Source organism: Oscillatoria sp. FACHB-1406 (assembly GCF_014698145.1).
GTDB lineage: Bacteria > Cyanobacteriota > Cyanobacteriia > Cyanobacteriales > Spirulinaceae > FACHB-1406.
Window position 1 is genome coordinate 57,672 of sequence record NZ_JACJSM010000002.1, and the last position, 115,343, is coordinate 173,014.

99 protein-coding genes, 13 tRNA genes, 1 pseudogene and 1 CRISPR repeat array (2 of these 114 cut by a window edge) are annotated in these 115,343 nt (G+C 49.0%); of the genes and pseudogenes, 60 read left to right on the top strand and 53 right to left on the bottom strand.

Going from position 1 to position 115,343, the window contains the following annotated elements:
- Positions 1-664, bottom strand: the 5' portion of a protein-coding gene (locus H6G50_RS02860) for a hypothetical protein (RefSeq protein ID WP_190713133.1). 17 nt of this gene lie to the left of the window's left edge; 664 of the gene's 681 nt are visible here — the first part of the coding sequence; its start codon is at positions 662-664; its stop codon lies beyond the left edge, outside the window.
- 130 nt (positions 665-794) lie between these two features.
- Between H6G50_RS02860 and H6G50_RS02865 the strand changes: the two genes are divergently transcribed.
- Positions 795-2,672 (top strand): caspase family protein, encoded by a 1,878-nt coding sequence (locus tag H6G50_RS02865; protein WP_190713134.1) that lies wholly within the window; start codon positions 795-797, stop codon positions 2,670-2,672.
- A gap of 78 nt (positions 2,673-2,750) precedes the next feature.
- Complete coding sequence (locus tag H6G50_RS02870) at positions 2,751-3,569, top strand: Uma2 family endonuclease (protein WP_190713136.1); 819 nt, start codon at positions 2,751-2,753, stop codon at positions 3,567-3,569.
- Between the two features lie 72 nt (positions 3,570-3,641).
- Here the strand turns inward: H6G50_RS02870 and H6G50_RS02875 are convergent, their stop codons facing one another.
- From H6G50_RS02875 to H6G50_RS02885, 3 genes are all read right to left on the bottom strand, one after another.
- Positions 3,642-4,022 carry a hypothetical protein gene (locus H6G50_RS02875; protein WP_242032693.1) on the bottom strand — a complete coding sequence of 127 codons (381 nt, stop codon included), beginning with the start codon at positions 4,020-4,022 and terminating at the stop codon, positions 3,642-3,644.
- Between the two features lie 123 nt (positions 4,023-4,145).
- A complete protein-coding gene (gene rnc, locus H6G50_RS02880; protein ID WP_190713137.1) occupies positions 4,146-4,859 on the bottom strand; it encodes a ribonuclease III in 714 nt (237 codons plus the stop codon).
- A gap of 64 nt (positions 4,860-4,923) precedes the next feature.
- On the bottom strand, positions 4,924-5,724 hold the full coding sequence (locus H6G50_RS02885; protein WP_190713139.1) for an NYN domain-containing protein: 801 nt from the start codon (positions 5,722-5,724) through the stop codon (positions 4,924-4,926).
- Positions 5,725-6,076: 352 nt separating this feature from the next.
- Between H6G50_RS02885 and H6G50_RS02890 the strand changes: the two genes are divergently transcribed.
- Both H6G50_RS02890 and H6G50_RS02895 read left to right on the top strand, forming a co-directional pair.
- Complete coding sequence (locus H6G50_RS02890; RefSeq protein WP_190713141.1) at positions 6,077-7,513, top strand: serine/threonine-protein kinase; 1,437 nt, start codon at positions 6,077-6,079, stop codon at positions 7,511-7,513.
- 137 nt (positions 7,514-7,650) lie between these two features.
- Positions 7,651-9,309 carry a DUF3352 domain-containing protein gene (locus H6G50_RS02895; protein ID WP_190713144.1) on the top strand — a complete coding sequence of 553 codons (1,659 nt, stop codon included), beginning with the start codon at positions 7,651-7,653 and terminating at the stop codon, positions 9,307-9,309.
- 261 nt (positions 9,310-9,570) lie between these two features.
- Here H6G50_RS02895 and infC read toward each other — a convergent pair whose 3' ends face one another.
- Positions 9,571-10,083, bottom strand: coding sequence for a translation initiation factor IF-3 (gene infC, locus H6G50_RS02900; RefSeq protein ID WP_190713146.1), 513 nt, complete (start codon positions 10,081-10,083; stop codon positions 9,571-9,573).
- A 289-nt stretch (positions 10,084-10,372) separates the two neighbouring features.
- Here infC and arr point away from each other — a divergent pair, with 289 nt between their 5' ends.
- From arr to H6G50_RS02940, 8 genes are all read left to right on the top strand, one after another.
- Complete coding sequence (gene arr / locus H6G50_RS02905; protein WP_190713148.1) at positions 10,373-10,771, top strand: NAD(+)--rifampin ADP-ribosyltransferase; 399 nt, start codon at positions 10,373-10,375, stop codon at positions 10,769-10,771.
- A gap of 828 nt (positions 10,772-11,599) precedes the next feature.
- A CRISPR array of direct repeats spans positions 11,600-12,053; the repeat unit is 22 nt; unit sequence TTCTCCACTCGCTGGAGAAACC.
- A 587-nt stretch (positions 12,054-12,640) separates the two neighbouring features.
- Positions 12,641-13,759, top strand: coding sequence for a cobalt-precorrin-5B (C(1))-methyltransferase CbiD (gene cbiD / locus H6G50_RS02910; protein WP_190713589.1), 1,119 nt, complete (start codon positions 12,641-12,643; stop codon positions 13,757-13,759).
- 272 nt (positions 13,760-14,031) lie between these two features.
- Positions 14,032-15,663 (top strand): glutamine-hydrolyzing GMP synthase, encoded by a 1,632-nt coding sequence (gene guaA, locus H6G50_RS02915; protein ID WP_190713149.1) that lies wholly within the window; start codon positions 14,032-14,034, stop codon positions 15,661-15,663.
- Positions 15,664-15,926: 263 nt separating this feature from the next.
- Entirely contained in the window at positions 15,927-17,099 is a 1,173-nt protein-coding gene (gene moeB / locus H6G50_RS02920; protein WP_190713150.1) for a molybdopterin-synthase adenylyltransferase MoeB, read from the top strand.
- A gap of 120 nt (positions 17,100-17,219) precedes the next feature.
- A complete protein-coding gene (locus H6G50_RS02925) occupies positions 17,220-17,774 on the top strand; it encodes a hypothetical protein (protein ID WP_190713151.1) in 555 nt (184 codons plus the stop codon).
- A 45-nt stretch (positions 17,775-17,819) separates the two neighbouring features.
- Positions 17,820-18,395, top strand: a complete 576-nt coding sequence (fraC, locus tag H6G50_RS02930; RefSeq protein WP_190713152.1) for a filament integrity protein FraC — start codon at positions 17,820-17,822, stop codon at positions 18,393-18,395.
- A 10-nt stretch (positions 18,396-18,405) separates the two neighbouring features.
- Entirely contained in the window at positions 18,406-19,431 is a 1,026-nt protein-coding gene (locus tag H6G50_RS02935; RefSeq protein ID WP_190713153.1) for a DUF5357 family protein, read from the top strand.
- 151 nt (positions 19,432-19,582) lie between these two features.
- Positions 19,583-20,200, top strand: coding sequence for a GDYXXLXY domain-containing protein (locus H6G50_RS02940; protein WP_190713154.1), 618 nt, complete (start codon positions 19,583-19,585; stop codon positions 20,198-20,200).
- 13 nt (positions 20,201-20,213) lie between these two features.
- On the opposite strand, the gene H6G50_RS02945 is transcribed toward H6G50_RS02940, so the two are convergent.
- The gene (locus H6G50_RS02945; RefSeq protein ID WP_190713156.1) at positions 20,214-20,822 is read right to left on the bottom strand and encodes a PD40 domain-containing protein; all 609 of its coding nucleotides are present in this window, start codon (positions 20,820-20,822) and stop codon (positions 20,214-20,216) included.
- 145 nt (positions 20,823-20,967) lie between these two features.
- A complete protein-coding gene (locus H6G50_RS02950; protein WP_347239868.1) occupies positions 20,968-21,297 on the bottom strand; it encodes a LuxR C-terminal-related transcriptional regulator in 330 nt (109 codons plus the stop codon).
- A 222-nt stretch (positions 21,298-21,519) separates the two neighbouring features.
- Here H6G50_RS02950 and larB point away from each other — a divergent pair, with 222 nt between their 5' ends.
- Entirely contained in the window at positions 21,520-22,311 is a 792-nt protein-coding gene (larB, locus tag H6G50_RS02955) for a nickel pincer cofactor biosynthesis protein LarB (RefSeq protein WP_190713161.1), read from the top strand.
- Here larB and H6G50_RS02960 read toward each other — a convergent pair.
- Positions 22,308-22,973 carry a DedA family protein gene (locus H6G50_RS02960; protein WP_190713163.1) on the bottom strand — a complete coding sequence of 222 codons (666 nt, stop codon included), beginning with the start codon at positions 22,971-22,973 and terminating at the stop codon, positions 22,308-22,310. The two genes, larB and H6G50_RS02960, sit on opposite strands and share 4 nt — an antisense overlap.
- A 238-nt stretch (positions 22,974-23,211) precedes the next feature.
- On the opposite strand from H6G50_RS02960, the gene H6G50_RS02965 reads away from it, so the two are divergent.
- Entirely contained in the window at positions 23,212-24,393 is a 1,182-nt protein-coding gene (locus tag H6G50_RS02965) for an RNA-guided endonuclease TnpB family protein (RefSeq protein ID WP_190713165.1), read from the top strand.
- 73 nt (positions 24,394-24,466) lie between these two features.
- Here the strand turns inward: H6G50_RS02965 and H6G50_RS02970 are convergent, their stop codons facing one another.
- Together H6G50_RS02970 and cbiE are read right to left on the bottom strand one after the other, a co-directional pair.
- Positions 24,467-24,715, bottom strand: a complete 249-nt coding sequence (locus tag H6G50_RS02970; protein ID WP_190713167.1) for a Ycf34 family protein — start codon at positions 24,713-24,715, stop codon at positions 24,467-24,469.
- 462 nt (positions 24,716-25,177) lie between these two features.
- Entirely contained in the window at positions 25,178-26,443 is a 1,266-nt protein-coding gene (cbiE, locus tag H6G50_RS02975) for a precorrin-6y C5,15-methyltransferase (decarboxylating) subunit CbiE (RefSeq protein WP_242032694.1), read from the bottom strand.
- A gap of 264 nt (positions 26,444-26,707) precedes the next feature.
- Between cbiE and cbiT the strand changes: the two genes are divergently transcribed.
- From cbiT to H6G50_RS03000, 5 genes are all read left to right on the top strand, one after another.
- Positions 26,708-27,298, top strand: a complete 591-nt coding sequence (gene cbiT, locus H6G50_RS02980; protein ID WP_190713169.1) for a precorrin-6Y C5,15-methyltransferase subunit CbiT — start codon at positions 26,708-26,710, stop codon at positions 27,296-27,298.
- Between the two features lie 241 nt (positions 27,299-27,539).
- Positions 27,540-28,451, top strand: coding sequence for a phosphatidate cytidylyltransferase (locus tag H6G50_RS02985; protein ID WP_190713171.1), 912 nt, complete (start codon positions 27,540-27,542; stop codon positions 28,449-28,451).
- A gap of 58 nt (positions 28,452-28,509) precedes the next feature.
- The gene (locus H6G50_RS02990) at positions 28,510-32,412 is read left to right on the top strand and encodes a PAS domain S-box protein (protein ID WP_190713173.1); all 3,903 of its coding nucleotides are present in this window, start codon (positions 28,510-28,512) and stop codon (positions 32,410-32,412) included.
- A 31-nt stretch (positions 32,413-32,443) separates the two neighbouring features.
- On the top strand, positions 32,444-34,345 hold the full coding sequence (locus H6G50_RS02995) for a response regulator (protein WP_190713175.1): 1,902 nt from the start codon (positions 32,444-32,446) through the stop codon (positions 34,343-34,345).
- A gap of 100 nt (positions 34,346-34,445) precedes the next feature.
- Complete coding sequence (locus H6G50_RS03000) at positions 34,446-41,258, top strand: PAS domain S-box protein (protein ID WP_190713177.1); 6,813 nt, start codon at positions 34,446-34,448, stop codon at positions 41,256-41,258.
- Positions 41,259-42,088: 830 nt separating this feature from the next.
- Here H6G50_RS03000 and H6G50_RS03005 read toward each other — a convergent pair.
- Entirely contained in the window at positions 42,089-42,625 is a 537-nt protein-coding gene (locus tag H6G50_RS03005) for a hypothetical protein (protein WP_190713179.1), read from the bottom strand.
- Between the two features lie 281 nt (positions 42,626-42,906).
- Between H6G50_RS03005 and H6G50_RS03010 the strand changes: the two genes are divergently transcribed.
- The 4 genes from H6G50_RS03010 to H6G50_RS03025 all read left to right on the top strand — a co-directional run bounded on the left by H6G50_RS03010 (position 42,907) and on the right by H6G50_RS03025 (position 47,425).
- Entirely contained in the window at positions 42,907-44,235 is a 1,329-nt protein-coding gene (locus H6G50_RS03010; protein WP_190713181.1) for an adenylosuccinate synthase, read from the top strand.
- 181 nt (positions 44,236-44,416) lie between these two features.
- Complete coding sequence (locus tag H6G50_RS03015; protein ID WP_190713183.1) at positions 44,417-45,025, top strand: 50S ribosomal protein L25/general stress protein Ctc; 609 nt, start codon at positions 44,417-44,419, stop codon at positions 45,023-45,025.
- 82 nt (positions 45,026-45,107) lie between these two features.
- The gene (locus tag H6G50_RS03020) at positions 45,108-46,091 is read left to right on the top strand and encodes an adenosine kinase (RefSeq protein ID WP_190713186.1); all 984 of its coding nucleotides are present in this window, start codon (positions 45,108-45,110) and stop codon (positions 46,089-46,091) included.
- 134 nt (positions 46,092-46,225) lie between these two features.
- Positions 46,226-47,425 (top strand): RNA-guided endonuclease TnpB family protein, encoded by a 1,200-nt coding sequence (locus H6G50_RS03025; protein WP_190713592.1) that lies wholly within the window; start codon positions 46,226-46,228, stop codon positions 47,423-47,425.
- Positions 47,426-47,560: 135 nt separating this feature from the next.
- Here H6G50_RS03025 and H6G50_RS03030 read toward each other — a convergent pair whose 3' ends face one another.
- Complete coding sequence (locus tag H6G50_RS03030) at positions 47,561-48,232, bottom strand: hypothetical protein (RefSeq protein ID WP_190713188.1); 672 nt, start codon at positions 48,230-48,232, stop codon at positions 47,561-47,563.
- Positions 48,233-48,394: 162 nt separating this feature from the next.
- On the opposite strand from H6G50_RS03030, the gene H6G50_RS03035 reads away from it, so the two are divergent.
- From H6G50_RS03035 to H6G50_RS03055, 5 genes are all read left to right on the top strand, one after another.
- Complete coding sequence (locus tag H6G50_RS03035; protein ID WP_190713190.1) at positions 48,395-49,795, top strand: nicotinate phosphoribosyltransferase; 1,401 nt, start codon at positions 48,395-48,397, stop codon at positions 49,793-49,795.
- Between the two features lie 144 nt (positions 49,796-49,939).
- Positions 49,940-50,530 (top strand): nicotinate-nucleotide adenylyltransferase, encoded by a 591-nt coding sequence (locus tag H6G50_RS03040; protein ID WP_190713192.1) that lies wholly within the window; start codon positions 49,940-49,942, stop codon positions 50,528-50,530.
- A complete protein-coding gene (locus tag H6G50_RS03045) occupies positions 50,503-51,237 on the top strand; it encodes an NUDIX domain-containing protein (protein WP_190713194.1) in 735 nt (244 codons plus the stop codon). The genes H6G50_RS03040 and H6G50_RS03045 overlap by 28 nt, the downstream gene beginning before the upstream one ends.
- Before the next feature lie 10 nt (positions 51,238-51,247).
- The gene (locus H6G50_RS03050; RefSeq protein WP_190713196.1) at positions 51,248-51,580 is read left to right on the top strand and encodes a hypothetical protein; all 333 of its coding nucleotides are present in this window, start codon (positions 51,248-51,250) and stop codon (positions 51,578-51,580) included.
- Positions 51,574-53,259 carry an NAD+ synthase gene (locus H6G50_RS03055; protein ID WP_190713198.1) on the top strand — a complete coding sequence of 562 codons (1,686 nt, stop codon included), beginning with the start codon at positions 51,574-51,576 and terminating at the stop codon, positions 53,257-53,259. The genes H6G50_RS03050 and H6G50_RS03055 overlap by 7 nt, the downstream gene beginning before the upstream one ends.
- Here the strand turns inward: H6G50_RS03055 and H6G50_RS03060 are convergent.
- The 3 genes from H6G50_RS03060 to H6G50_RS03070 all read right to left on the bottom strand — a co-directional run bounded on the left by H6G50_RS03060 (position 53,256) and on the right by H6G50_RS03070 (position 56,836).
- Positions 53,256-54,869, bottom strand: coding sequence for a SpoIID/LytB domain-containing protein (locus H6G50_RS03060; protein WP_190713200.1), 1,614 nt, complete (start codon positions 54,867-54,869; stop codon positions 53,256-53,258). The genes H6G50_RS03055 and H6G50_RS03060 overlap by 4 nt on opposite strands.
- Before the next feature lie 269 nt (positions 54,870-55,138).
- Positions 55,139-56,317, bottom strand: coding sequence for a nucleotidyltransferase family protein (locus H6G50_RS03065; protein ID WP_190713202.1), 1,179 nt, complete (start codon positions 56,315-56,317; stop codon positions 55,139-55,141).
- A 99-nt stretch (positions 56,318-56,416) separates the two neighbouring features.
- Positions 56,417-56,836: a secondary thiamine-phosphate synthase enzyme YjbQ gene (locus H6G50_RS03070; RefSeq protein ID WP_190713204.1), complete on the bottom strand. Its 420-nt coding sequence runs from the start codon at positions 56,834-56,836 to the stop codon at positions 56,417-56,419.
- Between the two features lie 250 nt (positions 56,837-57,086).
- On the opposite strand from H6G50_RS03070, the gene H6G50_RS03075 reads away from it, so the two are divergent.
- Positions 57,087-58,019: a Uma2 family endonuclease gene (locus H6G50_RS03075; RefSeq protein ID WP_190713206.1), complete on the top strand. Its 933-nt coding sequence runs from the start codon at positions 57,087-57,089 to the stop codon at positions 58,017-58,019.
- Between the two features lie 31 nt (positions 58,020-58,050).
- Here the strand turns inward: H6G50_RS03075 and H6G50_RS03080 are convergent, their stop codons facing one another.
- From H6G50_RS03080 to H6G50_RS03115, 9 genes and pseudogenes are all read right to left on the bottom strand, one after another.
- Positions 58,051-58,428, bottom strand: a complete 378-nt coding sequence (locus tag H6G50_RS03080) for a DUF4359 domain-containing protein (protein ID WP_190713208.1) — start codon at positions 58,426-58,428, stop codon at positions 58,051-58,053.
- Between the two features lie 20 nt (positions 58,429-58,448).
- Positions 58,449-60,038, bottom strand: coding sequence for a serine/threonine-protein kinase (locus H6G50_RS03085; RefSeq protein ID WP_190713209.1), 1,590 nt, complete (start codon positions 60,036-60,038; stop codon positions 58,449-58,451).
- Between the two features lie 48 nt (positions 60,039-60,086).
- Positions 60,087-60,557: a methyltransferase domain-containing protein gene (locus tag H6G50_RS03090; RefSeq protein WP_190713211.1), complete on the bottom strand. Its 471-nt coding sequence runs from the start codon at positions 60,555-60,557 to the stop codon at positions 60,087-60,089.
- A gap of 23 nt (positions 60,558-60,580) precedes the next feature.
- Complete coding sequence (locus H6G50_RS03095) at positions 60,581-60,922, bottom strand: hypothetical protein (protein ID WP_190713213.1); 342 nt, start codon at positions 60,920-60,922, stop codon at positions 60,581-60,583.
- A gap of 110 nt (positions 60,923-61,032) precedes the next feature.
- Positions 61,033-61,515 (bottom strand): hypothetical protein, encoded by a 483-nt coding sequence (locus H6G50_RS03100; RefSeq protein WP_190713594.1) that lies wholly within the window; start codon positions 61,513-61,515, stop codon positions 61,033-61,035.
- A gap of 211 nt (positions 61,516-61,726) precedes the next feature.
- On the bottom strand, positions 61,727-62,278 hold the full coding sequence (locus H6G50_RS23785) for an NUDIX hydrolase (RefSeq protein ID WP_199302694.1): 552 nt from the start codon (positions 62,276-62,278) through the stop codon (positions 61,727-61,729).
- A gap of 21 nt (positions 62,279-62,299) precedes the next feature.
- Positions 62,300-62,761: pseudogene (gene folK, locus H6G50_RS23790) on the bottom strand (2-amino-4-hydroxy-6-hydroxymethyldihydropteridine diphosphokinase); the annotation flags it as partial.
- 133 nt (positions 62,762-62,894) lie between these two features.
- On the bottom strand, positions 62,895-63,281 hold the full coding sequence (locus tag H6G50_RS03110; RefSeq protein ID WP_190713218.1) for a GFA family protein: 387 nt from the start codon (positions 63,279-63,281) through the stop codon (positions 62,895-62,897).
- 117 nt (positions 63,282-63,398) lie between these two features.
- Entirely contained in the window at positions 63,399-63,842 is a 444-nt protein-coding gene (locus H6G50_RS03115; RefSeq protein WP_190713220.1) for an RrF2 family transcriptional regulator, read from the bottom strand.
- A 244-nt stretch (positions 63,843-64,086) separates the two neighbouring features.
- Here H6G50_RS03115 and H6G50_RS03120 point away from each other — a divergent pair, with 244 nt between their 5' ends.
- Entirely contained in the window at positions 64,087-64,494 is a 408-nt protein-coding gene (locus tag H6G50_RS03120; RefSeq protein WP_190713222.1) for an AbrB family transcriptional regulator, read from the top strand.
- A 208-nt stretch (positions 64,495-64,702) separates the two neighbouring features.
- Here H6G50_RS03120 and H6G50_RS03125 read toward each other — a convergent pair whose 3' ends face one another.
- Entirely contained in the window at positions 64,703-66,001 is a 1,299-nt protein-coding gene (locus tag H6G50_RS03125) for a phospholipid carrier-dependent glycosyltransferase (RefSeq protein ID WP_190713224.1), read from the bottom strand.
- A 9-nt stretch (positions 66,002-66,010) separates the two neighbouring features.
- Positions 66,011-67,519 (bottom strand): UbiD family decarboxylase, encoded by a 1,509-nt coding sequence (locus H6G50_RS03130; RefSeq protein ID WP_190713226.1) that lies wholly within the window; start codon positions 67,517-67,519, stop codon positions 66,011-66,013.
- Between the two features lie 33 nt (positions 67,520-67,552).
- On the opposite strand from H6G50_RS03130, the gene H6G50_RS03135 reads away from it, so the two are divergent.
- The 3 genes from H6G50_RS03135 (at position 67,553) to H6G50_RS03145 (ending at position 70,606) form a co-directional block, all read left to right on the top strand.
- Entirely contained in the window at positions 67,553-68,785 is a 1,233-nt protein-coding gene (locus H6G50_RS03135) for an anion transporter (protein WP_242032695.1), read from the top strand.
- Positions 68,786-69,065: 280 nt separating this feature from the next.
- Positions 69,066-69,665, top strand: coding sequence for a hypothetical protein (locus H6G50_RS03140; RefSeq protein WP_190713228.1), 600 nt, complete (start codon positions 69,066-69,068; stop codon positions 69,663-69,665).
- A 20-nt stretch (positions 69,666-69,685) separates the two neighbouring features.
- Complete coding sequence (locus H6G50_RS03145; protein WP_190713230.1) at positions 69,686-70,606, top strand: nucleotidyl transferase AbiEii/AbiGii toxin family protein; 921 nt, start codon at positions 69,686-69,688, stop codon at positions 70,604-70,606.
- 47 nt (positions 70,607-70,653) lie between these two features.
- Here the strand turns inward: H6G50_RS03145 and H6G50_RS03150 are convergent, their stop codons facing one another.
- Positions 70,654-70,878, bottom strand: coding sequence for a type II toxin-antitoxin system HicB family antitoxin (locus tag H6G50_RS03150; protein ID WP_190713232.1), 225 nt, complete (start codon positions 70,876-70,878; stop codon positions 70,654-70,656).
- A gap of 488 nt (positions 70,879-71,366) precedes the next feature.
- On the opposite strand from H6G50_RS03150, the gene H6G50_RS03155 reads away from it, so the two are divergent.
- Positions 71,367-75,872, top strand: a complete 4,506-nt coding sequence (locus H6G50_RS03155) for an NACHT domain-containing protein (RefSeq protein WP_190713234.1) — start codon at positions 71,367-71,369, stop codon at positions 75,870-75,872.
- A gap of 106 nt (positions 75,873-75,978) precedes the next feature.
- Here the strand turns inward: H6G50_RS03155 and H6G50_RS03160 are convergent, their stop codons facing one another.
- The 4 genes from H6G50_RS03160 to hmpF form a co-directional block, all read right to left on the bottom strand.
- On the bottom strand, positions 75,979-76,203 hold the full coding sequence (locus H6G50_RS03160) for a hypothetical protein (RefSeq protein ID WP_199302686.1): 225 nt from the start codon (positions 76,201-76,203) through the stop codon (positions 75,979-75,981).
- Positions 76,204-76,584: 381 nt separating this feature from the next.
- Positions 76,585-77,526 carry a hormogonium polysaccharide biosynthesis glycosyltransferase HpsE gene (gene hpsE, locus H6G50_RS03165; RefSeq protein WP_190713236.1) on the bottom strand — a complete coding sequence of 314 codons (942 nt, stop codon included), beginning with the start codon at positions 77,524-77,526 and terminating at the stop codon, positions 76,585-76,587.
- The gene (gene hpsE / locus H6G50_RS03170) at positions 77,526-78,479 is read right to left on the bottom strand and encodes a hormogonium polysaccharide biosynthesis glycosyltransferase HpsE (protein ID WP_190713238.1); all 954 of its coding nucleotides are present in this window, start codon (positions 78,477-78,479) and stop codon (positions 77,526-77,528) included. The genes hpsE (H6G50_RS03165) and hpsE (H6G50_RS03170) overlap by 1 nt, the downstream gene beginning before the upstream one ends.
- A gap of 80 nt (positions 78,480-78,559) precedes the next feature.
- Complete coding sequence (gene hmpF, locus H6G50_RS03175; RefSeq protein ID WP_190713240.1) at positions 78,560-80,305, bottom strand: pilus motility taxis protein HmpF; 1,746 nt, start codon at positions 80,303-80,305, stop codon at positions 78,560-78,562.
- A 250-nt stretch (positions 80,306-80,555) separates the two neighbouring features.
- Between hmpF and H6G50_RS03180 the strand changes: the two genes are divergently transcribed.
- From H6G50_RS03180 to H6G50_RS03205, 6 genes are all read left to right on the top strand, one after another.
- On the top strand, positions 80,556-81,839 hold the full coding sequence (locus tag H6G50_RS03180) for a response regulator (RefSeq protein ID WP_190713242.1): 1,284 nt from the start codon (positions 80,556-80,558) through the stop codon (positions 81,837-81,839).
- 125 nt (positions 81,840-81,964) lie between these two features.
- Positions 81,965-82,330 (top strand): response regulator, encoded by a 366-nt coding sequence (locus tag H6G50_RS03185; protein ID WP_190713244.1) that lies wholly within the window; start codon positions 81,965-81,967, stop codon positions 82,328-82,330.
- Positions 82,331-82,435: 105 nt separating this feature from the next.
- On the top strand, positions 82,436-82,969 hold the full coding sequence (locus H6G50_RS03190; RefSeq protein WP_190713247.1) for a chemotaxis protein CheW: 534 nt from the start codon (positions 82,436-82,438) through the stop codon (positions 82,967-82,969).
- Positions 82,970-83,145: 176 nt separating this feature from the next.
- Positions 83,146-84,141, top strand: a complete 996-nt coding sequence (locus tag H6G50_RS03195) for a cytochrome c oxidase subunit II (RefSeq protein WP_190713249.1) — start codon at positions 83,146-83,148, stop codon at positions 84,139-84,141.
- A 38-nt stretch (positions 84,142-84,179) separates the two neighbouring features.
- Positions 84,180-85,874, top strand: a complete 1,695-nt coding sequence (ctaD, locus tag H6G50_RS03200; protein ID WP_190713251.1) for a cytochrome c oxidase subunit I — start codon at positions 84,180-84,182, stop codon at positions 85,872-85,874.
- 58 nt (positions 85,875-85,932) lie between these two features.
- The gene (locus tag H6G50_RS03205) at positions 85,933-86,637 is read left to right on the top strand and encodes a heme-copper oxidase subunit III (protein ID WP_277882657.1); all 705 of its coding nucleotides are present in this window, start codon (positions 85,933-85,935) and stop codon (positions 86,635-86,637) included.
- Positions 86,638-86,762: 125 nt separating this feature from the next.
- Here the strand turns inward: H6G50_RS03205 and H6G50_RS03210 are convergent.
- The 9 genes from H6G50_RS03210 to H6G50_RS03250 form a co-directional block, all read right to left on the bottom strand.
- Positions 86,763-86,839 (bottom strand) — tRNA-His (locus H6G50_RS03210).
- Between the two features lie 5 nt (positions 86,840-86,844).
- A tRNA-Ala gene (locus tag H6G50_RS03215) sits at positions 86,845-86,916 on the bottom strand.
- 4 nt (positions 86,917-86,920) lie between these two features.
- Positions 86,921-86,993, bottom strand: a tRNA-Arg gene (locus H6G50_RS03220).
- Between the two features lie 85 nt (positions 86,994-87,078).
- Positions 87,079-87,150: transfer RNA gene (locus H6G50_RS03225), tRNA-Gly, on the bottom strand.
- 32 nt (positions 87,151-87,182) lie between these two features.
- Positions 87,183-87,254, bottom strand: a tRNA-Gly gene (locus H6G50_RS03230).
- A gap of 9 nt (positions 87,255-87,263) precedes the next feature.
- Positions 87,264-87,339, bottom strand: a tRNA-Cys gene (locus H6G50_RS03235).
- A 91-nt stretch (positions 87,340-87,430) separates the two neighbouring features.
- Positions 87,431-87,504 (bottom strand) — tRNA-Arg (locus H6G50_RS03240).
- A gap of 2 nt (positions 87,505-87,506) precedes the next feature.
- Positions 87,507-87,583: transfer RNA gene (locus H6G50_RS03245), tRNA-Glu, on the bottom strand.
- Positions 87,584-87,589: 6 nt separating this feature from the next.
- Positions 87,590-87,649, bottom strand: a tRNA-OTHER gene (locus H6G50_RS03250).
- Between the two features lie 369 nt (positions 87,650-88,018).
- Here H6G50_RS03250 and H6G50_RS03255 point away from each other — a divergent pair.
- From H6G50_RS03255 to H6G50_RS03270, 4 genes are all read left to right on the top strand, one after another.
- Positions 88,019-88,091: transfer RNA gene (locus tag H6G50_RS03255), tRNA-Pro, on the top strand.
- A gap of 5 nt (positions 88,092-88,096) precedes the next feature.
- Positions 88,097-88,170: transfer RNA gene (locus H6G50_RS03260), tRNA-Leu, on the top strand.
- 4 nt (positions 88,171-88,174) lie between these two features.
- Positions 88,175-88,251: transfer RNA gene (locus H6G50_RS03265), tRNA-Leu, on the top strand.
- A gap of 1 nt (position 88,252) precedes the next feature.
- Positions 88,253-88,327 (top strand) — tRNA-Ile (locus H6G50_RS03270).
- A 114-nt stretch (positions 88,328-88,441) separates the two neighbouring features.
- Here the strand turns inward: H6G50_RS03270 and H6G50_RS03275 are convergent.
- A complete protein-coding gene (locus H6G50_RS03275) occupies positions 88,442-89,311 on the bottom strand; it encodes a sugar ABC transporter permease (protein ID WP_190713254.1) in 870 nt (289 codons plus the stop codon).
- Between the two features lie 7 nt (positions 89,312-89,318).
- A complete protein-coding gene (locus tag H6G50_RS03280) occupies positions 89,319-89,618 on the bottom strand; it encodes an antibiotic biosynthesis monooxygenase (protein ID WP_190713256.1) in 300 nt (99 codons plus the stop codon).
- A gap of 56 nt (positions 89,619-89,674) precedes the next feature.
- Here H6G50_RS03280 and H6G50_RS03285 point away from each other — a divergent pair, with 56 nt between their 5' ends.
- Positions 89,675-90,439 carry an HAD family hydrolase gene (locus H6G50_RS03285; protein ID WP_190713258.1) on the top strand — a complete coding sequence of 255 codons (765 nt, stop codon included), beginning with the start codon at positions 89,675-89,677 and terminating at the stop codon, positions 90,437-90,439.
- Between the two features lie 198 nt (positions 90,440-90,637).
- A complete protein-coding gene (locus H6G50_RS03290; RefSeq protein ID WP_190713260.1) occupies positions 90,638-92,491 on the top strand; it encodes a serine/threonine-protein kinase in 1,854 nt (617 codons plus the stop codon).
- A gap of 128 nt (positions 92,492-92,619) precedes the next feature.
- On the opposite strand, the gene thiL is transcribed toward H6G50_RS03290, so the two are convergent.
- Positions 92,620-93,612 carry a thiamine-phosphate kinase gene (gene thiL, locus H6G50_RS03295; RefSeq protein ID WP_190713262.1) on the bottom strand — a complete coding sequence of 331 codons (993 nt, stop codon included), beginning with the start codon at positions 93,610-93,612 and terminating at the stop codon, positions 92,620-92,622.
- 64 nt (positions 93,613-93,676) lie between these two features.
- Positions 93,677-94,054 (bottom strand): hypothetical protein, encoded by a 378-nt coding sequence (locus H6G50_RS03300; protein WP_190713264.1) that lies wholly within the window; start codon positions 94,052-94,054, stop codon positions 93,677-93,679.
- A gap of 240 nt (positions 94,055-94,294) precedes the next feature.
- Here H6G50_RS03300 and H6G50_RS03305 point away from each other — a divergent pair, with 240 nt between their 5' ends.
- A complete protein-coding gene (locus H6G50_RS03305) occupies positions 94,295-94,798 on the top strand; it encodes a DNA recombination-mediator protein A (protein ID WP_190713266.1) in 504 nt (167 codons plus the stop codon).
- Positions 94,799-94,967: 169 nt separating this feature from the next.
- Positions 94,968-95,459, top strand: a complete 492-nt coding sequence (locus tag H6G50_RS03310; protein ID WP_190713268.1) for a YajQ family cyclic di-GMP-binding protein — start codon at positions 94,968-94,970, stop codon at positions 95,457-95,459.
- A gap of 26 nt (positions 95,460-95,485) precedes the next feature.
- On the opposite strand, the gene H6G50_RS03315 is transcribed toward H6G50_RS03310, so the two are convergent.
- Positions 95,486-96,334, bottom strand: a complete 849-nt coding sequence (locus H6G50_RS03315; protein WP_190713270.1) for a sulfite exporter TauE/SafE family protein — start codon at positions 96,332-96,334, stop codon at positions 95,486-95,488.
- A 59-nt stretch (positions 96,335-96,393) separates the two neighbouring features.
- On the opposite strand from H6G50_RS03315, the gene H6G50_RS03320 reads away from it, so the two are divergent.
- A complete protein-coding gene (locus tag H6G50_RS03320; RefSeq protein WP_190713271.1) occupies positions 96,394-96,654 on the top strand; it encodes a hypothetical protein in 261 nt (86 codons plus the stop codon).
- A 193-nt stretch (positions 96,655-96,847) separates the two neighbouring features.
- Here H6G50_RS03320 and H6G50_RS03325 read toward each other — a convergent pair whose 3' ends face one another.
- The 3 genes from H6G50_RS03325 to dacB all read right to left on the bottom strand — a co-directional run bounded on the left by H6G50_RS03325 (position 96,848) and on the right by dacB (position 100,988).
- Entirely contained in the window at positions 96,848-98,056 is a 1,209-nt protein-coding gene (locus tag H6G50_RS03325) for an HhoA/HhoB/HtrA family serine endopeptidase (RefSeq protein ID WP_242032696.1), read from the bottom strand.
- Between the two features lie 91 nt (positions 98,057-98,147).
- Complete coding sequence (locus H6G50_RS03330) at positions 98,148-99,323, bottom strand: RNA-guided endonuclease TnpB family protein (RefSeq protein ID WP_190713274.1); 1,176 nt, start codon at positions 99,321-99,323, stop codon at positions 98,148-98,150.
- Positions 99,324-99,530: 207 nt separating this feature from the next.
- Complete coding sequence (gene dacB, locus H6G50_RS03335) at positions 99,531-100,988, bottom strand: D-alanyl-D-alanine carboxypeptidase/D-alanyl-D-alanine-endopeptidase (protein WP_190713276.1); 1,458 nt, start codon at positions 100,986-100,988, stop codon at positions 99,531-99,533.
- 31 nt (positions 100,989-101,019) lie between these two features.
- Here dacB and H6G50_RS24355 point away from each other — a divergent pair, with 31 nt between their 5' ends.
- The gene (locus H6G50_RS24355; RefSeq protein WP_277882658.1) at positions 101,020-101,151 is read left to right on the top strand and encodes a hypothetical protein; all 132 of its coding nucleotides are present in this window, start codon (positions 101,020-101,022) and stop codon (positions 101,149-101,151) included.
- A 76-nt stretch (positions 101,152-101,227) separates the two neighbouring features.
- Here the strand turns inward: H6G50_RS24355 and H6G50_RS03340 are convergent, their stop codons facing one another.
- The 4 genes from H6G50_RS03340 to H6G50_RS24360 form a co-directional block, all read right to left on the bottom strand.
- Entirely contained in the window at positions 101,228-101,707 is a 480-nt protein-coding gene (locus H6G50_RS03340; protein ID WP_190713278.1) for a GAF domain-containing protein, read from the bottom strand.
- A gap of 112 nt (positions 101,708-101,819) precedes the next feature.
- Positions 101,820-106,247, bottom strand: a complete 4,428-nt coding sequence (locus H6G50_RS03345; protein ID WP_190713280.1) for a nitric oxide synthase oxygenase — start codon at positions 106,245-106,247, stop codon at positions 101,820-101,822.
- A 221-nt stretch (positions 106,248-106,468) separates the two neighbouring features.
- The gene (locus tag H6G50_RS03350; RefSeq protein WP_190713282.1) at positions 106,469-106,759 is read right to left on the bottom strand and encodes a helix-turn-helix domain-containing protein; all 291 of its coding nucleotides are present in this window, start codon (positions 106,757-106,759) and stop codon (positions 106,469-106,471) included.
- A 288-nt stretch (positions 106,760-107,047) separates the two neighbouring features.
- Positions 107,048-107,173: a hypothetical protein gene (locus tag H6G50_RS24360; protein WP_277882659.1), complete on the bottom strand. Its 126-nt coding sequence runs from the start codon at positions 107,171-107,173 to the stop codon at positions 107,048-107,050.
- A 200-nt stretch (positions 107,174-107,373) separates the two neighbouring features.
- Here H6G50_RS24360 and H6G50_RS03355 point away from each other — a divergent pair, with 200 nt between their 5' ends.
- A complete protein-coding gene (locus H6G50_RS03355; RefSeq protein ID WP_190713284.1) occupies positions 107,374-108,276 on the top strand; it encodes a LysR family transcriptional regulator in 903 nt (300 codons plus the stop codon).
- 151 nt (positions 108,277-108,427) lie between these two features.
- Here the strand turns inward: H6G50_RS03355 and H6G50_RS03360 are convergent, their stop codons facing one another.
- Positions 108,428-109,123, bottom strand: coding sequence for a helix-turn-helix domain-containing protein (locus H6G50_RS03360; protein WP_190713285.1), 696 nt, complete (start codon positions 109,121-109,123; stop codon positions 108,428-108,430).
- 49 nt (positions 109,124-109,172) lie between these two features.
- On the opposite strand from H6G50_RS03360, the gene H6G50_RS03365 reads away from it, so the two are divergent.
- The 9 genes from H6G50_RS03365 to H6G50_RS03400 form a co-directional block, all read left to right on the top strand.
- Positions 109,173-109,394, top strand: a complete 222-nt coding sequence (locus H6G50_RS03365; protein WP_190713288.1) for a hypothetical protein — start codon at positions 109,173-109,175, stop codon at positions 109,392-109,394.
- A 101-nt stretch (positions 109,395-109,495) separates the two neighbouring features.
- The gene (locus tag H6G50_RS03370) at positions 109,496-110,146 is read left to right on the top strand and encodes an HAD-IB family phosphatase (RefSeq protein WP_190713290.1); all 651 of its coding nucleotides are present in this window, start codon (positions 109,496-109,498) and stop codon (positions 110,144-110,146) included.
- A 142-nt stretch (positions 110,147-110,288) separates the two neighbouring features.
- Positions 110,289-110,918, top strand: a complete 630-nt coding sequence (gene mtnB, locus H6G50_RS03375) for a methylthioribulose 1-phosphate dehydratase (protein ID WP_190713292.1) — start codon at positions 110,289-110,291, stop codon at positions 110,916-110,918.
- Complete coding sequence (locus H6G50_RS03380; protein ID WP_190713294.1) at positions 110,903-111,175, top strand: YciI family protein; 273 nt, start codon at positions 110,903-110,905, stop codon at positions 111,173-111,175. Before mtnB ends, H6G50_RS03380 begins: the two co-directional genes overlap by 16 nt.
- Before the next feature lie 5 nt (positions 111,176-111,180).
- Positions 111,181-111,720, top strand: a complete 540-nt coding sequence (locus tag H6G50_RS03385; RefSeq protein ID WP_190713297.1) for a DUF4334 domain-containing protein — start codon at positions 111,181-111,183, stop codon at positions 111,718-111,720.
- Between the two features lie 370 nt (positions 111,721-112,090).
- Complete coding sequence (locus H6G50_RS03390; RefSeq protein ID WP_190713298.1) at positions 112,091-113,734, top strand: SWIM zinc finger family protein; 1,644 nt, start codon at positions 112,091-112,093, stop codon at positions 113,732-113,734.
- A gap of 190 nt (positions 113,735-113,924) precedes the next feature.
- On the top strand, positions 113,925-114,146 hold the full coding sequence (locus tag H6G50_RS03395) for a hypothetical protein (RefSeq protein WP_190713300.1): 222 nt from the start codon (positions 113,925-113,927) through the stop codon (positions 114,144-114,146).
- Positions 114,124-114,381 carry a hypothetical protein gene (locus H6G50_RS23955; protein WP_206756559.1) on the top strand — a complete coding sequence of 86 codons (258 nt, stop codon included), beginning with the start codon at positions 114,124-114,126 and terminating at the stop codon, positions 114,379-114,381. Before H6G50_RS03395 ends, H6G50_RS23955 begins: the two co-directional genes overlap by 23 nt.
- A gap of 15 nt (positions 114,382-114,396) precedes the next feature.
- Positions 114,397-115,343, top strand: the 5' portion of a protein-coding gene (locus H6G50_RS03400) for a tetratricopeptide repeat protein (RefSeq protein ID WP_190713302.1). The gene runs 886 nt beyond the window's last position; 947 of the gene's 1,833 nt are visible here — the first part of the coding sequence; it begins with the start codon at positions 114,397-114,399; the stop codon falls past the right edge of the window.

The window sequence follows — 115,343 nt, forward strand, 5'->3', positions numbered from 1 at the left end:
TAGGAGTGGGAGTGGAAACGGGCGAGGGAAGCGAATTGGGCGCATTAACCGCAGGAGCAACAGGCGTTGGAGGCGGCGGATTGCCCGGTGTATTCGGGGGTAAGGGTACGCCGCCACGGGGCGAGGGAGCGGGTGTTGCTTGGACTGGGCTAGGAGATTCCACAGGAGTCGGTTCGGGAGGAGGCGGGGGAGGTGTCGTTCCGGGCGAAGTTGTAGAGCGCGGTTCAAAGCCGAGCAACACGGAAGCATTGCGGAAATATTTTGCCCAGCGCTGGGGATCGGGTTGTTTGCGCCAGTCATTCCGGGAGACATTGAGGATCAGAACGGGCATTGCTGCGCCGTTATTTTGTCCGACGATCGTTACCGAGACATCGGTGACTAAAATATCGCTGTCGAAGCGGCGTTGCGTTGCCGCCCGCGCGATCGCTTCGGCCCGCCGCAGGAACGTTTCGTAGGATTCTTGCCCCTGGCGGTTTAGGGCGATCGCAGTGCGCGAAGAATAAGCAATCGCAGCGGGGGGAATAAGGCTAGTAGCCGCGAACCAGCCCCCTCCGGCTAAAGCGATCGCAGCACAACCGGACAGGGCGCGATTGCGTCCCCGACGACCGAAAGGAATGGAAAGAAGGCCTAAGAAGTCGAGTAAAGAGCGATTTAAGCCAGACATAACCCTAAAAATTTAATTTTTCTCTTCTAAAAAAAATGATTGCACAAAACGCTTAAACTTAAAGTCTGAAGATATCGGCTCTCGATGTTATCATTTCCCCTAAAAGCGTAGCTCGTTCGGGCGTGGGTCTATGGAGAACTTTTCTGTCATTTCAATCGGAATCAATCGCTATCAACTCATTCAACCGCTGAACTTTGCGTGCGAAGACGCTCGGGCGATCGGACAATTTGTTGTGGAAGAAGGACAACTTCCCGCCGAGCGAGTCCTGCTGCTAGACGATACCTCTCCGGCCATCGAAGATCGCTCCACCCTGCCGACGAAAGAGCAAATTCTGCACTGGCTGCAAGTTGAAACCGCATCGCCGAACGATCGCTTTATGCCTTGGCTGTGGTTCTTTTTTAGCGGCTACGGCGTGAGTTGGGAAGGTCAAGATTACCTCCTCCCCATCGATGCGAATCTTGCCGATATCCCCAATACCGCCATTCCGATGCGTTGGGTGCTGGATATTTTGCAGCGCAAAGAAGCGCGCAACATTTTGCTCCTGCTCGATATTAACCGATCGCCGGGATTGATTGCAGCCAATAACGTGGGCGCGGAAACCTTGGAACTGGCGAAAGAGCGAGGCCTCAACGTTATTCTCAGTTCCCAACTCGAGCAGATGTCCCACGAGTCCTCGGACTTGGAACATGGATTTTTTACGGCTTCTCTGCTGGAAGTGTTGCGCTATTACGGTAAAGATTTAACGCTGGACAAACTTGAAGAATATCTGCGCGATCGCTTGCCGGAATTGTGCGAGCATCACTGGCGACCGCCGCAACGCCCCCTATTTCTCATTCCCTTCGCTGAAACGAGCAAGCAACCGTTATTGCCCAGCCAAGAATTGGTTCCCTCCCTCGAGGAGTACGCTCTCCTCACTCCCGCCCTGGTTGAAGCTAACGGTCAGTATCAGAGCAATGGCAAGGCGAACGACGCTCAGATCGCGACTTCGGCTCCTATTGTTCGCCCCAATGCTCCTTTGTTAGTGACGGAGGCAAGCAACAGCGCGCCGCCTTCGATTCCGCCAGTCCCCTCCGAAACGACTCCCACGAAAATCGATAAAACGCCGAACGATTCCTGGCAGAGTTATCAAAAGTGGTTTGCGTTGGGCGGTGGTTTATTTTTGTTATTGGCGCTGGCGGGCGTATTTTTGCGCCCGGACTCTCAGGTGGCAGATTCAACGCGCTCTGAGGTAAATCCGCCGGTGGATAATCCCGTCGCGCAGGAGAAGCCGATCGCGCCGTCCGCAGAAAAGCCCGCTGTCGAACAGCCGATTTTGCCGCCGCCGGGAAGCGCGCCGCAAGCGGCAGTTAAACCCGCTCCCGCTGCTTCGCCGGTTCCGGTTCCGCCGACGGCACCCGTCCCGCCGGTACAAGGTGCAACGCAGCCAGGAGATTTAGCGGCGAGTGTTTATTTGAAGGAGATTCAAGCTTCTAAGTTCGGCCGCGCGATCGCGGACGCTCGGGGGATAGCCGCCGACTCGCCCGATTACGCGGAAGCCCAAAAGTCAATTCAGCGCTGGAGTTTGGCGGTTTTGGATATCGCGCGCGGACGAGCCAAACAAGGCGATTTTTCGGGCGCGATCGCAGCAGCAGCGATTGTCGCCCCCGATTACCCCGAAGCCTATCAACTCGCCCAACAAAAAAGCGCCACTTGGAAGCTACAAGCTCAGCAGCAGGAACGCAACCAAGCAATTCTCGCCGCCGCCCAAAAGCGCATTCGCCCTAATGTTGCTTCTTCTTACAATCAGGCGATTGAGACGCTGCGGGTTATTCCCGTCGGTCAGCCCGGTTACGCCCGCGCCAAGCAGTTGAAAGAGAGTTGGAGCAAGACGATTTATAAGATGGCGAGCGATCGCGCGGTGAAGGGTGATTTTAAGGCAGCGATCGAAACCGCTCAATTAGTTCCCGCCGATAGCGCCCAACGCGCCGCCGCCAACCAAGCGATCGCGCGCTGGAAGAAAGGTAACTGAATAATTGATAATTGATAATGGACAATTGATAACGTCTTGGGTAATTGATATTTAGTTTCTAAGGAGGGTTCGATCGCAATGGTTGCCCAAATCCCTAAGCCTAAATCCGCCCCCATCATTTATCCCGAAAGCGACGGTTTGCCGATGGCAGACAACACCTTGCAGTTCCGCTGGATAATGACCTTTTACTACAACCTCGAATGGTTGTTTGCGGACAATCCCGATATTTTTGTCGCCGGAAACCTGCTGTGGTATCCGGTTGAAGGAGAGGTAAAAATTCGCCAAGCGCCGGATGTTATGGTCGCTTTTGGCGCGGGGAAAGGCGATCGCGGTTCTTATCAACAGTGGAACGAAAATAATATCGCCCCTCAAGTCGTTTTTGAGATTCTTTCTCCGGGAAATACGCAGACGGAGATGCACAAAAAACTGCTGTTTTACGCCCGCTACGGCGTAGAAGAATATTACATTTACGACCCTCAACGAAACGATCTCAGCGGTTTATTGCGTCCTCCTGCTTCGGAAGTCGAAGCGCTACCTCTCCAAGCGATCGAAGAGATGCAAGGTTGGGTCAGTCCGCGTTTGAAGATACGCTTTGAGTTAGCGGACGATGAATTGCAGCTTTATCGTCCCGATGGCGAACGATTTTCGACTTATCTGGAAGTTCAGCGGCGACTCGAAGCTGAAAAGGAACGCGCCGAGCAAGCTGAGGGACGCGCTCAACAAGCTGAGGAACGCGCTCAACAAGCTGAGGAACGCGCTCAACAAGCCGAAGGACGCGCCGAGCAAGCCGAGGAACGCGCCCAACAAGCCGCCGCCCAGCTAGCCGAGGAACGGCGCAAAGCTGAGATGCTCGCAGAAAGGTTGCGCCAGATGGGAATTGACCTCGATCGGGCTTGATTATAGAGCGCCAGTTGGCAGACAAGCTCTTGACAAAAATCCCAAATTGTGCAGTGCTAGCTGCCGAACTTGTTAATTCTCCATCGTGGCATCATCGCTCTCATCATCGCCCTCTTCCGTAGGGCCGAGCAGCATTTCAAGTCGCTCTCGCGACCAATGTTCGGTCGGATAAGCGACTGCTTCGATCGAGCAAAGGCGTATTAACCAAGTCGTGCGTCGGTAGGGTATTGAGGGCGATTCCGGTTCTTCGTCCTCTGGAACGGAAAGGGCTAGCAGTTCGACAAATTCGCGATCGAGATGAATCGGAACTCCCGAAAAACTATCGCTATTCGTTTCTAACCAAACATTACTGCCGTGTTGCAAGGCTTCTTCAAGACGGCGATAGAGAAGATTGGTCTGCCGAGCCGGTGCATTCTTCACCAGTCTTTCAAAAAGCTTAGGCCATTCCATCATTATGTTTTATAGAGGTTATTCGCACCTCTAGGCATTACTACTTTTTAAGAAGCGATCGCGCTTTATTTTTCCCAGAGCAAGCGCGAAAAGAGTGATTTTTCAGCCGGTAACTGCTGTTGTATTCTACACCGATCGCGCCTCGTTTTGCGATCGCTCCAGCCCCAATTGCCGTAAAGCGCACTCCGCCGCGCGTTTCTCCGCTTCCTGTTTGCGGCGATCGCACCCAACCCCATACAATTCCCCTTTCACCCGCACTTCTGCGGTGAATTCTTTAGCATGATCCGGCCCGGACTCATCGATAATCGAGTAAATTGGATTTTCTTTATACCGAGCCAGCGCCCATTGTTGAAAGCGATTTTTAGAATCGATTAAACTTCGCGCTTCCAACTCATTTTGGGGGAATACTAAAGTATCGGCTACCGATCGCAGTAAGGGTTCGACATAATCTTTAACTTGTTCGATTCCCACTTCTAAATAATACGCCCCAATTAATGCTTCAAAGGTATCGCTCAACAACGATGGATTATCCCGTCCGCCATCTTTTTCTGCCCCTCTTCCCAATCGCATCCGAGCGCCTAACTCAATTTTTCGAGCGACTGTTGCGAGGTGCTTTTCATCCACCAAAGACGAGCGCAGGCGCGTTAATTGCGCTTCGTTGACGTGCGGATATCGCTTGAACAAGAGTTCTCCCACAACGAATCCTAACACCGCATCGCCGAGAAATTCTAAGCGTTCGTTGTCTCTGCCTTGCAGGGGGTTTTCGTTCGCATAGGAGCGGTGCGTTAAGGCTTGTTTTAGGAGTTCTTCGTTTTGAATAATCGGCAAGGTTCTTTTCATTTCCTTTGAGTTTGACGGTTTGCTAAAATCCTGTAGCAGACCGTCGTGTATATCGCTCTCATCTTTAGCCGCGAGTTAAAGCAAGTTCGAGATGTTTTTCGGTTTTAACTAGGGTAATTTTACCCTCTGCGGCTACCGCTTCGACAAAGCATTTGAAACATTTAAACTTTTTACCATCTTTGCTGGCAATCGAAGCAACACCTCGATAAAGGTTGTTCGTTTTTCTCATCATAGAGTCAACTCGTCCCAAACAACCCGACTTTTTTGATTGTAACACTTTTTCGACCGCTTGTTGCAAGCAATTAACGGCATCTAAATAGGAAAGTTGTGAGGGTTGGGAGGTCGGTTCGAGAAAGCTTTGTTCCAGTTCTTTTTGAGAGAGGGAGCATTCCAGTCTATCTAAATCGTTTAACTCATAAAAAAAGGTTGCGGCTTCTCGGAGTTTTTGAGTCGCTTTAGAATTGCCAATCGCGATAACTTGATTACCTTCAGCGCGCAATTCTTTAAGAAGCCGTGAAAAGTCCTCATCGCCAGAAACTAAAATAACTATCGATTTACTTGTTTTTTTCAAAACTTGTTTTCGGCAATCTTCAATAATTTTGCGATCGACCTCATTTTTCTTTTCGTCGGGAACGCTCGGGCATTCAAACCCAAGCTCGTAAAAACTTTTATGATAATCTTTTGATTCCTTGCACCAATAGGCGTAAGCTTTGACAATTTCCAGTGTGCCTAACTGGCGAGCAATCGTGAGAATCTGCTGAATCAGTAGTGTTGGGTTGCTGTGTTTCGGGAAGCGTACATTCTGAGCATCCCAATAAAGAAAGACAGGATGTTCTTCCGAGCTAGATGGGGCGATCGCATTCATCTGCTATTGTCCTCCTAGAGGTAGATTGAGAGAACAACATCTCTTCAAAACCGCAGTTACTCTAAACCCGTCCGATACGACGATAAATCGTTCGGATTAAGGCGCAATTACCAAGACTCTAAACCTTACCCTTACTCTACTTTCGGTGTCGCTTCGGCACCTTTGAAACTTCAAACTTCAAAAGTTGCGGAGCAATACAAGCTGTTGCCAGGATTAGGCTGATGTTATTCTATTATTGGCTAGTTTATACACTGTTATTTAATTTGTCAAGAGTTAAATTAGAACTAGCAGTAGGGCGCGCGATGCCTCAATTCCCGGTCTGCTATCCAGAATTTTTTAACGGTTATTTGCCATGATGCGCTACTGTACAAATCCCAGTTGTCCGAATCCATTCAATCCAGAACATCATAACTTTTGTAGCGGATGCGGTTCGTCAAAATTCGATCGCGTGTTTCGATCGCGCTACCAAGTGCTGGGAGTCTTAACCTCAAATCAATTCGGTAGAAGCTACGAAGCGATCGATCGCGATCGCCTGCACGAACCTTGCATCATCAAACAGTTAACGCCAGACCAAGCGAGCGCAAAAGAGGCAGAACTATTTCAGCGCGAAGTCAGACTTTTACAAACCCTCGGCAAACAACCGCAAATCCCTCAACTCTTAGCTTATTTCCAGGAAGGACAACATTGCTACTTCGTCGAAGAATGGATAGAAGGAACATCTTTATTAAAAGAATTACAGCGAGATGGAGCCTTTCACGAAGCCAAAATTTGGCAGGTTTTAAGCGAACTTCTTCCCGTCCTGCAACTGATTCATACCCAAGGCATTATTCACCGCAATATTAAACCGGAAAGCATTATTCGTTCGACCCGAAACGGTCGTTTAGTTTTAGCAAACTTTAATTTAGCTAAAGATTTGGCAGGAGGAAATTATCAAAGCGGAACGAAAGTGGGAGGCGAAGGCTATGCCCCCAGAGAATTAGCCAGCGGTCAAATTTTGCCCTGCGGCGACTTATACAGTTTGGGCGTAACTTGCTTGCGCTTGCTAACGGGGTGCTTGCCGAGGGAAGATGGGAGGGACGATCTGCGAGATGGTGCGCGCGATCGCTGGTTATGGCGAGAGAACTTACCGCGTGGCATTCAAGTCAGCACTCATTTAGGACAGGTTTTAGAAAGATTAACCCAAGAATGCTACACGCAGCGTTACAGTTGTGCGAGGGAAGTCTTAGCAGCAATGGCTTCGCGCCCCACCGTGCCTCAAACCGCCCTCGAAACCCCCCAAAACGCATCCCCAAATCTTCCTCAACCCCCACAAAATGTAACGGTTCCTCCCCCCAATAAACCCGCAGAAGGCGATTACAGCCGCCTGCAACAGTTTCTCGCTGCCCAGCACTGGCAAGCGGCGAATTTAGAAACGATCGTACTGATCCTGCGCGTTGTCGGGCGCGAAGCCGAAAGCGAGTTAACCGAACAGGATATTCAAAACTTTCCCTGTACGGAATTGCGCGCGATCGACGGCTTATGGACAAAATATAGCAACGGACGTTTCGGTTTCAGCGTTCAAAAGCAAATTTGGCGCAATTTAGCCCTTGAAGGCAATGAAAACTTTGAAACGTGGGAACGTTTTGGGCATCGCGTCGGCTGGCGGGTTCGCAAGTGGGGACTGTTAGGAAAACCGATTTGGCAATCTTGCGAAGAAATGAGTTTTAAATCGAATGCACCGAAAGGTAATTTACCCCGCGTTGGCTTTTGGTTGTCGGTGCTGAAGCGGTTTGAAGAATGCGAACTTTAATAAGATCGTTTCGGGATACAGAAGTAGGGACGTTTCATGAAACGTCCCTACTCGCCGATTGAAGAGATAAAGGAAGACTTGTCCCCAGGTCTCTCTTACGCCCATAATGGTAGGCGTTAGCCGTCCAGATCTCCGCCATGAATCGCCGTTCCCCTATTTCGATCGCGCTTGCCCTCGTTCTCGCCTTACTCTTAACCGTAGGGGGAATCTGGTACTTCTTCTTCTCCAAAGCGCCCCTCCAAATCCTCTCGGGCGGCGTACAAAAAAATCCCGAAGCCGCGATTTTTGTCCCCAAACAAGCGCCCGTTGTCGTCTCCCTCCTCGTGAATCCCGATGAGTTAGAAGCCTTCGCTAAATCGGCTTCTCCCTTCCGCAAGCGCGGCAAAGCAGGGGAAGAGTTCGCGAAGTTAGAACAAGGATTGCTGGCGAACGCAGGGGCGGATTATGCCAAAGATATTCAGCCGTGGTTGGGCGATGAGGTGACGCTGGCGCTGACGGATTCCGATTTCGATCGCAACTCCACCAATGGCGAACAACCGGGCTATCTCATTGTAGCGGGATCGAAGGACGGCGCGAGAGCCAAGGAATTCCTGCAACTGTATTACTCTAAAGATGCGGCGGCGGGAAAATCGGAGCTTGTGTTTGAGGACTATAAGGGCGTTAATCTCATTTATCGCCGCAACTTAGCCGATAGTAGCACCGCTTCGGCGAGTGCGGTGGTGGGCGATCGCTTCGTTCTCTTTGCCAACCACCTGCGCGTGCTTCGCGATGCCGTCAACAACGCCCAAGCCGTCGAACGCAACCTCGATCGCGATCCAGTCTACCAAAAAGCGATCGCCACCATCGACGATCCCCGCATCGGCGTAGCCGTCGTTAACCTCCCCGGTTTAGCCGCTTGGATTGCCAAGCAACCCTTACCTCTCGAATTAAAACAAACCCTTACCGTCGTCCTTTCCCTCAATCCGCGCGGTTTGGTAGCGCAAACCGCACTAGCAGGCTTGACAGGAGATACGAACGTCGCCCCCGCTTTGTCGGAGCCGGTAAAAGCGCTGCGCTACATTCCCGCCCATCCGATTGTAACGGCGGCGGGGACAGACTTTCAGCACTTTTGGGAGCAAGTTTCAGCAACCGTCGCCTCCGAACCCGCCTTCGCTGAATTGCTCGATCGCAATATTGCCCGTTTGAATGAAGTATTCGGCGTAAACGTACCGGAAGAAATCGCAAGTTGGGCGCTGGGCGAGTATGCCTTTGCGTGGTTGCCTTCGGTGGAAAAGGAGGTTTTAAATTGGGTGTTTGTGGTGGAAAAAACCCAAGAATCCCAAGACGCGATCGCGCGTTTAGATGAACTGGCGAAAGCACGCGATTTGAGCGTGGGAAATTTCAACTTAGACGGGCGAAAAATTGCCGTTTGGACGAAACTGGAAGCCAAGCAAGGCGAGGCAGCCACGCGCTTAGAAGCAGCAGTTAAAGGCGTGCATACCGCAACGGAAAAGTACGAAATTTTTAGCAGTTCCCTCGATGGTTTGACGCAAGCGTTAAACGATACCGAAAGTTCGCTGCTTGCGAGTGCAGAATTTAAAGACGCGATCGCATCTCTGCCGAAAAAGAACGACGGCTACCTATACATTGATTGGAACCAAGGTCAAGATATTTTTGAGCAAAATATTCCCTTGTTTCGCGTCGTTGAATTTGCCGGACAGCCCTTATTCCGAAACTTGCGATCGCTCGTTCTCAGCAGTAACGGACGCGAAAATGGGATCGGGCGCGCCAGTCTTTTCCTCAATCTCGGTTCGTAGTCGGGGGGACTGGGTGACTGGGTGACGGGGAGAGGGAGAGAGAGTAAAAAGTAGGGTGCGTTAGCGAAGCGTAACGCACCATTATTTTGAGAAATAGCGCTTACATTATGCCCTCAAAACAGAAAGTAGGGTGTGTTAGCGAAGCGTAACGCACCATAATATCGAGCAATTACAGGAGTAGGATTTCAGCCCAATCTAAAAAAAGAAAAGGAGAAAGCGCTTTCCCTTAGCAACCTTCCCCTTCTCAATTTTCAGTCAATCCTAGACAGGAGCGAGTTGCACGATCGAAGACCGCGTGTCAAAAGACTGAACTTTTCCGACTTTTTCGAGGTCGCTGACAATACGATTTAAAAGTTCTGTTGCGCGATCGCGGTGTTGGTTTTCTCGTCCTCGCAGGCGAACCTGGAACTTAACCAAGTTTCCTTTACTCAGCCATTCTACAGCTTTCTTGATCTGAATTTCATAATCGAACTCACCGATATTAGGACGAAGTTTTACTTCTTTGACGACAGTTTTTGCCGCCTGTCCCTGACGTTTCTTTTGTTGGTATTGATGTTTTCCGTAGTCCATAATGCGAGCTACGGGAACTTCTTTGCCTTCCGAGACAACCACGAGGTCGAGTCCGACGCTCTCAGCAAGCTTAAGTGCCTCCCGCGTCTCAATTAAGCCTCGGTTTTGTTGTTCGTTATCAATTAACAAAACGCGATCGGCTTTGATTTCGCGGTTAGTGGGTTGTTTTTTAACGATAATGCGTTCCTCCTTCCTTTCAAACATAGGTTTTCGCACCCTACCAGCTTAACGCAGAATTCCTCGTTCGTTGAAGCATCGTTCTTCGCTTGGGAGATGGAGTGAGGGGGAGACGGCGCTTCGACTTCGCTCAGCGCACCGGGTGAGGGGGTGAGCCAAGGCTTCCAGCTTTTAGGAATGCTCATTCTTCGACCCGTAGGGTGGGCAGCGCCCACCAGCCAAGGCTTCCAGCTTTTAGGAATGCTCATTCTTCGACCCGTAGCGCTATATGAGTACAATAAATAATTTCACGCATGAAAAGTAATGGGGGTCAACCATGACCGAAGTTTTAGACAGCAGACCCTTCTACCACGGTACAAAAGCGGATTTGCAGGTTGGCGATTTGCTGACACCAGGGTTTAGGTCGAACTACAAGCCCGAAATTATCATGAATCATATTTATTTCACGGCTTTGGTTAATGGGGCTGGACTTGCCGCAGCATTAGCCCAAGGCGACGGAGACGAACGAGTTTACATCGTTGAGCCTACTGGGAAGTTTGAAAATGACCCGAACGTCACGGATAAAAAATTTCCGGGCAATCCGACACGCTCTTATCGCAGCAAAGCACCTTTAAAAATTGTTGGTGAAGTAACAGATTGGGTGCGACAAACCCCTGACGAGATCCGACAATGGCGTGAAAAGTTGGCAAAGATCGAAGGCGAAATTATTAATTAAATTCTGAGGTGCTAGGGCTAATGAGACCAGTTCTCATTGATTTTGCACGATTCCCGAAGAGGGCATAACAGTGTTATGCCCCTACAGATAATAATTGAGTGCATCAGGAAACTCATACCAAATTGATGTGAAGCTTCATAGAATCAAAAGTAGGGTGCGTTAGCGAAGCGTAACGCACCATTATCTTAGCCAAAAATTGAGAAGCGTCAATTCTGTGCAACGTCATATTCAATTGGTATCAGCAGATTCTCTATTCGCTGGATAGTCAAATCTAGCCATCGCCGAGATAATTAGGACAAATGTTGGTTAGGGGCGAATGGCATTCGCTCGGTTTTTGGCAGATCGCACCCTCTTTACTGATGTGTCTATTGCTACACATAAAAAGACAATATTACTTTATCTTGATTTTTGACTAAAAAAGCTTGTTATTGCGTCAATACAAAGGCTTTATCGGTTTCAAGTGATATTGTCTTTTTTGCGATCTGAGATGTGTTGACGGGAATCGGTCGTTTTTCGGCACGATACCCAAGACAGGGGGAGCGCATCGTTTTTTTGGGGGGGAGGCGAAATGGACGCAGCAGTAAGGTGTTGGGGGTTGGTTGGGCGGTGGCGCGATCGCTCTCAATTTCGATTTTGTATCATCGGTTTGCGAAGGATCCGGGAAATGGCTGAAACCCGCATTCTTTCGTTCTATCCCTCGATACCGCTCTGGGTCTGCGATTTAGCTATTTTTTAACACTTGCTGAGGGGTTGGAAGAGGTACAATAAGGTTATCCTTCGCAAACGCCCTCTAGAACCCTTTCTGAGGGAGGGTTTGAGAGGGTAGCCTTCTCCACTCGCTGGAGAAACCTATTGAATGGAAACGCAAATCCCATCCGCGTAAACGCCGCGAATCTCTTTCTTCTCCACTCGCTGGAGAAACCTATTGAATGGAAACGGCTTTCGCTCCATAAGAGCTTAACTTGTTCTTCGATCTTCTCCACTCGCTGGAGAAACCTATTGAATGGAAACCCATGACCATTCCTTTTAGAGGAGACTTAAGCAGTTTTCTCCACTCGCTGGAGAAACCAATTGAATGGAAACTGGACAGACAGCGCCTCAACGCTTTTTATGAGTTGTTTCTCCACTCGCTGGAGAAACCAATTGAATGGAAACTCGCCAGACCGTTTACTTTATCAACTCGGTCAACTTCTCCACTCGCTGGAGAAACCAATTGAATGGAAACACAAAATCCAGTAATTCAGAGCTTTCGTCGTCAGATTCTCCACTCGCTGGAGAAACCAATTCAATTGAATGGAATCAAATAAAAACGTAGGGGCATAGCACTGCTATACCCTCTTAATTTTTCGACTTAAAAATATTTGCTAACGAACGTCATTCTCGATCGAATGAGGTTCAGAATACCAATTCTCATTGATTTTGCACGATTCCTGAAGAGGGCATAACAATGTTATGCCCCTACAGCACAAAATTTAGTGCATTGCGATTGAGAATTGGTATAACCCGTTCTCATCGATGTTATGCCCCGGAGAGCAAAAAATTTATGTACATCGCGATTGGGAATTGGGATTACCTGAAACGTGAAAGTACGGCGATAAACGCACAAAAGTTTTGGCTGGTGGACGCTGCCCACCCTACGAAATTATCTGTAGAGACGTTGCAAGTCAACGTCTCTACAGGCGATTTTTCAACGCTTATTTCAGTAACATTCATCTATATTTAAATAAAACTGCATTGATTCGGCGATTATAATTCAATCAAACACCGCAGCCGTTTTTCTCGCTGAACATTTCCGCACGCTTTGCTAAAAATTAGCGCCGATAATTCACAATTATCAATTGTCCATTGTCCATTATCAATTATCAACCCATGCCTGCTCGTTCGGGATACACTTTACCCGTTTTTGCTTGCGCTGCGGCTGTCGCTGCACTGCAACACCTCAAACAGTCCCTCGCCCCAAAATCCGTCACTCTCGATTTGATTTCGCCGCCGCAATCTGCGGAAATTCCGATCGAACAGGTGGCAAAGTTGGGGGAAAATTGCGCTTTAGCGATCGCGCGTAGCGATCCCGGCGATAATCTAGATTTAACCAGAGATACGCCGATTTGGGCGATGGTGGAATTGCAGCAGTGTCAGCGCGATTCCCCCGAAGAACAAGTCGAAATTCGCGGCGGTGAGGGGTTGGGAAGGCAGGAAAATGCTGGGGGGAAGGCGGCGATTTATCGTTACGCGCGCCAGGTGTTAACAGAAAATTTGCAACGCGGCTTGACCCAAACCGAGCGCGTTGTCGTTACGATTATTTTACCGGAAGGACGACAGTTAGCAGATCGCACCTCGAATGCAGCTTTTGGGGTACTCGAAGGACTTTCGCTGCTGGGAACGACGGGCATTTCGCAGCCATTGAGCGCGCCGGAGCAATTGCAAGCGTATTTGGAAGAATTAAAGGAGAAAGCCGCCCGATTTGAAGAATTAACCTTCTGTATCGGCGAAAATAGCCTCGATTTGGCGCAACAATGGGGGATAAAACGCGATCGCATCCTCAAAACCGCGAATTGGCTCGGGCCGATGTTCGTCGCCGCCGGAACCCACCAAGTCCAGTCTATCCTCTTAATCGGCTACCACGGCAAAGCGATTAAACTCGCGGGCGGAATCTTCCACACGCACCACCACCTCGCCGATGCCCGACTGGAAATTTTAACCGCCCACTGTGCTAACCTGGGATTGCCAACAGCGGTTTTACAACAAGTGTTTTCCAGCGCGACAACGGAGGACGCATTGCAGTTGTTACGAAAATTGGACTCACCCGAATTATCAATTGTCTCTCGAGTTTATGGCGCGATTGTCGAGTCGATCGATGCCCGTGCCAGCGACTACATTTTGAAACACAGCGAACAGCGGGTGCGGGTGGGTTCCGCGATATTTGACCGCGATCGAAATATCATCGCAAAAAGTCAAATCGGGACAGCATTATTTTCAAAAATGTGCTAGCATGGTCTGAATAAGTTAAATTGCCTACCTATTTTAAAGTTCTCGATAAGAAGGCTCTTTATCCCGCTCTTTTTTAAGGGCATTAAGGCAAGCCAGTTCTTTTTACTCACCTCGCTTTTCCTGTTATTAATACCGCTCCATTATGGGATTCCTTAATTTCAATTTAAGGAAGCTCTTCAAGGTATCCGTGCAATGTTTGTTGCTCCATTTCCCAATCGAGGAAAGATGGGGGAAGTTCGACATATCCACTAACTCTTTCAGCCAAAGCGCGCATGACTACACAAATCACTCAGCCCCTCCAAGACAGCGAAGATACATTGCCTTCGGAGTCTTTAGAAAATCGCATCGATCGCCAAATGATCGCGATCTTGGACTTTGGCTCTCAATACTCAGAATTAATCGCGCGCCGCATCCGCGAAACGCAGGTTTATTCAGAAGTCCTCTCTTATCGAACCACCGCCGAACAACTGCGCTACCTCAACCCTAAAGGAATCATCCTTTCCGGCGGCCCCAGTTCGGTTTACGATGCTTACGCACCGCAGTGCGACCCGCAAATCTGGGAACTGGGAATTCCGATTTTGGGGGTATGTTACGGAATGCAACTGATGGTGCGGCAACTCGGCGGCACAGTCGAACGAGCCAAACGCGGCGAATACGGCAAAGCCGCTCTCAAAATTGACGATCCCACTGACATTTTCACCAATGTCGGCAACGGTTCGACCATGTGGATGAGTCACGGCGACTCCTGCACCGAACTGCCCGAGGGGTTCGAGGTTCTCGCCCATACCGATAATACAAGCTGTGCCGCGATCGCCAACCGCAGCGCCCACCTCTACGGCGTGCAATTTCACCCCGAAGTCGTCCACTCCACCGACGGACAAGCCCTGATCCAAAACTTCGTTTATCATATCTGTCGCTGCGAACCGACTTGGACGACAGAAACCTTTATCGAAGAAGCAATTCGGGAAGTGCGGGCGCGCGTTGGCGATAAGCGCGTGTTGCTAGCGCTATCTGGCGGCGTAGACTCCTCAACGCTCGCCTTCTTATTGCACGAAGCGATCGGCGATCGCTTAACCTGTATGTTTATCGATCAGGGTTTCATGCGTAAAGGCGAACCCGAGCGCTTAATGGATATTTTCCAAAAGCAATTCCATATCTCTGTCGAATATGTTAACGCGCGCGATCGCTTCCTCAAACAACTCGAAGGCATCACCGATCCCGAAGAAAAACGCCGTCGCATCGGCCACGAATTCATCCAAGTCTTTGAAGAAGAATCCAACCGCCTCGGCCCCTTCGACTACCTCGCCCAAGGAACCTTGTATCCCGACGTAATCGAATCCGCCGATACCAACGTCGATCCCCAAACCGGAGAACGCGTCGCCGTCAAAATCAAAAGCCATCATAACGTCGGCGGACTCCCCGAAAACCTGCGCTTTAAACTCGTCGAACCCCTGCGCAAACTCTTTAAAGATGAAGTCCGCAAAGTCGGTCGTTCCGTTGGTTTGCCCGACGAAATCATCCGCCGCCATCCCTTCCCCGGCCCCGGACTCGCCATTCGTATTGTCGGCGATGTCACCGCCGAGCGCTTGAACATCCTCCGCGACGCAGACTTCATCGTCCGCGACGAAATCGCCAAACAAGGCGTTTACAACGACTACTGGCAAGCCTTTGCCGTACTGCTGCCCGTTCGTAGCGTCGGTGTCATGGGCGACCAACGCACCTACGCCCACCCCGTCGTCCTGCGGTTCGTCTCCAGCGAAGACGGAATGACCGCCGATTGGTCGCGCGTCCCTTACGACTTGCTCGAAACCATTTCTAACCGCATCGTTAACGAAGTCAAAGGCGTAAACCGGGTAGTGTACGACATTACCTCGAAGCCGCCTGGAACCATCGAATGGGAGTAGGGATGCCGTTCGGCTGGTAAAATTTCAATTCCATTGTCCGGTTTGTAGGGGCGGGTTTACTTAAAATCGATTCAATACGTCAATACGCGCGATCGAATCGAGGAGAAAACCCGCCCTTCCTTTACGATTTCGTATCCTAGGGGCATAGCGCCTTGCTTTGACCTATCACCTAACGATAGTTATAGCCGCAGGGCAAGCGTCAGATCGCAAGCTCAATACGCGCTACAATAGGCTCCTGAATAAATCTTAAGACCCAAGTCCTTATGCTAAATCCCAATCTAGAGGACATCCAACTCACTAAAGAAGAATACGAACGCTACTCGCGTCATATTATTTTGCCCGAAGTCGGACTCGAAGGGCAGAAACGCCTCAAAGCCGCTAGCGTTCTTTGCATCGGTACGGGAGGACTCGGATCTCCGCTCCTACTCTATCTCGCAGCAGCCGGTATCGGGCGCATCGGGATCGTCGATTTTGATATTGTCGATGCCTCGAACTTGCAACGCCAAGTCATTCACGGGACTTCTTGGGTGGGCAAACCGAAAATTGAATCGGCAAAAAATCGCATCCTTGAAATCAACCCCGCTTGTCAGGTGGATTTATATGAAACCCGCCTTTCTTCGGAGAATGCCTTAGAAATTCTCGCGCCCTACGATGTCGTTATCGACGGGACGGATAACTTTCCGACGCGCTACCTCACCAACGATGCTTGCGTGTTGCTGGGGAAACCTAACGTCTACGGTTCCATTTTCCGCTTTGAAGGGCAAGCGACGGTCTTTAACTACCAAGATGGCCCGAACTATCGCGATTTGTATCCCGAACCGCCGCCGCCGGGAATGGTTCCTTCTTGCGCGGAAGGAGGCGTTTTAGGCGTTCTTCCCGGTATGATTGGCATTATCCAAGCTACCGAAGCGATTAAGATTATCTTAGGGAGCGGCGATACCCTCAGCGGTCGCCTGCTGCTGTACAATGCCCTCGATATGAAGTTCCGCGAGTTAAAACTGCGCCCGAATCCCGAACGTCCAGTGATTAAGGAGTTAGTCGATTACGAACAATTCTGCGGGATTCCTCAAGCTAAAGCACAAGAAGAACAAGAACGTAAATCGATGGAAGAGATGACAGTTCGGGAGTTGAAAGACTTGCTCGATAGCGATGCGGATGATTTTGTTTTAATTGACGTTCGCAACCCTAACGAGTACGAAATTGCTAAGATTCCGGGTTCGACGCTGGTTCCGTTACCGGATATCGAACAAGGTTCGGGCGTGGAAAAGGTGAAAGAATTGCTCGACGGTCGCCGTTTAGTCGCCCATTGTAAAATGGGAGGACGTTCGGCGAAAGCGTTAGGTATCCTGAAAGAGCATGGCATTGACGGGATAAACGTCAAGGGCGGTATTACGGCTTGGAGTCGGGAAGTTGATGCTTCAGTGCCAGAATATTAGAGAGTGAATAATGAAGAGTGAATAGTGAAATAATTTTGAGTCCAGAGAATTAGAAACTGAATTTTTTGCTATTCACTTTCTCGATTTCGTAGAGCTTTGTTTACTGCTTACTGTTCTTTTATGAGCAACAATCGTTTAAAACAACTGTGTCTTCGTACCGTGCGTCTCGGAACAGCAGCAATTCTTCCAGCAGCGATTGTGGGAGAAATTGGGTTGGGGACGGCGCGTGCGGCAGAGAATAATCCTTTTGCAATTTGCGCGGCGGAGTTGCGCGAAACGGAGGTGAGTGAAAGCGAAGCTTTGGAAGCTTGTGCTGAATCCTTGGAACCGGACGATTTATCCTGGTGCGTTCTGAGACTTTATAACTCAACGTCCGTGGATGGAACCTCGGCGCTGCGGTCTTGTTTTCGGGCGCGCCGACCGGTAGAATTAGCGACTTGCGCGATCGATATTACGCGCGCTTTTCAAGAACAACCCAGTTCGGGAACTGAAAATATTCAAGATATTGCTTTGTCCGCCCTGGATGGCTGTCGGCGCAGCCTGATTCCCAACCGATTTGCCGATTGTGCGGTAGGTTTAAATCGTCAAAGCGATTTTTCGCAAACGAGTATTTTAAATGCTTGTATCGCCGCCGAAGCCTTCCCGCCGACTTTATTCCCCAGAAGCGGAAGCTAACGCTGGGAAATAGGTTGTTTTAACCGCTATGGATGAGGAAAGATTATGTACGCCTACGTCCTGCCCATTGAAGTTATTCTATTTCAACTGGTGATTCTCGCGATCGCGATCGCGGTGGAAGCAGAAGTCTTCTACGACCGATTTTCGTTAACGCGCCGACAGAGTATAGAATACTCGACTCTCCTTAATGTCTTTTCCAGTATTGCGAGTTGGATTCTCTTTTTTATTTTACAGGGAGTGCTGCCGGAATTTTTGCGGCTAGAATTGATTAGCTATGTCTTTTTGAATCATTTTTACCGAGCAGTCAATGCTTTATCGATCCCTTCATTTTTAATGATTTGCGGGATTGTCAACTTCATTTTTGTTTGCATCGTTGAATTTTCAGGGACGTTAATCTTGCAGCGATTAGCCCCTTCCGCCGTACCCGTCACTACGCCACAAATTCCGAGCTATCAGGCAGCTAAAGCCTCAAAGAAAAAAAGAAGTGGCAAGAAAGAGATTAACTTAATGACGGCTTTAGTGATGAGCGATCCCCATAAAACAATCGCAATTTTAATCGCTAATACGTTCAGTAGTGGGTTAATATTTCTGTTTTTTTGTTTACTGGGTTTATTGAAATAGGGGCGCTCGTATGCTGAAACAATTAACAAATATTTTACAGCAAATTGTCGATCTCCTGAAGTTATTTCTGGATCGCTCGGTTAAAACGGGAAAAAATATCGGCGATCGGGGAGTAAAGTTTGGCTCTCGATTAAGACCGAAAAAACTAAGATCGTGGCAGAGTATGATGTGGGGTAGCGCCGGAGTGGGGTTTCTCTCCTTCTTCGCTGTCGGAATTCTCGCCGTATTTGCAACCCTAGGCTGGCAAATTTTTCTGCTGATCGGTTTGTATTGGCTGTGCAAAGAAGTTGCAATAACCCTAACCCCGTGGATTCTAGCGGCGCTGATTTCGGCTTTTGCTTACATTAACTTGCGATCGATAGATAGCCTTTCCCCTGGCGTTGCCAATTTCGCGATCGTTGCCTTCCCGATAATAGCCGCAGCTTTCATTGTAATTCCCAGCTTGCGCGATCCCGAAAGAAAGCACGCCCTAAAATGGAACAATATTCTCCTCATTGTCGGCCTCCATTTGCTCTTAGCCTGTTGGATTCAACTCCACTTCATTCTGCAAGGTTGGTTGAGAGATTATCCGACTTTTGTAGCAGAAGATTTAGGGCAGAGTGCCTATGCGGTGAAAGTTGGCTGGCAGCAAGAAGATGCTCCAACGAGAGGGACTGCAATTCTCGATGGTATTGGCAATGAGTTAAAAGCGCAACTCAATAATAAATCGTGGAATGCTCTTCCGCCCCTGACTGCGAAGAATTTGAACGAACGGATTGAAAATATTAAAGAAGCGGTGGGGGCAGGTTTAACTTCGCCAGCAGAGAATGAGTTATGGAAAATTCAAACCGATATTACACCCAAAAATAACGGCGCGATCCTCTATTTAGAGGCGCTTTGGGAAGGCCCTAAAAATCAACTCATGAGGATCGATAGTGCTAAATTGTGCGAGATCGATCGCGCTTACTCTGAAGTTAACAATTTAGACGAACCCGTTGCTTTGGTTGAATGTCAGCCCGCTCGCAAGGCCGATCGACCTCCGGCGAAGCAAGGATAGTTAATGGATAATGGATAATGGATAATGGATAATGGATAATGGATAATGGATAATGGATAATGAAATGCTTTTTGTGATTGCAGAGTCATTATAGAGACACTCCTTAACTTGAGGAGCTACAGTAATAGATAGAGTAAACGGCTCTTTCAGTATGAATACATCTCTTAAAGCGCTAGGGCAGTTTGCTATTCCTTTGCTGTTGCAAACTGCCTTAATTATTGCTATTCCCGCCCGAGCGATTTATACGCAATTATCCGGTAAAACCGCGATTTTGCAAACGATTGCTGTCGATCCTTACGACCCATTACGCGGCTATTGGCAACAGTTGAGATACGATATTTCTCGCCCGGAAAATCTCGAAAAGCTTCCCGGCTGGGCAACAGTTTTAAGTCCGACGGAGAGGGGCGAAAAACGCTTGCTCGAGAGAACGCGAGTTTATGTGATTTTGCAAGAACCCGCACCTTTAAAGGGGAAGAAGAACTTGCAGCCGCAACCTTGGAAAGCTGTTGCTGTCAGTCGCGATCGCCCTTCGGATTTGCCGGAGAATCGCGTTGCGCTGGAGGGGATTTACAACAATGGCTGGATCGATTACGGTTTAGAGCGCTACTATTTGCCGGAAGATCGGCGCGAGGAGGTGAATGGGGCGATCGAAACAACGCTTCGCAAAGCCCAGAAAACGCGCCCGATCGCGGTTAAGCTCAAGGTAGACGAACAAGGACACTCGATCGCGCAGAGTCTATGGGTGGGGGAAAGCGAGTTTCAGTTTTAGAGGGCGCATTGCCCTAATTAGCAGGCGTGCTTTCCGGTGGCGATGGGCTGGGCGACGCGCTAGACGGTAGCGAAAGATCGATGCCCGGGCCGCGATCGTAAATTTCGAGATCCCACTGACCGGAACGGTTAGCTTCATAAGCCACAAAGCGACCATTCCCGCTAATGGTGGGATGGCGAACCTGCCCCAAACGGTTTTGGGTGAGATTTTCGGCGCGGGAGGAAGCGCGATCGTAAAGCCAGACATCCGCTTTGCCCGATCGCTCGGAGATATAGACAATGTAGCGTCCGTCGGCACTGATGGCCGGTTCGTCTTGGAAACTTCCCGCTTGGTTGAGTTCGGGGAGGGGTAGCAATCGCCGCTGCTGGAGGTCGTAGACAAAAATTCCTCGGGCCGGCCCGCGATCGGACGCGAAGGCGAGATAGCGTCCGGCGTAGTCAAAACTGGGCGATTGCTCTGCGGTTGTGGTATTCAGGGCATTAAAAGGCAACCCCACAGTCTGAGTCGGGGGTGTAATGAAGCCGCGTTCTTGACAGCTAGTGCCGAGGAGAAAACCCGCGAGAACGGCTAGAATGACTGCTCTCCGGAATGGCTTCGGGACGATCGCGATTCCATTCCACATAAGGACTACGCAAAAATTGAGCCGACAGCTTCGCCCTTTAAGGACGACCTAATACTCTATCATAGGGGAGTTCCGTTGAGGAGCGAGCAATTAGCACTAGGCCGTCGAAATCAACCGACAATCTCTCCCAAAGCGGCAGCAAGTATCAAACTTCTTCGGCAACAGAATCGGCTAAGGGAATCGAGCAGCAGTTAACATCTTGGAGACAGACTTTTCCCCATTGCAACGCCCAACGGACGAGGGAAACGCGATTTTCCGTTTTGGTTTTCGTGAGGATGTTACTAATATGATTATCGACAGTCCGCTTGCTGATTTCCAGCTTTTCAGCAATTTCATGATTTGTTAAACCACTGGCGACTAAATCGATAATTTGAACTTCTCGCTCTGACAGCGTAACGGGAGCGCTGGTCGGTTCGTAATTCATTAAGGCTCGCTCCTTTTTCTGATTTTCACTTGAGTTTCCGTTGTCTCTAATTGTAAACCGATTGACCGGTTAATGCCTTTTTATTTGTTTTAATAATTGAAAGGGAAACTATAGTTTTGCTTAGGAAATAGTCTTCCATAAGGCAGAGAATATAATCTCATTTATTTTAAGTTTACGCCTCGCTCTTTGGATGGATATCGAGGGTTTAGTTTTGAGTCCATTAAATCTTAAGGTATAATAAAAGCTCGTTCTTTAAGAGTAAAAAAGTAGCGAATGCTTCAAAAAGAAGCCCTGCAAAAATTATTAGAAGCGGTTGCCGAAGGAAAAATCGAGCCAAGGGCCGCTGTAGAAAAACTCAAGCATTTCGACTTTGAACCCGTGGGTGAGTTTGCGAAGATCGATCGCCATCGCGCTTTACGAAACGGCTTTCCTGAAACGATTTGGGGGCCGGGAAAAACGCCAGAACAAATCGTGCAAATTATACAAGCAATGCGCGATCGCGGCTTGGAAAGTCCGATAATGGCAACGCGGATTGAAGCGGAAACCTTCGCCCAGTTGCAGGCGAAAATTCCCGATTTGCAATACGACCCGATCGCGCGCTTCTGTTTCCTTCCCGCCCCCTTAACCGCGCCAAAGCCTCCCGGTATCATTGGCGCGATCGCAGCAGGAACAGCAGATTTTCCCGTCATCCGTGAAGCCATCTTAACCGCCGAACTGCTCGGTTACACCGTCCAACCCCTAATCGATGTTGGCGTAGCGGGGATTCACCGCTTATTAAGCAACCTGCACGTCTTAGCGGGAGTGGATGTGGTCATTGTCGCGGCGGGAATGGAAGGCGCATTGCCCAGCGTTATCGGCGGATTAGTCGATTGCCCCGTGATTGCCGTTCCGACTAGCATCGGTTACGGCACGAGTTTCGGGGGCTTAGCGCCACTCCTCACCATGCTCAATTCCTGCGCGTCGGGAATAGCAGTCATGAACATCGATAATGGCTTTGGCGCGGCAATTTTAGCTTGTCAAATCCTGCGAACGGCGGCTAAATTGCAGGATAAGAACCAAGACTAAAGAGGAAGACTTTCGCTAGCATCCGCAGCGGGTTCTTCAGGAACGGCGAGTTTCTTACTTCTCGATTCCAACCACATCGGTAGCGCGATCGAAAAGGCAGCGATCGCAAGGGCGACAACACTAAATCGCGCGACGGAGTGAATCAGTTCGTGCAGCGGCACAATCCTTCCTAAAAAGAAGGATAACGTTACCATCGTTGCTGCCCAAACCGTCGCACCGCCAAAATTACACGCTAGAAACTGCGGATAAGGCATTTGAGCAATTCCCGCCATCGGGCCGGCAAAAATGCGCAACAGGGCGATGAAGCGACCAAAAAAGACCGCTCTCGGTGCATTTTTAAGAAACTGAGCTTTGACTTCTAGCAGTTGAATTTCCGGAATCCGGAACAGCCTGCCGACGCGCACCAATAAAGGCCAGCCCCCAACCTTCCCAATCCAATAGCCGAAATTATCGCCCAACACAGCACCACAAATGGCACTTGTCAAGACCCACCAATAATTTAGCTCGCCGCTTCCTGCCAAAAAGCCGCCAACGAGGGTAATTGTTTCACCCGGGAGCGGCACGCCGGTATTTTCGAGCGCGATGCCCACAAATACCGTCCAGTAGCCATACTCGCGCGCTAGTTCCTGGATTGTCTCCAGGGAAAAAAACTCCAAAGACATCCAAACCGTGCCTTTACAAAGATTTACGTTCTGTTCTCATCTTGACGCAATTGAGGGCAAAGTGTCAATTTCAGCGAACAGGGCTGTTTCCAATGCAGAATGCGGAATTCTTAATGACCGAAAATAATGGGATACAGAGCTACGTCCTTCTAGGACGGCTTTTCAATGCCTACAACTACCATTGAGAATTCTGAACAAGTATACCCTCATTTATTCAGAAGTCTGTCATGATAGTGGAATGTTGAATCTAACCTACGAGTATAAGCTCATTCCCACAGACGCGCAACGCGAAACCTTCGACCACTGGCTCGACATTTGCCGGAAGGTCTACAACTATGCGTTGCGAGAACGAAAGGATTGGGTTAATTCTCGCAAGTGCGATATCAATTCGTGCAGTATCAGACAGGAATACATTATCCCTGCCGATGTGCCACGTCCGACTTTTGCGCGTCAGTGTAAAACACTGGCAGAGGCAAAGAAGTCGATTCCTGAATTGAAACGGCCTCACACTCATGTATTACAGCAAGTGTTACGCCAATTAGAGGCGGCGTTTGTGGCGATGTGGGAACGGGGACACGGTTTCCCTAGATTTAAGAAGAAGATGCGCTCATTTGTGTTTCCGCAATTAAATCTAGAATCCGTGAAACGTTTTGATGGTGCTGATTGGGTCAATTTGCCAAAGATCGGCTTAGTCAAGATGCACTTGTCACGCCCCATTCCTGAAGGATTTGAGGTTAAACAAATTCGTGTTGTGAAACGGGCATCGGGCTACTATGCCATGCTTACTTTGCAATGCAATGTTGATGTTCCTCAGCCCATGCTGTCAGGGCATGGGGTAGGGATTGATTTAGGATTGAATCACTTTTTGGCAACTTCTGATGGTGAGTTGATTGATAGCCCTCGATTCTTTGTGGATGGACAACGCAAGCTGAAATTGCTGCAACGTCAACTCAAACGAAAGCAGAAGGGGTCTAGAAAATCTCGTCAATTACGCCATCAAATTGCCAAACACCACGAGTATATCTCGAATAGCCGCAAAGACTTTCACTTCAAGACGGCTCATCATTTGTGCGACCAAGGGCAATCTATTTTTGCCGAGGACTTAAACCTCAAGGCTATGTCATCGGGAATATTGTGCAAGCACACGCTAGACGCTGGATTTGGTCAGTTTCTAAACATCTTAAGCCATATCTGCTTTAAGCGTGGGACATACTTTACTAGAGTAGACCCAAACGGCACTAGCCAAACTTGCCCCAGATGTCAAGCCCATACAGGCAAGAAGGAACTGTCTGAACGGGTGCATAAATGCTCTGAGTGCGGCTATGAAACACATCGAGATGTTGCAGCGGCTCAAGTCGTGCTGCAACGTGGCTATACAGCGGTGGGACACATCGCCGTGAATTTTGGGGAGGGCAAGTAGCATGAGCTATCCCGACGAACCAAGAATCCCCTCGCCGACCGGCAGGGGAGTTGTCAAAAATTAGCAATCCGGTTTAAGTCGGGACGGGTTCGCCCGGGCGTAACTTCGCCCATTTGCCCGTTTCTTGGGCGAAACTCTCGCAACCGACTACATCCCACTCCATCTCGATATAGTCCTGTCGGGGGCGAATATTGACGTTAATGGAAGGATTTTGCGGTTCAAAGTCGGGATTTTCAGTGACGTGCGGTTGCTGGTGCTGCGTTTCTACGGCGTGGTAGGTATTGCAGCGATCGACGAAATGGCAGTTAACACAAATACACATAGCCGCAACTCAATGAGATTTCTCAAATTCTAACGAGTCTGAGAGGGAATGGGATGAATTAATTGACAATTGATAATGGACAATGGATAACGGCTTGGAGAATTGATAATTGATAATGGACAATGGATAACGTTTTGGAGAATTGATAATGGACAATGGATAATTGATAACGTTCGGAGTCGTTAATTGCTCTATTGATATCAATAGACATCTCCGATAATTATCTTGAAACCCTTGATGCGCCGTACCAAAATCTAAGTTTCTGGAGATGTCTAATGCTCCAATCGCTACGAGCGCACCAACTTAAAATCGATTGGTCTAAGCATTTCATTATCAATTGTCCATTATCAATTATCCATTATTAAAGTTGATACCAACGCTCAAATCGCTACGAGCGCACCAACTTAAAATCGATTGGTCTAAGCATTTCATTATCAATTATCCATTGTCCATTATCAATTATTAAATATGTTGGTTTCGGTGCGCGATCGCGAGAGTAACGGGATTTAAGGGCGAAAATCGCGTTAGTTGAGCGACGGAATGGGAACGAGCGAAATTTAGTTGCAATAGACGAAACTGCCAAGCTGAGGCGCGCAAAACTTCCAGACAAGTGCTGAGATGTTCCACAGTGGCGAAGGCGGCGACGAGAACGCCATCGGGGGCGAGTTGCACTCGGCAAACTTCAAGGATGGCGCGCAGGTTGCCACTGCTACCGCCGATGAAAACGCGATCGGGGGCGGGGAGGGAAGCGAGAATATCCGGCGCTTGTCCTCGAACGGGGAACAAATTGGGAACGGCGAAGCGATCGCGATTTTGCTCGATTAAAGTACATCCGATCGCGGTTTTCTCGATCGCGTAAACCTGCGAATCCGGACAGAGGCGGGCGATTTCCACCGAAACCGAACCCGTCCCCGCGCCGATATCCCAAACGATTTGACCCGGTTGTAAGGCGAGTTCCCCTAAAATAGTAAGGCGAACTTCTCGCTTGGTCATCAGTCCGGGGCGATCGGGAAAACTGTAAAAGAGCGAATCGGGAAGTCCGAAGAGGGGCAGTTGGGAAAGATCGAGGGAACGAACTTCGGGGCGACGCAACAACACGAGGAGATTGAGCGGTGCAAACCTTTCGCCGCGAAGCAGTTCTGGGGAAAAGCAGCGAACTCGTTCGTCGGTTCCGCCCAAATTTTCGCACGTCCAGAAGTCGTAAGCGAGGGGTAAATCGAGGTCGAGATAAAGTTGCGCGATCGCGTCGGGCGTATTCGTGCTATCGGTAAGGATAGCAATCTTATCGCGCCCTTGCTGTAACGCCTCAGTTAGCGCCTCGGTAGAGCGTCCGTGAGCGCTGACGATGCAAACATCCTGCCAAGGCACTTTCAGGCGGTTAAAGGCCAATTGCAGGCAACTGAGGTGAGGGTGAAACGCGATCGCATCGGCAGGAAATTCCTGTAACAGCAAGCGCCCCAACCCAAAAAATAAGGGATCTCCCGTCACTAACACAACAATTCGCTCTCCACGCTCCCACAATCCGCGCAACTGAACCATGCTTGCTGCTAAATCGTTCAAAACGAGACGCTGGGCTGGATGTTGGGGAAAATAACTGAGATGGCGATCGCTGCCTGCTAAGATCGTAGCCTGTTCGACGATCGCCTTAACCGCAGCATTGAGCGAAAGTTGTCCCTCTAAACCAATTCCGACGATATTCAGTTTATTTTCCAACATGGGAGAGGTCATGGGGGGACGGGGGGGTGAATAATGAATAATGAATGATGAATAATGAAGAGGGGGAGACGGGGAGACGGGGTGAGAGAGAAAATCTAATAGTAGTTTAAGTGTTTGCTATTCACAACTCATAACTCATAACTCACCATTCATAACTTCCCCCATTCATAACTCACCATTCATAACTCATAATTCACCATTCACAACTCATCATTTATCATTAACCATTAATCCCTAATTATTCATTATTAATCATTCATTATTCATTATTTAACTATGCTTTGGAACTATGCAACCCCCGGTATTCCCGATGCTCTTTTCGAGCGATTGCCCGGAATTCCGCTGAGTAAAAGAGAAGTGCGCGTACTGCTACTTTCTTGCCTGCGTATGGAATGTAACTCCGTGCTGTGGGATATCGGGGCGGGAACGGGAACGATTCCGGTAGAGATGGGATTGCTTTGTCCGCAGGCTAAAATTATTGCGATCGAACGCGATGAAGAAGTCGCTAACTTAATCCGCAGCAACTGCAATCGCTTTGAAGTCAAAAACGTTGAAGTTGTCGAAGGCAGCGCCCCAGAATGCCTCGATTCGCTGCACCCCAAACCGCATCGCGTCTGTCTCGAAGGCGGCAAACCGATTAAAACAATCCTCGAGAAAGTCTGGGAATACCTCGAACCTTCCGGGCGGATTGTAGCCACAGCGAGTAACTTAGAAACGCTCTACGCTATTTCCGAAGGACTCTCGCACCTGCAAGCCCGCAACATCGAAGTCATTCAGTCTGCCGTCAATCGCTTAGAAACGCGCGGCATCCATCAAACCCTTGCCGCCCTCAATCCCATTTTTATCTTGAGCGGCGAGAAACTCTAATATAATTACAGTTTAAGCTTGTTAATCTTCGATAATCTGGCGTTAACCTTGTTTTCACCCAGATCTTCGCGCAGAAACAGAATACGGTTTCCGGACGAAGGTTATTAGCCCGTTGCGATCGCGCTATGTTGAAAGCGACACTGCCTTGTTGATTTTCCGCTTCGCGGAGTGCGGGTTCCCTCAACCTAAACTCCGACTTGACCGTAGATTACATTATTACTTCGCGCTTTGGGGTTGTCGTATGCCTTGGACTCGTATCCTGAGTGGAATTGTGGCGATCGCGATCGCTTTAAGCATGATTTTCTTAGGGGGATGGTATTTTACCGCCGGTTTGATGGTTATCGTCTTGCTGGGGCAACTCGAATACTTTCAAATGGTTAAAGCCAAAGGCATTGCACCCGCCGCCAAAATAACCTTAGTCGTTTCGCAATTGCTGCTGATTGTCGCCACCCTCGCTTCCCCCTTCACCAACGCCGCTTTCGCCCTCGCCGGGACTTTCATTTGCTTCTATCTCCTCTTTCAGCCCTCAATGGCCAGCATTGCCGATATTTCCACCTCAATTTTGGGCTTATTTTACGGCGGCTGGCTGCCAAGCTACTGGATTCAATTGCGCGTCGGGCTGACAGCTTCAAATAGTGGCGGCGAGATCGCGATCGCAAGTACCCAATTTCCCCTCAGCGGCTTATTGCCGAATTCTTGGTATGACTCCAGCATCCTCTCGCCCGCCCTCGCCATTACGCTTCTGTCTTTTAGCTGCATTTGGGCCGCAGATATCGGCGCGTATACCTTCGGTAAGTTCTTCGGACGCACGCTGCTGTCTCAAATCAGTCCTAAAAAAACCGTCGAAGGTGCAGTATTCGGCATTCTCAGCAGCGCGGCGGTGGCCGAGTGGGGGGCTTGGTATCTCCACTGGAATTGCTGGCAAATCAGCGGCTTATTGCTGGGTCTTTTGATTGGCGTAACCAGTTTGTTGGGCGATTTAACCGAATCGATGATGAAGCGCGATGCGGGGGTTAAAGATTCCGGTCAAATTATTCCCGGACACGGTGGTATCTTAGACCGAACGGATAGCTACGTTTTCACTGCCCCTTTGGTGTACTATTTCGTGACCATCTTTTTACCGCTTCTACCAAGCTCTTTCGGGGCATTTTAAGGGCTTAGTTGGCTCGGTGAGTCGGATTCGACGTTTTAGCTGCGATTGAGAAATTAAAATGCCGATAAAAACTCCGCGTCTTTCCCTGCCGCTACTCCTCGCTTCACCTTACCTCCTGGCGACGCTGTTTGCAGTAGGACTGACGAGCTACTATTATTTTCGCAGCGGACAGAATGCCGTAAGAGATTCCGTTTTACAGTGGCAAAAAGAGCGGACAGTACGGGTAGCCAAAGAGTTAAAAGAAAGCTTTGAAATTCCGGCAGCGATCGCGCAAGATACTGCCAAGGACTTCCAATCTGGATATATAAACGCCGAGCGCACAAAAGATTTAATTCATCAATTTCAGCATCAGCGCTCCTTATTTGAGTCGATGCGGGAAGCCTCGATTTATTTGGGAACGGCGCAAGGAAAATTAATCGGTTTGGGCTATCAAACCGCCAATCCAAATTTAATCGCCTTAAGCGATAAATCCGGCAATCTAAAGATTTATGAAACCGACGCGATCGGCAATCCTAAAGTCGAGATCGCGCAGCAACCCGCAACAGATCCCCGCTTACAGCCTTGGTATCTTCGCGCCCTAACCACGACAAAACCCGTTTGGGGCGAAAGCGAGTACGATGCGATCGCACAACAGCGCAAACTCGTTCTCAGTCAAGGCCTTTATAACCCTTCCGGACAACTGGAAGGAGTAATCGCGATCGACTATTCCCTCTCGGATCTCGATCGCACCTTACAACGCCTCAAAATCGGTTCGAGGGGTAAAGTCTTTATTCTCGATCGCGCCCTACACCCGATCGCCTCATCCGTCGCGCCCAACACCGATTTAGACCCCGCCCTCGCGCAGCAAATCCGCCAGCAGTTCGGCACGATCGAAACCATTCGAGATGTACGACAAATTTCCTTAAAGCTGGACGGACAACAGTATTGGCTGTCCTTGGTTCCCTTCTCCCGTAACAACGGTTCGCACTGGTGGATTGCCGTTCTCACGGCAGAATCGGACTTTCTCGCCCCCTTTTACACAACAGAGCGCCATAGTATTTTACTCTTGCTAGCGACGAGCGCGGCAGCGGTAGCACTGGGTGTCGCCATCGCACGGCAAATCGCTCGTCCCATCCGGCGCTTGCAAGAAGCCACCACCCAGATTGCCAGCGGTGACTGGCAGCAGCGAATCGAACTCAACCGCGACGACGAACTCGGAGACTTGGCGAAGGCCTTTAATAGCATGGCAGAACAACTGCAAACAGCCTTTGCCCAACTGCAAGCCCTCAACCAAACCGTCCTCGAGAGCGAGAACCGCCTGCTGCAATTTTTAGAAGTCCTCCCGGTTGGCGTATCCGTCCACAATACAGCCGGAGAACCGCTTTATATGAACCAAGCCGCACGAGACCTGTGGGAAGTCGATCCGGGCGAGATGAAAACAACACAACAATTTGTCGAGACGGGCGGGATTTATTTAGCCGGAACGCCCCATTTGTACCCGTTCGAGCGCTTCCCCGTCACCAAAGCGCTGCAAGGGGAACCCGTCAATGCTGAAGATTTAGAACTGCGGCGCGGCGATATTCAAGGCGGGCGCGTCATTCCCTTAGAAATGCGTTCTGCCCCCATTGTCACCCCCACCGGAGAAGTTGCCTACGCCCTCGCCACCTTTCTCGATATCAGCGAGCGCAAACGCGCCGAACAAGTCCTTCTCCACTACAATCGCACCCTCGAAAAACGAGTCGAAGAACGTACCGCCGCTTTAGCGAAAGCTGAAGCCGAACTGAAAAGTTTGTTTGCAGCGATGCAAGAAGTCGTCATCGTTCTCGATAAAGAAGGGCGTTACCAGCGAGTCATCTCCAAACAAGAAGAATTGTTGGCGCAGCCTAAAAACGAGCTTTTGCAGCGCACTATCTACGATGTCGTTTCAGCTGAGGAAGCCGATCGCTTTTTTGAGGCCCTGCAACAGGTGATCTCCACCCAACAAGCCCTCGATCTCGATTATCACCTCGAAATTAAGGGTAGAACGTTTTGGTTTGAAGCGAGTATCTCTCCTTATTTAAAAGATAGTGCCGTTTTGGTCGCCCGGGATGTCAGCGATCGCCAGGTTCTCGAAGAAAAAGTGCGCACCTCCGAAGCCAGAATGCGCGCCGTCCTCGAGGCGATTCCCGACATTATTTTGATTATTGACGAACGCCAAAATATTGAAGTTTCGCCGACGAATTTCATTTATCTTTGCGCTTCAAACATCAATTGGCTCAGCCTCACTGTCGAACAGTTTTGGAGCGAAGAAAACGGCGAGTTGTGGTTCTCGTTGGTGCGTCAAGCGCGCGAGCGACAAGAGGTGGTTAATTTTGATTACCGTTTCCGGGAAAGTTCCGAGACAGAAGTTTGGTTTGCCGCTCAAATCGCCCCCCTTCCTAATAATTCCGTTATTTGGGTAGCGCGGGACATCAGCGAGCGCAAAGCCGCTGAAGTGGCTATTTTTGAGGCGAAGGAAGCCGCCGAAGCCGCCAGTCGCGCTAAAAGTACGTTTGTGGCGAATATGAGTCACGAACTGCGATCGCCTCTCAACGCCATCCTCGGTTTCGCCCAACTCCTCGCCCGCAGCCCGGATATGTCGTCGGAGCGCCGCGAGTACGCTAATATCATTACCCGTAGCGGCGAACATTTACTGGGTTTGATCGATCAGGTATTGAATTTATCGAAGATTGAAGCCGGACGCGCTCAACTCAACGAGATTGACTTCGATCTGATTCGCGAACTCGATAATCTGGAAGATTTATTCTCCTTGAAGGCGGAAGAAAAGGGCTTGGACTTTCGGATCGAACGGGATCGAAACGTGCCGCAGTACGTTTGTTGCGATCGCCTCAAACTGCGTCAAATAGCGATTAACTTGCTCGGTAACAGCATTAAATTTACGCCCGTCGGCCGCGTAACCCTGCGCCTGACAGCCCTTGAAGCGAGTTCTGGCGATCGCCAACTCGTCCGATTGGAAGTCGAAGATACCGGCCCGGGCATCGAACCCGATGAATTCGATTGTTTGTTTGAGAGTTTTCAACAAACGCGCACCGGACGGCAACTTCAAGAAGGAACGGGCGTAGGGCTGTCTATCGTCCGCGAATTCGTACAATTAATGGGCGGGAGCATTACCGTCAGCAGTGGCGACTATACTTATAATCCCGATACTCCCCCCGCCGTCCCGAGAACCGCACCCGCCGCTACTACGACCTTTAGCGTAACGCTGCCGATGCTCCCGATTGAGAGCGTTGAGTCCGACGAAAATTCGCCCCTCCCCCACAAGGGAACAGAAAAGCGAATCGCCCTCGCCCCCAACCAACCGCAATATCGCATTCTCGTTGCGGATGATAAAGATTACAACCGCAAACTCCTCGTCCAACTGCTTGCCCCCGTCGGTTTTACGGTGCGCGAAGCCAGCAACGGAGAGGAAGCGATCGCCCTTTGGGAAAGCTGGCAGCCGCATCTGATCTGGATTGACTTGCGAATGCCAATCCTGGACGGTTATCAAGCGACGCGCTACATCAAGGCTCATCTACGCGATCTCAAAACGATTATTATTGCTCTGACTGCTAGTCCTTTAGAAGAAGAACTCGCCGAACTGCGATCGGCGGGCTGCGATGGCTGGATGCGCAAACCCGTGCGAGAACAAGCGATTTTCGATACGCTGGCTCGACATTTAGGAGTACAGTATATTTATGCAGAAGAGAAAAATACCTCCGAAGGAGGACAATTGAATGATTCATTGCTGTTAGCGCTCCTTGAAAGGATGTCTTCAGAATGGAGGCAAAAACTAGAGGACGCTGCGGTAATGATTGATGACGAACAAATTTTTTTGCTGCTATCGGAAATACCGGCAGAACTCAGCAAGCTCGCTCGAATTCTCAGCGATTGGACTCAAACTTTTCGCTGCGATAAAATTATTGCCCTTATCGAACGCTTTAATTCTCAAAATAATAATCACTAAGTTAAGAGATTTTTTAATAAGTTTTGAATTTATGATGTTAAATAAAGGTAATATTCTAATTGTTGATGATATATTAGAAAGCCTCAAGCTATTATTTGATGCTTTAACAGAGCGCGGCTACAAAGTTCGAGGCTCGGCGAAGGGGTTGATGGCAATTCGAGCCGCAAAACTCGCACCGCCAGATTTAATTTTATTGGATATTAAGATGCCCGATCTCGATGGGTATCAGGTTTGCGAACAGTTGAAAGCAGACGAAGCAACGCGGGAAATTCCCGTGATTTTTATTAGCGCTCTCGATGAAGCGATTGATAAAGTGAAAGCTTTTAAAGTTGGGGGAGTTGATTATATAACAAAACCGTTTTATTTAGAAGAAGTTTTAGCCCGAGTTGAAAATCAACTGACGATTCAAAAGTTACAAAAAGAGTTAAAGCTCCAAAATATTAAACTACAACAAGAAATTCAAGAACGTCGTAAAGCCGAAGAAGAAGCCCAAGCTGCCTCGCTGGCAAAAAGTCAGTTTTTAGCAAATGTCAGTCACGAGTTGCGCACGCCATTAAATGCAATTTTAGGATTTACGCAAGTCTTGAATCGAGAGTCTAATCTCCAGGAAGATCAACAAGAATATCTTAAAATCATTCAGCGTAGTGGCGAACATTTGCTGGATTTAATCGATGACGTTCTAGATCTCTCGAAAATTGAAGCTGGGTTAGTTCTACTGAATGAAAAAAGCTTCGATCTGTATCGGCTCCTCGATAATATCGAAGAATTGTTTGAGATGAAAGCGAAATCAAAACAACTCGCTTTAAAATTAAGGATTGCATCGGAGGTTCCTCAATACATTTTCTCGGACGAGCAAAAGTTGCGGGGATGTTTGATTAATTTATTAGGCAATGCCATTAAATTTACAACAGAAGGTCACGTCACCCTAACGGTTAACTTGCAGCCCGCAGAGGATGAAGAATTAGACTCATATCTTGTTTTTGAAGTCATCGATACAGGGCCGGGAATCGCCCCGGAAGAAATTGAAACATTATTTAATGCGTTTGTCCAAACTTCTACGGGCATCACCTCTGCCGAAGGAACGGGACTAGGACTCGCAATTACCAAACGATTTGTCGAACTCATGGGCGGCGAAATAACCGTTGAAAGTAACTTCAAGGAAGGAAGTCGGTTTCGCTTCACCATTGGGCTGAAGCAAGGCAATTCGGCGGAGTCGCTCGAGCAAATTATTCCGCGCGTTGTCGGCTTAGAATCCCAACCAAGAGCTTACCGTATTCTTGTCGTTGACGATACTGCTGAAAATCGCATTTTATTGGGTAGACTTCTCAAACCCATCGGCTTTGAGGTGCGCGAAGCGAGCAATGGCTGGGAAGGGATTTTAGCGTGGCAAGAATGGCAGCCCGATTTGATTTTGATGGATACGCGAATGCCCGTTCTCGGCGGGATTGAAGCCACGAAAAGAATTAGAAATCAAGAAAAACAAAGGATGCCGAACCTGCGGCCGACTACGATTATTGCTTTAACAGCTAGCGCCTTTGAAGAACGGCGCGGCGAAATTATTGAAGCAGGCTCCGATGATTTTGTGCGCAAGCCCTTTACCGAAGAAATTATTTTTGGGAAGCTCTCGCAATATTTGGGCGTGCGGTATGTCTATGAGGAGGTGTCCCCCATCGCTGCCGAAAGAAATTGGCAGCGGCAAGCGATCGCGCAACGTCCGGAGAGTTTTTGGGAAGCGCAATTTACGGGTTTAGCGGTGGAGTGGCTCCAGCAACTCAGAGAAGCAGCCAATCAAGTCAACGAAAAACTCGTCAGCGATGCGATCGCCGAACTGCCCCCGGAAAAAAACGAACTCGCCGAGGCTTTAAGGGAACTCGTTGCAGATTTCCGCCTCGATGTGATTTTACGCATCACTGAGTTCTTAGAGCAACATTAACAACTCACCTGCCTAAAGGCAGGACTTATAAGGCCGACTTTCTCGATAATTTAAAGAGGGGTAACGGGAAAAATGAATAAAGAGCAACTCCTGTCGAGCGATGAGCGAAAACCGCGACTCAACCATTTTATTAGTCGATGATAAGCCGAATAACCTGCGTTTGCTATCCAAAATGCTAAGCGAGCGCGGTTATCGAGTACAACGGGCGATTACTGGCGAACTAGCCCTCAAAGCCGTTAAAGTCAGTCAGCCGGATTTGATCTTGCTCGATATTTTGATGCCCGATCTCGATGGTTTTGAGGTTTGCGCTCGCCTCAAAGCGCAACCTCAAACCTGCGATATCCCGATTATCTTTCTGAGCGCGATTAGCAATACGACAGAAAAAGTCAAAGCCTTCTGTATGGGGGGGGCAGACTATATCACCAAACCGTTTCAAATCGAAGAAGTCTTAGCGCGGATCGACAATCAACTTAAGATTCGCGCCTTACAAACACAACTCGAAGCCCAAAACCAGCGCTTGCGGCTATTAGAACGAGCGATCGATGCTTCAGACGATGGCATCTTTATCGCTGAATGTGCCGAGCCTCCCGATGCGCCGTTAATTTATGCCAATCGGGGTTTCGAGCGCATGACGGGCTACGCGCCAACCGAAGTTATCGGGCGGAATCTCGATTTTTTGGCGGTGGAAGAGGGCGCGCGCGATCCGCAAAGCGAACCCTTGTATCAAACCCTAGCCGCCGGACGCAACGCCCGCTTGACGCTACCCAACCGCCGCAAAGATGGCAGTATCTTTTGGAACGAACTAAGCGTTGCGCCGGTATGCGACGAAGAAGGCAAGCTGACGCACTCCATCGGCGTGCAAGTCGATATCAGCGATCGCATCGCCCACGAACAAGCGCTGCTGCGACGAGAGCGCTGTCTCAATACCCTCGTTCGAGTCCAGCAAGAATTGCTCCAAAGCAGCAACGCGGCAGATAGCTATCAGTGCGCCCTCAAACTGCTCGGTCCGGCTGCCGAAGCCGATCGCGTTTACATTTTTGAGAACCACTTGCGCGCGGACGGCGAGTTGTTAATGAGTCAAAAAGCCGAATGGTGCGCCGAAGGTATACCGCCCGAGATCGACAACCCGCTTTGCCAGAACATTTCCTACAGCGAGTTTTTCCCGCGCTGGGCCGAACTCCTAGAGCGGGGAGAAACCATTCAAGGTGCGATCGCGCAATTTCCCGCCCGAGAGCGAGAGATTCTCGAACCCCAAGGCATTCAAGCGATCTCGATCGTCCCGCTGATGCGAGAAGGTCGCTGGAGCGGCTTTATCGGTTTTGCCCGCCGCGAAGCCCGCAACTGGGAACAGGGCGAACTAGCGATGTTGCAATCGGCAGCAGCAGCGATTGCTCTCAAACACAGCCAACTCCAACACGAAGCCGCCTTGAATGCCAGCGAAGCGCGTTACCGCTGGATTGTCGAAGCCTCTAACGAAGGGATTTGGGCGATCGATGCCCAGCATCAAACGACCTTTGTCAACCCAAAAATGGCGCAAATGTTGGGCTATACAAGTGTAGAACTGCTAGAAATGCCCAGTAGCGCTTTCCTCAATGGGGAATGGGAAGCCGTCGTTCACAGCTATCTCGATCGCCGCGATCCCGACAGCCAACGGCAATTCGATTGTCTGCTGCGCGATCGCTCCGGGCGCGAGGTTTGGGTATTGCTCTCGACTACGCCGATTTTTGACGAGACGGGAAACTACGCCGGAGCGCTAGCAATACTTGCCGATATCACCGAACGCAAACAAGTCGAATTGGAGCTAGAAAATACCACCAGCCGCCTCAGCGCCCTACTCCAGAATTTACAAATGGGCGTACTCGTCGAAGACGAGAATCGTCGCGTTGCCCTGACTAACGGCGAATTCTGCAAGATGTTCGGCTTAGAAGCGCCTCCGGAAGCTTTAGTTGGTTTCGACTGCGCGCGCGCCGCCGCCGAAGTCGCCTCGATGTTTGCCCAGCCCCATCTGTTTCTCGAACAGACCGAAACGCTGTTAGCCCGACGCAAAGTGGCCATCGATCGAGAACTCGGACTGCGGGACGGACGAACGTTCGAGCGCGATTACGTGCCGATTTTTGTCGAGCAAGGCGCGCAGCAAGCCTATGCCGGTCATTTGTGGCTGTATCGAGATATTAGCGATCGCAAATACGCCCGGGAAGCGCTGCAAAAACAACTCGTCCGGGCGATCTCGATCGAGCAAATCGTACAAGATATTCGCACGAGCTTGCAATTAGTCCAGATTTGTCAAACGACAGCCACTCAACTCGGACAAGTCTTACAAGCTGATAGCTGCATTGTCGGGACTTTGGGCGACGACCCCGCCCCGCATTTACTGCCCGTCGCCGAATACAAACTCTCGAAAATGCCCTCGCTGATGGAAAGTCAGGTTTTCATCGCCGATAACCCCCGCGCTGTAAGCTTGCTCGCTCGCGACGAAGCGATCGCCGTCAGCCGGGAAAGCGAGCATCCCCTTTTTAAGACCGACAGCCTTGGTTCTTTGCTCGCGGTGCGTACTTCCTATCGCGGTAGGGCTAACGGGATCGTCATCTTGCAGCATTGCAGCCCGCATCATTCTTGGCGCGGCGATGATATCGAACTGCTCGAAGCCGTCGCCGCCCAAGTCGGAATCGCGATTGCTCAGGCCCAACTGCTCGATAAGGAACAACAGCACCGTCAGTGCCTCGACCGACACAACCGCCAACTGCAACGGGAAATTCGCGATCGCCAACGAGCCGAACAAGCCCTCCAGCAGAGCGAAGAGCGCCTTCGCCACATTGTTGAAAACGCTAACGATCTCATCTATCAACTCAGTCCGCAAGGTTGCATATCATATATTGCACCCAATTGTCAAGAAATTTTGGGCTATCGCCCGCAAGCATTGCAAGGACTTTCCTTCACCGAGATCGTCCATCCCGATGATGTTTCCCACTGTCAAAAAGCTTTTAATGACTTAATCGTTAATTGCACGAAGATATCGGATCTCGAATATCGCCTTCGCTACAAGGATGGTAGCTATCGATGGCATACTTCTAACCTATCGGCCGTTCGCGACGACCGAGGTCGTACCCTTTATTGCGTGGGGATCGGTCGCGATATCGCCGAGAGTAAAGCCGCCGCCGAAGCCCTGCGCGCGAGCGAAACCCGCTACCGGGAACTGGTCGAGTCCCAAGACCGCGTTCTCGTTTGTCGCTGGCATCCCGATACGACCTTAACTTTTGCCAACGAAACTTACTGTCGGTATTTTGGCATTACGCCCGCCGAAGCAGTTGGCAAGCAGTTTATCGAGTTCCTGCCCGACCCGCAGACGCGCGAGGCCGTTTTAGGCTCGATTCAACAGCTATTCGAGACGCTGCAACCAACGACTTACGAGCATCAGGTTGTATCGGCTTCTGGGGAAATTCGCTGGTTCAATTGGACCGACCAACCGATCTGCGATCGCGACGGCAATTTTATCGAATTTCAGTCCGTCGGCTTTGATATTACCGAACCCAAACAGCGGGAGGAAGCCTTGCGATCGATCGCGGAAGTGATGGCTTCCAAAACCGGTACTGACTTTTTCCAAGCCTGCGTCCGCCATCTGGCGAAGGTGCTGCAAGTGCGCTACGCCATCGTCACTGAGGTAGAAAGTTTCCCTATCAAATGCGGTATCGGTCGCGCCTTTGGGTTGGGCGATCGCTTTGCGGAAAACTACCAGTACGATTTCGCCGGAACGCCCTGCGAACAGGTGCTTCGCAGCCGCCAAACCTGCTACTATCCCCACTCCCTCCAAGCGCTATTCCCCACCAGCGAGGCTGACCGACAATTGCAGGCAGAAAGTTTTTGGGGTACGCCCTTAGAGGATTCCCAAGGCAATCTCTTGGGGCTATTGGCAGTGTTAGATACCGCTCCCCTGCAACTGACTGCCGATGAAGAGCGCATCTTAGAAATTTTTGCCGCGCGCGCAAGTGCGGAACTGGAGCGGCAGCGAGCCGAAGCAGCGGTACAGCGTCGGGCTAGCCAGTATAAGCTCCTCGGTCAGATCGCGCGCACTTTGCTCGATCGAGACCTCGATCGCGCGATCGATTTTGCCTTAGAAAAAACCGTAGAATTTACGGGGACAGACGGGAGTTTTGCCTGCGAATATTACGGCGATCCGATGCGCTACAACATGACTCACGCATGGCAGCAGCCCGGAGTGCGATCGCTGGCAGAAAGCAACCAAGCAATCCCCACGCTGAACTTTCCCTATTTTTACCGCAAATTGTCCAACAACCAACCCCTCATGGCCGAACGGTTGGACGAGTTACCCTCTCCCGAAGCCGATCTCGAGAAAGTCGAACTCGCCAAGCTGCCCGTGCAAGCGTTCTTAGCCGTTCCTACCCAGTATGCCGGACGAGTGAGTGGCTTTGTGGGGATTTATACCACAGAAGCCGTCAAACCTTGGACGGAAGAAGATCTTAATTTGCTGGGCTTGGTGAGCGAACTGATCGCGATCGCCAAGCGCCGTCACGAAGCCGAAATCCAACTGCGCGACTCCCAACAGCGCCTCGGCTTTTTGGTCGAGCAAACCCCCCTAGCAGTGATTGAATGGGAACCCGACGGCAATGTTGCAGCTTGGAACCCAGCCGCCGAAACGATTTTTGGTTACACCGCAGCGGAAATCGTCGGGAAAGAACACGCCCACGTTCTCGTTCCCGAACACGAACGAGAACGGGTAAAAACTGTCTTCGCTCGACTGATGTCCCAGACGGGCGGGCAGCACATCATTAACGATAACTTGACTAAAACCGGGCAGATTATTACCTGCGAATGGTTTAATTCGCCCTTAGTCGATGAAAATGGGATCGCGATCGGCTCGGCCTCGATTGCAATGGATATCACCGATCGCAAAGAGCGAGAATTACTCGAACACGCCCAAAACACGGTTCTTAAGATGGTCGCAATGGGCGCATCCTTGCAGGATGTCATGCTCGAGCTAACCCGACAAACTGACGCGCTCGCTCCCCATCTTTACTCCTCAGTCATGCTCGCCTCCGAAGACGAGACCCTGTTGGAATGTTGTATTTCCTCGGGACTACCGCAAGGATACATAGACGAGTTACCGATTATTCCCATCGCTGATGGCATGGGGTCTTGCGGAACGGCAGCTTATCGCCGCGAGCGCGCTATTGTTGAAGATATTGCCGTGCATCCCTGGTGGGCAGAAGTCAAGGAATTGCCCCTCAGCTACGGCTTACAAGCCTGTTGGTCGGAGCCGATTTTAACCGAGACGGGCAAACTTTTGGGGACGTTTGCGCTCTATTTCGAGCAACCGCGATCGCCCGATACCCGAGAGTTAAAAATTGTTGCTTCTCTGGCTCAGATTGCTTCGATTGTGATTCAGCGCAAACAAGTTGAAGCCGCACTGCAACAAGCCAAGGAAGCCGCAGAGTCCGCCAACCGCGCTAAAAGTGTGTTTTTGGCGAATATGAGTCACGAGTTGCGCACTCCCCTCAATGCCATTCTCGGTTTCAGCCAACTGTTGGAGAGCGAAGAAAATTTTAGCTCCCAGCAGCAGGAGCAAATCGGTATTATTAATCGCAGCGGCGAACATCTCCTGATGCTGATTAATGACATTCTCTCAATGGCGAAAATTGAAGCCGGACGCATTACCCTCAATGAAAGCCGCTGCGACTTACATCGTTTGCTTCAATCGATTGAAGAAATGCTCGAGCTTAAAGCGAATTCTAAAGGCTTAGCACTTATTTTCGCGATCGCTCCGGATTTGCCCCAATTCATCCAAACGGACGAAGGCAAGCTCCGCCAAGTGCTAATTAATTTACTCAACAATGCGATTAAGTTTACGCAAACCGGAAGTGTGACGCTGCGTGCTGAATTGTACGGCGAAACCCTCCTAAATGCCGACCCAGAGCAGTCCGCAGCGCCGACAAAACTCGCCTTCCACATTGAAGATACCGGATCGGGCATCGCCCCAGAAGAACTCGAGACTTTATTCGAGCCGTTCGTACAAACGGCGACGGGACGCAAATCTTCTGAAGGAACGGGTTTGGGCTTACCCATTAGCCGTCAGTTCGTCCAGTTAATGGGGGGCGATATTGCCGTTCGCTCTTGCGTCGGTCGCGGTTCGGTCTTTAGCTTTGAAATTTTGGTGGAAGTGATGGCACAGAACCATTTCGGGCAAGCTCGACTGGAAGCACGCCACGCCCTCGCCCTCGATATATCAGCCGAGAACAACGGCACGACTTATCGCATTTTAATCGTGGAAGATGGGTTGGAAAATCGCCAATTGCTCGTACAACTTTTGGAACCGCTGAGTTTTGAAATCCGGGAAGCTGAAAATGGGCAGGAAGCGATCGAGATTTGGCAGGAGTGGCAGCCCGATTTAATCTTGATGGATATCTTAATGCCCGTGATGGACGGTCTGGATGCAACGCGACAAATTCGGATGCTGGAGCGCGATCGCAGCGCGACGAACGATTACTATGGAAAAACTCCGATCGTTGCTCTGACGGCTAGCGCGTTTGAAGAAGAGCGAAAAGCTATTCTTGCTGCCGGATGCGACGATGTACTTTATAAGCCGTTTCCACAAGATGCGTTCTGGAAAATGCTAGAAACGCATCTTGGCATTAATTTTGTTTACGCAGAAACAGCGGTTTCTTCTTCGGAGGTGAAACCGGCGGCAACCTTAACGCAAGAAGCTTTAAAAGTAATGCCTGCTGATTGGTTGGAGCGATTATACCTTTCGGCTTTGGAAATTAATTACACAAAATTATCCGAGCTAATCGAGCAAATTCCTGAAGAACAGGCTGTCTTAGCCGATACCTTAGCTGGGTTGTTAGATGATTATCGTTTGGATACGATTGTCGAAGTAATGCAAGGAATAATTGATAATTGATAATTGATAATGGATAACGTTACTCACCGTTCGCTCATTCTAGAGAACGGTGAGGGGAGCCGGTAAAACTTGCGCCGCGATCGCCCTCATCCCCCGGCCCCTTCTCCCAAACTCGGCTACCGTGTACACACAACTCATCGGTTGAGTGGCAAGCTGGGTCGATCCCCCACGGGGCGGCGTTTAATTTCGAGACGGGGCGGCTCCAATTTTCGAGGGAACCTCGAAAACAGCGCCCCTAAAATCCCCCTTAAAAAGCTACTGTGTACACACAAGTAGAAAATTGAGACCCCCAATCTGTATAAGCCTTGCTAGGCAAGGCTTTCACAATTCAGAGTTGATTCTTAACAACTCAAGCTTATTGAGAAAGAGAAACGAGCCATCGGCTCTTGAGACATCGGAAGGTTCCGAAACGGTTCCGCGATCGAGATGTGTGTACACAGTAGCTTTTTTAAGGGGGGCTAGAGGGGGGATCTTCAACCGCCATGCTAGATTCGATCGCTTATGCGTACACCGTAGCCTTTTTTAAGGGGGGCTAGGGGGGATCTTCAACCGTCATGCTAGATGCGATCGCTTATGCGTACACCGTAGCCTTTTTTAAGGGGGGCTAGGGGGGATCTTCAACCGTCATGCTAGATGCGATCGCTTATGCGTACACCGTAGCCCAAACTCGGGCGAAGGGGAGTCGACTCAAAGTCCCTCTCCTTTGTGTGTACACAGTAGCAAAGTTGGGAGAGGGATTGAGGGAGAGGGCAACAAAAGTGACTTGCTCCCACGAAATCTGGTTTGCGCCTAACGCACCCTACTGAAAAGGGCTATTGATTCGTGAGATTTTACTGAGTGGGTTCTGGCAGCCAAATGTACTGAACTTCAGCTTGGGTAAAGTAGAGCCAAGAGTTACAATCATTGTCAGTGAGGCACGATACTTCTAAGGAGAGACTGCTGGCGGTATTAATGGGAATGGTTAGGTTGCCGACACTTTCGAGGGTAACAACTTGGGAGGTACTTGGGCTGCCATCTACATAGGCGATAACTTTTATCGCAGAGGCGCGAGAGCGACCATCGTTGATACCGAAAGTTAATAAGGCGGAGGTCGGTTTCCAGGCGGGGTCTTCGGGCATGGGCAAGTCACAGGTAATTTTTGCACCGGGATAGGCGCGCATTACTGCCCGGTAAAAGCGTTTGCCAATGGAGAGGTTGCGATCGCTGCGTTCAAAGTCGTTGCTGGGTCTACCATCAGCGTCTGCACAGTCTAAGCTGAGGATATCCCGAGCCATAGATTCGGTTTCAGCGCGTCCCTCGCGAATCGGAAAAATCCCCACACAGACGGATAAGAGGATTGCGGCAGCCAAATGAATCGATCGTTTCATGTTGCTCATGCACCAATTTAAAGACGTTACTCGGTGTCCCCTCAATCTCGGTCGAATGGGGCTGGGGCGAAATGCCTTTAGTCTCTCATAGATCGAGGGAATTGGGGAAGAGGAAATTCAGCGATCGGCGAGCAGTGATATAGTACATCCTTCACTCTGTCTTCCTCTTAAAATTTCGTCAATTCCAACTCCCCAAGTCCCCCTCTTGGTTCTTGACTCTATGCGTATAGATAAGATATAATGGTAGATTGTGAAAACTTATCGCGTTCTACGAAAGACCCTTGGCTAACGTTATTGTCGTCGGCGCTCAATGGGGCGATGAAGGAAAAGGTAAAGTCACTGACTTATTGAGTCGGTCGGCAGATGTGGTCGTGCGTTACCAAGGGGGGGTGAACGCGGGACACACGGTGGTCGTGAAAGGACAAACCTTTAAACTCCACCTGATTCCTTCTGGCATTTTATACCCCGATACCGACTGTATTATTGGCTCCGGAACTGCCATCGATCCCGGAACTTTAATCGAAGAGATGGATCGACTCGAAGCGCTAGGCGTAGCAACCGATCGCCTGTTTATCTCCCAAACGGCTCACGTAACGATGCCGTACCACCGGATTGTCGATCGCGCCTCAGAAGAAAAACTGGGCGATCGCAAGATCGGAACCACCCTACGGGGTATCGGTCCGACCTACGCCGATAAGGTAGAACGCACCGGATTTCGAGTCATCGACTTGATGGACTCGGAAAGTTTGGGCGATCGCTTGAGGTACGCGATCGATACCAAAAACGCCATTATTGAAAAATTATACGGTCTGCCGCCTTTGGACGCTGAGGCTGCCCTCGAGCAGTATCGCGCCTATGCCGAGCGCCTGCGTCCCCACGTCATCGACAGTTCCCTAAAAATCGAAGATGCCGTTAAAAAGCGCAAAAATATTTTATTTGAAGGCGCGCAAGGAACGCTCCTGGACTTAGACCACGGCACTTACCCTTACGTCACCTCCTCAAACCCCATTGCGGGCGGCGCTTGCGTGGGTGCGGGAGTCGGTCCGACGATTATCGATCGCGTCATCGGCGTTGCCAAAGCCTACACCACCCGTGTCGGCGAAGGTCCCTTCCCGACCGAACTGCACGGAGAGGTGGGAGAACTGTTGTGCGATCGCGGTGCAGAATTCGGGACGACGACGGGTCGCCGCCGTCGCTGCGGCTGGTTCGATGCGGTCATCGGTCGCTACGCCGTTCGCATTAACGGACTCGACTGTCTGGCGATTACGAAACTGGATGTCCTCGACGAACTCGAAGAAATCAAAGTTTGCGTCGCCTACGACATCGAGGGCAAAACGTGCGATCGCTTCCCCAGCAGCGCCCGCGAATTTGCCAAATGCCAACCGATCTACAAAACCGTACCGGGCTGGCAGCAATCCACCGCCAACTGTCGCACCCTCGAAGATCTGCCCGAAGCCGCCCTTAACTACCTAAAATTCCTCGCCGAACTGATGGAAGTTCCGATCGCGATCGTCTCTCTCGGAGCGAGTCGCGACCAAACCATCATCGTCGAAGATCCCATCCACGGGCCCAAACGCGCTTTGCTTTCTCCGAGCAGCGTTCCTGCTTAGACAGGAGATTAATTGATAATGGACAATGGACAATGGATAATTTTCGATGTGTGAATTTTGAGCGCTCTGGACAGCGAGGCCTCCTCGTCATTTCCAATCGCGCTGTTGAGTTTTAAATTCTCAAAGAAATTGTTCGCCATTCCCCATACCCTAAAACCGAAAACCTAAAACCTACAATTCCATGTCAGTTTCAGTCGCTGTTGATTGTCAAAAACGTCCCGAAGGAAGCAAACCGAACGCCCTGCGTCGCGAGGGACTTCTACCTGCCGTCCTGTACGGTCATAAAGGAGCAGAATCGATGTCTTTGGTCATGAAAACCAAAGATGCCGAACTCCTGCTTAAAAAAGCCCAAATTAATAACACCCTAGTCGATCTTAAAGTTCCCGAGCTTTCTTGGCAGGGAAAAGCCTTAATCCGAGAAGTTCAATCCCACCCTTGGAAAAGAGACCTTTACCATCTCAGTTTCTTCGCTGTTGCCGGTCACGGTAGCCTTCAAGTCACCGTTCCCGTTGAAGTAGTCGGCACCGCTCCCGGCGTGAAATTAGGCGGCGGTATTCTCGAACAAATGTTTACCGAATTCGCTGTAGAATGTCTGCCCGATCGCATTCCAGAATCCATCCAAATCGATGTTTCTAAACTCGAATTGGGTGAATCGCTCGCAGCCGGTGAAATCAGCTTGCCTGAAGGCGTAAAACTGATGGACGATCCCGAAGCAACGGTCGTTAGTATTGTCGCCCCCAGCGAAGAAGTTCCCCCCGAAGAAACTGCTCCCGTAGAAGTAGCAGAATAAGCGCGATCTGCGTTGTGAATTTTCGAGCTTTTCCCAGGCATTGCCTGGGTTTTTCGTTTTTATAATTTTTACAATCTTCACCATGAATCAATACAACGTTTACGGTCTCGGCAATGCTTTGGTTGATATGGAGTATGAAGTCACTCCTGAAAAGTTGCAAGAACTTAACATCGATAAAGGCGTAATGACCTTGATGGATGAAGAGCGCCAACATCACGTCCTCGAACGATTAGATGGACATTTTTGCAAGCAAAGTTGTGGCGGTTCGGCGGCAAACACAATGGTTGCTATTAGTCAATTCGGCGGCAAAAGTTTTTATTCTTGTAAAGTCGCTGACGACGAAACCGGTTCCTTTTATTTAAAAGATTTATTGGGCTGGGGCATAGAAACAAATTTACAAACCCAGGAACGAGAGAATGGTATTACGGGAAAATGTTTGGTGATGGTAACGCCCGATGCCGATCGCACGATGAATACCTTCCTCGGGATTACCAGCACCCTCGCACCGACGGAATTAATTCCTGAAGCCCTACAAGCCTCCGATTACCTCTATTTAGAAGGATATTTAGTTAGTTCGCCGACCGCAAAAGAAGCTGCAATTCGAGCTAGAGAGATCGCGCGATCGGCAGGCGTAAAAGTTTCGCTGTCGCTCTCCGACCCCAACATGGTTGAATTTTTCAAACCCGGCTTATTAGAAATGATCGATTCTGGTTTAGACCTAATTTTTGCCAATGAAAGCGAAGCCTTGAAGATGGCAGACAGCGAAAACTTAGAGGACGCGATCGCGCATTTTAAACAAATCGCCAAGAACTTCACCATTACTCGCGGTGCGAAAGGTTCTTTAGTTTATGACGGGCAAGAACTATTAGAAATTGCGCCGACAAAAGTAGATGCGATCGATACCGTTGGTGCGGGAGATATGTATGCAGGCGCTTTTCTTTACGGCATTACCCACGGCATGAACTATACCGAAGCAGGAACTTTAGCATCTGCTGCATCCGCTAAAGTTGTCACCTGTTTCGGGCCGCGTTTGACCCTCGAGGAAATTCAAGCCCTCAAGGGATAGAGCGCGATCGACAGAGGATTACCAAAATTTTGGGTCTAGAGCTACGTCCTTACTTCGACAAGCTCAGCAACCATCTAGGACGGCTTTTCTAGCTCTGTGCTAGCATGGATTACGTCAGATACAGCGACGTAACTATGTTGGTGTTCGAGGCAAAACTTGAGGGATTGAAAGAACAGTATGGCAAGCTTGATGATGCTATTCGTACTGCTCGTTTCGTCCGCAATTCTTGCCTGAGATACTGGATGGATAACCGCGACATCGGACGATACGATTTGAGCGCATATTGTGCTGTATTAGCCAAAGAGTTTGATTGGGCATCCAAGCTGAATTCGATGGCTCGACAAGCTAGCGCAGAACGTGCTTGGTCTGCAATAGCTAGATTCTTTGACAACTGCAAGAAAAACAAACCTCAGAAAGGATATCCACGTTTCAAGAAAGAACAGACACACGGTTCTGTTGAGTACAAAACAACGGGCTGGAAACTTTCTGATTGCCGTAGATATATTACTTTCAGCGATGGTTTTGGAGCGGGAACTTTTAAAATGTGGGGAACCCGCGACTTGCACTTCTATCCGTTAAAGCAAATCAAACGAGTCAGGGTTGTTCGTCGTGCTGATGGCTACTACACGCAGTTTTGTATCGACCAAGAGCGACTCGAAAAAAGAGAACCGACATCTAAAACTATTGGGTTGGATGTCGGGCTGACTCATTTTTATACCGATAGCGACGGGCATAAGGTTGAAAACCCAAGACATCTGAGAAAAAGTGAAAAGTCTCTCAAGCGTCTCTCTCGTCGGATGTCTAAGACTCAAAAAGGGTCGAAAAATCGAGCTAAGTTGAGAAATAAACTGGCAAGAAAGCACCTCAAAGTAAGCAGGCAGCGTAAAGATTTTGTCGTGAAGTTGGCAAGATGCGTAGTCCAGTCTAACGACTTGGTAGCTTATGAGGATTTGAAGGTGCGTAATCTGGTCAGAAATCGGCATCTGGCTAAATCGATTAGCGATGCAGCTTGGACAGCTTTTCGGACTTGGATGGAGTATTTTGGTAAGGTTTTTGGTGTGGTCACTGTCGCTGTGCCACCTCACTACACCAGCCAAAATTGCTCTCATTGCGGCCAAGTTGTCAAAAAAACTCTTAGTGTCAGAACTCACATTTGTCATCATTGTGGGCATACGCAAGATAGAGATTGGAATGCTGCGAGAAACATACTCTTAAAAGGATTAAGTACGGTGGGACACATCGGAACTCACGCCTCTGGAGACATCGACCTCTGCTTTGGTGAGGAAACTTCTCAAAGTAAGCCGAGTCGTGGAAAGAGGAAATCCAAGAAGTGATTCTTGGAATCCCCATGCCGACTGGCTGGGGAGGATGTCAACATAGGGGTTAATTGCTGAAGGCTTGAAGTTGCGACAAAGAATCTTTTTCGTCGATCGAAAATTCAATTTACAAGCAGAGGTAGCAACTTAACCCTACCAACTCATCTTCATCGGCAATCCAGGTCGAAAATCTACTTGTTTCCCCTGCACTTCTCCATCAAACCCAAGCTCGATACAGTATTCAACCCCTACCCGCAGTTGTATTCGATCGGTATCGACAACTGCTTGGAGTTCGGATGATAAATGACGTGCAGCAGGACTAACCAACGCTACACGAGTTATTTCGCGCAAACCAAGCGGGTGATTCAAAGGTTGTAACTTTTCAACAGGGTATCGATCTGGACGCTGAGCGAATGGAGTCTGGAATAGCATAGGTTCGGTCAACACATCGCTATTCTTTGCGACATCGATACTCAAGGTTTGAGGTAAATAAGGCGGATGATAGGGCCAACTCGAAAATGCAACGGTGTCACCCGAACCCTCAACCGGACGCAGACAAATCCCAAACGGACAGACACCATCATTTCGATTTTTCCATCGTTCCCAAAGACGAGTGGGACGAATTAGCTCGGATTTCGCCTCTTCTGAATTATGAACCCACAATAACTCCAACATGGCGTTGTGGAAAAAGAAGCGGCGATTGACTGTTCCCTGTCCGGGATGCGTATTAGAGGATCCTTCCACCAAACCGAGGGATACTAGCCGCTCGGCTTCGCCAGCGCCAATGTCAGTACAGATAAAGAGATGGTCTAATTCAAATGCCATAGCTACAAAGCCATCCTTCGTTGACATCCTCAACTTCTCAAGTTTAGTGAAACCAGCATACAAGCCTTAAGTATCGCTAATATTAGCGACTCAAGCCATCTGAGATGACATTTTTGGTGATAATCACTATAATATTTAGTTAAAGTCACCATAATTAATTCTATGTCACCTTCTGTAAGCCGCGAAGCGTTACCTCACAAGCATTCCCCAGCGAGTGCGATCGCTCGCACCCTCCCTGCCGAGTTGAACCTCGCCCCAGAAGATTGCAGCCTCCTCACGGATCTCTATCAACTCACGATGAGTGCCTGCTACGTCGGCGAAGGACTGGCAGAAAAGCGCGCTAGCTTTGAGTTATTCGTCCGCAGATTGCCCGAGAGTTTTGGCTATCTGATTGCGATGGGCCTCGAACAAGCTCTTGACTATTTAAATAATTTGTGCATTAGTGCCGATCGGATTGCGGCGTTGCAAGCAACCGGAATCTTCGATCGCGCCCCCGCTAATTTTTGGACGTTACTCGCCTCGGGAGGCTTTACCGGCGATGTTTGGGCAGTTCCCGAAGGAACGGCAGTCTTTGCCAACGAACCTCTCCTACGGGTTGAAGCTCCCTTGTGGCAAGCGCAATGGGTAGAAACTTACCTGCTTAACGCGATTAACTACCAAACCCTCATTGCGACTAAGGCTGCCCGAATGCGCGATATTGCAGGATCGGAGGCGCACCTGCTCGAATTTGGCACGCGCCGCGCTTTTAGTCCGCAAGGGGCGCTGTGGGCGGCGAGAGCGGCGCTAGCGGGCGGTTTGGATGCGACTTCCAACGTGCTGGCGGCGTTGAAGTTGGGGCAGAAACCGGCAGGAACGATGGCTCATGCTTTGGTGATGGCGTTTAATGCGGTGGCGGGGAGTGAAGATGAGGCGTTTGCGGCTTTTGGGCGTTATTTCCCCGGCGCGCCCCTGTTAATTGATACCTACGATACGGTTGCGGCAGCCGAACGTCTGGCAAAACAGAAGCAGGAGGTGAAGGGGGTGCGTTTGGATTCGGGCGATTTAGTGGAATTGTCGAAAAAAGTGCGATCGCTGTTACCGGAAGCGACAATTTTTGCCAGCGGCGATCTCGATGAGTGGGAGATTGCGCGCTTGAAAGCGGAAGGTGCTTGCATCGACGGTTATGGAATCGGGACTAAATTAGTTACGGGGAGTCCGGTTAATGGGGTTTATAAGTTGGTGGAGATTGAGGGGATGCCAACAATGAAGCAGGCGAGCGGTAAAATGACGTATCCCGGCTGCAAGCAGGTGTTTCGGGGGGAAGGACGCGATCGCTTGGGTTTGGCTTCGGAAGCACCAGAAGCGGGCGAACGGGCGTTGTTGCAACAGGTGATGGCAAAGGGAGAACGACTGTATGCTTGTGAAAGTATAGCGGAAATTCGCGATCGCGCCCTCTCCTCTGTCGCCAGTCTGCCGCCCCACGCTCGCCAACTCAACAATCCGACTCCGGTTGAGGTGGAAATTTCCCCGCAATTGCAGCAATTAACCGATCGCGTTCGCGACAGATTAATGAATAATGAATAGTGAATTAGTGGAATGGTACTAACTTAAAGTGGGGGCGCTTCTGCTTATACGACCTATCTAAAACTCTTAATCTTTCTTGATTTTTCGTTATCCATTATCCATTATCCATTATCCATTATCCATTATCCATTATCCATTATTACAGTGACTCAAATTGCTTTATTTGGAACCAGCGCCGATCCGCCTACTGAAGGTCATAAAGCGATTTTACGATGGCTTAGCGATCGCTACGATTTAGTTGCAGTTTGGGCATCGGATAATCCCTTAAAATCGCAACAAACACCCCTCGATCGTCGCACGACGATGCTGCAACTGCTACTGCTCGAACTGACGACTCCGCGTCAAAATATCAACCTCCATCAGGAATTAAGCAGCCCCAGAGCGATCGAAACCATTGAACAAGCGAGGGAAAAATGGGGAGATAGCGTAGAATTGATTTTCACCCTCGGAGCGGATTTAGTCGTGCAATTACCGCGTTGGTATCGCGCCCGAGACTTTTTGCAACAAGTCGAGCTACTCATTGTACCGCGCCAAGGATATGCGATCGCGCCCGAAAGCTTGCAACAGTTAGAACATTTGGGGGGAAAATATAAGATCGCAGATTTCACACCGCCTCCGGTATCTTCTACCGCCTACCGCGATCGTACCCAGATTGCCGCCATTCCCGCCGCGATCGAAGACTACATTCATCAAGAGCAGTTATACGCATGGCAGAAAGCAGCATCAACTCGCTAAATCCCAAACAAATCGCTGACTTTAAAGTAGGAGTCGATCATGTCATTTTCTCGGTCGATACTCAAGCCAATCGTCTCCTCGTGCTTCTCGTCAAACGGCCCATCGAACCCTTCGTCGGTTCCTGGAGTTTGCCTGGAACTTTAGTTAGAATTGGAGAATCTTTAGAAGATGCCGCCCACCGTATTTTAGCCGAACGAATCCGCGCTCATAACCTCTACTTCGAGCAACTTTATACTTTTGGTAATCCCGGACGGGATCCTCGAGAATCTCCCGATAGTTTCGGCGTGCGCTACTTATCCGTTAGCTACTTTGCGCTCGCCCGCTTTGAAGAAGTCGAACCGATCGCCCGCGAAGCGAGTACGACAGCTTGGTATCCTCTCAAAGACGTTCCCCAACTCGCCTTCGATCACAATAAAATTCTTGATTATGGATATCATCGCTTGCGTAACAAACTCGAATACAGCCCCATTGCGTTTGATGTTCTGCCTGAATTTTTTACACTCAACGATGTCTACCAACTCTACAGTACCATTCTCGGCGAAAACTTCTCAGATTATTCCAACTTTCGCGCCCGCTTGCTAAAATTAGGAATTCTCGCCAGTACCCGACAAAAAGCCTCGCGTGGTGCGGGTCGTCCCGCTACTTTATATCGTTTTGATGCTGAAGCTTTCGAGCCATTGAAAGATAAACCTTTAGTCTTCATTTAACCGACAAGTTATGGCTGTTCTTTATCAAGACCAATACCTCGTTTGCGAAGACGAATTCATCACTCTATACTGGTATTATTTTCCGATTGGGGATAAGTGCATTCCTTACTCAAAAATTCGGAGCGTTCGAGAAGAGTCTATAAACTTTTTGAGCGGTTCCGGAAGAGTTTGGGGTATGGGCTTTACGCCAGAATGGTATCCCTTCGATCCCAAGCGTCCTTGGAAAACCAAATGTATTGTCATTGATGATGGTGAATGGGTAAAAACAGTTATTACACCGGAAAATAACGAACGAGTTCTTGAAATTTTGCAACAGAAGAGGATAGGTTTAAATCAATGCTAAAAATCGCAATTGCACAGCTTAATCCAACTATTGGTTTCCTCAGCAAGAACGCAGAAAATATCCTAGAAGCAGCAAAAGTTGCGGAAAAAGAGGGCGTTCGTTTGTTGCTGACTCCAGAACTCTCTTTATGTGGGTATCCGCCGCGAGATTTATTGTTTAATCCAGGTTTCATCGATAAAACTTCGCAGCAATTAGCTGCCCTCGCCCAGAAGTTACCGCCCGCTGTTGCCGTTTTAGTGGGAACGCTCGATGTGAATCACAATGCCGCTGCTAAAGGAGAAAAACCGCTTTACAATAGCATTGCGCTCTTAGAAGGGGGTCAAGTTCAAAAAATCTTCCATAAACGCTTGTTACCGACCTATGATGTCTTCGATGAAGATCGTTATTTTGAATCGGGCCGCCAGAGTAACTTTTTCAGTCTTGATGTTCAAGTTGCTGCTCGTTCCTATATTAAAATAGGAGTGACGGTTTGCGAAGATTTATGGAACGATGAAGGGTTTTGGGGGCAGCGGAATTACGAAGCGAATCCCATCCAAGACTTGGTAACGCAAGGCGTTGATTTAATCGTCAATCTTTCGGCTTCTCCCTATAGCGTCCACAAGCAGCAGTTGCGAGAAGCTATGCTCGGGTATAGCGCGACTCGCTACCGCGTCCCGATTATTTATGCCAACCAAGTGGGCGGAAACGACGATTTAATTTTTGATGGCAGTAGTTTTGCGATCGCGCGTACCGGACAAACCATCGCCCGAATGCAAGCCTTTAAAACCGATTTTGCTATCCTTGAATACAACCTCGAAAAACGAGATTTAAAGGAAACTGCGCTCCTTCCGTTAATCGAAAGCGAAAACGAAGAAATTTGGCAAGCCTTAGTGTTAGGCGTGCGCGACTACACCCATAAATGCGGATTCTCTAAAGTTGTACTGGGATTGAGCGGTGGTATCGATTCCGCCCTCGTAGCTGCGATTGCTGCTGCTGCGTTAGGCAAAGAGAATGTATTGGGAGTTATAATGCCCTCTCCTTACAGTTCCGAGCATTCCATTAGCGACGCGATCGCGCTAGCTCGCAACCTCGGAATTCAAACCCAAAAACTGCCGATCGCCGACTTAATGAAAGCCTACGATCTCGGCTTAGAAACGCTCTTTGCCGAAACGGAATTTGGCATTGCCGAAGAAAATTTGCAATCGCGAATTCGGGGCAACATATTAATGGCGATCGCCAATAAATTTAACTACCTCCTACTCTCCACCGGCAATAAATCCGAAATCGCCGTTGGTTATTGTACCCTTTACGGCGACATGAACGGCGGATTAGCCGTTATCGCCGATGTCCCCAAAACGCGAGTTTATTCCCTCTGTCGCTGGTTAAATCGTCGCGGCGAAACGATCCCAGCCCATATATTAAGCAAACCCCCCAGCGCCGAACTCAAACCGGGACAACTCGATCGCGATTCCTTACCGCCCTACGAAGTTCTCGACGATATTTTAGAGCGGATGTTACATCGACACGAAGGAAGCGATCGCATTATCGCCGCCGGTGCCGATCCCGAAACCGTTAACAAAGTCGCCCACCTCGTCGCCCGCGCCGAATTCAAACGCCGTCAAGCGCCTCCGGGACTCAAAATTACCGATCGCGCCTTTGGAACGGGTTGGCGGATGCCGATTGCCTGTCGGTTTTCCTAATTTTCCGGATAAAAAACAATCGAATCATTCAAGGGTTCTAACGTCGTTCCGGGGAAGTAAAATTGCAGGATTTGGGCTGAAGTCCAGCCCAATTTTGCCAGATTGTAAGAACCGTACTGACTCATCCCCGCACCGTGTCCGAAACCGCCGCCTACGAAGCGATAACCTTTAAGCGATTTGTCCGCATCGAGAATCGGATCGACGTAAAATAAGGAGCTTCGCGGCGGTTCAAAGGCACTTCTCGCTTCAGTTTTATGCAGTTGCACTATTCCCTTATCGGTTTTAACGTCCATCTCGAGAATATGACCGGAGAGCGATCGCTCTTTCACTTGAATCGCATCAATACGACTAACCGGATTGAAAGGATGTTGGATGCGGTCTAAATAACGGTTAAAATCGGCGATAACTTCAGGCAGCGTTCGCGAGCGATCCCAACGGAAAAGATTTGCTTCGCTACCGTTAAACCCGGTTTTTAAACTCAAGAAGCGGCGGAGATTTTTTTCATCAGAAAGGGGCGATTTCGTCAAGTCCCAAACTGCCGTTGGAGCGTCAATTTTACCTTGCAGGTAAGGTCTCTCTTCCCCATCCCAAATATCGTTAAATTTTGCCGTTACACCGCCGCTATTGGCTGAATACAGAGCATCGATCAGTTCGTTGTTGTAGGTGAGAACCTGCCCTCGGGTAGCAGCGATAGCGCGATCGGTACTTTCTGCCGTTCCCGTTAAACCTCGGTAAACTTGACAGTGAACGGTCGCGCATAATTGATAATTATCCGCTTTAAATCGGCGCAAATTTCTTAACGCATAAGTGCGGGCTAAAATGGTTTGCGCCTCAATGGAAGCATAGGGAGAGCTAGCGCCAATTTCATGGGGAACGACCCCCCGCAAATAAGTTTCCAATGGGACGCGATTCACCAGCGTAAAATCGCCGTAAGCATTCGGTTGAATTTTTAAACTTCCGCCATAAGTATAAGCATTTTTTCCGTCTGCTCCTTCACTCACTCGAACGGCATTCTTAGCACTCGTGATTTCAATCTCATTGCGAGTATACCGATATCCATTGACCGCAAAAGAAACTTGCGGAATTTCTTTAACAACTTCGCTTTTTAAATAAGGAGAAGTTTCTCCCTTTGCTTTTAAATCTTCTAATAACAAGCGCCGCAACAAAGGCGTTGAATAAACATCGCGCTTCGCCCAAACTTGCCAGCGGGCGGGCTGCGTTATTTCCACTTCAATATTTTTCTCGCGCCATTGCTTGGCGCTCGCCTCTGCTGTTTCAAAAGTCGCGTGGTCGCTCAAAACGATCCATTCTTTTAAGTAAGGTTCGGCTTGAGGCTGCGGTTTGATTTCTAATTTTACCGTTTTAGTCGCGATCGTTTGCGATTGAGAATTCCCCGCTAAAAACTCGAGCCTTAATGTATCTCCTTCCGTACTCGACAGCGTTAACAAATCAGTTGGCTCGTCGCCAAAGCGTTGCACCACTCCCACTTGAAGTTCTAGAGCTTCAGGTTTTCCAGTCAGCGAAACGGTCACTCCCCACAAAATCAAGAGGGGAAAAGCCGATAAAAGCGGGAAAAATCTACGCTCAAAAGAGCGCGGCTTGGCTTTCATTTTCAAGTTTGGGAAGATGCTATTGCGAACCATTGTGAGAGAGGAGGAGCAATAAGGAAATAAGCGTGTTGCTAGGGCTAGCTAGTTTGACAATTGTACGCGTATTTTAACATTTTAGCTTGATCGGCACGGTCTTTTGGGGCTGTAGGACGGGAGGGCGAGCATTCAGTTAGCGTTCAAAATTACGGAAATGACCTTAACAACCCACTTTTGATTTTTAATTCCGCGAAGCAGCCGGGGTAGCTTGGGATTACAGCGATGTAGTGGCGCTATCTGTGCTGTATTGATTCTTTCTTCTGTCCGTTGAAACCGTACTTTGAAATTAATCTTAACAAACGGAGGGGATAATAGAGCGGGAACAGAAATTGAGGCAGCGAAATCCACTCTAAATCTCTTTCATTTGGGGGAAGCACCATTTTGACGAGGAAATGTAATTTATTGCCGAGTCCGCTTTGTAGCTTCCAAGCAAAGTAGGCGAGGTGAGTGGGTTTTAACCGAGCCGAACAAGTCTCAAAAAGCTGCTGGCGGATGGACGGATAATAGTTGCGGAGGTGGGGATGCTGGTTGAGTTCTAAATAAGCTAACTTGGGGAGCGGTGCTTGCAAGAGTTCTCCGGCTAAATAAAGACCGAGTAACACGGCATCTAAGCAATTGGCTTGTCGCGACTTCTCGAACAGTTCTTGCCAGTCGAGATCGGGAAACGTGCAGATCAGTTCGGAAATATCGCAGATGCGTTGTAGGTACGCCCAGCCTTCTTTTGTCCCATTAATACAGAGGACGAGTAGGGAGTTTTCTGGCGATAAAACTGGGACGCGATGACCGGCAATGATTAAGAAACGATCGGTTTGAAGGAGTTCGGCGAGGGACAGGTTGAAGGAGAAAAAGGGGGGAGAAATTCCCCAATGTAAATCAATGCTGACCTGAAGTTTTTCGTTAAAAAAGTCTTGTTCGTAATTCGTACTCAGTCTAAGTTGCTGTTGGCGGTGTTCGAGGGAGGGCTTCGTGCGATAGCCTGCTGCTTCTAAGATTTCTCGAGCGCTGAAAAAGTCTTTGCGATCGATGAGAAGATCGATATCGTGAAAACGCCGCAGGGCAATATTTTTATACAGGGTTGCAGCTAAAACAGAACCTTTAAAGGGAACGGCAATTATGTTTCGCTCCTGAAATTTTTTGAGGATTTTAATGAGTTGTGAGGTCAAAAAAAGGTTCTGTTGAAGTGTGTTTGCAAACTCGACAGATAGCTGCTCGATAATCTCGGCGGGTACGGTTTGCGGGCAGGTAGTTTTCAGTTGCCAATAGAGCAGAGGAGTAAGGCTGTGCCATTGCGCAGTGGCGAGCAGGTATTGCCAATCAAGTTTGCTTTCAACTAATTGACGGATTTGCGCTTTGCAAGCGGGAGTAAGTTGAGTGCGAGCGCAGCAGAGCAGCAGTTCGAGTTCTGGAGGCATTAAGGATCGAATTTTATCTGATGGGAGAATATCATAACGCCCGTATAAATTTTAAATTTGTAGACTGAGGTATCGGGCAGTACGTTCCCGATCGCGCGTTCAATCGCCGCTGACATGAACGACTATTTCTCGGTGATGCGCGCGAGTCCGATGTTCCCAAAGATACACGCCCTGCCAAGTTCCTAAGACTAAACGCCCGTTTGAGATTGGGATTTGCTCGGAGGTTTTAGTGAGGGCGGAGCGAATGTGAGCGGGCATATCGTCAGGCCCCTCCGCATCGTGGATATAGCTTCTACCGTCTTCGGGGACGAGTTTGGCAAAAAAGTTGGCTAAGTCTTTGAGAACGTCGGGATCGGCGTTTTCCTGAATGATGAGGGAGGCGGAAGTATGGCGGACGAAAACGGTGCAAAGTCCGGTTTGAATTGCGGATTTGCTGACGACTTCCCGAATCGGGGAAGTGATGGGATGGATGGATTTTCCTTGAGTTTGAAGGCGGATAATTTGTTGGTAGTGAGACACGGGTAATAATTGATAATGGACAATGGACAATGGATAATGAAGGGTTGTTAATAATGGATAATGGACAATGGATAATGAAGGGTTGTTAATAATGAATAATGAAAGATTTTGAGTAATGGATAATGGACAATGAAGGGTTGCGAAGGCGGAGAGGGAAACTCATTAGTCGTCATTTCGCACTCATGGTTATTAGATTTTATCATTTGACCTGCTAAACTTAAAGGTAAAGAAAGAAGCGGGGGACGCTCTAATGCTACAATCAGAAATTCAAAATCTTCCCAGCAGTTCCGAACTGCCCTGTTCGGACGATACTCCCGTGGATAACGAAGAACAAAATTTTATCCCCAACTTCCTACTATTTCTCCTCGAATATATTTGGGGAGAGCGCCAAGATTGGTTTTTTGGCGTGGATATGGCTGTTTACCACACGACGGGTAAGAATGTCAGAGTACCGATTATCCCCGACGGATTCTTAGCTTTGGGTGTCGAACGGCGCAAAGGTGGGGAATCGCGCAGCAGTTATGTCATGTGGGAAGAAAACAATGTCGTCCCTATCCTCGCGCTTGAAGTTGTCTCCCAAACTCCTGGAGGAGAATACAGCCGTAAAGAAGCTCTTTATTCCCAGTTAGGGGTGCTGTATTACATTATCTATAATCCTCGGCAATTTGGAGGTGAGGGTCGTCGAATATTAGAAGTGTATAAGTTAGTTAATGGCCGATATAATTGGCAGACTCAAGAACCCGTATGGATGCCAGAAATTGGTTTAGGAATCGGCAGGGGCATCCGTAATTCTGGGGGAGTTAAAAGAGAGGTTTTATATTGGTTCGACGAGCAAGGGAATCGCTATGCCGATACGGAGGAGGAGTTGACAATCGCCCAACAACGGGCGAGAGAGGAACGACAACAGCGAGAACAAGAACAACAGTTGCGGGAATTAGCTCAACGACAAGCTCAACTCGAACGAGAACGAGCAGAAGTAGAACGACAGTTGCGAGAGGTGGCGCAACAACAAGCCGAACGGGAACGCCAACAACGAGAGGTGGCGCAACAACAAGCCGAACAGGAACGCCAGCAACGAGAGGTGGCGCAACAACAAGTCGAACGGGAACGAGAACTGCGCGAACAACTGCAACGAGAACTGGAACGCTACCGCCAGCAACTCGGCGATTTACCCGAATCCTAAATTCAGTAATATCAAGCTAAAATCAAAATTTTTACTGAGCGCCGATGGTGACAAATTGCCCGAAAACGCCGACGGTGGTAAAGCTTCGGTTGAAGAGTTCGGTTTTGTAGGTGCTGAAGAAGAGGTAATTTTGTTGTTCGGTTTTGGAGGCGATCGCGTTTTTTAGGGTATCTCTCCCAAATAGTCCGCTACCGGGTGCAACACTGCCTTTACACGCTTGCTGAAATTGCGCGGCAACTTGTTTGGGAAGGTTGGGATAGTCGCACACTTTCGCTAAAGCGTAGTTAGCGTAATCGTCTTTGCTGGGGTTGGTCGCGAGTAATGCGCCACCGATCGCGAGGGGAATAGCGGTTATTATCAGTGCGAGCGTTGTTTTTAATTTAGATTTGCGTTTGACTTGCTCTGTCATAAATTTCTCAACTTATTTTTTCAAGATTCAAGTTTTTTCTGGCGATTTAATAGGAGAACGAGTAGTTTTTGGGGACTGAGGAGAGGAGAAAGGAGCAGTAGAATAAACGGTAAACTCGTTCCCAACAAAAGAGTATTGAGTTGGGGGTTGCGAAATCCGATACTCGTCATTAGTCCGGCACTGCTTCCCAATCCGATCGCGCTTGATAAGAGTAACGCGCTCGATATTTTACCCCTTCCGCGCCGCACTAATTGGGAAAAAATTCTGGCGATTCCCCAACTCCAACCCACCGCTGCTGCTGCTGTTAAACGCGATAAATCTTTAGCGGTACTGCGTCCGAGAGGGGGGATTTCTTCACTCGTGCCTCTCGAGGGCATTAAAAATCCGAGCAAACCGCCAGCCCCTAAAATCGCGACGATGGTAACTACACCAAAGTTCAGTCCGATTCCGGTGAGGGCAAAGGATGCGATCGCCACAAGCAATAACAGTCCCGCCGATTCTTCGTCGAGATTGGCGGGGGGGGGAGCCGTCTCGATTTGCAGCGTCAAACAGTAGGTTTCGGGCTGGGAATCGGCTTGCAGGAGGATTTTTCGTTCGTAAGTCGTTGCAGCGGGTAAAGCCTCTGTATTAACAGTAATTTGCAGTTCGTCTTCGTGGGGAACTGCAACGAGCCAATCGCGATCGCTTTGCGGTACGATTTGCCAGTTGGCGGCGCGATCGGGAAGGGCAATTACAGCCAGTAGTCGTTCGCCAACTCGCTCGGCTTTCAGGGCGATTAGGTCAGGACTGAGCGAGATCGCGGGCAAAACTGAAAGCGGTGCAAGGCTCTCTTTTGCAGTCTTTGCATCCGGATAGCGGCTGTTTGCATCGGGTTCGATTAGCTTTTGCAACCCAGCGACGAATTCGGGGTTGAGGTGTGGGAGTAGCGCGATCGCGTCGATGCGAAATTGACTATCTGCCAATTCGCCCATTTGAGAAGATTTCCTCCCCGTTAATCGGCAAATTAATGTCACTCCTAAACTGTAGAGATCGGCCGCTTTAGTGAGGGGGCGACCGAGCAATTGTTCGGGGGGCATAAATCCGGGGGTTCCAGCAATGCAACTGCTAGCCGCGATCGCTTCGCCATCTTCTGCCCTCGCCAAACCAAAGTCCACTAAATAAACATTTAAATCCTCATCGACTAAGATATTTTCGGGCTTTAAATCTCGGTGAACGATGGGCGGATTTTGCGATTGTAAATAAGCTAAAATCTCTAAGATTTTGAGCGCTAGGTTTTTAATTTCATTTTCTTCAAGAACGCGAAAATTAGCCAGCGGTCGCGCCTGTTTATATTCTTGTACTAAACACAAGCCATTCCCCGAATCAAAACTGTCTAAATAGCGGGGAATTCCTGGATGGTCTAACGTTTGAAGTACGGCAATTTCTCTCTCGATCGCTTGATAATCCGACCAGTTCCCCCGCTCAGTTGCAAATCGAAATTGCTTGACAATGACTAGATTTTGTGTATTTAATTGCAGCGCTCGATAAGTCGTTCGACCGCCTTGGAAGTTGCGATCGAGTTGTTCGATAACTTGATAACCTAGGCTAGTAAAATCGGGGAACTCGTTCATCGCGTCGCGCGGTTGATTAGGACACTTTCATTTGTTGGGTAAACTTGACTAGATTTTCCAATAATAGAGGGTTGATTCTTCCGGAATGGGCAAGGAAATTGTTTTTTGGGGTTGCCAATCGCCAAAGTCAAAATCGAGAGAAACGAGGCGCGCTCCGGGTTGAAGTTGGTTTAAAAGTCGGGGAAGCAGTTTGAGGTTGAGGTGAGGGAGTAGGTAGATAAAAACAACGGTGGCATCGCTAAAGTCGCATTCAAATAAATCTTGTTCTCGAAATTCGACGCGATCGCTAACGCCCGCAGCGATCGCCTTTTCCCGTCCAGAACGCGATCGCTGCGGATCGATATCGATACCGACACCGTGCGTTCCGAACAACTCAGCGGCGCGAATGAGGATGCGTCCGTCACCGCAACCGAGATCGTAGAGAATATCCTGCGAATTCACTTCAGCAAGTTCTAAAAAAGCTGCGATCGCGGCTTCGGGCGTTGGGATAAAACCAATATCGGGCGGGCGTTGTTTCACGGACAAGCGATTAAATTTTGACCTTAACTAGCTTCCGTTTTTGCGTTAGTTTGTGGCTTTTCTTCTGCCTCCGTTCGACCCGAACGCTTATTTCTGCGCTGGATTTCGCTCCGTTGGGCTTCGACTATCGTCGGACGCTTAGGACGACGAAAGCCATAAGACTGGCGCTTGCGTTGCGGTTGAGCTTGCTTTTCGGGTTCGCCGCTATTCCACCCCCGCCAAATCCAAGCTATCGCCACACCCGCAGTCACCGCGATCGCTAAACGAGCGCCAACGGAGTATCCCAACAGCCAAAAGGCAATAAAGAAGCTCAAAGCTGCCAAAACACCGACTATTGTTGCCAAAAATTGAATACTTTGCTTCATCGCGCTATTTCAATTTGGACGAGCCGAGACCCATAACCCTATTGTATCGCAGGGGATTCCGGGAAGATCGCCCCTCAAGCAGAGACTCACCTCGAATTTGTCGCCAAAGTTCAACCGTATAAGCTCAGGCGGTCTTTTTCATACCGAGCTTTGCTGATGGTTTTGGGCAAAACGCCGACTAAACGGGCGAAAGCTTCGTCCGGGAGTTGAGCGGCGGTTTTAGCGTCAAACCAATTTTCAAATTGATTGAGAATCATTTTGGCACGCTGCATCGGTTCGTCGCGATCGGTAATTTGCTTGATCAGGCGAACCCATTGCCGCCGGATTAAGTACGCGCGTTCTCTATCTTTAGAATTTTCAGGTTTTATTAAAGATAAATCTCCGACGGGCAATACTGAGGTCGCATCGTCATCGAATAAACTGCCGATAGCGGCACCGGGACCGGCAAAGTCGGCGTGGTAGTTTTTGTAGATAATCAGGCCGTTACGACGGCGACTGTTCACTACTAATAATTCTCGAGCTTGCAGGCGAAGAACAATAGCCTCGGAATTAGGCTGCGGTTCTGTATTCTGCTTGAATTTGTTGTGCGTCATGCCGTTTGTCTTGCTTGAAACATCGATCTCGCGGATCCTGCTGACAGACATTATTGTTAAACGTTGAGTCGAAACAAGAAGGTTTTGTTAAATTCATGCAATCTATTCTTTAATTCGTCGGCTACGTTACGCAATCCCGATCTTGCCAGAAAATGTTTAAAAAACGGATGCACTACGCTCTCATTCCTATTATTTTAGCTCAAGCGGCGATTCAACCCTTTAAAAAGGGCCGAGCGAGGAAGTAACTCGCGATCGATTTACCATCGATAATATCTGCCGATCGCGCTTTTTCTTCAAACTCTTCGGGACTCATCAGCACGACTTCGATATCTTCGTCGTCATCTTGTGCGGGAGGGCGTTCGAGTTTTTCTAAATCTCGGGCGAGGAAGGCGTAAATATACTCATCGGAATATCCCGGCGCGATCGGGAATCGTCCTAAATCTTGCCATTGCTTGGCTCGATAGCCGGTTTCTTCTTCGATTTCGCGCTGAATGGTAGAAAGGGGGGACTCGCCCGCTTCAACCGTACCGGCGGGAAATTCTAAAAGTCGTCCTTGCAGGGCAAAACGGTATTGGCGCACCAGCACTAATTGACCGTCAGCGGTGAAGGGTACGCCGAGGGAACCGCCGGGATGACGAATGCACTCCCAATCGCCTTCCGCTCCGTTGGGAAGGCGCAGGCGATTGACATCGAAGTTAAATTTGCGCCCGCGATAGAAGAGACGCTGCTGGAGAATTTTGGGGGGTTCGGGGATAGCGGACATAGAACGGTGAAGGAAGAGATGGACTCCTGAACAGTCTACCGCTTCGAGTAATTGCGCGGTCGTCTCTCCGGAAATGGGTTCCTTCCAATCGGGGGCAATTTCAGCGAGGGGAACGAGAACGAAGGCGCGTTCTTTCATGCGCGGATGCGGGATTTGTAGGGCGGGTGTATCGAGGATGCGATCGCCGAATAGTAATAAATCTAAATCTAAGGTGCGCGGTCCCCATCGTTCCCGACGCACTCGCCCGAATTGGCGTTCGACGGCCAGCAAGGTTTCAAGCAGGGCGGTGGGGGAACAGCGAACTTCGAGCAGCGCGCAACCATTAATATAGTCGGGTTGGGGCGGCCCGATGGGGGCGGTTTTATACCAACTGGAACGCGCGACAACGGCGATGGCTTCGTGCTGGTTTAATTTCGCGATCGCGCTTTCTAAGATGGCTAACGAATTTTCTAAATTACTCCCCAAACCAATAGCGCATTTCATCTGCAACTCTGCCCTCAATTGTTCGTACCCTTCCCGCAATTCTCCTGCCCTCTCGCCTCCAGCGGGTGCAATTGCTTCTCTTCCACCCAAGCGCTGCGATACTTGCAATCTCTTCATTTTTAATTTTTAATTTTTAATTTCCCCGCAGGCGATCGATACTTTCTTCCCAATTGACTCCATCGAAGGGTTCGATCTCAAACTCGCTCGTAAGGTCTTCATCGAAGCAACGGAGATTAACATCAATGGCATCGGGATGCGATCGCGGTCTGTAAAAAGAATGAATTCCACAATTACGGCAGAAGGTATGCCGAGCAATTCCCGTGTTAAACCGATAGGTCGATAGCATTTGAGCGCCTTGAAGTAAAGTAAATCGCGCTTCGGGAACGATGACATGAATAAAACCTTTTTTGCGACAAATCGAGCAATTACACTCGATCGCTTCCTTTCGTTCTAGGGCGACCCGGAAGCGAACTGCTCCGCAGTGACATCCCCCTTCATAAGTTTGAACCGCTTCTAACATTTATCTGTTCTCAGGTCTCAACATTCTATCCGAGACTGACTGCTCCCGGCCGCCAACATCCCCTCAAAAAAATTCGCGATCGCTTCAAAACCGACCGGCAGGGCGCGACTTGCCGAGTTAAACCACAAAACTTGTTTCTTCCCCTTGGGCCGCTTGCCAACTCCGAGCATCATAATACAATTCGGCAAGAGTAATACTGTATAGAGATTCTTTAAGTTTTTGGTGAAGTCGCTGCCACAAACAGTACGTTACCCAATCTTCCGCTTGGGTGACATCGGGGGTATAGCTCGGCAGTGGCTCGATCGTTTCTCCGACAGCAGCAAGGATTTGTCCCAGGCTAATTTTAGCGGGTTCGGCTGCCAGTTGATATCCCCCCCGAGCGCCGCGCACCGAACGAACTAACCCAGCACGACGCATTTCAATCAGGAGCTTTTCAAGGTAAGGAGCGGGCAGGTTTTGGCGGGATGCGATCGCTACCGCCGAAGTCGGACTTTGGCGAGGTTGCAGACTTAAATCGAGTAAAGCCTTGACGCTGTAATGTCCGCGATTGGTGAGTTTCATCTTTTTGCCTTCCCTCGCTCTAGTCCGATAATTATCCCTGAATTTATTGTGACCGATTTTCCGTTCGCACTAGACAATAATTTAAAGGAGTTTAAACTCATATTGACTTGCGGGGTGTAATATAGTTTGATAAGAAAGTGAATCGAACCCAGACTTGGGAACGATTCGTCCTCATTCCCCGTTATGGGTTTGGCAATGAATGCCGAATGAGCTATCGTTTAGACTCGATATTTAAGGGAAGTTGATGAACAAAAAGAAAAAAAGTGACCCCGTACCCTTGACCGGGGAAGAACTCGTTGAAAAAGTCCGCGAGCTAGGAAACCTGAGTAAAGAAGAAAAGGCGAAAGCTTGCGGCTACTTTACCGTTACGAAAAACGGCATCGAACGAGTCAACATGATGAAGTTCCTGAACGCACTCATTGATGCGGAGGGAATTGAATTAGACAGCACGTCTAACGGCCACGGACGCGGGGGACGTTCTGCGAGCTATCGCATCAGCGTTCAGTCGAACGGCAACCTTCTTATTGGCTCGGCTTACACCAAAAAAATGGGGTTAGAACCGGGAGATGAATTTGAAATTACCCTAGGACGGAAGCACATTCATCTCAAGCAAGTCGGTCAGGACGATGCCGACATTGACGAAGAGGAATAAGATATTGAGGATTTGGGAATTCAGCGCTCGCTCGCGCCGGAGAGGCGATGGAAGGCACGGTCTTTTACTCGCCTAGATTAATACTGCACGCATCGATAATTGAGCGCTCGAAATGAATTAAACCTCAAGCTATGAGTCGTATCGTCTCTTGATAAGTTGTTTTGAGGAAATCTGAGAGAACGACGGGCTTAACGATCGCTTCGGAATCCTAAATCCAAAATTTCCAATCTCGAGTCCAATCGGGAGAAGCAACGAGCAATAACAGCGAGATGTAAAGTCCCCAAAATAGCAGGACGGCAAATTGTCGATCTTGACGCTCTAGCAAAGCGGCAACGACGGCCAGGGTAAAAGCAATTGAGGCAAAGGGGACAATCGTACTTGCATCGGCTCCCCAACGCCCTGCTAAATAGCTACAAAATCCAGTAACGCCGAGCGCTGTGGCAATCGCAGCCCTCGTCCAACTGCAAGGATACCGTCGGAATTCCGACGGCGCATAAGCTTCGGTCAAAGCCACTCCTCCCGCGATCGCGAGCGCTGGATATAGCGGCATTAAAGAGATCGGAAAATGCGCGGCGATTAAAGGAACGAACAGCAGGTAAAAACTGCACCAAACCCCTAGCAGTTTCGTCCAACTCCAGGGGCGGTTGGCGCGCGCGAGTTGCAATCCCGACCAACAAAAAGGCAATTGGGGTAACGAGGCGATCGCAGCCCCAAAAACCGCACTCGGGCTAAGGATTTTGGGGGCAATGGCAGCGCCAAAGCCCGCATTACCCCATCCGAGCCAACCCGCCAGGAACCAAGCCAGTGCGGGCGCAATTCCGAGCGCGACTCCAGCCCCAACGTAACGCGATCGCAACAACCGGGGCGTATCCCAAGCCCAAAAAACCAGCACCATCGCCGCCCCAACCGCACCGCTTGCCGGTTGGACTAGCGCCAGCAACCCCAATCCCATCCCTAGCGCCCAACTCCAACGCCCATCCCGGCGACAGCGCAGGGCGCACCATACCGCAAGCAGCATCAAGCCCAGTACCGGGCCATCCAACATCGCCAATCGTCCGTGGCGCACTACTGGCCAAAAGGATAGATAAATTAAAGCGGCAAACCCCGCAGGAAGCCGAGTGGGGAACGCTTCGCGCGCCAAAGCATATAAAAGCGGCACCGAAACTGCCCCCAATAACGCCCCGAACGCGCGCGTCATCGCCGGGTTGGTTTCCCCCCAACGATAGAATAGCGCTACCGTACCGTGCGCGATCGGTGAATAACCCGTCAAAAACTGACCGTTTTGCGTGGGAAATAACCATCCCCACTCCCAATTTTCTGCCCGTAAAATGGTTCGAGCAATTTGCGCTACGGTTTCTTCTTCGCCCCGCGTTAAAGGAGGGGTATCGAGGTTTAAACCGAAGAGTAACAGGGCGGCTAAAAATAATCCCAACAGCCAGAATTTATCCCATCGATCGCGATCGCGTTGAGATTGCCAGCCGGTTCGAGTAAAGAGCGATCGATTCATTAAAACAGCCTAACGAATTTCGTACCCAAATAAATTGGGGTCAACTTCCTGCACATTCAATTCCCCCAATCCATACTCCGCCCAACGGCGCGTTACCATCGCCGCCACATCGGGATCGGACTCTAAAACTTCCCCCCATTCGTGTTGGGTTTCCGGAGGAATTTTCGTCGTCGCATCGATTCCCATGCGCCCACCCAAACCGATTTTTTCGCTGGCAAAGTCGAGGGTATCGAAGGGAGTATCGGGCAGGATAAAGACATCGCGAGACGGATCGACTTTTGAACTCAGCGCCCAAACCACTTGACGCGGATCTCGGATGTTAATGGTTTTATCGACAACGATGACGAATTTAGTATAGGTGAATTGGGGAAGGGCGCTCCAAAAGGCGAGGGCAGCGCGGCGGGCTTGACCGGGGTAAGCTTTATCGATGGAGATAATCGCCGCTTTGTAGCTGAGGGCTTCCATTGGTAGGAAGAAATCGACGATTTCGCTGACTTGTTGCCGGAGGATGGGTGTATAGATGCGGTTGAGGGCAATTGCCATCATCGCTTCTTCTTTGGGCGGACGACCGCTAAAAGTAGTTAAATAAATGGGGTCTTTGCGGTGCGTCATGCAGTGGAAGCGAATCAGGGGCGAGTCTTCTACGCCGCCGTAATAGCCCATATGATCGCCGAAAGGGCCGTCGGGTAATATTTCACCGGGGGTAATCGTACCTTCGAGGACGAATTCTGAGTCGGCAGGAACTTCGAGATCGAGGGTTTTACATTTAGCCAGTTGTACGCCAGAACCGCCGTAGAGTCCGGCGAACAGCCATTCGGAGAGATCGACGGGGATGGGGGTGGCAGCCGCCATGATGATGAGAGGATCGACTCCAAGCGCGATCGCGATTTCTAATTTCTTACCGTTTTCGGCCGCCTTGCGCAAGTGTCTCGCCCCGCCTCGCACCGATAGCCAATGTACGGTCATGGTATTGTGCGATTGCAGTTGCAAGCGATATACACCGACGTTGGGCGTTCCGGTTTCGCAGTCTTTGGTAATGACGAGTCCGAGGGTGATAATTTTACCGGCATCGCCGGGATAGGGACGGATGAGGGGAAGTTTGTTGAGATCGAGTTCCTCATCTTTAACGATGACTTGTTGGCAGGCGGGGAAGAAGTCGCGTCCGGGTTTGGCTTTGACGACATCGAATAGAACTTTACCGAAATCGACAACTTGAGAGAGTTTTTTGGGGGGTTTGGGTTGTTGGAGGAGGGCGAGTTTTTTACCTAAATCTTCGAGTTCTTCCGGGCGTTCCATATTCATTGCCCAGCAGATGCGTTCGACGGTTCCCATCAGATTGACGGCGACGGGGAAGGATGCGCCCTTGACATTTTCAAATAAAAGTGCAGGGCCTCCGGCTTGTAACATTCGGTTGGAAATTTCAGCAATTTCTAAGTCAGAATCGACTAGAGTATTAATTCTCCGAAGTTGTCCTCGTTCTTCGAGTCGTTTGATGAATCCCCGCAAGTCGCGTGCCATAATCTTTAAGATTTATTAAGCCTTTAAGTTATATTGTACGATATCGGCTCGTTGGAGTGGCGCTGCGATTTGTTAAATCTGCTTCGTTATTTACTGCTCGCGATCGCTTATTTCGGGTTAGCCTTGGGGAGAATTCCCGGTTTTCGCCTCAATCGCGCGACGATTGCGTTAGTTGCTGCGGCGGGCGCGATCGCGCTTTCGATTCTCAGTTTAAAAGAAGCGTGGGACGCGATCGATGCTAACACGATTGTTTTCCTGTTAAGCATGACAATCGTTAACGCGCATTTGGGTTATTCGGGTTTCTTTCATTTTGCGATCGCGTTTCTCGTTCGCCATGCCAAAAGTCCCTTCGGTTTGCTCGTTATTCTCACCTTTGGTAGCGGAATTCTTTCAGCATTTTTCCTCAACGATACCATCGCCCTAATTTGTACCCCCTTAATCCTACAACTAACAGTATCCTTAAACCTCAACCCCATTCCTTACCTCTTAGCCCTCGCCGCCGCCACAAATATTGGTTCTGTTGCCACCCTTAGCGGCAATCCCCAAAATATTCTCATCGGCTCTTTTTCCCAAATCAGCTATATCGAATTCTCGCGCGCTCTTACCCCCATCGCCCTCATCGGACTCGCCATACAAATCATTCTTTTATGCCTTTTATATCCTGAAGTTCGCTCCTTTAAATCCCTTCCACCCTTATCCTCCCAAAATCATCACATTTATCGACCGCTATTCTACAAAACCTTAACCGTTACCATTCTACTCTTAATCGCTTTTATTTTAGGCTATCCCTTGGGTGAATCTTCCCTCGTTGCAGCGGCTGCCCTCTTAGTAACGCGCCGACTTAAACCCGAACGAGTTCTCAAACAAGTCGATTGGAACTTACTCGTTATGTTTTCCGGCTTATTCGTTCTCGCGGAAGCCACCCAAAAATTAAATATACTGCAAATCTTTACCCCTTTCTTCAGTCATTCGAGCGGCATCTTCAGCACCGTCGTTCTACTCTCCAACCTCATCTCCAACGTTCCCGCTGTTCTGCTGCTACAACCGCTAATTTTGCCTAAAAATACCCAAGCTTGGCTGCTGCTAGCTGCCGGTTCCACTCTTGCGGGAAATTTAACCTTATTTGGCTCCGTCGCTAACCTCATTGTCGTAGAAGCTGCGGCAAAAAAAGGATATACATTAACCTTCTTCGAGCATTTACGGTTAGGCTTACCGCTGACAGCAATTACTCTCGCGATCGCGTATTTCTTTATCCTGCACTCCTAAAAAATAATAGCAGCCGTAGGGTGCGTTATACCAGATTGATGTGAAGCTGCATAGAATGAAAAGTAGGGTGTGTTAGCGAAGCGTAACGCACCGCTATTCCGAAAATTTAGGAGAGTTAATTCTAGGCAACGTAATCTTAAATTGGTATTAGTGAAGCGTAACGCACCATTATGTGTACGGGTACTTCAGAGTCATATAATCTATGCAAAGTTATATAAAATTGGTATAATCTAGAAAGAATAGTTAATGAGTCCCGCTCTAATAAAAGGCGAAAACACTCATGCTCGATAGATCTATTCCTTTTGAGTTTCATCTGACAACGATTGACCTGCCCCTTAGTCGTCAAACTGAATTTATCCATTTTTGTTCCGCAAACGGGGCTAAAGCCTTAACCATCGAACTCGCACGAGGCGAACATCTCAAACAACCGATGTTAACCCAAGAAATTATTGCCAATGACCTCAATTTTGTTTTTTTCGTAGCAACAGAACTATCAAATCTTCTAACAGCGCAAAACTTCCCGATCGCGCGGCTTAAAATTGAAATCCCGTCCTCTCATTCCGAACTATTTCAAGATAGCGTTTCAACCTTTGAGCGATATTTTGAATGGCATGGCAAAATCGATTACACTCAAGTTGAAAAATTACATTTCCTCTGCGAAAGCCATCAAGTACATTTATCGCGGAACTCATTAGCCGGAGAACCGAAGACTCGCTTTATAACCTTACGAGAGTTTGGCAGTAAAAGCCAATTTGAAAACAGAATTGCAGCCCTACTCGGAGAACTCCAATCGGGCGGATGGAGCTTGTTGAAACAAATATCCGAGTATTGCGTTTACGACAATAATAAATTTTTAGATAACGGTTGGCTTCCTCAGTAATTTCTCAAACAATCTCAACAATGGTACTAACAGAACAACAACTTATCGAACTGAAAGCTCACGAAGCTTTTATTCGGAGAGCTTCTCAAGTTAATTTCCCTTTTATGCTCAAAGGTAGCTATGTCACTCGTCAGTATTTTTTCGACCCAAACGACAGAATTCCAGCCGACTTAGATTGGGTTTATTTGCATCCGTTGAACGATGCAAATACCGCAAGAGATGTATTAAATGAGTGGGTAACAGCAGTAACAGAACTCGAATCAAACGACGGCGTACAATACAGAAGCTTTAAGGAAAATGAATTTTGGCGCAGAATTGACTATGCGATGGCAGACGATTTTCCTACGGCTAATACAGACTTGCTATGTTGGGTAAACGGAGTAGAGATTGAATTTAGCTTGGATGTATCGTTTAATTTAGAGATTGAAGAATCGCCTATTCCGCTCATTTACGAACCGCTAGAAGGAGATGCGTTTATCGTTCCATATACAGTCCCATTAAGCTTACAAGTCTCTTGGAAAATCCATCAAACTTTAGTCAGACCGCGATTTAAAGACTTGTTCGATCTAATGTATTTAGTTCGACATCCCGATTTTGATGAAAAAGCCTTAACCGCAACCTTGCAAGCGCTGGTTAACGAGTGCCACGTCGATAAGGTGAATAAAGAAAAACTAGAATATTTTTTCAATTACAAACTTGCTAAGTTATTCGTCTATAAGACGATTGATGAAACTTGGGAAGATTGGCGAAATGAAAAAAGTTGGTACTCCGAACGGGCTGAGAATATTACCAATGCCGATAAGATACCAAAAGAGCTATCTCAATTTTTAGCAGAATTCCAAGCAGCTTTAGAAGGGGCGGGTTTAGATAAAACTGTGTTGGCTAAGCTTCCTAAAGCCGCCCGGAATAAGAGAGTCTTCTTTGATGGCTTGTTGGATTAAACTCGCGATCGCGTCAGTTAGGAGGGCATAAAAAAAAATGAAAGTTTCTAAGCAACTTGCAGAGTTTGTGGTTCCGGTAATATTCGCCCCTCGGCTTGATAACTTTCAATGAGTAAAGCCAGAACCTCTCGAGCATTCTTCAATGCTTCCTCATAGGTTTTACCGTGAGTAAAGTAGCGCTGAATTTCCGTTGAAAACTCCGGTAATTCCACCACGTAACAATTATCCTCATTAGACCAAATAATCTTAACCTGGTATTTAATCTGAGTCATTTCCTTCTTTGCCCTGCAATTGTTTCAACGCAGCATTGACTAGAAACTGGTATAGGACATTCGGTAGGTAGTAGTACATTGACAAGCTTAAAATTGGGGATAATTGTAGGTTGGGTAGAGGAACGAGACCCAACATCCATAAGCTTTTGTTGGGTCGCACTTCGCTTGACCCAACCTACAAAATTAAGCTTGTCAATGTAGTAGGGTGGGCAATGCCCACCCATCAAGACTTTCAGCTTTTAGTGCCGCTCACGATCGGGCAAGTAGCGCTATAAAATTTCGCGATCGGGACTGGGAACTTGTATAAGTCGGAGGATGAAAAAAAACGAAAGTTTCTAAGCAACTAGCAGAGAAAGTTTTTTTAAATCCCGAATTTTCCTAGGCATTCCGGAAGCCGAAAGGTTAAGCTTGTAGGTCTATTGTAGAGTGTTTTATCTTTACGCCTCATCGGGTGCGAGGGTTACAGCAAACCTTTATTTTAACCAAGTATGCTTATCATCGACAATATTATTAACGAATTTATTACCGCCGGATTGAATGCCGCCAAAAGTCAAGCCCAACGCAACGAAGGCATCCTCAAACTTCTCCACAAATTCAACCTCAAACCCAACGAACCGCCCGATACCTTTGAAGGCGTTTATGCCTATACCTTTATCGAATATAGCTACGGAACCGGCAAACCCAAAGCCATCCTCGAGCTTTTTCGCCACAACACGATTAAGGCTGCCTTTCAACAAGCCTTCGAGCGCGATAACCCCAACCTTTTGCTCGAAACGAGTGCTGAATTTATCGAAACATCGCCCGTTGGGAGAGAAATTCAAGCGCAGAATCTCGACTATCGGCGGGAACTGGCTGAGTTTAGCGCCTTGTTTATTCAAGTGGCAATGCGATCGCGCACCTTAACCGATACAATACGCGATCGCGCCACCACCCGACAAACGCGCCAACTCCAAAACCTCCAACAAGACATCGCCCACCTCCGCAACCAACTAGAACAACTCAACCCCGCCCAAATTCAAACCCAACTCGCCCAACTCGCCCAAACCTATCAAGCCAGTCTTCCGCCCGCCCCCGCGCGCGAATCCCAACTCGCCCGCGAAATGCGCGGTTGGTTTGAAGCGCTTCGCTACGACTTTGAACCCTACGAAAGCTGGGGCGACAGCCACTTTGAATGGATTCTCAACATTCCCGGGCGCAGAAGATTCGATCGCATTTTCGTGCGTGGAGTCGAAAGCGAAGCTACCCTCAAAGACTTCCTCGCCCTGCGCCAAGGCATGGAAACCCACAAAACCGACGAAGCGTGGCTTGTCGCCCAACGCCGCATCAGTCGCGCCGTCCGCGACGAACTCGACAAACCCGAACACAAAGAGCTCTTCGGCTACACCTTCGACGAACTCCTCGACGAAGCCGCCCAATTCGACGGTTACATCCGCTGGCTGGAAGAACAAATCCAATCTCGGCGCATCGACAAACTTTACGTCCCCCTCGCCTGCACTAAAGACGAAATCGATCCCCTCACCCAACAGCCCCTCGGCAAAAGTCGCTACGACGAGCGCGACGGCTGGATTAACGGTTACATCGATCTTTGGCTCGCAGATCCCGCCAAAGAACACCTCTCCGTCCTCGGCGAATTCGGCACCGGCAAAACCTGGTTTGTCCTCCACTACGCTTGGACTGCCCTGCAAAAATACCTCGAAGCCAAAAAACGCGGAGTCGAACGCCCGCGCCTTCCCCTCGTCATTCCTCTGCGCGACTACGCCAAAGCCGTCAGCGTCGAATCTCTCTTCTCCGAATTCTTCTTCCGCAAACACGAAATCCCGATTCCCAACTATTCCGCCTTCGTGCAACTGAACCGCATGGGGAAATTACTGCTGATTTTCGACGGATTCGACGAAATGGCGGCAAGAATCGACAAACAAGAGATGATTAATAACTTCTGGGAACTCGCACGCGCGATCGTTCCCGGAGCCAAAGCCATTCTCACCTGCCGCACCGAACACTTTCCCGAATCCCTGGAAGGACGCAGATTGCTTGGGGCAGAACTGCAAGCCTCTGCTGCCGCCCTTACCGGCGAAACGCTTCGATTTGAAGTCCTCGAACTGGAAAAATTCGACGACGCGCAAATCCGCCAAGTCCTCTCCCATCGCGCCAACCCCGCAACCGTCGAGCGCGTCATGGGCAATCCCGAACTGTTGGATCTCGCACGCCGCCCGGTGATGATAGAACTGATTTTAGAAGCCTTACCGGAGATTGAAAGCGGCAAACCCGTAGATATTTCCCGCGTTTACCTTTATGCCGTGCGGCGCAAAATGGAACGGGATATTAAATCCGAGCGCACGTTCACTTCAATGGCGGATAAGCTCTATTTCCTCTGCGAACTCTCCTGGGAAATGCTCTCAACAGACCGAATGAGCTTAAATTATCGCGACTTTCCCGATCGCTTGTGCCGTTTATTTAACTTAGAAGAGCAAAAAGATCTCGACCATTGGCACTACGACATGATGGGGCAAACGATGCTAATTCGCAACGCCGAAGGCGATTATAGTCCCGCCCATCGTTCCTTATTAGAGTTTTTCGTCGCCTACAAATTCGCTGCTGAATTAGGAGTATTAGCTGCTGATTTTGCTGAATTTATCCCCCATCAGTCCCCCCTTGTTAAAGGAGGAAGCCAAGGCAATTTAACCGATATTAGTACGACCGAAAACTTAATAGTCTCCCTTAGTAATCAAACCGGAAACTCAATAGCCCCCCTTAGTAAGGGGGGTTGGGGGGATCGATTCGCGACTCTCTGCGAAACTTTCGGCAAAACGCCCCTAACTCCCGCCGTCCTCGCCCTGCTTTTACCCATGTTGGAACCCGGAGAAACGACGACGGAAAGATTATTAGAAACAATTCGCGCAACGCGGGGCAAAACCGAGGAAGAAGTCGGTTATGTGGGAGGAAATGCGGCTACTTTGTTGGTGAAACTCAATTCTTCGGCGCTAGTCGGAGGCGATTTTAGCGATTGCATTATTTTAGGGGCAGATTTAGTTGATGCTAGCCTTCGTGGAACGAATTTTTCTGGTGCAAATCTTGCTCATTCGATATTTCCCAAGACGTTTGGAGCCGTTTTTACAGTAGCTTTTAGTCCCGATGGCGAACTACTCGCAACGGGCGATTCAAATTGTGAAATCAATGTCTGGCAAGTTTCGGGTAGTCAACAAGTTTTGAGGTTAAATGGACACACGGACTGGGTGCGATCTGTTGCCTTTAGTCCTGATGGCAAAATATTAGCAAGTGGGAGTTTCGATCGCACGATTAAGCTATGGGATGTTAAGACTGGAAAGTGTTTGCAAACTTTGCGCGGACATACAAAACGAGTAAATTCAGTAGCCTTTAGTCCCGACGGGACAATTTTAGCGAGTTCCAGCCGAGATAAAACAATTAAATTGTGGGATATCCTAAGCCGAGAATGTTCAAAAACGTTGTACGGCGCTCCTACAGGTACACCCTCTTTAATTTTTAGTCCCGATGGAAAGATTTTAGCGACTGGAAGTAATGATAAAACTGTCAAACTGTTAAATCCTATAACGGGTGAATGTGTAAGAACATTAGAGGGACATACAGGTAAAGTTAGAGCCGTAACTTTCAGTCCGGATGGGAAAACTTTAGCAAGCAGCAGCACTGATTTTACAATTAAGCTCTGGGATATAGCGAGTGGTAGTTGTTTACAAACATTGGCAGGTCATACTCATAGAATACGCTCTATTGCTTTCACTTCGGATGGAGAAACTTTAGTAAGTGGCAGTTACGATTGTACGGTTAAATTGTGGAAAGTACAGACGGGAGAATGTCTCAAAACTATAGAAGCGCATAGCAATCCTGTAAGAGCAATTGCCATAGCACCCCAGACGAATATTTTAGCAAGTGGTAGCGACGATCGCACAGTCAAGTTTTGGAACTTAGAAACCGGAAAAATTCTCAAAACTGTACGGGGACGATTGAGTTCTATCCGAACTCTAGTCATCAATTCAGAAGACACAACAATTATTACTGGAGACGAACAAGCGATTATCCGATTTTGGGATATCCGTAAGGGACAATGTTTTAAAACTCTAATCGGTCATAAAAGTAGAGTGCAATCAATTGCTCTTAGCTCAGATGGAAGAATGCTCTTAAGTGGAAGCTACGATCGAACAATACAACTCTGGAATCTACAAAGTAAACAACCTGTTAAAATGTTGTGTATAGATGGTTGCTCTGTCAATTCATTAGTCCTTAGCCCTGATAATTCTTTTCTTACTGTTGGTAGTGGTCATCGAGGATTTACACTGTGGAATCTCAAGAATGGTATTGGAGAATGTTGGATTAGCTTAAAAGAAGATAAGGAACAGGGACATACAGATTGGATTTGGTCGATCGCGATTTCTCCCGATGGTAGAATCTCAGCTAGCGGTAGCGAAGACCGAACAGTAAAATTATGGGATATTTCCCAAAAGATCTGCTTGATGACGTTGAGGGAACATACCGAAAGAATTTTATCAGTAGTTTTCAGCCCTGACGGAACAATTCTAGCTAGCGGTAGCGACGACAAAACTATCAAACTTTGGAATCCGCAGACGGGTCAATGTATCAAAACTTTAAGCGGACATACGCGCGGAATCAGTTCGATTATCTTTAGTTCCGATGGCTCAACTTTAATGAGTGGCAGTCAGGATTCTCTGATTAAAATCTGGGATATTGCAACGGGAGAATGCCGAGCGACATTGCACGGACATACGAATATGGTAAGCGCGATCGCGCTCTGCTCGGACGATCGCACTTTAGTCAGCGGTAGCTTTGATGAAACCCTGAAGGTTTGGGATATCGAAACGGTACAATGTTTAAAGACAATGAGTAATAAATCTTATGCAAACCTGAATATTACAGGAATTAAAGGATTGAGCAATGGTGAAATTGCAGACCTAAAAGCTTTGGGCGCAACAGAAAACTTATCTGACGAGATACAGATCTAATAGTAAAGCTAAACTTCAACTAAGGCAGAATGCTCTGCAATGAACTGCCGCAATTGAGGATATTCTGGCTGCGCTGCGTAAATTATAATATTGCTATCGAGTAACACTATTCAAGACCTTCAAATAGTACGCGATCGCGCCTAGTTTCTCGCTGCCATGCTACCGGATCGTTAATAGAACTTGCATCAGCAATTTCAGCCAATTTTTTCAAAGCTTCAACCATTTTAGCTCCTTGAGATTTCCGCTCTGAGCCAGAGACTTCTTCAAGGACAGTCACATGAACTTTAAAGATACGCTCTTGGGATCCCGGTTGCTCGTCAATCCATTCCAAACGATCTCCTTTTAAAACAGCAGCATAGGGGGTCAGTATCTTGTCGATAACTCCAGATCGATATCGACAATTATAGCGCTACTTGATACGTGAAGGTACGTTTCTAAAGGCTGAAAGTTCTAGCTGGTGGGCGCTGCCCATCCTACAAAATGTTTGCTTTGCATAAAATCAAAAGTAGGGTGTGGAGCGCGAAGCGTAACGCACCGTTATCCTGAGAATTGAGGAAAGTTGATTCTAGGCAACGCAATCTTAAATTGGTATGAGTTTTGTGAATTAAAATTTGTAATTGTACCTTATAACTGCAATTAACAATCTCATACAAATAATTTGCTTAAATGTACGATGAAAGAGTTGGCAATCTAGATAAAGTAAATTCAATGCTTACAAATACCGCTGTTTAAAAAAGTAAAACGGACTCAAGGCGCGACTCCAATAAATTTGTAACTCGCATTTTGCAACTAAATCAGTTTTAAGTTTGCGGCGATTTTTGAGATAATAAGACGCAGCTTTTAGCCAATTTCCAAGGACGGTACGCGCTAAAAGGGCGGGCTGCTCTGTCGGGCTTGCTTGCAGCAAACGCAGGGGATAAAAGCACAAACAAGAGCCGTGAATTAAGGAGAGTAAATAGTCTTCGCTGAGTCGGCTTGCTGGAATTTTATGATCGAGGTGGAGGTTAGGAGCGTACCAAATTTCCCAACCGGCTTTGTGCATATAAATCAACGGTTCCCAATCTTCGCCGCCGACCATCGATTTCCCCAATCTGCCTGCAAATAATGAGGGTTTACTAAAGCATTCGCGCCAAGCCTGAACGCGCGCGACTAATCCGGCTCCCGGTGGCAAACTTAATATTTTTGGGTTGTATTGTTGGGGCTGGGTGTCGCGTTCTCGGATAGCCAAAAAACCGATTATGTTCTCAAAATTTTCTGGCGGTGGGACTTCAAAGGCGGGATGAATTTGTCCGCCATAAGCACCTGCACGGGGATGTTCTCGACCAAAACTCAGGGCTTCAGCCACCCAATTCGGAGCGACTAAATTATCGTCGTCGATAAATCCAAGAAAGGTTCCTTTGGCTTCATTTATGGCGCGCTGGCGGGCATAAGCGAGGCCTTGTTCGGGTTCAAAATGATATTGTAAGGGAAAGGGATAAGACCAGTGAGTTTGAAATTCTTGGACGATTTGTGCTGTATTATCGCTACTGTTGTTATCAATAACGAGTATTTCCCAAGCAATATTTTCCGTCCCAATCTGTGCTTTCAGTTTTTCGATGACTTCGCTCAGGCGACTAGCACCGTTATAAGTGGGAATGGCTACGGTGAAATCCATTATCGTTTTAACGATTGTTTCCAGAGGTAAAAAGGACTGACAATACTACTGCGTAAAAATTCCATTTCGCAGGCGGCAACGGTATCGCGATCGAGTTGTTGGTGATGTTTTAAAAAATAGATTGTGGCTTTACCGATATCTCGAGCGAGACCGAGGGGAAATAATAGAGGTCTTTGCCAGGGTTTAAGGCGTAACATTCGGATGTAGTGGCGCGCGAGTCCGGTACTGCGCACGAGATAGAGGAGGTAATCTCGCGTCAGGCGATCGCGCGGGATTTGATGGTACAGTTCCATTTCGGGGTTGTACCAAATTTCCCAACCGGCATTTTGAATGTGCATGATGACTTCTAAGTCTTCGCTGTTGAGAATCGACTCGCGGGTTCGCCCGGTTAAAAAAGGTTTTTTCGGCGCGCAATCCTGCCAAACCTGACGGCGCACGACTAATCCGGCGGAGGGGGGCAGTAATTTCATCTGCCGTTGGTAGATGTGGGGCGCGGTTCCGCGTTCGACGATGGCGAGGAAAGTGGCGATGCGATCGAAGCCTTCGGGGGGTTCGATTTCATAGTTGGCGCGCACTCGAGAACCGTAAGCGCCAGCGCGAGGATGAGTTTTCCCGAAGTTAACCGCCGCTGCTACCCAGTGGGGATCGGGAAGGGTATCGTCATCGAGAAACCCAATAAGTTCGCCCCGAGCTTCGCGAACGGCTTTAATGCGGGCAAAGGCAGCACCTTGCTGCGGTTCAGTGGCAAACCGCAAACAAGAAGGCGCGGGCCAGGTTTTTTGGGCTTCGTGGAGGAGGGCTAGGGTATTGTCGGTGCTGTTGTTGTCGATCGCGAGGATTTCCCAGGATAACGATTCCGTCTCGACTTGTTGGCGCAGTTTCTCCAGGAGTATGGGTAAGCGCGTTACTCCGTTGTAGGTCGGAATGGCAACGGTTAGGTCGAGAGGTATCATGGCTATTCCAGGTTCCAAGCAAGGTTTGAGGCTGGCAATCGAGCAACTCTAGTTTCAATCTCTCGGAATGAGAGTATTTTTTAAGTCAAGCTGTCAACAATTTCTCGCAGGGACGCGATCGCTTGGCGCTGATATTCGCTGGTTTCCCGAGCGCTATTGCTCGCCTCAGAAATGGTATCGAGCTTGCTGTTGGCTTGACTGACGCGATCTTGCAGGGATTGTAAAATCTCTTGGGTACAATGGACGGCGGCCCAGAGTTCGGCGGTACTGATTTGTTGTTGCAACCAGTCTGCCTCGATCTGTTGCAGTTCTTGCTGCTGGCGATCGCGATCGCTCGTTTGTTCGGCTAGGGTTGCCTCGAGAGGCTGTACGCTGTCGCGCATTTCTTCGACTCGCGCTTGGCTGGCTTGCAGGCTTTCCTGCTGCTGTTCCTTCTGCGCTTCTAGCTTGGCTAGCACCGGTCTGAGGTCGATTTGCTGGCCCTCGCCGCTATCGGTTCCGGCAATTCCTTGTCGCCGTTGCAATACGCGCAAGTGCTGGCTTAAAATCGATTCGCGTTCTTGTACTTCGCGCCGCTGATCCACGAGAGCCGCATCGAGCATTTTATAGCGATCGCGCGCATCGCTCAGTTCTTGTTCCAGGTTGATGCGATCGTACTCGCTCGCATTCCCTAATTTCTGCTCTAACTCCTCAATTTCCTGCCGCTCTGCCGTTAATTCTTCTTCTTGCTCGTTGACAAATTGCGCGACTTGTGATAGGTCTTTCTGCAAAGTATCCGCTTTTTCTTGAAGTTCTCCCAGCGGCATTGTTTCCAAAGCGGCAATATCGACGACGGCTTGTTCGCTGCCGCTGGAAGCAGCACCGGCTGCCAAGCGGGAGAGCATTTCGTAGAGCGCTTGGGTCGCTTGCTGACCTTCCTGCAAAACTTTCAGCGATTCTTGTTCGATCGCGAAAGCTTTTTGCTTCTCCTGTAAAGCGCTGCGAGTCTCCTCGAAGGCAGCCGTCGTTTCCTGAAGTTTCTGACGGCGGTTGCTGAGGTCTTCAGCTTGGCGATCGAGGGCGGCTTGACTTTCGGTTGCGCGGGCGCGTTTGGCTTCTAAGTCCTGCCATTGCGCGTCTACGTCGGCTTGCTGCTCGCTAAAGAGGTCGAAGGTCGCTTCCAATTCGGCTTGCAGCGCTTCCGTTCCCCCCGTCGTCGTTTCCAGATAGGAGACTAATTCCAGAAGCCGAGCGGCGCGATCGCTATCCAACGCCGCTCCGGTTGCCGGTTGAACTTCGCCTTGTTGCTCCTCAAGCTTGCGCTGTTCGCCACGCAGGTGTTCCCAAGCTTGTTCGAGTTCGTTCGTTTTGCGGGAGAGTTCTTCTTGTAGGCGATCGGCTTCGGCTTTCGCCGCGTCTGCCGCTTGCAGCTTGTCCTCAACCCCTTGGACTTCTTCGCGGAGTTGTTCGAGTTGCGTCAGTTCCGCCTCCAACTCCATTTCTCGTTGATTCAACTCTTGAGCTTGAATCGTCAACGACTGATTCCAAGCCTCAATTTCCTCATCCTTCTCCTTTTGACCGACCAACAACTTCGAGAAATTCTCGAGCAAACTGACTAAGCTCGGCCCGCCCGGTTTCGGCGCGCCCTGAATGCGGTTGCCGCCGATCTCAACCATAACCAGAGCGCCATTTTCATAGCTCGCAACTTCCTCGCCCGGGACGATTTCCTCTCCTGGAACCGCGCTCCAAGTGCGATCGTTGCGCTGGCAAGCCAAGAGCTTAAGCTCGGTGGCTGCCTTGCCCATGAATCCACCTTTTTGCTTTCTGACTTCTGCAAGATACAGCACGCTGACGATCCCCTTGATGTATGCTGGATACCTAATACGTCAATAATGACTTACAAGATGCGATTTCAACCACCGACGGTTATTTACTTTAGGCAGCGGCACGATTTATTTTACTCAATCGGTGGGATGTGCGATCGTTCGCAGGAGCCGCAATCTTCAATTTAGCATTTCCCGGATTTGCAGCCAACGGTTGCTGTCACTTTTTCAGTTTTAGTTTCACCCGATCTTCAGAACGCCTTCAATTCTTCGTATGCAGGGAACCCTTAACGAAATCGATATCCGCAGTATCCTGCAACTGATTGAACTCGGTCAGCGCACGGGAGAATTATTCGTCGAAGCCCATAGCGGACTGACGAATACAGCGCTCGCCGAGTCGAATCGAAGCTTGTTGAGTTCGGGCGGTTTTGGATACCCTTCTCCTGCGCCGCAACCCGACGAACGATTCTGGCTGGTGTTCGCGATCGATGGGCGCATTGTCTACGCCGCCGATCGCAGTAACAACAATTTGCTGCGCCTGCGGGACTACCTGCGATTCTACCAAGTCGAATCCGCTCTCGACAGTACCCAAGTCCCGCTCCCTTCTGCCAACCCGCTCGAATACGCCTGCTTGTGGGGGTTAATGGAAAACCGCATCCTCACCCCCGCTCGAGCGCGAAACATTATCAAAAATACGATTGAAGAAACACTCTTCGACCTGTTCAATCTGCCCCAAGGAACGTTTAACTTTGAAATGGGTCCGGCCCTCGCGCCCCACTTAACCAGTTTAGAAATTAGCCCTTTGACCGCCAAAATTGTCAAACAAGTCCAGCAGTGGAAGCAATTTTATCCGCTGATTCAATCGCCCAATCAATGTCCGGTGGTTACGGATCGCGATCGGCTCCAACAGATTTTGCCCGAAACCACCCTCGCGAACCTCGAAAGTTGGGCTGACGGAAAAACATCGCTCCGTCAATTTTCTCGCTACTTCAACCGCGAATTACTGGCTGTGTCCGGAGCCATTTATCCCTATATCCAACAGGGCTGGATACAGATGTCTGATGGCTGTGATGGAATGCCTACCGCAGCGAGCGAAGCAGATCCCTTTGGAATTGCGCCCTTGCTCGTCCCCTCAGAACAAGAACCCCACCAGCGCGCGCCCCAGGTTGTTTGTCTCGACGACGATACGACGATTGGCAAAACCGTCGAATATATGCTAGTACCGAAAGGCTATCGAGCCAGCGCGCTTTGCGACCCGATCGAAGCGCTCAGCCAACTCTTTAGAGAACCGCCCGATCTGATTCTCTGCGATTTAGCCATGCCCAACCTCGACGGCTACGAAATTTGCGCCATGCTCAGAAATTCAAAAACCTTTCGCGGTACGCCGATTATTATTCTCACGGGGAAAGAAGGCTTTATCGATCGCGTGCGAGCCAGACAAGTCGGGGCGACGGATTATCTCACCAAACCCTTTGGCGAAGAAGAATTACTGATGCTCGTCGAGAAATATATTGGCTTGCCCGAGATAGCGCCTCCGCCCGTATTGCCCTCTGAGTGACTATCGTTCGGCTGGGGTGAAGGATTGATTGGAAATGAGAGATACTTGAGATAGAGTAAACACTCAGACGACACCGAATGGAGTATATCAAGCTTTAGCATAAGGGTAGTATCGGGAAGGGGGCTATGAGGAAAGTTTTAGTAGTAGAAGATAGCGTGACTCAGCGACAGATGATTTCCGAACTGCTCAAAAATAGCGGGCTAACGGTGACTGTGGCCAGTAACGGTGTCGAAGCCTTGGAAAAACTCCAACACTATACTCCGGACATTGTAGTGTTGGATATTGTCATGCCTCAAATGAATGGCTACGAAGTATGCCGTCGCATTAAAGCCGACAAAAAAACCGAGCATATTCCCGTCGTTATGTGTTCTTCTAAAGGAGAAGAGTTCGATCGCTACTGGGGTTTGAAGCAAGGAGCCGCCGCTTACATCGCCAAACCTTTTCAACCCACCGAATTAATCGGAACCGTCAAACAGCTACTGAGAAAGTAACGGGAGTTCGAGGAACGACGGGCGATCGCTGCGGCAGTTAGAGCGAGCCTCTACTTTGCGCCTCCAGTCTCTTTGAATCGCGTCTTGGAAATCGTATTTGAGCTTATGGTCAGCAATCCAGGTTTTACAGTAGGAAACGATCCCGATCTCTCCTCCGACATCGAACGCTTAGAAACCCCCGAAGGCGAGTTACACCTGCGCTTTTTTCTCGCCTCGGGCAGCGAGTTTGCTCTTTCGGCCAGCGGCATTAAGGAGGTCATGAACCAACCCCCCGATCGCCTGACTCCCATCCCCAATACGTCGCCGCTATTATTGGGAACGATCAATTTGAGAGGTCAAGTGATTTGGGTTGCCGATCTCGGTCAATTTTTAGGAGATCCCGTGGCGCTCAATACCCAAAGACAAGAAATCCCGATTATTGCCCTCGAAGACCAAGAAATTATCCTGGGATTAGCGATCGATCGCATTGGCGAGATGCAATGGCTCGATGTCGCTCAAATTCAAAGGCCTACGAACGTTCCCAATCATATGGCTCCTTTCGTGTGGGGCGAGTGGTCTTTTGAGGGCGAACTCGATCGCCCCCCTTTGCGCTTGCTCAACCAAGGCGCAATTTTACGCTCGGCCCGCTGGGCCGCTTGAGCGAAGACATGACTTTAAGCTCGCACCCCCCAACCGAGCGCCTCGTTAAGGAATGTTGCAACAGCCGCCAAAATCTTTAGAGTATAGAAAATTTCCGTCAGACTTCTTAACATGAGTGTTTAGATAGACGTTAGGACGCTCCATCTATACACCCTGACCCGAGGAAAATTATCAAAATGGCAAAGGAAAAGGACTCTGTTCCCGTCTCGCTCCTCACCCTAACCGCCGGACTTGCGATCGCGGGGATTAGCTTCTGGGTCGGACAAAATAACCACCTTCTCCCCGAACAAGTCTCCGGACAAGCGCCGCTCGTTGACGATCTCTTTAACATCATGGTCGGGATCGCTACCGCCTTATTTATTGTGGTAGAAGGCGCGATCGTCTTCGCTCTGGTGAAATTTCGCCACAAGAAGGGCGACGAAACCGACGGCCCGCCAATTGAAGGAAATTTCTCCCTAGAAATTTTTTGGACGGCGATCCCCGCCTTCATTGTCATCGGTTTGGGTCTCTACAGCGTGCAAGTTTACAACCAAATGGGCGGCTTCGATACCAAAGGCAACATGGCGATGGCCCACCACCACCATCACGCGCCCACGCAGGTCGCCAGTCTGCCCGGAACGACAAACTTGCTCGCCCAAGCAGAAGCCTCTGTCGATAATAGCGGTTACGGTCTCGTCGGCAAACCGGAACTCGGACAGTTAGCCCCAGATCTAGAAGTTAACGTGACCGGCTTGCAGTACGCTTGGCTGTTTAACTACCCCGACAGCGGCGTGACTTCTGGCGAACTCCACGTCCCCATCAACACGGACGTGCAACTCAATCTTTCCGCCCAAGATGTAATTCATTCCTTCTGGTTGCCGCAGTTCCGCATCAAGCAGGACGCGCTACCCGGAGAAACCAGCAAATTGCGCTTCGTCGCGACTAAACTCGGAACCTACCCCGTCGTTTGTGCGGAACTCTGCGGCGCTTACCACGGCGCGATGCGGACTCAAGTTATCGTTCACAGCGAAGAGGATTACGCAAAATGGGTTCAAGAAAATCAAATCGCGCAGCAGGCAGATAGCACGCGCGACGTTGCGGTCAATCCGAAAGAGATGACGGATGCCCAATATCTGGCCCCCTACGCCGAAGATTTAGGCGTAGATGCCGAAATGCTCGCTCGGTTGCACTAATTTCCTAAACTTGCTCCCGTTGAAAATAATTGTTACTCATGGCACAAGCACAAATTCCTCTAGATAAGCCGCCCGCCGCTGATGTCGGTCACGGTCATCACCCGGAACAGTGGAAATGGTATCACTACTTCTGGTACAACACCGACCACAAGGTCATCGGCATTCAATACATCGTTTTTTCCTTCGCCTTCTACCTGATTGCAGGCATGATGGCGTTGTTTATGCGGGCGGAACTGTATACGCCCGATCCCGACGTTCTAGACCCGACGGTTTATAACTCGTTCTTGACCAATCACGGAACGATGATGATCTTTTTCTGGGTCGTTCCGGCAGCAATTGGCGGTTTTGGGAATTATCTGGTTCCGATTATGATTGGGGCGAAGGATATGGCTTTCCCCAATCTCAACGCGATCGCGTTTTGGGTTAACCCGCCCGCTGGTGCATTTCTGCTCGCTAGCATCTTTATGGGCGGCGCGCAAGCGGGTTGGACTTCTTACCCGCCCCTCAGTCGCATCACCAACCCCAACGCCCAATCGTTGTGGATTCTCGCGATTGCTACGGTGGGAACCTCCTCGATTTTGGGGGCGCTGAACTTTTTGGTGACGATTTGGAAGTTAAAAATACCCAGTATGAAGTGGGATCAATTGCCCCTCTTTGTGTGGGCGATGGTCGCAACTTCAGCCTTGGCGCTGTTTTCGACTCCCGTTCTCGCGATCGGGTTATTCTTGCTTCTGTTTGATATTAACTTCGGCACTAACTTCTTCCGACCGGAGAACGGGGGCGATGTGGTCGTTTACCAGCATTTATTCTGGTTTTACTCGCATCCGGCCGTTTATCTGATGATTTTGCCGATTTTCGGCATCATGTCCGAAGTGATCTCCACCCACTCTCGCAAGCCGATTTTCGGGTACAAAGCGATCGCATATTCCAGTCTCGCCATCTGCTTCGTGGGTTTGTTCGTTTGGGTTCACCATATGTTCACCAGCGGCACTCCGGCTTGGATGCGGATGTTCTTCACTATCTCCACTCTCATTGTTGCTGTTCCGACCGGCGTAAAAATCTTCGGTTGGGTCGCGACGCTCTGGGGCGGTAAAATTCGCTTGAATAGCGCTTTGTTGTTCGCCGTCGGTTTGCTGGCGATGTTTGTAATGGGCGGTTTGAGCGGCGTAACCCTCGGAACTGCGCCCTTTGACCTCCACGTTCACGATACCTACTACATCGTCGCTCACTTTCACTACGTTCTCTTTGGCGGTTCCGTTTACGGACTCTACGCGGGGATTTATCACTGGTTCCCGAAAATGACCGGACGGATGCTTAACGAACCTTTGGGTAAAGTTCACTTCATTCTCACCTTTATCGGTACGAACTTAACCTTCTTGCCCATGCACGAACTGGGTTTGCAAGGAATGCCCCGCCGGATTGCGATGTACGACCCCAAATTTGAATCGATTAACCATATTTGTACTTATGGTTCGATGATTTTGGGATTCTCGATTTTGCCTTTCATCGTCAATATTATTTGGAGTTGGAGTAAAGGTCCTATTGCCGGACGCAACCCTTGGCGTTCTTTAACTTTGGAATGGCAAACCACTTCTCCGCCAGCCATTGAAAACTTTGAAGAAGAGCCGATCATGTGGGCTGGGCCTTACGATTACGGCGTAGATACCGTCATGGATGATAGCGAACAATCAGTTGCAGAAATGCTAGCGACTGTTAAGGAAGAAATGAAGTAAAACTTAGTTAGTTTTCTTTAGTTCGTCCCCCAAATGTCTGTGGCGATAACTTTCAAGATTGACAAGCGGGATAATATCTAACTTATTCTCGCTTGTCACAAATTTATCTCAGTTAAGGATTAAAGAAGTAGAAGTCATGCAAACTGCGATAGAAACTACTAATAATGATGCGGTGGCAGAGGCTGCCGAACAAGAAGCGATCGAACATTCAGCCCACGAAGATTATCGACTCTTAGGGCTAACTATTTTCTTAGCGTCTGAATCTTTGATGTTTTTGGCGCTCTTTGCTTCTTACTTAATTTATCGAGGCGCTCACCCCGTTTGGCCGCCGGAAGGAACTGAAGTCGAACTCGTCTTTCCGGCCATTAATACCGTTATTCTGGTATCGAGTAGCTTCGTGATTCACCAAGGCGATGTTGCGCTGAAGAAGAACGATGTTAAAGGATTTCGGTTGTGGTATGCCATCACGATTTTGATGGGGGCGATATTCTTAGGCGGACAGGCTTATGAATACATGACGCTCGGTTATGGCTTGTCTACGAATATCTTTTCAAGCTGTTTCTACTTTATGACGGGGTTCCACGGACTGCACGTTTTTGTGGGACTGTTGTTAATGCTGGGGGTTCTGTGGCGATCGCGCCGTATGGGTCACTATAATGCGACTAAACATACCGGCCCGGAAATGGCGGAAATTTATTGGCACTTCGTCGATGTAATTTGGGTCGTTTTGTTTACCTTGCTCTACATTCTGACCCATCTTTAAATCGAAAAAATCTAGGTTTTTTCTCTCGATTTAAACCTTGACAATTAACCCGATTTCTGCACTAAATATGGTGTTAGAAATCGGGTTTTATCGCTTTTAGAAAAACGACTTATTCAATATCTTAAGGGTGCCTAACGGGACTCGAACCCGCTAATAGCCAGCTTCACAGGCTGGTGTCTCGACCACTTCGACTTTAAGCACCATCAGTGGAGTCGATCGGACTTGAACCGATAACCTCGTCCTTGCAAGGAACTTGCTCCGCCATTAAGCTACGACCCCGAGGCAGGAATGGCAGGATTTGAACCTGCATGGAACCGTTTAGAAGACGGTTGCCTTATCCATTAGGCGACACTCCCATGATTGGTAGTCCGATCGGAATCGAAACTATAACAAGAGCGCTTGTAGGGGGCTTGTTCTTCCGTTGAGCTACAGGACTATAAGAGCGATCGATGGGACTCGAACCCATGCGCTGAGTGTGGCGCACTCAGATGCTCGCCGCTACATTACGATCGCTTTTTTGGAGCGATTGCCTTACGGCATCCTCAAGCGATCGACGAGACTCGAACTCGTGTCTCCTGGTTGGAAGCCAGGGGTGCTTGCCACTGCACCACGATCGCGAGAATGATTGGACTCCAGGGTGGGAATCGAACCCACGAATAGTCGGTTTTGCAAACCAACGCCTTCCCACTTGGCGACCTGGAGATTTGGTGGAAACGTGGGGAATTGAACCCCAATCGGTGCAACCGTCCGTTTGTTGGTTTCGGAGCAAGTAATGCCAATTCGTTCCCAGGAGCGAGGATGACAGGGATCGAACCTGTGACCGCTTGTCTCGGAAACAAGCACTCTGTCCATCTGAGTTACATCCTCATTGGAAGCATCGACGGGAGTTGCACCCGCTTCTCCATGCTTGAGAGGCACGGCGACTTCTCTAGTCGTCCACGATGCTACAAGGCGGGGATGATGGGATTTGAACCCACGAGCTTTCGCAGCGGGCGCACGACGCTACACCCCCAAAGGTGGCGATTGAGTTGTCTAGGTTCAGAAGGGTGACTACAGAACCTTTGCAATCATCTGTAGCACCTATATTACATTTATATCTTGTCATACTACAGAATGTCAAGTAGATACTACAACTAATTTTCCCGTAGGAGGGCAGATGGAAAAGAAAGGGAAAGTAGCGACACTCACGCCAGTCAGAAAGTCTGCCCCCAGCACAGCGATCGGGAGCCGGGATGTGGTTTTCCCTGGAATCAATAAGGGATAACGGGCGCGAGCGAAATCGCCCTCCTCAGTTTTCAATAATTTGTAGTATGCCCTTGACAACTTGTATTACTCTAGAGTATGATTGTAGTATGACAGCGACAGCCGTAGTAACAAGCATCGGGATGTAATTCAGCGGTCAGAAGCCTTGGTTTGGGACTAAGGAGTCGTGGGTTCAAATCCTACCATCCCGACATTTGCCCTTGTGACGGAACTGGCAGACGTGCTGGTCTTAGAAACCAGATTGTGTGGGTTCGACTCCCACCAAGGGTATTATGCTCCCGTGACGGAACTGGAATACGTGCTAGGTCGAGAGCCTAGATTGTGCAGGTTCAAATCCTGTCGGGAGTACCAAGCACCGAAGGCGGAAGTGGTGGACGCGCACGCCCGATAAGCGTGTTATTAGCAGGTTCAACTCCTGCTCGGTGTACTATCTTAACTTTTAATTGGGTGAAGTTTGAGGCGCAATTCCCCCTAAATATTCTTCGATACGCGCTCTGGCTTCAACCAAAAATTGCCGCTCTAACCTCGATTTGGGGTTTGCTTAATCTTGCCAAGTCTTCAATTGCAAATAGACCAAAATTAGCGCGATCGCGAGTAAAATCGTTGCCGCCGCCGCCGCGTAGCCAAAATCGAACAGCGCAAACGCTTGTTGATAAATATAGTACACCAAAATATTGGTCGAATTTAACGGTCCGCCGCCGGTAATCGCATACACTTGCTCGAAACCTCGCAACGTAAAAATTGCCGTTGTTACCGCCGCAAAAACTAACGTCGGACGCAATCCCGGTAAGGTAATATGCCAGAACTTCGCTCGCGCATTCGCGCCATCTAATTCTGCTGCTTCGTAACGCGATTGAGGAATAGCTTGCAATCCTGCTAAAAAAACGACCATATTAAAACCGATTTGCTTCCAGGTACTTAATAGGATTAAAACCGGCATCGCCCAAACCGTACTACTCAACCAGGGAATCGTTGCAAAGCCTATTTTACTCAGCAGCCCATTGACAGGGCCATCGTCTTGAAACAGCCACCGAAAGCCCAAACCCACCGCTACAATTGAGGTAATTGAAGGGATGAAATAAGCCGAACGGAAGAAACCTCGCAATACAATTGCTTCGTTTAACAGTACCGCCAAAAGTAATGGAATTACCAGGCTGGGAATGAGGGTTGCGATGGTAAAATAAAGAGTATTTCCGATAACTTGTAAAAAGTCCGGGTCTGCCAATAAACGACGGTAATTTAATAAGCCAATCCACCGCAATCCTTCTTGGGTAAAACTTCCCGTTGTAAAGCTCAAACCGACTAAGTAGACAATCGGAAATAACAGGAAAATTCCGAGCAATAGCAATGCAGGCGCTAGGAAAAGCCAAGCTGCAAAACCGTCGCGATCTAACCATTCACTACGCTTCATTTTTGTTTTATCCTAACAGTTGATAGCGCTCGATATTCGGCCCCGACGCGACTAAACCTTGGACTTGATGCAACGCTGTTTGGATGTGGGCGCTTGCTAAATGCGATGCTAGTGCTGCTTCTGATTCCCACTCTTCCACAAAGGTGAAATCCGTCGGATTGTCGAGATTTTGTAGCAAATCGTATTGTACGCATCCCGCTTCTTGATGCGTTGGCTCGAGAAGTCCAAGCAGCAGGGTTTTGAGTTCTTCAATCTTATCGGGATAGGCGCAGAGGCGCGCAACGACGCGAAGGTTTGTATTGGACATAAGGAGCGGTAATGAGGTATGAGTAGTGAGCGATATAAGGAACTGCGATCGAGACAATGGAGCAACTACAAGCGCTAATTTTTGATGTGGATGGTACGCTGGCGGATACGGAACGAGACGGACACCGCCTAGCCTTTAATCGTGCTTTTAGGGAAGCAGACTTGGATTGGGATTGGCCGATTTCATTATACGGGGAGTTGTTAGAGGTTGCGGGAGGAAAAGAACGGATTCGCGCCTATTTGAAGCAATACCGCCCCGATTTTCAGATTGGGGAAAATCTCGATGATTTTATCGCTAAATTGCACGCGCGGAAAACGAAATTTTATCAAGAATTGTTGGCCGCCGGGGAAATTCCATTGCGTCCGGGGGTGAAGCGGTTAATCTTAGAGGCAAAGTCGCAAGGGGTGCGTTTAGCGATCGCGACAACCAGTGCTTACCCCAATGCAGTAGGATTGTTAGAAAAACACCTCGATCCTAACTGGTTTGAAGTTATTGCAGCGGGCGATATCGTCGCCTCGAAAAAACCCGCTCCTGATATTTATTACTACGTCCTCGAAAAGATGGGATTAGACGCGAAAGATTGCTTGGTTTTTGAAGATTCCTACCAAGGATTTGCGGCAGCAAAAACAGCGGGTTTAAAGTCGATTGTTACCGTCAATCATTACACGCAACACCAAGAGTTTGCAGAAGCGTTATTAGTGGTGGATAATTTAGGAGAACCCGATCGGCCCTGTACTGCGATCGCGGGGGTGCTTGAAACGTTCGATAAAAGCTATCTAGACTGGCAATCTCTCGTGCATTTGCATCAGCACGGCGTTTGATACGATTAATATATGATTAATACCAATTTAAGATTACGTTGCCTAGAATCAACTCTCCTAAATTCTCAGGATAGCGGTGCGTTACGCTTCGCTAACACACCCTACTTTTCATTCTATGCAGCTTCACATCAATCTGGTATAAGAACGCTCGTTTCTTGCCTCGCCCCTGCTGTTGAATAGAATTCACTAGATATGAGTATGAGTTATTGTCTGAATACTCAATGTTTGCAACCGAACAATTCTCCTCGCAATCGTTTCTGTAACCATTGCGGCAGTAAACTTTTATTGGGCGAGCGTTATCGGGCAATTCGCAGACTCGGACAAGGTGGTTTTGGTCGCACTTTCCTAGCAGAAGACGAACAAAAACCCTCAAAACCGCGCTGTGTTATTAAACAGCTTTACTCCGAGCAGTCGGGAAATGTCTTAAAAGTGAGTGAGTTATTCGCTGCTGAAGCAATTCGTCTCGAACAGTTAAGCCAGCACCTACAAATCCCCAATCTTTATGCTTATTTAGAACAAGATGGTTATCAGTATATTATTCAGGAGTTTATTGACGGAATTAATTTAAAAGCTGAATTAGAGCGAGATGGTAACTTTTCCGAACTAGCAGTCCGAGAACTCCTATTAGAATTACTGCCAATCTTGCAATTTATTCATAAAAATGATGTGATTCATCGCGATATCAAGCCGGAGAATATTATTCGTCGGACTTGGGATAATCGCCTTTTTTTGGTAGACTTCGGTGCGGCCAAGAAAATTTCCAGTACGGCTTTAGGGAAAACGGGAACGGTTATCGGCACAGCCGAATATATTGCGCCCGAACAACTTAAAGGTAAAGCCGTCTTTGCGAGCGATATTTACAGTTTGGGGGTGACTTGCCTGCATTTGTGGGTGGGAATTTCTCCTTTCGATCTCTACGACATTCAAGAGGAAGAATGGATTTGGCGGCAGTACCTAACCGAGCCACTTAAAAGCCAACAGTTAGGGAAAATCCTCGATAAAATGGCGTGCAATTCTTTAAAGGAGCGTTATCGCTCGGTAGAGGAAATCCTTGAAGATTTAGCAGCCGAAAGTTCAGCCCCTAGCTTCTCTTCTTCGTCTCCTCCAATCCCGATCGCGCCTTCTTCCCGTCGTCCTAATTTTGCAGCGATTAATACCCTTTCCGGTTCAAAAGGTTCGATCTTTTCCGTCGCACTTAGCCCCGATGAAGAGAAAGTTGCGAGTGCGAGCGCGAATATTTTTAGTTGGTTTTCGGGGAAAGATAATACCGTTCGAGTTTGGGATTTAGCAAGCGGACAGATTGAGAAAACATTGGAAGGACATTCGGGTCATGTTTTAGGGGTTGATTATAGCCGGGATGGGGTATTAATTGCAAGTTGCAGCAACGATAAGACGATTCAAATTTTTGATGCAAAAACCGGCTCAAAACTTCACACACTTCTCGGTCATAAAGCTCAAATTAGTTCGATCGCGTTTAGTCCGGATAGCTCGAGTTTAGCGAGTTGTAGCGATGATAACACGGTGAAACTATGGAATCCGCGATCGGGTCAATTAATCGGCACTCGGGAAGGGAATAGCGATTGGTTTTATTCCGTCATTTTTTCTCCGGATGGGCGCTATCTGTCTAGCGCGGGTTGGCGCTGCAATATTCGAGTTTGGAATCTTGTGGAAGGCGGTTTAGCCCGAAATATTGAGGACGCTCATTCCTCTCAAATTCGCTGTCTGAGCTTTAGTCCGGATGGAAAAATTTTAGCGAGTGGCAGTGCCGATCGCGCGATAAAATTATGGGAGGTTGAAACGGGAAACTCGCTCCAAACGTTAATCGGTCATAACAACACGGTTCTCGCGATCGCGTTTAGTCCGGATGGTCAACTTTTAGCCAGCGGCGGCCAGGATAATGTTATCAAACTTTGGGCGGTTCAAACGGGCGAATTGTTACAAACCTTAGAAGGACATACCAGTTGGGTTCGTTCTGTTAAATTCAAAGCAGATGGAAAGACGATAATTAGTGGCGCGGATGATGCTAAAATTAAAATTTGGCAATCGAGTTAATAGATGATTTATAGCAGTTTTAGAGCGTAGAGACGTTGTATACAACGTCTCTACGGGAAAGGCAATTATCAATTAATTTAAAGTGATAAGTGAAAGGTTGAAGGATTTTTCTAGCTGTTAGAAACGGTTCAAAAATGCTGAAAACCGCGCTCTAAACTTAAAACCTGTCGGGGAATGTTCCCTTGCGAATCGATCGCGATAACCTCTCGATGTGCGACAATCTTACCGATTACCGTCGCCGGACTTCCTAAACCTTCTACCAATTGCGCTGCCCTCGCCTCGGGCAAACAGAGAATTAACTCAAAGTCTTCGCCACCGTATAGCGCCCATTCTAACGCCCGCTCTCGCCCCATCCACCCTTCCAATCCCGGCGGTAGGGGAATCGCGCTTAAATCCAACTCTGCCCCCACCCCCGAAGCGCGGCAAATTTGCACCACCGCATCCGCTAACCCGTCGCTGCTATCCATTCCCGCACTTCTACCGCCAACGAGTTCGGTTAAAATCGGTACGACATCCAATCGCGGTTTTGGGCGTTGGTGAGCGAGAATGAAAAGATCGCGATCGCGCGCCGATAAATTTTGCCCCAACTCTGGATGCAACAATAACTCTAACCCCGCCCGCGAAGCCCCATGATAGCCCGTCGCGACAATCGCATCTCCCACGCGCGCGCCCGAACGCCGTATCGCTTGCTGCGGTGACACTTGCCCGAAAGCCGTAATAGAAACAGTAATAACAGGAGAACGACAGAGATCTCCGCCAACAATTGCCGTATTAAAAGACTTTAAGCAAGCTTGCAGTCCTTTGTACAAACTCTCTACCCAATTTACGGCAATATCGCCCCGCAACCCCAAACCGACAGTAATCCCTAACGGCGAAGCGCCCATCGCTGCTAAATCGGATAAATTCGCCGCCGTCGCCCGCCAACCGACATCTTCCGGAGTTGTCGTCGCATCGCTAAAATGAACGTTTTCCACCAAAACATCGGTAGTAACGACGAGGGATTTTCCCGGAGTTAGGGCGATAATAGCAGCATCATCGCCGATAACCTCCGTCGGACAAAAGCGCTGCACGCGCTGCAACAGTCCTTGTTCTCCAATCTCGCCTACCGTTATTACACTCATTCCGTAATTCGTAATTCGTAATTCGTAATTCGTAATTCACCCTTCAGCATTCATAATTTATAATTCATTCCTGAAAGTCGTAAAGAATTTCGTCCGGTTCGTCGTCAATATCATCCTCTGAACAAAGAAAGGCAAAGGTTGCTGAGGATCGAGGTAGGGGAGGCGGAGCGGGATTGCTCGCTGTTGTGGGATATTGAGGTGGTAATGGAGGTAATAATGCGATCGAGGCGGTTAAGCGATCGACTTTTGCCTCGAGTTGCTGTAACTGTTCTTGGGTTGCATAGCCAGGACTGTTGCCCTGGGCGGCAAAAAATTGTTCTAAAATGCTGAGTATTGCCGAAGCTGGGGAATCGATCGCGTGTTGCTGTTGGTAGGCTTGGAGCGAGCGAGCGAGCGGTTGTGGCAGTTCTAGAGAAATAAAGGAGGAGCTAGTAGGATCCATAGCGTACCGTTGTCAGTTTACCTATTATTGTGGCATACTCCCACCCTTATGGCTTCCAGTCCTTGCTTGGAGAGCTTTTAAAGCTTTGAGTGAAGTTGACGACGCGGTGTCTTTCTTCGAGCGCTTCGCGATCGCACCGAACTGCTTAAATTCTAACCCGACAAAAAAATTTTCTCGAATGTTCCCGCAAACCAAGCGGTTTTGCTAAAATAGCTTGCGTCATTCAGCCAGGAAGGGATTTTGAGCCAGTCGATAGATATCCCAAAAATTGATACCCTCGCTCGAGAACTTGCAGCTATCCAGCAAACCAGTTCTAAACGAGTTGCGCTTCTCGGTTCCCGCCACGTTCCCATCACTCACCAGAATTTGATTGAAATGATGAGTTATGCGTTGGTGTTAGGGGGAAATCAGATCATCACCTCTGGTGCAACGGGAACTAACTCCGCTGCTATCCGGGGTGCGATGCGCGCCGATCCGAATTTGTTAACCGTGATTTTGCCCCAAAGTTTAGAACGCCAACCGCTAGAGTCTCGCAAGCAACTCGAGCAGGTGGTTCACTTAGTCGAAAATCCCGATAACAATAATCTCTCTTTGGGCGAAGCCAGTGCATTGTGCAATCGCGAAATTGTTTCCCGCTGCCAGCAACTCATTTGCTTTGCCTTCCACGATAGCGCCACATTATTGCAAACTTGTCAAGAGGCAGAGGCAGAAGTCAAAGTCGTGACGCTGTTCTACTTTGATTAAATCTGCCGCGCCCGTCAAACAAATCGCAAAGCATCCTCGCTCTTCCCCCTATATTAATGAGGGGGATAAGAGAGGGAGCATCAGGGTGACTTCACTTGTTTAAAACCCGTTATAACTGATAGCTATTCACAATTCTCTGTTTGTCGATCGCCAATAATCAATCACTCTTATGGCTTCTACTTATTCTTTTGACATTGTTAGCGATTTTGACCGCCAGGAAATGGTCAATACAGTCGATCAAACGGCGCGCGAAATTCAGAGCCGCTACGATCTTAAAGACACGAAAAGCACTGTTGAGCTTGGGGAGGATAAGATATCGATCAATACCGATAGCGAATTTACCCTCGATGCTATTCACGGCATTCTTAGAGCGAAGGCAGCGAAACGAAATCTTTCCCTGAAAATTTTTGAGTATGGAAAGGTGGAGTCGGCGAGCGGCAGCCGCGTTCGTCAAGAGGTCGTTCTTAAGCGCGGAATCAGTCAAGAATTAGCCAAGAAAATTAGTAAGTTAATTCGCGATGAATTGAAAAAGGTTCAGGCTTCGATTCAAGGGGATGCGGTGCGCGTTTCGAGCAAGTCGAAAGATGATTTGCAAGAAGTGATTCAATTACTGAAGCAACAGGATTACCCGGCTGCACTTCAGTTTACGAATTATCGTTAATTTGTACTCGAGCGAGTTTTGAAGAATTATTGAAAATAGGCTTGCCAAGCGCGCCATAGGGAGTAAACGCTCAACAAAGCTAGGAGAGCGCAAAAACTGAAGTTAACGACGCGATCGCGCAATTTCGGCAGAAAGCGCGTACTAATTTGCGCCCCTAGCAATCCGCCAATTCCTAATACCAATCCGGGGAACCATAGCACGTTCCCCCGCCAAGCATGGCCGATTACCGCAGAAATTGAAGTCATTACGATTACGCCTAAGCTGGTTTGAATTGCAACTTTAATTTTTTCGCCGAGGAGAAGCATTTGTAAGGGAACCATAATGACACCGCCGCCGATTCCGAACAATCCTGCCAGCAATCCCGCCGTGCCGCCAGTTCCCAATCGAGCTAGGGTTGGATTAAAAGTCGGGGTAACGGGCGTATCGCGATCGCGAATCAACTTTTTACGAAATTGGACGAGAAAGATATTGAGAATTAAAAAAATGCTAAAAGCACTCAAAAGCAGATATCCCGGCAAAATACTGCCCAAATACGCGCCGATTTGAGCGGTGACAAGAGACGGCAAACCGAGGAGAAGAACGCGCTGGCGATCGAGGTATCCCATGCGCCAATTTTGTAGGGTTCCGGAAACAGAAGTAAGGACAATCGCAAGATTGCTGGTGGCTGTTGCTTGCACGGGTTGAGCGTTCAAAGCGACGAGAATCGGAACTAACACCGTTCCGCCCCCAATTCCAAGAATTCCAGCGAGCAAACCCGAAATAAATCCTCCTATAGCCAACAGCCAAATATTATTAATGGATAATTGATAATGGATAATTGATAATGGATAATTGATAATGGATAATTGATAATGAGTTAAGCTTAGACTCAGCATTTTTGCCTCAAGAGGGTTATTATCGAACTAATCTTTCAACCACTTTATCCTCATCGCTCATGGCTCGCATCAATCCGTATACGCTCCAAATGCAAGTTAGCCGAATGTTTGAACAAGGGCAAGCTTTTTTCTGCACGATGAAAGTGCAAGATTGGTTGCGAGAGCGCAATGAAGATCCAAATGCTTATGATATTCTTTTTCACGAACATCCCGCGCCGCCGGGATCGGGGTTAGTTAAGGTCGTAGAAATTGAGTTGAAGCGCAAGGACGGGCAGCCGGTGGATTCGTGGTTGCAGGAAGAAGTCAACCGCCACGCTTAAGCAAAGAGAGAATCGCGAATAATGAATAAGGAATAATGAATAATGAATGGGGAATAATGAATAATAAACCCTTAAACGACTGTTAGAATTTCTCTCTCACCCAGTCACCCAGTCCCCTCGTCACCCCGTCCCCCAGTCCCCCCGTCACCCCCTCACCCCCTCCCCCCCTCGCTAACGACTGGAGGTTGAAAAATTAACGATCGCGGCTGCGAAGTTGTTCGGTACGCACCGAAAGTTCTAGGTTGCGATCGCCGCGTTGTAACTTAAAGCGCAACGTACTGCCCAAACCGCTTTTTTCCACGATATTCTGTAACTGGTCTGCCATCGTTACCCGCTGTCCTTCAACTTGGGTAATGACATCGCCGCGCTGAATTCCGGCGCGTTCTGCGGGGGTATCCGGCAACACCTGCACCACGAGTACGCCGTCAATTTCGGGTAGGCGCACCGTAGAGTTAGGATCGCGGTTGCTTTGTTTGGCGAGTTCGGCGGTGAGGTTCGTCATTTGAATCCCGACGAAGGGGTGCGGAACTTCTTTGCCTGCGGCTAAAGCATCCTTGAGTTCTTTAGCTTTGTTAATGGGGATAGCAAAACCAATACCGCTAGCGTTGGGGCGGATGGCGGTATTAATTCCGATGACTTCGCCGCGATCGTTGAGTAATGGGCCGCCGGAGTTACCGGGGTTAATCGCTGCGTCGGTTTGCAGGAAGTTAACGCGCTTGTCGGGGATGCCAACCGCTGAAGAGGAGCGATCGAGGGTACTAATAATCCCCAAAGTCACGGTATTATCCAATCCTCCGGGGGTTCCAACCGCGATCGCCCAATCGCCGACATACACCTCGGAAGAATCGCCCAACGGCGCGACGGGCAAAGCACCGCCTCGGTTATCGATTTTCACCACAGCGAGATCGGTTACTTCATCGCTTCCGCGTACCTGTCCGGAGACGGTGCTACCATCTTGAAGCTTGACGGTGACTTTATCCGCGCCAGCAACAACGTGGGCGTTAGTGAGGATAAATCCCTCGCGATCGATAATAAAACCGGAACCTTGCCCCTGAATTTGTCGTTCTTGAGGCATTTGACGGGAAAAATTATCCCCAAAAAAATCTCTAAAAAAAGGGTCTTCAAAAAAGGGGCTTATTGGAGGTGCGGCTATGGTTCGTTCGGTATCGATGCGAACAACCGCAGGGCCAGTTCTCCGTACCGCATCCGCTACGAAGCTATGAGAGGGCGGCGGAAGTTGTGCCGTCTCTCGCGCGACGGTAGTAGCAGAATTGAGGACATTCGAGGACTGTCCGGGATCGGCTTGCGATGAGGAAACGCGCAAGCCGCCAAAAGCGATCGCTACGCCCAGAATGAGGGCGATAAGGTGAGTGCTGAATCGACGCATAACAGGAGAACGCATAACGTTTACTAAGCAGACGAGAATCGGACGAAATTTCTCCTCTTTTTCCAGGTTGACACTCCCCGCACTCTCTGTAACGGGGATTCCTGATTCAGCGAGACAACTTACCAACTAGACTTACATCTACTTGGCAGAGGTCGAACTCTCCCCAGGCGTTGATTTGGGTATGCCCTACCCTATTTATGCCTCTAGCTAAGATATTCAGTGCCGCATTATGGTCGCGGTCTAGTACAGTGCCACAATATCCACAGCGATGAGTTCGTTGACTCAATGTTTTAACAACTTGCTTACCGCAATTTGAACAATTCTGGCTTGTATATTGGGGAGGCACTGCAACTGTTACCTTGCCAAATACCTTACCAAAATACTCAACCCATTGCCGGAACATTGACCAACTCGCATCGTTGATAGACTTAGCTAGCTTGTGATTCTTGACCATGTTCCGCACTTGCAGGTTTTCGTAGGCAATCAGGTCGTTAGACCGAACTACGCACCTTGCCGTCTTAACGGCAAAGTCTTTACGCTGCCTGCTTACTTGCAAGTGCTTCTTGGCTAAGCGCTTAATTGCTTTTTTGCGGTTAGCCGATCCTTTCTTCCGCTTAGAAACTTGGCGCTGTAACTTTTTGAGTTGACGTTCCGATTTTCTAAGGTATTTAGGATTCTCGACAACTTCACCATTGCTATCAGTGTAGAAATGGTTGAGTCCAACATCTAACCCGATAGTGGTTTTTGAGGGTTCAATCTCTTCTCTACGCTCAACATCAACGCAGAACTGAGCATAGTAACCATCAGCCCGCTTTACCAGTCTAATGCGCTTAATCTGCTCGACTTGATAGAAGCTAAGATCGCGCGAACCGATTAATTTGAGCCTGCCAATCTTGAAGCCATCGGTCAAAGTTAGGTATTTCCGATCGTCGCTAAGCTTCCATCCTGAAGTTTTATATTCGACAGAGTGACCGCGCTTTTTGAATCTCGGAAAGCCCTTTTTACCGGGTACTTTCTTCTGGCAATTCTCAAAGAATCGACTAATGGCAGACCACGCTCTTTCTGCACTGGCTTGTCTTGCTTGAGAATTTAACTTTTTAGCAAACTCAAACTCTTTGGCAAGTACAGCGCAGTATTTGTTGAGGTCGTATTTATCGCTCCCTTTTACATCCATCCATAGCCTCAAAGCCTTATTGCGGACAAACAGAGCGGTACGAATCGCCTCATCTATGAGGTTATACTGCTCTGTCTTTCCTTTTAGTTTTGCTTCGAGTATTAGCATGAATTGGGTCAGTCTTATGCTGGGCATTCTAGCAAAGAATGTTAGATTAATACAAAGCCGTCCTAGAAGCGATGCACTGCGATACCCTGAGTGCCACACTGAGATTGCCGAAGTGCCTGTCGAAGGGAGCCTGCCGAAGTGGACGGGGTTTTAAACCCAATTTTTCGATAACGGATGAGTTATGAATTACGAATTAAGAACTACGAACTACCCCGAGCAATTTTTTAAGGCAGATAAGCCTAAAACGATTTCGTCAATGGCTTGGCGTTGCGCGCTGGGGGTTAAGGTGCTGCGATTGAGGATAATGGCAAACGCATAGGTGCGATCGCGTCCGACTTCGAGATATCCCGCTAGAGACGATACACCGTCCATCGTTCCGGTTTTCCCCCAGAGTTTCCCTTGTAGGGGCGTATTTTTGAAGCGATTGCGTAATGTTCCACTCACGCCCGCGATCGCAAGGGAGTTTCGGTAGTCGGCAAAGTTAGGCGTTTTCGCCATTTTCGCGAGGGTTTGGACGAGGGCGCTAGGACTGACGAAGTTGTGGCGGGATAATCCGGAACCGTCGGCGAGGCGATAGCTTTCGGGATCGACTCCTAGGGCGCTTAGGGTTTCGCTAAGGGTAGAAATTCCGACTTCTCGCGCTGCTTTCCCTTCTGGATTAACACCAAGGAGGCGCAGTAAGGCTTCGGCGTAAAGGTTATTGCTGTTTTGATTGGCGGTTTGAATCAATTCGGTTAGGGGCGGCGATTCGAGGGCGAAGAATTCCGGTTGCTGCCATCGTTCCCCCGGCTGGGCGGCGCGCGCGCTTCGGATGCGAATTCCTTCGGCTTCGAGACGCGATCGCAACGTATCTAGAAAATACTGAGACGGGTTGAGTATTGATATATTTTCTGTTACAGGCTCTTCGGTTATTGCCACACTTCCGGCAATTTCCAGGATCGGTTGCCCGAAAATTCCCTGAATTTCAATACCGCTCGCTTCGGCTTCTGTCGCTACAGTTATGGCTCGATTCGAGATTTGCCATTGTCGTGCCGCGATCGCGTCTTCCCAGCTTAATCCCACCGTTTCGCCCGTCTGACGGGGCGCAATCGTGAGTGCGAACTGATTTTGATTGAGAATCAGCGGACTAATCGCCGGTGCGTAGTCAAAATAAAGGTCTTCAAACTCCCAACTCGACGTGCGGCTGGCTTCGGAATAATAGCGATCGCTGACGACTAACTCCGCAATTTCACGCACGCCCTGCGCTTTCAAGGCTGCGGCTAGCGTTTGTAACTGGGTGCTATCCAAACTCGGATCGCCGCGTCCCTCCAGAATTAAGCGTTTTAAGGCGGGTGCTTCCCCTTCGATGTAGATGGGGGTACGGATGCGATAATCTGCCCCCAAACGCTGCAAAACGGCGGCTGTGGTCAATAATTTAACGGTGGAGGCGGGCAGAAAGTAGGCGTTTTCGTTGAGGGCGTAGTGAGGTTCGGGCGCGTCTAAAGGTTGCAGGAGGATACCCCATTGGGCGCGGGCAAATTCCGGGCGCTGGACGATCGCGCGAAGGCTTTGCGCTCTCTCGGTTTCGCAGACTTGCGCTGTTGCAACTTCTGCCGCCGCGATCGGTGTATAGGCAGAGATTCCCAGCGAGAATAACAGTAGGGCAGTGGGGAGTCGAGAAAACAAAATAATACCAATTAAAAATTAACAATTAATAATGAAAAAACCCAGATATATTAGAGGTTTCAGCCTCAAGATGTGTTGTCCGAACTCAGAGAATTGGTATAAAAAAGAGTTAGCGCGCGATCGCCAAAGTCTTCCCGGTCAATATACGTTCGACGGAGCCTGAAACCTTCTACTATCGTATGCTGAAAGCTGTATTCTTTCGTTGCCAAGCTCCAAATTCAGTTTTCATCGAACTTGCTTTAAAGATTTAGATGCTCGAGGGGAGATGTTGCCGCGATCGCACATTGCACTAAACTAGGGTCTTCTTCGCAAGCACGATCCGTAAAAAAGATAACAATTGCGATCGAGCAGCGATCGCAAAAAATTGGAAATCCAAATCCGGCTTTAAGATTGAATGCTTTGGCAATCTGGTTGCGCAGAAAGTAGCTTTCCGATTGGACAGAAACATCATCGATCCATTGAGGTTGCTGCGATCGCCAAATTCTTCCCGGCAATCCTTCATCCATTGATAAAACTATTTTTTCGCTACAGGCTTGAAACTTTCTCAGGTCGTCCAAACGAGCGCTATTTCGGCTTTGATGTCCATACCAAACCGGACTGAGTTCGAGTAGTTTTGTCTCCGGATTGGATATCCAGACTTCAGCATAGTCCCAATTAATTGCTTGGCAAGCACGACTGAGGTTAGCTGCAAAATCTAAATGAAGTGTGGAGCCATCCATAATCAAAAAGTTGGGGAGGTGACAAGTCCACTAAAAGCTAGACAGGGAGACAAGTTGAGGAAAAAACCGATCTTTACAACCGAGTATCGCTCTGTGAATGGGGTCGATCGGATTAAACCACGACCGCCGACTCTACTTCAGTAGCCAATGATTCAGAAGATTGTTGGACTCGCTCCAACCACTTTTCCGCTTTCGAGTAGTTATCTTTCTGCACTTGCTGAATCGCTTGTTTGAAGTTGAGTTGCACGCCCCAAACATCGGCATGAAAGCGTTTTTCTTGCTTCATCTTGTCGAAAAACTCCACGGCGGCGATGTGGGAAAGATTGCCCTGAGATTTAGCGATCGCCATAAACACTTCAAACACATCATCAGCCATCTTCGCATCGCCGCAAACATAGTAATGACAGTGGGGATGGCTGAGGAACTGCCATAAGGTTTGGGAGTTTTCTTGCATTAAGCCTTGCACGTAGACTTTGCGATCGCTAAGCCGAGAAAATGCGACCTGCAAATCCGTTAACACGCCCTGAGTTTGCCAAGCTGCGAGGCGATCGCCGTAGAGGAAATCGCTGTGATTGCGACAGCCAAAGTAGAGGCAAGCATCGCCCAACAGCGTTCCCTGCTGCTGCAAGGCTTCGCGATATTGCAAGAAGGCAATGAGGGGAGATACGCCCGTGCCAGGGCCGACCATCAGCATGGGGGCTTGCGGGTCAGCGGGCGGCAGGAAGCCAGAGGTGCGAGTTCCAATCCGCACCTGCGAGCCAGGTTGCAGCCCAGCAAGATAGTTAGAACACAACCCCTGCCGCACTTTTCCGGCATCGGTTTTGATTTGCAAGACTCCGACTGTAATTTGAATTTTGTCGGGATACAGCAACGGACAGGAAGAGATCGAGTAGAGGCGCGGTTTTTGCTTCGGCAGCAGTTCCAGCAGGGCTTCTAACGCGATCGTAGCGGAAGGAAACTCATCAAACAGATCCGCAACGCTCATGAAGTTGCCGGCAATCGTTTTCTTGAGCGTCACAGCATCAGGATTGTCTTCACTTTGCCGCAAAATCTCCAGCCAGATTTCCAAGCGTTGTTTATCCGGGGAATCTCGAGCGACGGAATGCAGGTAAGTTAGCAAATCGTTGAAGGGTTCGCGCAGGGACAAATCCAGGTCTTCTGATAAGAATTGACCGACAGTAGTGGGTGCGTCAACAGGAGGTCGATCGTCCGTAGCACTGCCGTCTGGATTGACGTAAGCAGCGGTAAAGTAAGTATTCGCCGCTACACCGATGCGATCGCATAGCCGATTTACCAGTTCGGGGGGATTGCAAGGATAAACCGCGACATGATCCCCTGTTTCATACTGCAAATCAGTTCCAGCAATATCAAACACGATATAACGGGTAGAACGGCTACCGGGGATCACTTCTTGCAACAGTTCGTCGTTGGCAAATAGGGGAACGGGGATACCACTGTCAGAGGAAGGAGAGTGAAGGAGAGGAGAGGAAGGGGGGACAAATTCATTCAGGAAGGTGACGGTGAGTTTAGGAGCATTATTACCTGCTGCACCCGTGGTTTCGTCGGCTCCAAGGACGCGGGAAATTAGACCGAGCCATTGCTTGAAGGTGTTTGCCTGTCCTTTAATTTCGTCGCCTTTGTGGAGCGGTACAACGCAGTTCGCTCCGGCTTTCGCTAGGGCTTTATCAACAGCAATGCCAGCGGCGCAGAATTTTTCATAGACAGTGCTGCCAATGCCCAAGACGGAGTAGTTTAAGCCGTTGAGGGAGCCTGCTGGCTGTTGTTTGAGCCATTGCAGGAAGCGTTTGCCGTTGCTGGGCATTTCGCCATTGCCGAAGGTGGAGGTGACGATGAGTAATAGTTTTTCGGAGGCGAGGGTATCCACCGCACACTCATCCAGGGCCATGACTTTCGGACGAAATTGCTGCAACTGACGGGCAGCTTTGCGGGCAAATCCTTCGGCGGTTCCCGTTTCCGAGGCGTAGAGGATTAAAATGCGATCGCGTTTATTCCCCTCTTCGTCGGTTGCTACCATGAACTGCTCTAAATCGATGCTATCCTCGACATCCCAGCGATCGGCAGCATGGTGATAGGCGGGTTCTAAATAAAAATCGCGCGTTTGGTGATGCCACACCGGACAGGTACTGCCTCCGGTTGCCGGAACGACCCAACCCCAATCACTCGGACATTCTCGTCCGGCTTTTTTCTCTCGCAGATCGTGAGTGAGGAATTGGCGCGAGGCAGTTTGGTGGTCTACCATTGTCACCTTAGCTTTCTGGAAGGAATGCAGGATCGCAATGTTGAGTTCTAGGGCAACGCGATCGCGCCACAAGGTTTGCTCCGAACTGGTATCCAGTTGCAAAACCCCTGCAATCTCTTCCATTTTGTTGTAGCGGTATTCATCGAGGAAATCGCGCATGATTTCCGTATCCATATACCAGCCATTGAAGGGCATACAGTTATAGTGAATCCCACCAATATGAACCGAAAAGTTACTAATTGCGGGAATGGCATACCAGCGCAATCCCATATCTTTAAATGCCGCAACGGTGGGATGCTCGATCGGCACTTCCAGCACTTCTTCGGGCTGCCAGTGGTACATTTTAGGTTCCTGTCCGGGAACTTCAATGACCAAGGGCAAAATATCAAAGGCGCTGCGCGGTTCGGGCGGTTGCCAGCCCATTTTTTTGATGATGGCGTTAGTCAAGGCTAAGTTTGCCGGATCGCCCATGATGCTACCATCGGGCATTTCATAAGCGGCATAGCGATACAGTTGCGAGTTCCAGAAGCGAGGTCCCCAGCGTTCCTTCGGCTGTTTAGGACGGAAAACGGTCATTGTGATTTGCAAGTTGCCGCCATTGGTGGCAAACTGAACGTGCTCCTGACATTCGCGGAACATTTCATTGGGATCGGCGACATGGCGGCGATCGCGGATGACCATATTATTCCAGGCAATCCGCCCGACGCACTTAGAAGCATTCCGCCATGCCACCTGCGCTCCGTATGCCAGTTCCTCATAGCTATGGGTATAGGTTCCCGTTGCTTTGACTTCTTCTTTGATTTCTTTCCAGCGCCGCTCTTTGTCCTCCAATTCCCACGCCTGTTCGCTGGAAATCAAATCGACAAACTGCTTGGCTTTTTTCAGCAATCGTTCCTGATTCAGCATCGGCAATTTAATCACATTGACGGCGCGATCCATAAACGTCTGCCACCCTTGCTGTAATTCGGGGGTGAAGTTGGGCAAATACTTCTCGAACAGGGCAAAGAGCGTATCTGTAATGGCAGGATAGGCGCAGGTTGGAACGTCGGCAAAACTGTGAATCTGTCCCAAAAAGCGCAGTTCTTGCAGCATTTCTTCGCTGCTGCCCGTTCGCAAACACTTCACTAGAAATTCCAAGGCCTGGAACAAGTGCAGCGATAGGTAATCCATGTCTGCTCGTCCAAAAATGGGCAGCACAAAAGAATATTTTTCAAATAGGGTTTGGTAGAACTCCATACCCATTTGCTGTTTGTTTTGACTAAAAGCATCCCAGCACTCTGCCATTTGTTGCAGCAATTCTGGCGGTAACGCATCGTCGTAGTGATGCACGGCAACAGCCATCGGCAAAATGATGTGAGTGTTGAAAAACTTGTAGAGCGCCGAATTCGTGCCTTTTTTCAGGTCTTCGCGATCGTACTCCTCCAAATACGGAATCGATGGCAACATCCACATCCACACATTGCGGGCGGCGAGCCAGTGCTGGGGACGCAGACCAATCCCTGCAAAGAACTTGCCATAATCTTCGACTGTATCTAGCGCATCACCTTTTTCGGGGGGGACTCCTACTAACGGCTCCCCGATAACGATCTGCGTTTCTGGCTGTAATTGGTGAGCCGCACAGTCGAACAACTCGTAGAAGAAGTCGCCAGCGCTGTCTATCGCTTCGCCAAACAGATACTCAAGCTCTGGCTCCTCTAACAATAGCCGTTTCAGAAACTTCTCCATTTGTAATTCTTTCCAAGCCCGCAGCTTGTTCCACACATCTTTAGCCATCACTTCTTCTGGAGGTGTGAGGGTAACGTCTGGAGGCAGTTCAATTACAATTTTTTCGGTGGTTTGCCTCGGTTTGCGCCGCGATATGTTCTGGCTGCCGAACAGCGTCACCGTACTGCTATTTCCCTCTATCGTTCCTTGGGTCAGCCGTGCCTTGAGCTTCAGTTGTGGCGCTTTATTCCAGGTGGTTATTGGAAGTTCGAGATCGGCATTACGATCGCCATTCAAATACTCCTGTGTAGCAAACGTCACGGTTCCCACATCCTGCCAGGGGTGGCTGATGTCGCCCTCTCGACAGCAAAACGTGATGGCGATCGTGCAGTCTCCCTTGTTCTTTAATTGCACTAACCAATTCGGCTGCATCCGAGCAAACAAATCTCGTTGCAACAGGGTTTCACCCTCGTTCGATGCCATCTGCACGCGGCATTTGTACTTGTAGAGATCGGTTGTTGGAACGTCGATGGCTGAGATTTCGGTCAGATGAATAATACGCTGGCGATCGAGCATAGCTATAGTTAGGGCAACAATTAAGAGTTCGAGCGACCTTGAGAGTCGAACTTTAAATGACTTTTGCGATCGCAAAGTAATTAGCGGCGCATTCGTTATCTCGCCACAAAGTCACTTAACAAAAGCTTTTCATCAAAACATAGAACTTAGTCTAAGGAATGCTTATCTGTAAAGTCCAATGCTTTTTAGTTTTAGCCCTATAACTTATAGGCATAGGTCAGCTATACTGAATCTCCGAAGGTCGGCTCTTCAAGGGGAAATGTTGTTGCCAGATCTCTACCATTGCAGCCTAAATAACCCGCATAGAGCTTGATAAAACCCTGGACATAAACAGGCGGCGGTAGTTTACTCAGGTTTCCTTGTTCAATTGCTTCTAGCTGGTATTTCTGAATCCGGGTTTGCTGCGCGATCGTTTCCAAAGAGAGCCTTTGCTCTTGACGCATCTGAAATAAATATTTGCCGATCTCTTCTAATCGGCTTTGCTGAAGCGATTCTAACTTAGCGAACTCCATTAATGGCTCCAATAATCAGATTATTTCAAGGAACAACGATAGCTATCTCGTGCAACTGCTAAGACCGATTCACCTACACAAAGAGGATAGGCGGATCGGTCTGCTCAACCCTGAAGGATGACCATCGCTCACTCGATTAGTAATTGTCTACTTTCTGGTATTTTCCACCCTGATTCTTATTTTCTGTTGTCTGAAGTTCAAAAATCTCTTTGCCACCACGCACGACGATACCGTACTGTTTATAGGGTTGTGAAGGTCTGCTATCCGCGTAAGATTGAGTCCCGTCCATCATAAAGGTGCGATCGCTCGCTCTCGATCTTGTTGCCAGAAAGTAGAAGTCAGTGCCAGAGTCGATGAAACCGTAGTAATGACTAGCAGGAGCGGAAGATTTGGAAGTTGTATTTTAAAGGTCATGAAAAGAATCCAGTATTTGACGTTGAGAAGCACAATTCACCAAACCCCTGTAAGGAACTGTATCTAAACCATTACAACCTTACAAAAACACTGTATTGAGAATTGGCATCTATGAGAATTTACGATAGTAGAAAGGGAAAATAGTGTCGAATACTTTATAATTCTGACAGCTATAACTCTCAGGCATACCCTATGAAATTATGGAGCTACGACATCTCAAATATTTTGTGACTGTTGCCGAAGAACTCAGTTTCAGTCGTGCAGCGACTCGGCTGTATATTACCCAGCCTGGGTTAAGCCGTCAAATCAAAAACCTGGAGGAAGAATTGGGTGTTGCGCTGTTTGTCACACAGTCAGATGGCTTGAAACTCACGGAAGCCGGCAGCTTTTTCCTCGAACAAGCAAAAGATGTCTTGCAGCGCAGTCAGGTTGCCATGCAAACTATCCAAGCTCGTTACGCTGCTGTAGATAAACCTCTAGTCATCGGTTACATTCCAACGATTCTCCAGAGCTTTCTAGGGGATGCCCTCCATCGCTTTGGACTAACTTACCCACAAGTGTCCATTCAGATCCAGGAAATGTCGCCTGCCGAACAAGTGAAAAGTCTGCGAGAAAGGGCGATCGATGTTGCCTTTATCGGCAATTCACCTTCTGAGTTAGATACCGAATTTTTGGTTGAGTGCGTAAAGCGGGTGCGCTGCACTGCTATGTTACCCATAAACCATCGATTTGCTCATCTGGAGTCCATTTATCTATCGGAACTTACAGATGAAAAGTTTATCGGGGTTTCGGAAGAGACCTTTCCCAGACGAAATGATTATATTCGCGATCTGTGCCGTCGCAATGGTTTTGAAGTCAATCTGCATATGTCGGCAAATAGTGTAACTTCGATGATTGCGCTGGTTGCAGCCGGACAAGGAGTAGCCCTTATTCCCCGCGAGGCAGAAGCGTTACCCCATCCGCAAGTGGTGTTTATCCCGCTCGATCCGCCTGTCTACGCGCGATCGACGGCAATGTGGCGGCGAGAAACACCCACGCGATCGTTAAATTGCTTTCTTGAAGTTTTATTAGAGCGCGAAACCCAAAAGTTCGGTATTGCATGATGCAAACCCAGTTGAACTGTTAACAAGAAGGCGCAAAGTTGACGTTACCCGACAAAAAAACCCAGTTTCTTTAAAAAAACCAGGTTATCGGGTCTACGGTAAGGTTTTTGGTATAAGCGTTATCAATTGTCCCTTATCCATTGTCAATTATCTAACCATCCAATCTTTCAGGAGGAGCCATATTCGCCCTCGCTCGAACAGGAGCTTCCGTTTGCGCGCGCTCTTTCTCATTTAACTGCTGATAGGAATTCCCCTCATTAGGAACGGTAGAGACTTCCGGTACGACCCATTCTGATAGTAACGACAAGCCACCTACCGCACTGAGAAGAAGGGTTGCGTAGCCGAAGTAGAAATGGGCTGAGGAAAACTCAAAGTTAAAACCGGACGAGTGATGATACCAAGTCGGTACGACAGAAGTCGCCCGTACTGGCAAAGACGCAGCCAGTTCGCTGCCATTTAAACCGAGAGCATTTCCCAGTTGTCGAATAAAACTGCGCAGGTAGACATCTTCGGGTAGTTCGTCAATGCGTCCTGCTTCCAGTGCTTGAATTTGATGGATGGGAACGCGGGTTTGGCTAAAAAGCCATTGCTGGGATAGGGAACGTTTTTCGCGAGCTTGACAAAGAATTTGACCGATTTGCCGACAGCGTTCGCGGCGTTCTTCTTCGGGGTCGGTGGTCGTCCGAACGCGAGGGCGTGGAGGATTTGCATTGGGCGGAAGAGAAGAACCGCTGGATTCTTTGATGCGATTGCTTAATTGTTCGAGCATTTCAGCGACATCGCGACATACTTTCTCCCGCATTGGGTTCCCCGTCGCCTTCGGGTAGGTCAATGACTTCAACAACATAATCCTTATCTTCGTGATTCTAGAGAGCGGGCCGAGTGCTTGAGGTTTATTGACTTCTTACTGGCAGTTTGGCTTCAATCCGGAACCTCGCTTTGATTTTTATCTGCGGGCAGCGCTAAGACTTCTCGCCCTTGCTCGAAATTGTGGTATAGTCCGGTTTTGCTGTGGATTTAATACCGCGATCGCGTATTTGCTGTTAATCTTAATTCCTTCCTACCGCGTCCTTGCGGCGACTTCCAACGATCGGCGCTGGAGATTACTGAAGCGGTAATCGCCCCTTAGCGAGCCGTATTCGGCTTAAATCCGCTTTGCCTGTCCAACGCTCTCGATTTCGTTTAGACTCCAGAATGTACTGAAGAATGGGATCGAATTTTGAGTTTTCAACCTGTTGTCTTTTGCGACTTTGATGGCACGATTACCGCCGTTGAAACCTTTGCCGGAATGCTGAAAGCTTTAGCGCCGGAAGTCGCCGCCCGAGTGATGCCGGAACTCTACGCGCGCCGCATGACGTTGCGGGATGGCGTGCGAGAAATGCTGGAAGCGCTTCCGAGCGATCGCTATGCTGAGGTTATCGGTTATGCGGACAATAAACCCGTGCGCGAGGGTTTTCTGGAGTTCGTTGCTTTTCTCCAGGAAAGAGAGATTCCGTTTGTGATTGTTTCGGGCGGCGTGCGCGCAATGGTGGAGCGCGTGGTGAATCGGTTAGAGGTTAAGGGACAACCGTTACGCAACTTGGTGACGGAAATTGTGGGGGTAAGGGTGGAAACCGATGGCGAGTTTTTGCGAGTGCCGCCGCAAGCGTTTGAGGGAGAAACGGAGTTGGTAGCGAAGGTACGAGTAATGGAGAAATATTCGGGGCGCGAATGGGTTGCAATTGGGGACTCGGTGACGGATATTAATATGGCGATCGCGGCGAATCGGGTTTTTGCGCGCGATCGCTTGCTCGATTATCTTGAAACTGAGGGAAAATCTTGCATTCCTTGGAATAATTTCTTCGACATTCGCGATCGCTTTTCTCAATAAAACATCACGAATCCGTTATCAATTGTCCATTATCGAATGGCGCTAACTTAAGGCTGGTGGGCGCTGCCCACCCTACTCAATTATCAATTACAAAACATCGCCAACCCGTTATCAATTGTCCATTATCCATTATCCATTATCAATGAATCCTCGTCCTAGCGTTATTGCCGCCGCCCGTCAATTTTATCAACTCGGTTGGATGTTCGGGACTGCTGGCAACCTCTCCGCCCGGGCGGAAGATGGCAGTTTTTGGATTACTGCCAGCGGCAAGCAAAAAGGATTGTTAGGGGAAGATGATTTTGTGCGCGTTTCCCTAACCGGAGAAGTTCTGGAGTCGCCCGCTGCGGGGAATCGCCCTTCCGCAGAAACTAGCATTCATCAAGCGATTTACAGTTTGTTTCCGGAGGCGATGGCGTGCTACCACGTCCATTCTGTGGAAGCGAATTTAGTATCGAGTTTACACTCGGGCGATCGCATCCCGTTACCTCCCATTGAAATGATTAAAGGCTTTGATATTTGGGAAGAAAACCCGCAAGTGAGTATGCCCCTGTTTGAAAATTATGCCAGCGTTCCGCGCATTGCCGAAGCCATTCGCGATCGCTTCCAAACTTCGCCCCCCGACGTTCCCGCCCTCCTCATCCGCAACCACGGCGTAACCGTTTGGGCGGCTTCCCCCGCGATCGCTCAAAATCGCGTCGAAATTGCCGAATACCTCTTCCGCTACCTACTACAAGCCCGTTTGTACCTCAAAGACTCATGCCCTGGTTTGTAAAGATTGAAAAAGGGATTGTTGACAAAAATACCTTCGATCGCTACGTTCCTGCCCACCGAGATTACGTCCGCAGCCTGATTGCGAAAGGATACCGCGCAAAAAGCGGCTATTGGGCAGAATACGGCGGCGGAATGCTGTTATTTGCCGCCGCATCGATGGAAGAAGCAAAAGCAATTGTGGAAGCCGATCCCTTGATTGCGAACGGCTGTGTTAATTATGAATTACACGAGTGGCGAATTGTTGTAGGAGATTTGTAATTAAAATGAACGTTATTGAAAAGTTAAATACCGTTGGTAAGACGACAGAAGAGGCGTTTGCACTCTTTGATTCCTTGGAACCCGTTGAGATTAGCTTTATAATCGGGAACTGGAAAGGTGAAAGTTTCCCGACGAATCACCCGCTAGATGGGGTACTAGAGGCGTATCGCTGGTACGGGAAGCGATTTGAGAGTGAGGAAGAGGTTCACCCCCTTGTGTTCTCTACCCTTAACAATAAGCTGGTATCGCTCAATCCAGCGTTTATGGGGCCATCGCTAAACGGAATCGATCGCAAGCCCGTGCGTAGTAACCCTTTTATGGAAAAACTCTTCCATACCATTATGCCTTTGCTAGCGACCTCCGATTCCAGCGCCCGGTTGCGCATGACTGAGTATCGGGGGAAGTCCAGTGCAACGATGATTTACGACAAACTGCCCATTAACGATGTTTTCCGAAAGCTCGATGACAATGCCGTATTGGGTATCATGGACTTGAAAGGGATGAAAACACCGTTCTTCTTTATTTTGCGCCGTCTGGGAGAGTAGCGGAGTGCAATGAAATTTGCGATAAAATTATTGTCTATCAGTCAACGTTACTCGAATGCCACTAACTTAAGGCTGGTGGGCGCTGCCCACCCTACGAAATATCAATAACGACGTTGTATACAACGTCTCTACGGCGATTTTTTAACGCTTATTTCAGTGCTATTCAACGTTACCCTGCCCAGTCTTAAAAAGCGCGATCGCAGCTAGCTGCCCTCTCAACTTAGGGAGGGCAAACCTCAATGAAAAACTCTAGCTTTTTTCGCGATCGGGTTTAAAATCAGAGGCTTGTAACCTGAAATTACGAATTACGAGTTACGAATTACAAATTATTCGATCGCGTCTTTTTTTCAAGTCAAAATTGAGGTGAAAAATGGAATTTGAATACGCTTACCAAGGCAGCAGCAACGTTAGTAATAGCGGCAGCGATACGCAAATGTCCTTTTCCCCGGACACCAAAAGACCGCCGACTTATTTTGTGGGGGAATTGAGAAAAAATGTTGCCTTTCGCGAAGCAATCAGTGCGCTTCATAGCGTTGTGGTTTCCGACCTGCGCTTCAAACCTAAAGATCGGGAAGAATACAAACAATGGCGCGCCCAACAAGACGAAATCGATAGCTATATTATTGCTGCTCAAAAAGCTGGAGTTTCAGAAAAGATTGAGGCATTGCAAACAGAACTAAAAAGCTTGAATCAACAAAGTTTTTATCGTCTACAGCCCTACTATCAAGCGAAATATAAATTTTTTGGATACCTTTACGAACGCGATTACGATGCTTGGTTCGTACTCGACCCCGTGATTACCGTCCATCCCGACGAAGTATTTTTTGAATGCTTCAGTCAGGATGAATCGAGTTATGGACGAGTGGGGGCAAGCTACGAAGTTTTTAAAAATATCAATGAGTTTGCTTGCGGAACCACTAACATTGACTACTCGGCTGCTCTCTACGACGAATTTCAAAAAATCCGCAGTTATAAAACGACCCAATTTCAAATCGATCCTTCGGGATTTGAAGTGCAAACAACCCACGAAGAAAGCTTTAAAGAAGTTAAAATCGACCTGCCCGATAGCTGGGTTAGAGGCTTTCTGCAAGTTAGTTCTGCCATGTCTTTACCGGCGGTTAAATTCGACTTGCAGCCGATGGATATTCACAATATTTGCTTCGTGCTGCGCCGCCATAAGGAACAGAAAGGACCGCGAAGTATGCGCTACCACTTACAACCGGGAAAACCCATTCGCGTCATTTTCGATCCGTGGGGAATTGAGGTTGTTTGCCCGCGATCGATTTATACGGGAAATTCCGAACAAATGGTGCGCGTTTGGGGTCGCCGCCGCCTTCATATTTTAGAGCGTTTAATTCCCACTGCTAAGAAATTTACGGTGCATTTATTGGGAACGGGAATGCCCTCCTTTTATGTGGCAGATTTGGGCGATTTATCCTTTACTTTAGGGTTATCGGGATGGACGGCAAATGATTGGTCGCAGTCGGGGAATTTTGACCTAATGGCTCCGCGCGCTGATGTGGATGAATGGACGCAGAAACGAGTCTTTGAAGCGTTACGAGAAAACTGGTTAGAAACGCCGGAAGCCCTAGCAAAACGTCTGAATTTAAGTACAGCAGTCGTGTTAGGAGCGTTGGGGGCGTATACGCAAGCAGGACGCGCAATTTATGACTTAAATAAACAGGTTTATCGGGTGCGCGAGTTAAGTCGAGAACCGCTCCCGATGGAACGATTGCGCTTTGCTAATAATCGTGAGGAAAATGCAACGCGCTTCCTCCAGAATAACGCCGCGCGCGTCACCGCCGCAACTAGCGATCGCGCCGGGACTCTCGTGCTTCAAGGTACGGTGGAAGATCGAGGTAGAACTTACGAACCTTCCTTAACGGTAGATACCGACGAGCGCATTATTAACGCTGAATGTACTTGCAATTGGCATACACAAAATAAACTTTATAAGGGGCCGTGCGAACATATTTTGGCGTTGAGAATGCAGCACGCAAGGCAGATGAGGTAAATTGAAAGCAAAATTCGACAAGAAAACGGCTGTTGCAGAAAGACTCGCAATTTGATAACATCGAATAATCGGTCAAAAAAAGGAGGATTTATATTAATAATAAATAGAGTCATTAAGGCTATAAAAAAAGCTAGTTTTACTAAAAATGTCATTGGGCTGCCGCCACGAACGGGCGTAAAGGACAGACGCTATGAATACTCGCTTAGAGATTGAATCAGCAATCGAGCAATTACCTGAAGGAGAAGTCCGCAATCTTGCTAAGTGGCTTCAAGAATACCTCGATAAGAAGTGGGATCGGCAGATCGAAGCAGACTTTGCATCGGGAAAGCTGGCTCGCCTCATCGCTCGAGCCGAAGAAGATATTGCACGCGGAAACGTGAGAGATTTGGATGAAGTCCTACGCAACGGCTGAGTTTTGGAAATCGTATGCTAAATTGTCATCTGTCATCAAGCAGCAAGCGAGAAAAGCGTATAAACTTTGGAGCGAAAATTCACTCCACCCATCCCTGCATTTTAAGAAAGTTGACAAGCAATTGTGGTCTGCTCGTATTAGTAGCGGATATCGAGCATTAGCTTTGAAAAAGGGGGACGATTACTATTGGTTTTGGATTGGCGAGCATGATGAATATGAAAGCTTTTTAAGTTAGTTTTGAGTACAAAAGATGATGATACGCGATCGCTACCTAGAACTGATCGACCGAGTTGCCAATCTGACCTTAGAGGGCAAAATTCGCTCGAAAACGCAAGTTTACAAGCTCCTCGTTGAGGAAATCGAACCGGGAACGCAGGAAATTTTCGATCGCTGCCTCCTGGAAAAAGTCACCGCAACAGAAGCACAACTCGAAACAAAAGTCAAGGCAGCGCGGGTATTACGAGCGCTGCAAACCTTACAAGGAGAATGGGAGCGCTACCAACAGGAAAACCGAGGACAAGACGCGATCGCATCAGCCGCCCAACAAATCCTCAGCGCTGCACCAGATGAACGTTTGCGCGTCCTCCTCTCCATTCTCGATCCCAACCAAAAACAAGCCTTTGATGGGCTGCTGCTGCAACAATTGGCGCGATCGCTCCAGCAAACCGCTACCATTGCCCCCGAACCCGCCCTAGCAGAGGATTTGAGGCAACTCGCCACCGGCATCAGCCAAGGAATCGAATCCTTCAACGCCCTAGAAGAGTATTTAATTAGTTGGATTTACGAGCAAGGCAAAAGCAACCTCGGATTCGGCGAAGTCGAAGCAGCGCGCGGCCCTTGGGCAGTCTGGGCCAAACACAGCCCCCATGACCTACCGAGGCAACTCTTCGCCACCCTCGCCCGCAACCAACCTGCCGTTAGCGCCCTCCCCAACGCCCGCGAAATCGATCGCGCCGCTTGGTTAGACCTCACCCTTCTCCTACAATACCTCCAACGCGGCCTCGTCATTTGGTTCGACAAACAGCCCTACGATGCCAAAATCGGCAAACAACTCTCCTTCAGCACCCTCCTCACCTTTGCCGCCCTTTGGAGTCAACTCGCCAGCGGTTTACAAAGTCAGCCGACCCTTGCCGAAGCGAGCTTTCACATGACCTTGCAAACCCTGCGCGCGATCGCCAATCGCGACGATTTTCCCCT

Excerpts from the sequence above, each read along its gene's own strand:
- H6G50_RS02865 (WP_190713134.1), top strand. The coding sequence starts at position 795 with ATGGAGAACTTTTCTGTCATTTCAATCGGAATCAATCGCTATCAACTC.
- H6G50_RS02870 (WP_190713136.1), top strand. The coding sequence starts at position 2,751 with ATGGTTGCCCAAATCCCTAAGCCTAAATCCGCCCCCATCATTTATCCC.
- H6G50_RS02875 (WP_242032693.1), bottom strand. The coding sequence starts at position 4,022 with ATGATGGAATGGCCTAAGCTTTTTGAAAGACTGGTGAAGAATGCACCG.
- rnc (WP_190713137.1), bottom strand. The coding sequence starts at position 4,859 with ATGAAAAGAACCTTGCCGATTATTCAAAACGAAGAACTCCTAAAACAA.
- H6G50_RS02885 (WP_190713139.1), bottom strand. The coding sequence starts at position 5,724 with ATGAATGCGATCGCCCCATCTAGCTCGGAAGAACATCCTGTCTTTCTT.
- H6G50_RS02890 (WP_190713141.1), top strand. The coding sequence starts at position 6,077 with ATGATGCGCTACTGTACAAATCCCAGTTGTCCGAATCCATTCAATCCA.
- H6G50_RS02895 (WP_190713144.1), top strand. The coding sequence starts at position 7,651 with ATGAATCGCCGTTCCCCTATTTCGATCGCGCTTGCCCTCGTTCTCGCC.
- infC (WP_190713146.1), bottom strand. The coding sequence starts at position 10,083 with ATGTTTGAAAGGAAGGAGGAACGCATTATCGTTAAAAAACAACCCACT.
- arr (WP_190713148.1), top strand. The coding sequence starts at position 10,373 with ATGACCGAAGTTTTAGACAGCAGACCCTTCTACCACGGTACAAAAGCG.
- cbiD (WP_190713589.1), top strand. The coding sequence starts at position 12,641 with ATGCCTGCTCGTTCGGGATACACTTTACCCGTTTTTGCTTGCGCTGCG.
- guaA (WP_190713149.1), top strand. The coding sequence starts at position 14,032 with ATGACTACACAAATCACTCAGCCCCTCCAAGACAGCGAAGATACATTG.
- moeB (WP_190713150.1), top strand. The coding sequence starts at position 15,927 with ATGCTAAATCCCAATCTAGAGGACATCCAACTCACTAAAGAAGAATAC.
- H6G50_RS02925 (WP_190713151.1), top strand. The coding sequence starts at position 17,220 with ATGAGCAACAATCGTTTAAAACAACTGTGTCTTCGTACCGTGCGTCTC.
- fraC (WP_190713152.1), top strand. The coding sequence starts at position 17,820 with ATGTACGCCTACGTCCTGCCCATTGAAGTTATTCTATTTCAACTGGTG.
- H6G50_RS02935 (WP_190713153.1), top strand. The coding sequence starts at position 18,406 with ATGCTGAAACAATTAACAAATATTTTACAGCAAATTGTCGATCTCCTG.
- H6G50_RS02940 (WP_190713154.1), top strand. The coding sequence starts at position 19,583 with ATGAATACATCTCTTAAAGCGCTAGGGCAGTTTGCTATTCCTTTGCTG.
- H6G50_RS02945 (WP_190713156.1), bottom strand. The coding sequence starts at position 20,822 with ATGTGGAATGGAATCGCGATCGTCCCGAAGCCATTCCGGAGAGCAGTC.
- larB (WP_190713161.1), top strand. The coding sequence starts at position 21,520 with ATGCTTCAAAAAGAAGCCCTGCAAAAATTATTAGAAGCGGTTGCCGAA.
- H6G50_RS02960 (WP_190713163.1), bottom strand. The coding sequence starts at position 22,973 with ATGTCTTTGGAGTTTTTTTCCCTGGAGACAATCCAGGAACTAGCGCGC.
- H6G50_RS02965 (WP_190713165.1), top strand. The coding sequence starts at position 23,212 with ATGTTGAATCTAACCTACGAGTATAAGCTCATTCCCACAGACGCGCAA.
- H6G50_RS02970 (WP_190713167.1), bottom strand. The coding sequence starts at position 24,715 with ATGTGTATTTGTGTTAACTGCCATTTCGTCGATCGCTGCAATACCTAC.
- cbiE (WP_242032694.1), bottom strand. The coding sequence starts at position 26,443 with ATGACCTCTCCCATGTTGGAAAATAAACTGAATATCGTCGGAATTGGT.
- cbiT (WP_190713169.1), top strand. The coding sequence starts at position 26,708 with ATGCTTTGGAACTATGCAACCCCCGGTATTCCCGATGCTCTTTTCGAG.
- H6G50_RS02985 (WP_190713171.1), top strand. The coding sequence starts at position 27,540 with ATGCCTTGGACTCGTATCCTGAGTGGAATTGTGGCGATCGCGATCGCT.
- H6G50_RS02990 (WP_190713173.1), top strand. The coding sequence starts at position 28,510 with ATGCCGATAAAAACTCCGCGTCTTTCCCTGCCGCTACTCCTCGCTTCA.
- H6G50_RS02995 (WP_190713175.1), top strand. The coding sequence starts at position 32,444 with ATGATGTTAAATAAAGGTAATATTCTAATTGTTGATGATATATTAGAA.
- H6G50_RS03000 (WP_190713177.1), top strand. The coding sequence starts at position 34,446 with ATGAGCGAAAACCGCGACTCAACCATTTTATTAGTCGATGATAAGCCG.
- H6G50_RS03005 (WP_190713179.1), bottom strand. The coding sequence starts at position 42,625 with ATGAAACGATCGATTCATTTGGCTGCCGCAATCCTCTTATCCGTCTGT.
- H6G50_RS03015 (WP_190713183.1), top strand. The coding sequence starts at position 44,417 with ATGTCAGTTTCAGTCGCTGTTGATTGTCAAAAACGTCCCGAAGGAAGC.
- H6G50_RS03020 (WP_190713186.1), top strand. The coding sequence starts at position 45,108 with ATGAATCAATACAACGTTTACGGTCTCGGCAATGCTTTGGTTGATATG.
- H6G50_RS03025 (WP_190713592.1), top strand. The coding sequence starts at position 46,226 with ATGTTGGTGTTCGAGGCAAAACTTGAGGGATTGAAAGAACAGTATGGC.
- H6G50_RS03030 (WP_190713188.1), bottom strand. The coding sequence starts at position 48,232 with ATGGCATTTGAATTAGACCATCTCTTTATCTGTACTGACATTGGCGCT.
- H6G50_RS03035 (WP_190713190.1), top strand. The coding sequence starts at position 48,395 with ATGTCACCTTCTGTAAGCCGCGAAGCGTTACCTCACAAGCATTCCCCA.
- H6G50_RS03045 (WP_190713194.1), top strand. The coding sequence starts at position 50,503 with ATGGCAGAAAGCAGCATCAACTCGCTAAATCCCAAACAAATCGCTGAC.
- H6G50_RS03050 (WP_190713196.1), top strand. The coding sequence starts at position 51,248 with ATGGCTGTTCTTTATCAAGACCAATACCTCGTTTGCGAAGACGAATTC.
- H6G50_RS03055 (WP_190713198.1), top strand. The coding sequence starts at position 51,574 with ATGCTAAAAATCGCAATTGCACAGCTTAATCCAACTATTGGTTTCCTC.
- H6G50_RS03060 (WP_190713200.1), bottom strand. The coding sequence starts at position 54,869 with ATGAAAGCCAAGCCGCGCTCTTTTGAGCGTAGATTTTTCCCGCTTTTA.
- H6G50_RS03065 (WP_190713202.1), bottom strand. The coding sequence starts at position 56,317 with ATGCCTCCAGAACTCGAACTGCTGCTCTGCTGCGCTCGCACTCAACTT.
- H6G50_RS03075 (WP_190713206.1), top strand. The coding sequence starts at position 57,087 with ATGCTACAATCAGAAATTCAAAATCTTCCCAGCAGTTCCGAACTGCCC.
- H6G50_RS03080 (WP_190713208.1), bottom strand. The coding sequence starts at position 58,428 with ATGACAGAGCAAGTCAAACGCAAATCTAAATTAAAAACAACGCTCGCA.
- H6G50_RS03085 (WP_190713209.1), bottom strand. The coding sequence starts at position 60,038 with ATGAACGAGTTCCCCGATTTTACTAGCCTAGGTTATCAAGTTATCGAA.
- H6G50_RS03095 (WP_190713213.1), bottom strand. The coding sequence starts at position 60,922 with ATGAAGCAAAGTATTCAATTTTTGGCAACAATAGTCGGTGTTTTGGCA.
- H6G50_RS03100 (WP_190713594.1), bottom strand. The coding sequence starts at position 61,515 with ATGACGCACAACAAATTCAAGCAGAATACAGAACCGCAGCCTAATTCC.
- H6G50_RS23785 (WP_199302694.1), bottom strand. The coding sequence starts at position 62,278 with ATGTCCGCTATCCCCGAACCCCCCAAAATTCTCCAGCAGCGTCTCTTC.
- H6G50_RS03110 (WP_190713218.1), bottom strand. The coding sequence starts at position 63,281 with ATGTTAGAAGCGGTTCAAACTTATGAAGGGGGATGTCACTGCGGAGCA.
- H6G50_RS03115 (WP_190713220.1), bottom strand. The coding sequence starts at position 63,842 with ATGAAACTCACCAATCGCGGACATTACAGCGTCAAGGCTTTACTCGAT.
- H6G50_RS03120 (WP_190713222.1), top strand. The coding sequence starts at position 64,087 with ATGAACAAAAAGAAAAAAAGTGACCCCGTACCCTTGACCGGGGAAGAA.
- H6G50_RS03125 (WP_190713224.1), bottom strand. The coding sequence starts at position 66,001 with ATGAATCGATCGCTCTTTACTCGAACCGGCTGGCAATCTCAACGCGAT.
- H6G50_RS03130 (WP_190713226.1), bottom strand. The coding sequence starts at position 67,519 with ATGGCACGCGACTTGCGGGGATTCATCAAACGACTCGAAGAACGAGGA.
- H6G50_RS03140 (WP_190713228.1), top strand. The coding sequence starts at position 69,066 with ATGCTCGATAGATCTATTCCTTTTGAGTTTCATCTGACAACGATTGAC.
- H6G50_RS03145 (WP_190713230.1), top strand. The coding sequence starts at position 69,686 with ATGGTACTAACAGAACAACAACTTATCGAACTGAAAGCTCACGAAGCT.
- H6G50_RS03150 (WP_190713232.1), bottom strand. The coding sequence starts at position 70,878 with ATGACTCAGATTAAATACCAGGTTAAGATTATTTGGTCTAATGAGGAT.
- H6G50_RS03155 (WP_190713234.1), top strand. The coding sequence starts at position 71,367 with ATGCTTATCATCGACAATATTATTAACGAATTTATTACCGCCGGATTG.
- hpsE (WP_190713236.1), bottom strand. The coding sequence starts at position 77,526 with ATGGATTTCACCGTAGCCATTCCCACTTATAACGGTGCTAGTCGCCTG.
- hpsE (WP_190713238.1), bottom strand. The coding sequence starts at position 78,479 with ATGATACCTCTCGACCTAACCGTTGCCATTCCGACCTACAACGGAGTA.
- H6G50_RS03180 (WP_190713242.1), top strand. The coding sequence starts at position 80,556 with ATGCAGGGAACCCTTAACGAAATCGATATCCGCAGTATCCTGCAACTG.
- H6G50_RS03185 (WP_190713244.1), top strand. The coding sequence starts at position 81,965 with ATGAGGAAAGTTTTAGTAGTAGAAGATAGCGTGACTCAGCGACAGATG.
- H6G50_RS03190 (WP_190713247.1), top strand. The coding sequence starts at position 82,436 with ATGGTCAGCAATCCAGGTTTTACAGTAGGAAACGATCCCGATCTCTCC.
- H6G50_RS03195 (WP_190713249.1), top strand. The coding sequence starts at position 83,146 with ATGGCAAAGGAAAAGGACTCTGTTCCCGTCTCGCTCCTCACCCTAACC.
- ctaD (WP_190713251.1), top strand. The coding sequence starts at position 84,180 with ATGGCACAAGCACAAATTCCTCTAGATAAGCCGCCCGCCGCTGATGTC.
- H6G50_RS03275 (WP_190713254.1), bottom strand. The coding sequence starts at position 89,311 with ATGAAGCGTAGTGAATGGTTAGATCGCGACGGTTTTGCAGCTTGGCTT.
- H6G50_RS03280 (WP_190713256.1), bottom strand. The coding sequence starts at position 89,618 with ATGTCCAATACAAACCTTCGCGTCGTTGCGCGCCTCTGCGCCTATCCC.
- H6G50_RS03285 (WP_190713258.1), top strand. The coding sequence starts at position 89,675 with ATGGAGCAACTACAAGCGCTAATTTTTGATGTGGATGGTACGCTGGCG.
- H6G50_RS03290 (WP_190713260.1), top strand. The coding sequence starts at position 90,638 with ATGAGTTATTGTCTGAATACTCAATGTTTGCAACCGAACAATTCTCCT.
- thiL (WP_190713262.1), bottom strand. The coding sequence starts at position 93,612 with ATGAGTGTAATAACGGTAGGCGAGATTGGAGAACAAGGACTGTTGCAG.
- H6G50_RS03300 (WP_190713264.1), bottom strand. The coding sequence starts at position 94,054 with ATGGATCCTACTAGCTCCTCCTTTATTTCTCTAGAACTGCCACAACCG.
- H6G50_RS03310 (WP_190713268.1), top strand. The coding sequence starts at position 94,968 with ATGGCTTCTACTTATTCTTTTGACATTGTTAGCGATTTTGACCGCCAG.
- H6G50_RS03315 (WP_190713270.1), bottom strand. The coding sequence starts at position 96,334 with ATGCTGAGTCTAAGCTTAACTCATTATCAATTATCCATTATCAATTAT.
- H6G50_RS03320 (WP_190713271.1), top strand. The coding sequence starts at position 96,394 with ATGGCTCGCATCAATCCGTATACGCTCCAAATGCAAGTTAGCCGAATG.
- H6G50_RS03325 (WP_242032696.1), bottom strand. The coding sequence starts at position 98,056 with ATGCGTTCTCCTGTTATGCGTCGATTCAGCACTCACCTTATCGCCCTC.
- H6G50_RS03330 (WP_190713274.1), bottom strand. The coding sequence starts at position 99,323 with ATGCTAATACTCGAAGCAAAACTAAAAGGAAAGACAGAGCAGTATAAC.
- H6G50_RS24355 (WP_277882658.1), top strand. The coding sequence starts at position 101,020 with ATGAAAAAACCCAGATATATTAGAGGTTTCAGCCTCAAGATGTGTTGT.
- H6G50_RS03340 (WP_190713278.1), bottom strand. The coding sequence starts at position 101,707 with ATGGATGGCTCCACACTTCATTTAGATTTTGCAGCTAACCTCAGTCGT.
- H6G50_RS03345 (WP_190713280.1), bottom strand. The coding sequence starts at position 106,247 with ATGCTCGATCGCCAGCGTATTATTCATCTGACCGAAATCTCAGCCATC.
- H6G50_RS03350 (WP_190713282.1), bottom strand. The coding sequence starts at position 106,759 with ATGGAGTTCGCTAAGTTAGAATCGCTTCAGCAAAGCCGATTAGAAGAG.
- H6G50_RS24360 (WP_277882659.1), bottom strand. The coding sequence starts at position 107,173 with ATGACCTTTAAAATACAACTTCCAAATCTTCCGCTCCTGCTAGTCATT.
- H6G50_RS03355 (WP_190713284.1), top strand. The coding sequence starts at position 107,374 with ATGGAGCTACGACATCTCAAATATTTTGTGACTGTTGCCGAAGAACTC.
- H6G50_RS03360 (WP_190713285.1), bottom strand. The coding sequence starts at position 109,123 with ATGTTGTTGAAGTCATTGACCTACCCGAAGGCGACGGGGAACCCAATG.
- mtnB (WP_190713292.1), top strand. The coding sequence starts at position 110,289 with ATGAATCCTCGTCCTAGCGTTATTGCCGCCGCCCGTCAATTTTATCAA.
- H6G50_RS03380 (WP_190713294.1), top strand. The coding sequence starts at position 110,903 with ATGCCCTGGTTTGTAAAGATTGAAAAAGGGATTGTTGACAAAAATACC.
- H6G50_RS03385 (WP_190713297.1), top strand. The coding sequence starts at position 111,181 with ATGAACGTTATTGAAAAGTTAAATACCGTTGGTAAGACGACAGAAGAG.
- H6G50_RS03390 (WP_190713298.1), top strand. The coding sequence starts at position 112,091 with ATGGAATTTGAATACGCTTACCAAGGCAGCAGCAACGTTAGTAATAGC.
- H6G50_RS03395 (WP_190713300.1), top strand. The coding sequence starts at position 113,925 with ATGAATACTCGCTTAGAGATTGAATCAGCAATCGAGCAATTACCTGAA.
- H6G50_RS23955 (WP_206756559.1), top strand. The coding sequence starts at position 114,124 with ATGAAGTCCTACGCAACGGCTGAGTTTTGGAAATCGTATGCTAAATTG.